The organism is Bacillus sp. FSL K6-3154, assembly GCF_040869395.1.
GTDB classification, from domain to species: domain Bacteria; phylum Bacillota; class Bacilli; order Bacillales; family Bacillaceae; genus Bacillus; species Bacillus safensis.
In genome coordinates this window covers 972,867-1,088,209 of sequence record NZ_CP152033.1, presented here as the reverse complement: position 1 = coordinate 1,088,209, position 115,343 = coordinate 972,867, and the positions used below count along the sequence as shown (strand labels likewise).

Here is a 115,343-nt window from a genome sequence, read left to right as displayed (position 1 = left end):
CGAAGGAAGCTGTGCAGAGAGGGGCAGGAGAGATTTTACTGACAAGTATGGATGCTGATGGTGAAAAGACAGGCTTTGACCATCGATTGACAAAGCTTGTATCAGAGGCGGTCAATGTGCCAGTGATCGCTTCTGGCGGCGCTGGCAATGCTCAGCATATGCTGGAGGCCTTTACAAAAGGAGAAGCTGATGCAGCATTAGCAGCCTCCATTTTCCATTATAAAGAAACCTCCATTCATGAGGTGAAGACATATTTGAGAGAACACGGGGTGAAGGTCAGATGAAACAGGCAAATGAATTAACCTTTAATGAAGCAGGCCTGATTCCTGCGATTGTACAGGATGCTCAAAGTAAGGAAGTATTGACGCTTGCATATATGAATCAAGAATCCTATGAAAAAACGCTGGAGACAGGTGAAACATGGTTTTATAGCCGGTCGAGAAACGAGCTTTGGCACAAAGGCGCCACCTCTGGACATACCCAGCAAGTGATTTCTATTCGATATGACTGTGACAAGGACGCTCTGCTTGTCCTTGTGGCGCCAAGCGGCCCAGCCTGCCATACTGGCAGCTATAGCTGTTTTTCGGAAGAAGGGGTAAAACGCCTGAGCGAAGAGCAGGAACGTTTTGCGATATTAAATGAACTTGAACAGGTCATTGCAAAGCGTCAGGCGGAAATGCCAGAAGGGGCTTATACAACCTATCTATTTGAAAAAGGGGTCGATAAAATCCTGAAAAAGGTAGGGGAAGAGGCGTCTGAGGTGATCATTGCAGCGAAAAATCGGGATCAAGAGGAATTGAAATGGGAAACTGCTGACCTCCTCTATCATCTTCTTGTATTATTACGTGAACAGCAATTGCCGCTTGATGATGTATTAAAGGTATTAAAAAAACGTCATCAAGGTGAATGAAAAGCCGGGGGATATCCCAGGCTTTTTACTTTTAAATGAAAAACAAATCCTTCCTTTCCTTTTGTTCTATGTGACGACTGGTGAAGTATGTTATACTACACACGGTACACTGTTCGAAATGGAGGGTATCGGTGAGTAAATACACTTCTCAAAATAATCACACACAAGTCGTCCAGCTATTTCAAGATGGGCATTACTTTTTTCATAAAGGTCTTAAAGCATATAGAGAAAGAAATCTGTCTAGGGCAAGTAAGCTGATACAGCGGGCCATCGTACTTGAGCCTGAAAATGTAGAAATGCTGTCACAGCTTGCCATTATTTATACTGAAATGGGTCATTACCAGCAATCAAATGAACTGCTTGATTTTATCCTTGAACACATCGATGAAAACATGTCTGAGTGCCACTATTTTAAAGCCAATAATTATGCGAATCTCGGACTGTTTCAAGAGGCATATAAATCAGCTACTGCTTATGCCGCGCTGGAAGAGAACGGGGAATTTGCGGATGAAAATGACGACCTTCTTGACCTGCTCGATATGAGCGACGAAGAGGACGAAGATTTTCCTTATGATCAGGATGACCTGATTGTGAAGCAGGATCAAGCAAACCATTTGCTAGAAAGCGGCAGACTCGATGAAGCCATTGAGATGCTGGAACAGATGATTGTTGAGTATCCAGAATTTTGGTCGGCGTATAATAATCTCGCTTTGGCCTATTTTTATTCTGGCCGAATCCATCAGGCGAAAGAAATGTTGAACCGGGTCCTTCATGAAAATCCCGGTAATCTGCATGCCCTTTGCAATCAGCTAGTCTTCTACCATTATGAAAAAGAAGAAGAAAAGGTCAATGTGTTAGCAAAGCAATTAACGCACGTGTATCCAATACTAAGTGAACAGCGTTATAAGCTTGGTGCAACATTTGCCCTTGTGGGAGAATTTGAATGGGCCTTTAAATGGCTTTATTCTTTGTACAAAACAGGTTTTCAAGGAGATAGTACATTTTTATACTGGCTTGCAAGCGCAGCCTATCATACAGGCCACAAGACGCTCGCCCAAACGGTTTGGGATAAGATGGTCGAAGAAGATATCGATGCAGATGAAATCAAGCCGTGGCAGGATAAACCTGAGGTGACTGAGCCAATGGTCTCGATTGAGGAACGGCTGACTGCGTACTATGTCAGTAAACAAAAAGGGGAACGTGACGTTCTGCAGTCTGTCCTTGATGCACGCGCAGCGAAAACGGCCTTTGAACAGCAATTCATAGAACTGCTTTTATATGAAGATGAAATGAAAGAAAAGTCTTTTTCAGAAGATGCAGTTTTTGCAAAACAGGCGGCATCTAGTCTGGAGGAAGCGGTTCAGCCTGACAGCCATATGCCTTATTTTTGGTTATTCCATATTATTCAGCAGGCACGTGCTTCTGGTATTGATAAGAAAAATGCACCTGCCTGGGCAGCAGCATCTTATTATCTATGGATGAATGAACAAGAAGCAGCTGTCAGCAAAAAAGATGTTGCGTCCGCTTTTCAGATCAGTGTTCAAACACTGTCTAAATACGAACGAGAGATCTGTACGTTAATCGATTAAATAGGTAAATAGATTCAGAACATCCGAGCATGGCCGAAAAGGTCATGCTTTTTTCTTGGATAAAAAGGTGGGATTTGCAAGGAATTGGCGAAGTATGACAATCACGACATGTTTTTGAAACATAAATGTAATAAAAATATTAGCTCATTTTGTCGATGTCTCATGTATAATGAAACTCGTGGATTAAAATAAAGATAGATATTTAAATATTTTACTATACATAATGAAACACCTAGTGATAGAAACAATCTGGTCAACAACTGACTGAACAATCAGGAAGAAAGACATAGAGAGCACAGATTGATCGCAGAGAATTTGCTGCTTTCTAATGTCGCTTGGGAAATTGTCAAAGGAGGAACTATTCGTGAAAAAGTTTATTACTTTCGGTTTAGCTTCGGTGATCGGAGCGAGCGGTTTATTTATTCCATTTACGCATGAAGCAAACGCACAGAACTTTGAACAAAAGAAACAAGAACTAGACAGCAAGCAATCTGAGGTAAACAAGAATCTTCAAAAGAAAAAAGAAGAGCTTTCAAAGCTTGAAGCAAAACAAGAGGCACTTGCTCAAAAGCTTAAAGATATTGATGAGAAAGCTTTAAAAACAAGTGATCAAATCGAAGAAAAACAAAAAGAAAATGAAAAAACAAAAAAAGAAATCAAAGCACTGAAAAAAGAAATTGCTGATACAGAAAAACGTATTGAAGAAAGAAACGAGTTCTTGAAAAAGCGTGTACGTGCCCTTCAAGAGAGCGGCGGTTCTACGAAATACATAGATGTATTACTAGGAGCAAAAAGCTTTAGCGATTTCATCAGCCGTGCAGGTGCAGTATCTACACTGATCAACGCAGACAGTGAAATCATTAAAGAGCAGGAAAAAGACAAAGCAGAACTTCAAAAGTCTGAAAACGAATTAAACACAAAGCTTGAAAATGTGCAAAACACACTTGCAAAGCTTGAAACGCTTCAATCAGACTTGAATAAACAGCTTGATGAAAAAGACAAGCTATTCAAGCAAGTGAAAAAGCAAAAAGGAAGTGCTTTTTCTGAAATCAGCGAGTTAAACAGTGAGGCTAACAGCATTGCATCTGAAAAAGACGCAACAATCGCTGCACAAAAACAAGCTGAAAAAGAAGCAAGAGAAGCAGCTCAAAAAGCAAAAGAAGAAAAAGCGCAAAGACAACAGCAGCAGCGTCAAGCTAGTGTCCAAGCGGAAGACAACAGCTCAAATAACGATAGCAGCCCGTCTTCAAGTAATAGTGGATCACCTTCTAATGACAACAATAACAGCAACAGCAGTGCACCAAGCAAGAAGCCATCTTCTGGCGGTGGATCACCTGTCAGCAGTAACGTAGGCGGAATTGAAGGTGCAATCAGCACAGGTTCTACGATTGTTGGACAATCTCCATATAAATGGGGCGGCGGCAGATCACAAGCCGATATTGACGCACGTCGTTTTGACTGTTCTTCATTCGTTCGCTGGGCATTTGCATCAGCAGGCATCAACCTTGGACCAGTTGGCGGTACAACAACAGATACGCTTGTAGGTAAAGGAAGAGCTGTAAGTGCATCTGACATGAAACGCGGAGACCTTGTGTTCTTTGATACGTATAAAGTAAATGGACACGTTGGTATTTACTTAGGAAACGGTTCATTCTTGAACGATAACAGCTCTCGCGGTGTTTCAGTTGACTCAATGAACAACGTATACTGGAAAAAAGCTTTCAATGGCGTTGTAAGAAGAGTCGTTGAATAAATCATTACTTTTTATATAACCGTAAACAGGCTTCCTTAAACAGCAGTTTAAGGAAGCTTTTTCTTTTTTTGAAGATATGAGCAAATGATTCGCTTATTCCCCGCAGATTTAATAGGATATGGGTAAGGAATAAAAGCTAAGAGTGGAAATGATGCTATCTGTCATGAATGGAAGCATCACCCAAGGGCATTCTAATAAGAAATGCGAGCAGCAATTGAAGAGGGAGTGACAGTTGTGTCAGAAGAAAAAATCTACGATACGATCATCATTGGAGCGGGTCCTGCCGGAATGACAGCCGCTGTTTATACATCACGGGGAAATCTTTCAACATTAATGATTGAAAGAGGAATTCCAGGCGGACAAATGGCGAATACGGAAGATGTCGAGAACTATCCTGGCTTTGAAAGCATTTTAGGGCCGGAACTTTCAAATAAAATGTTTGAGCATGCGAAGAAATTCGGTGCAGAGTATGCATATGGCGATATTAAAGAAATCGTGAACGGTGAAGAATATAAAATCGTCAAAGCCGGCTCAAAAGAATACAAAGGACGCTCTGTCATTATCGCGGCAGGGGCTGAATACAAAAAAATCGGTGCACCAGGTGAAAAAGAACTTGGCGGCCGCGGCGTATCATATTGTGCAGTATGTGACGGGGCATTCTTTAAAAACAAAGAGCTTGTCGTCATCGGCGGCGGAGATTCTGCGGTAGAAGAGGGTGTGTATCTCACACGCTTCGCTTCTAAAGTAACGATTATCCATAGACGCGATAAACTTCGTGCACAAAGCATTTTACAAGCGCGCGCCTTTGATAATGAAAAAATTGACTTCAAGTGGAACAAAACCGTCAAACAGATCAATGAAGAAAACGGGAAAGTCGGCAGTGTGACATTGGTTGATACGGTGACTGGTGAAGAAGAAGAGTTTAAAACAGACGGCGCCTTTATCTATATCGGCATGCTGCCACTGTCTAAACCATTTGAAAATCTCGGCATTACAAATAAAGAAGGCTACATCGAGACAAACGAAAGAATGGAAACAAGAGTGGAAGGTATTTTCGCCGCTGGTGACATTCGAGAAAAAACACTTCGTCAAATTGTGACAGCAACAGGTGACGGAAGTATTGCAGCACAAAGCGCACAGCATTATGTAGAAGAGCTTGCTGAAAAACTCAAAGCAACGAAATAAAAGGCTGTCGTAAATCCTTAATATAGCGTCATGGGCTTTTAACTGGAATGTAACACGGGTGAAATAATTATCCGTTATGATGAAACTAGTAATTGACCCCCTTTTATAAGGAATACATGTTTGGCACGGATGTGAATCCGTGTCCTTTTTTTTGCCTAAAATCAGAAATTCACGAGATGTTCACAAATGACGCATGGAGAACCGTTAGATGCTGTAAAATAAAGAGTAGAGAAATTGCCCGTTACACGATTCAAACGAAAACCGGTCTGTTTTCGGGGAAGAACGGGCATGTTCATTGTGGGAGTCAGGTTGAACCTGTATAATAAGTTAAAGACATAAAAGAGTAGGTGACAGCTGATGCAACGAGTAACGAATTGTGTGCTGCATCACGAAGATCAAGTTCTCTTGCTGCAAAAGCCAAGACGGGGCTGGTGGGTAGCACCGGGCGGCAAAATGGAAAGCGGAGAATCGGTCAAGGATTCAGTCGTTCGAGAATATAGAGAAGAAACAGGTATCTATATTTTAAATCCGCAGCTGAAAGGTGTTTTTACCTTTATCATAAAAGAAGGCGATCAAATCGTTCAAGAGTGGATGATGTTTACCTTTATGGCAGATTCATTTACCGGAAAAAACGTAACAGAGTCAGAGGAAGGCATTTTAAAGTGGCATGACGTAAAGGATGTGCCTCATTTGCCGATGGCCCCAGGAGATTCCCATATTCTTGATTTCATGCTTAAAGGAAAGGGACTTCTGCACGGCACTTTTACGTATACACCCGATTTTGAGTTGATTGCTTATCGGTTAGATCCTCAGGGAGAATAATACATGAACCGTTTTCATAAAGAAGGAGAGGAAGCAGGCATGAATACACACAAACAAGAAGATATTCAGCTTGTGATTATTACAGGAATGTCAGGTGCGGGGAAAACCGTCGCCATTCAAAGCTTTGAAGATTTAGGCTACTTTTGTGTTGATAACCTGCCGCCATCACTTTTACCGAAGTTCTTAGAGCTCATGAAGGAATCGAATTCCAAGATGAGCAAGGTCGCTCTTGTGATGGATTTGCGTGGACGCGAATTTTTTGACAGTTTAATTGCCGCGTTAGATGAAATGAGTGATCTTGACTGGATCACGCCAAGGATTCTATTTTTAGATGCAAATGATAAGGTACTTGTCTCAAGATACAAAGAAACGAGACGTTCGCATCCCCTTGCGACAACAGGTTTGCCGCTTGAAGGAATTGCAATGGAGCGCGAGCTGTTAGAGGAGTTAAAAGGCCGGTCTCAAATGATTTTTGATACATCGGATTTAAAACCAAAACAGCTGCGAGAAAAAATTGTCACGCACTTTGCCACGAATCAAGGGCAGGTGTTTACAGTAAACGTGATGTCCTTTGGCTTTAAATACGGTCTGCCGATTGATGCTGATCTTGTCTTTGACGTGAGATTCCTGCCGAATCCTTACTATATTGAGAGCATGCGTCCACTGACTGGAAACGATGAAGAAGTGCGCTCCTATGTGATGAAATGGACTGAAACACAAAAATTCACAGAGAAATTAATCGATCTCCTCAGCTTTATGCTTCCGTCCTATAAACGAGAAGGAAAAAGCCAGCTTGTGATTGCCATCGGCTGTACAGGCGGACAGCATCGATCTGTGACACTGGCCAACTATTTATCGGAGTATTTTAAAAACGATTACTATACACATGTCACTCACCGGGACATTGAAAAGAGAAGCAGAAAATAGATGACGACACTACCAAAGGTGGTCATTCTTGGCGGCGGCACTGGCTTATCTGTTTTGCTCAGAGGGCTTAAAACGAAGCCGGTGGACATTACCGCTATAGTAACGGTTGCTGACGACGGAGGCAGCTCAGGCAGACTGCGGCATGATTTGAATATTCCCCCTCCAGGTGATATTCGAAATGTCCTTGCGGCTCTCTCTGATGTTGAACCGCTTGTAGAAGATTTATTTCAGCACCGTTTTAACAAAGGGAATGACTTAACAGGCCACTCACTCGGCAACCTCATTCTTGCGGCCATGACAAATATAACCGGTGATTTTTTTCATGCCGTCACTGAAATGAGCAAGGTTTTAAATGTGAGAGGAAAAGTATTGCCAGCAGCGAACTCAAGTGTTGTTCTTCATGCGGAATTAGAAAATGGGCAAATGGTGACAGGAGAATCGAAAATTCCTACCTATGGTAAGCGAATTAAACGAGTGTTTCTCACACCCGATACGATTGAACCACTGCCAGAATCCATTCAAGTCATTCGTGAGGCGGATTTAATCGTCATTGGGCCTGGCAGCCTGTATACGAGTATTTTGCCAAACTTGCTTGTCCCGCATATTGGAGAAGAAGTGATTCGCTCTAAGGCGAAAAAAGTGTATATATGCAATGTCATGACGCAGCCGGGGGAAACGCTTTCCTACAGTGCAGCTGATCATGTTCAGGCATTAAATGATCATATGGATCGTCCATTTATCGATACGATTTTTGTGAACAATAAAGAAATTCCAGAAGAAATTAAAGCAAAATATGCAGAAGAACAGGCACAGCCTGTCCAATTCGACACAGATGCACTGAAAGCAATGGGACTAGAAGTGATTCCTGGAGAAATCATTACATATGACCAGCATGTCATTCGTCATGACACGCTGAAAGTAGCCTCGCTGCTTGTCGATCTGCTGCAACAGAAAAAATAGGAATGGGGGTGGCAAGGATGTCATTTGCATCCGAAACAAAAAAAGAGCTGACTAATCTGGACGTGAAGGACTGCTGCACAAAAGCAGAGCTTTCTGCCCTCATCCGTATGAACGGTTCATTATCTTTCTCTAATCGAAAATTGATTTTAGATATACAGACAGAGAACGCAGCCATTGCAAGACGGATTTATACGCTGCTCAAAAAGAAATACGATGTGACAGTCGAACTGCTCGTCCGTAAAAAAATGAGATTGAAAAAGAATAACGTGTATATTGTCAGACTGGTAGAACGAGCGAAAACCATTTTAGAGGATTTAAAAATATTAGGTGAGCAATTTGTATTTGAGCGCAATATTTCAGAAGAACTTGTGAAGAAAAGATGCTGCAAGCGCTCCTATATGAGAGGTGCTTTTTTAGCAGGCGGTTCTGTGAATAACCCAGAAACGTCCTCCTATCACCTTGAAATTTTTTCACTATATAAAGAACATAATGATGCCCTTTGTGAGCTGATGAATCAATTTCATCTCAATAGTAAAACACTTGAGCGCAAAAAAGGGTACATTACGTACATGAAGGAAGCAGAAAAAATCACGGAATTCTTAAGCGTTGTGGGTGCTCATAACTCACTGCTTCGCTTTGAAGATGTGCGGATCGTCCGAGATATGAGGAACTCCGTCAACCGGCTCGTCAATTGTGAAACAGCAAACTTGAATAAAACGATAGGTGCATCACTGCGTCAGGTCGAGAACATTCAATTCATTGATGAAAAAATTGGGCTTGATGCCCTGCCGGAAAAGCTTCGTGAAATTGCCAAACTGCGAGTCGACTATCAAGAGGTCACGCTGAAAGAACTTGGAGAAATGGTGGAAAGCGGCAAGATCAGCAAGTCAGGGATTAACCACCGTTTAAGAAAGCTAGATCAAATCGCAGAACAATTACGAAACGGACAAGCTGTTACACTCAAATAGGAGAATGAAAAAGGGAGGCAGATCATATGGTGGAAAAAACGGTCACCATCCAGCTGAAAACAGGCTTGCAGGCACGTCCAGCTGCTTTGTTCGTACAAGAAGCCAATCGCTTTGGTGCTGATATTTTTCTAGAGAAAGATGGGAAAAAAGTCAATGCGAAAAGCATTATGGGTCTCATGAGTCTTGCGATCAGCTCTGGGGTTACTGTCACACTGATTGCAGATGGTGCAGATGAACAGGAAGCCATTGAGGCGTTAACAGATTTTATCAATCAAGAAAACTGAGTCTCTTCAAAGGCTCAGTTTTTTTAGGAGGGAATGTCATGATTCAATCAGCTTTTTTACAGAAGGTCGGATATGAAGGCCAGTCCATCACCTTTAAAGACTTGCCTGTATTATTAAAAAAAATGGCCTATACCTTTCCATTCGAAAATAGATCTGTTTTGAACAAACAATCCTACGCTTTGAATCAAGAAGGGTTGAAGCAGCATCTACTTGAAGAAAACAGAGGAGGTCTTTGTTACGATCTCAATCCTCTCTTATACTATGTGTTAAAAGAGGCAGGGCTCTCTGTACAGCTTCTTCAAGGCACAGTGTATAACAAAGAAGCGGATACGTGGGCAATTGATGGCACGCACGTAGCCATCATGTTGAAGCATCACAACGAACGCTTCCTCATTGATGCGGGATTTGGTGTGAATTTACCTCTTCAGCCTGTGCCTTTTACAGGAGATTGGGTGAAAGGAGCGTCAATGCGGTTTCGCGTCAAAGCTGAGGAAACTGAAAAAGGGACACATCTGCTCCAATTAGATAAGGGAGATGGCACTGAAACAGGCTATGCTTTCACATTGAATGAGGTGGACGAGTCTGTATTAGCCCAAATGAGACACGAGATTTATGAAAATGAATCCTCTCCATTTAACAAAAGACCACTTGCGTCAAAGCTCACGCCAACAGGACGTGTGATCGTTACTGAGGATCATGTCACCACACATGAACATGAAGAAGTATCGAAAAAGCCACTTCCGATTCCTTTTGAGGATTACGTAAAAAAGCTTATACCGTAAACCACCATATGAAAAGACAGCCCCAGATCAAATAGGGCTGTCTTTTTTATTGATTATCGAATACGTGTGAAAGTCGCATAATGGTCTGTTGTTTTGTAAATGAGCCAGTCGCTTGAATACACAAGACGGTCTGCATTGCGGAAGCCTGAAACGTAGTTGATGTCTGCCTCACGCCATGTTCGGCCGCTTGCTGAAGGAAGACGTCCCTCCCGGTTTGAGAAAATATCTCCACCAATGCTTTTACCTGGCGCCACCTCGGCTAGATTTCCCTTAGATGCCACCCATCCGAGAGCACTTGCTTGTGATTTCGTAATGTAGTTATCAGGCAGTCGTTTGTAGCGAATTAAATAATCTGCTACACCATCAAACGTATTAATGACGGCAAGGGTACGCACATCTGGCGTGAGCTGAATAGAAGCAGTTTCAGTTGTGGTTGTTGGTGTAAGAGGTGTTTCTGCATGAGCTTGCTGCGGGACAAATCCAGAAAACAGAATAGCAGCGATCAGAGCGAACATAGTAAAAACCGAACTCAATCTTTTCATCTTCATCCTCCTATTAAGGAAATCGGATGCCGTCCTCTTGATGCTTGTCTAGCTCATATTATAGCACCCGAACATGAAGGAAATGTAAAGAATGAGGATCTTTGCTAAAATGAGTCTTTTATCCTGATGTCTCCTAAAGAAATAAATAAAAAGACGCAGTTTCGCGTCTTTCAGCGTGTAGACAAACCCTCGCATTCTTTGTCAGTCCTGCGCGCTGGTGCTCACGAATGTCAAATTCGCTCCGCAAAAGTAGCCGTCCTTCCTAGACTGCAAAGGTTTTCTATCACGCTGAAAAGAAGACAAAGAGCTAAAATAAAGATCATTTTAGCCCTTTGTCAACAATTTAAAAGACGCAGTTTCTGCGTCTTTGCTGTTCAAGATGAAGTAAGCTCCTTCACAACATCAACAGGCGCCTTCCCATCTATTCCATGAATCACATTATGAATGGCTCGTTTCAGCATGAGATCCCTTGTTGTTTCAGTAGCGGAACCGATGTGAGGGGCTAGGGTGACATTGTTCATCTCTTTGAAAGGATGATCCTCTTGAAGCGGTTCCTGCTCATACACATCAAGACCAGCGCCTTTGATCCATCCCTCCTGAAGTGCTTGAATGAGGCTTTTTTCATCCACTGTTTTCCCGCGGGAAATGTTTACAAATAAAGCCGTTTGCTTCATTAACTTCAATTCTCGTTCCCCTATCATATGATATGTTTCCTCGGTCAGCGGTGTAATCAACACGATGATATCAGCTTGTTTTAAAAGATCATCAAGTGCACAATAGACAGCGCCATACGCCGATTCAGCCTTTTCATTCCGGCTTCGGTTATGATAAAGAACGTTCATATCAAAACCATGTGCTGCCCGTTTGGCCACTTGTTCTCCGATACGTCCCATGCCAATAATACCGAGCGTTTGGTGATGTACGTCGATGCCAAAGATCTCTTCTTCCTGTACGAATTTCGTCCATTTTCCTTCACGGATAAAACGGTCAAGCTCGGCGATTCTTCGCGCAGAGGAGAGAATGAGCGAAAAGGCAAGGTCAGCCACGGTATGATCGAGCGTATAAGGAGTGTGCGTACCAATCACGCCTCTTTGCCTCATCGCTTCTATATCAAAATTGTCATAGCCGACAGAGTTATTGCTCACCACCTTGAGTTTTGGTGCGTGATCTAACAGCTCTTGATCGATTTTTGTTCCAGACGTTAAAAGACCATCAGCGTGCTGCAGCTTCTCAAACAACATGCCTCTTGGAATAGGGTCTTTGGATTGCCAAACCTCGTATGTACAATGTTCCTTTAGCATTTCCTCAAAAGAGGCAGGCAAGGGTTTGGCGACAAAAATGTGTGGTGTCACAGTCAATTCGCTCCTTTCACATGGTCATCTTACTCCTTTTATTATAAAGCAACCATTTCGGCAGAACACGTTTGAATGTTAGCAGCTCAATATTTAATATACTGAAATAACGGTAAAGAAAGACATTTTCTTAGTGAAAAAGTAGATTCATATGCCATCTGATGCATTTTTTATCTATATAAAAATAAGCTGATAGTAGATGAGACATGTGAAATTGCAAGATTTTACGAGAGATTATCTGACAAACTGGAAAAAAGATCGAGACTTTTTGATAGAAAATTTATTATATTTGAAATGTATTAAACGGGATGGTCATTTTCTACTAAACCATTTTATTGTCTTTTGGTGTGATGAGAACAATAGATTGAAACCAAACCCGTGAAGCCGTTGGGATGCAGCGTAAAATAGAGAAAATGATGATATTTCTTCTCATCGTTTTCTCATTTTTTTCTTTTTTTTCTATCATTTTTCTTCTCTATTCTTGAGAACACAAGAAAGAAAAGGAGGACAGGCACGCGCTTACGTTACTTAAAAAAGATGGGAGATGGCAAAATGGAGTCAAAATTAGAACAGATTCTTCAGCACAATTCAGAGTTTGTGAATGAGAGACATTATGAGCCTTACAAAGCGGGGAAATTTCCTGAGAAAAAACTGGTTATTTTAACGTGCATGGATACCCGTCTATTGGAATTATTGCCGCAATCTATGGGACTGCGCAACGGGGATGCAAAAATCATTAAGAATGCAGGCGCCATCGTGACACATCCGTTCGGCAGTGTGATGCGGAGTATCCTGCTAGCTATCTATGAGCTAAAGGCGGAGGAAGTATGCATTGTAGGGCATCATGAATGCGGAATGGCAGGTCTTGCGGCGGACCCTTTACTTGAAAAGGCGAAAGCACGCGGAATTGAAGAGAAATGCTTAAGCATTGTGAAAAATTCAGGAGTTGATTTAAAGGGCTGGCTGACAGGCTTTGATTCAGTTGAAGAGAGCGTGGCCCAAAGTGTGAAATTAGTGAAAGAGCATCCACTGATGCCAAGTGATGTGGCTGTTCATGGACTGGTGATTCACCCAGCAACAGGAAAGCTGGATGTCGTTGTGAAAGATAAACTGATTGACCCGCAGTATACCTAAATCATCTACACATACTTGAAGGAGGCCAACACATACCATGCGTTTTTATGGAAGATTTGAAGGGTACAATTCATCAAAGTTTAGACGCGATTTAATCGCTGGGCTTGTCGTGGGCGTTGTGGCAATTCCTTTAGGCATGGCATTTGCCATAGCATCTGGTGTCGGACCAGAATATGGATTATACACAGTCATCGTTGCCGGCATTTTGATTTCATTGTTTGGTGGTTCAAAGTATCAGATCGGCGGGCCGACCGGGGCGTTTGTTCCCATTTTATTCGGGATCGTCAGCCAGTACGGCATTGAAAACTTGCTCATTGCCGGTTTTATGGCAGGCTGTATGCTTGTATTATTCGGAATATTCAAATTAGGAAAGCTCATGAAATTTATTCCTCGTCCGGTTATCATCGGTTTTACTGCTGGCATTGCTGTCATTATTTTTTCAGGACAGATTGCCAACTTCCTCGGATTAAAGGGTGTTGAAAAACATGAAAGCTTTTTCCTCAATATGAGAGAAATCGTGGTCCATCTTGGTACCACAAACAGTCTCGCCATTATCACAGCCGTCATCGGGCTCATCGTGATTTTGGCGGCACAAAAATACATTCCCAAAATACCTGGTGCTCTATTAGGTTTATTGGCTTCTACGTTTCTCGCCGTTCTCTTTTTTCAAGGACAAGTTGAAACGATTGGCTCTGCATATGGTGAAATCCCTCGTCAGCTGCCAACCTTCGCTTTTCCTGAATTGACGATTGAAAAAATGATATACCTCCTGCCTCCAGCAATTGTCATTGCGCTTTTAGGCGGCGTGGAATCGATTTTGTCCGCAATGGTCGCTGATAATATGAAAGGCTCTAAGCATGACAGCAATAAAGAGCTTGTGGGGCAAGGAATTGCCAATATGGCGGCACCGCTTTTCGGAGGAATTCCAGCGACGGGAGCTATTGCACGAACGGCAACGAACATAAAAAATGGCGGGGCAAGTCCGATTTCTGGTGTTGTGCATGGCGTTGTCGTCTTGCTGATCTTAATGGTATTTGCGCCGTATGCGTCGATGATTCCACTTGCTGCAATGGCACCGATTTTAATGTTTGTTGCTTGGAATATGAGTGAGAGAAAAGAGTTTATCAATATTTTGAAAGTGAAAAATGCTGATTCGCTTGTACTGGTCGTGACCTTCCTGCTCACAGTGATTGGTGATTTGATTATTGGCGTCACTGCTGGTCTCATTTTAGCGTTTATCGCCTTTATCAAAAAAATGAGCCAGACGACCAATATCCATACAAATGTCGCCGTTCCTCAAATGGAAACAGCAGCTGCTTTAGAAAAACAGACAGAGGAGAAAGGGATCAGTATGTATTCCATTGAAGGGCCGCTCTTTTTCGGAACAACAGATTCATTGGAAAATTCGATATTGGACCATGTTCAAACAAAACCGAAAACGCTCATTCTGCTTATGAATAAAGTCAATTATATGGACACATCGGCAGAAGCGGTTCTCATGAATATCTCCAATCGGTTAAAGCATCATAATGGAAAGCTGATGATCGTTGGACTTCAATCACAGCCTAAGGAGCTTTTGCATCGAACAGGTCTATTCCATCATATCGGAAAGCAGCATTTCTTTGAACGAACGGATGACATCTCACCACAGCATCTTTAAGGCGTAAAAAAACACGTGACAGATTGGTCACGTGTTTTTTACTGGCTCTTTTTCTCCAGAAAAGCGTTTGTTGAGTTTTTGTTGATGAGCGCTGAAGACCTCTTCTACTGTGACATCATATTGATCTGCTAAAATGAGGAGATTTGCTAAAACATCTCCCATTTCTTCAATGAGTTCTTTCTTTAGCTCAGATAATTCCTGTCTCTGCTCATCAGGCCGGTCTCGTCCGATTTCTATTGCTCTAACAGCGCGAGCGAGTTCTCCCGTTTCTTCCATTAAGAAGCCTAACCGGATAAACGGTCCGTATTCTGTCCAATTTCTCGTTTGATAAAAGTCCTTGATCCACTTCTCCATCTCAGTTGTTTGCATTCTCTCTATACAGCTCCTTATATGGTGTTCACTCTTTTGATTTTACACTATATATAGAAGAAACGGCTGTTTCTTTACAAATCATTATAGTAGAATGAGTGGGTGAAGAAATCATAGAGAGAGATGGGGCTGTTTTGATGAAAACGATTTGTGTGTTTGCTGGTTCGAATCCAGGTGTAAATGATGTCTACAAACAAAAGGCTGTAGAGCTGGGTGCTTATATGGCGAAGCAGGGCATTCGTCTTGTTTACGGAGGATCGCGTATTGGGTTAATGGGCGCGATTGCCGATGAGGTCATGAGACATGGCGGGCAAGTGATCGGGGTCATGCCTAAGGGACTTTTTAGAGGAGAAGTCGTGCATCAAGAGCTGACAGAGCTAATTGAGGTAACAGGCATGCATGAACGAAAAGCGAAAATGAGCGAGCTGGCAGATGGGTTTATTGCGATGCCAGGCGGCTTTGGTACATATGAAGAATTATTTGAGGTGCTGTGCTGGGCACAAATCGGCATCCATCAAAAGCCGATTGGATTGTATCAAGTGAATGACTACTTCAATCCGCTCATAGACATGGTGAAATTCAGTGTACAGGAAGGTTTTTCGAATGAATCACACCTTCAATTGTTACATGCTTCGAGTGAACCGGAGGAATTAATTACGCAGATGGCTTCTTATCAAACACCGTCTCTTCAGCAGAAATGGACGGAGCTGTCTTAAAGTATGATGAAAACAAAAAACCGTCTGTTCAGGAACAGACGGTTTGTGTTGTGATCATTATTTTTGGTCTTCTGTATTACGGGTCAAGACTTTGTCAATGAGTCCGTATTGAAGTGCTTCTTCCGCTGTTTTGAAGTTGTCACGATCTGTATCGCGCTCAATGACTTCAATTGGCTGACCAGTACGTTCAGCAAGTACTTGGTTCAGTTTATCGCGTAAAGAAAGGATTCGTTTTGCCGCAATTTCAATTTCAGTTGCTTGACCTTGGGCACCGCCTAGTGGTTGGTGAATCATGACTTCACTGTTTGGAAGAGCATAACGCTTACCTTTTTCACCAGCAGCAAGTAGGAACGCACCCATAGATGCAGCCATACCAATACAAATAGTTGATACCTTTGGTTTAATAAATTGCATCGTATCGTAAATGGCCATACCAGCTGTGATTGAACCGCCAGGGCTGTTAATGTAGATAGAAATATCTTTTTCTGGATCTTCAGCTTCTAAGAAAAGCAGCTGTGACACGATGGAGTTGGCAACATTGTCATCGATCGCAGAACCAAGCATGATAATACGGTCTTTTAAAAGACGAGAATAAATGTCGTAAGCTCTTTCCCCACGATTTGTTTGCTCAATGACTGTAGGTATTAAATTCATAATGTTCCTCCTTCACCTTTTAGGTAAGTATGTAATTCAATGATACATTTTTGGTCAATAAAGGTCAAACAAAACGCTGACCTAAATTCAAATACCCCTATCCATTTTCCCCAAAATCATTCCACTTCAAACCATCATATTAGTGTATGAATACAAAGTAAGAAAATACATCATCATGACGAATGATTAATCATTGCTTTCTTGCAGCATTTCCCTTATAATTTGATATGCTGACGTTCAAAAAACATATCGTGCGCTCGTAGCTCAGTTGGATAGAGCGGTGGTTTCCGGTACCACGTCTGCCGGGGGTTCGAATCCCTCCGAGCGCGTACTTGACCTTGCTTACGATGATAAAGGTCTTTCATGAACCCCTCTTCATATGGAGAGGGGTTTTTGTGTGCTCAATCGGATTGATCGTTCTCTTCTAATAAAGCTAGGGTAAGCAAGTGAAAAAATGATCTGGTTGCAACACAGCAACATCTATCAGAATATAATAAAATAACCCCCACTCTTAACATAAGAGTGGGGGTTACTGCTTTAGAATAAAGGGTTATCTGCCTTTCTGGCCTTTCCTGTAAATAGCCGCAGGTATAATTGTAAGAAGAACAATGATAAATCCAATCACGGATACAGTATTTTTTATTGTATTGTCATTCACAGTGAAGTTTGTCACGATCATTGCCGCTAGACAAAGAATGATAATTAAATAACTGTATTTCTCCAAGACTTTCACAAAATATCCCCTCCAATATGAAGCTGAAAATAATATTATGACTAATTATACAAAAATATTGGATGTTTGCTCGTGAGAAGGTGTTATGTTCATGTCCCTCCATGAAATACTGGACGTAAGACTCATTTCTTCCCTTTTCAGGCGTATTTGTTGAGCCAGCTTGCTGTATATGATTAACATGGAAGGGAATTGACAATGAGGAGGAATTTCTTGTGGCGAAGATTTTATTGATTACGTTTCCAGCTGAAGGACATGTGAATCCTATGTTAGGAATGATTAAATCATGGGCGGATCGAGGCGATGAAGTGCATGCGGTCACAACTGTACATTATGAGGAACGAATCAAACGCTTAGGCGCTCACGTACATATACATCCAGACTATATTCGGACATTACATGTGGAAGAAGGAGATTTAGATTCCATGCAGCCGTTCTTTCATGCCATGCTGCAAACATCATATGATATTTTAGAGGTGGTGGAAACACTTTCCGAGAAGCATTCATTTGATTTGGTTTACTTTGATATGTTTGGGGCAGGGGAGCTTGTTCGAGATTACTTGCACATTCCGAGCATTGGTTCCAACCCATCTTTTGTGCTGCAAGAGGCGCATTTTGATACACCGCTATACAGAAAGGATGAGAAAGCCGATCATCTGTTAGAAAAAATACAAGAGCGTTTTGGCGTTCAGCCAACGCGTTTGATGCAATTTATGAAAAACCGTGGAGAACTGAATATCGTCTATACAAGTGAATATTTCCAGCCTTCAGTTGATTCATTAAACGATTCGTTTGTTTTCATTGGACCGAGCTTTCTAAAAAGAGCCGACCAGCATGATTTCCCGCTGGAAGCACTTGAGCAAGAAAAAGTCGTTTTTATTTCCATGGGCACCGTTCTTGGTGATACAGAAGCATTTTTTAATATGTGTATAGATGCTTTCGAAGACTTTGACGGAAAAGTGATTATCGCAACAGGTGAAAAAGTAGATCGTTCTCTCTTAAAAGAGCCGCCTGCTCATTTTCTGATCGAACCTTATGTGCCGCAGCTTGAAGTGCTCGAACTGACAGATGTGTTTATAACGCACGGCGGGATGAATAGTGTCAATGAAGGTATTCATTACCACGTTCCGATGGTCGTCATTCCAGTCGATAAAGATCAGCCGATGGTGGCACAAAGACTGACCGAATTATCTGCTGCCTGTACACTTGATAAAGATCAGCTGACACCAAAGCAGCTAAGAGAAACTGTTGAGAAGGTTTTAGGCAGTGACACGTACCGTGCGGGGATTGAGAAAATTGAAGAAAGCTTCCAAGCGGCAGGTGGAACAGAAAAAGCATTAAAGGTGATCGACCAATTTATACAAGCGAAACAGACTCAATTATGAGTCTGTTTTTTTTATGAAAAGACGTTGTATTTCCCATTTCTGTATGCTAATATTCAATTCGTAATCATTTCGATTAATAATCGTAATGATTACGATAATGTTGAATTGGGGGAAGTACATATGAAGGATCAACCTGTTTACATAAAAAAGAAATATGAGAAAAGGCATCCCTATGTGACATACACCTTGATGCTGTTTTCAGTGATGGCTTGTTTTTTATTGGCATCATGCTCTGAAAACAAAGCATCTTCCAGCAATGATAGAGAAGAAGATGAGCTCGTGTATGCAAGTACAAAAGATATCAGGGACATCAATCCCCATCTATACGGTGGAGAGATGGCTGCTCAAAATATGGTGTTTGAATCGCTTGTCGTCAATACAGAGAAGGGCGTTCAGCCTGCCTTAGCGAAAAGCTGGGACATATCAAAGGATGGAAGGACCTACACCTTTCATCTTCGAAAAGGTGTGACTTTTTCAGATGGTGAGCCTTTTAATGCAAAGGCAGTGAAATTGAATATTGATGCTGTCGTCAAAAATATTGAAAAGAACGCTTGGCTTAATCTCGTATCTGAAATCAAATCCACAAAGGCGGTAGATGACGATACATTTGTTCTCACGTTGAAAGAGCCTTATTATCCTGCGTTAGAAGAGCTGGGCTTAACACGCCCCTTCCGTTTTATTTCTCCAAAAAGCTTCATTGCTGGAACGACTGCAAAAGGAGTTAAAAGCTATGCAGGTACAGGTCCTTATGTACTAAAGGAACATAAGAAAAATCAATATGCCGTTTTTGAAATGAATGACCACTATTGGGGGCAAAAGCCGAAAATTTCAACTGTGAAATGGAAAGTCATGCCGGATCACCAAACCATCTTACTTGCGCTTCAAAAAGGAGAGATTGATCTTTTATTTGGAGCAGATGGTGACATGATTGATGGAGACTCATTCCAGGCTTTAAAAGAAGCAGGGCAATATGGTGTCACCGTGAGCCCTCCTGTTGGTTCAAGATCGATTGTGATTAATTCAAACCAGCCAATCACAAAAGATCCGAAAATAAGAGAAGCTTTTCAATACGCCATTCAAAAGGACATGATCACTGAAGGCATCTTAAATGGAACGGAAAAGGTGGCACACACATTGCTTGCTCCTTCTGTCCCTTACGCAGATATTCCACTGAAAAAGAAAACTTATCAAAAGAAGAAAGCAGAGGCAATATTGGATGAGGCAGGCTGGAGGATGAAAGAAGACGGGTATCGCTATCAAAATGGCAAACTGCTGAGTGTGGCTATTTACTATAATTCCGATAATGCAGGGGAAAGAACGATCAGTGAATCGATTCAACAAGATTTCAAGCAGGTGGGGATCAAGCTGGATATTAGAGGAGAAGAAAAACAGGCATTCTTAGATCGCCAAAAAACAGGAAAGTTCGATCTGATGTACTCGCTGTCTTGGGGGCTTCCTTATGATCCACAAACTTATGTCTCTTCATTCCGTGTAGCATCCCATGCTGATTATCAAGCTCAATTAGGACTGAAAAAGAAAAAGTGGCTGGACGAGACGATTACGGAAGTATTAGTAGAACCAGATGAGCAAAAGCGGAAACAAATGTATCAAGAAATATTGACGTATATCCATGATGAAAATGTCTACCTCCCAATCTCTTATTCTGTGACAAAGGCTGTTTATAATAAGCGCCTGAAAGGCGTAGGTTTTCATGTGTCTCAGTATGAAATCCCATTTGACCGTATGTATTTTGCGTCATAAAACGGAGGTAGAGACATGACTCGCTATCTCTTAAAACGAATACTGATGCTTTTTCCGCTTATGATCTTCATCACCTTCTTTGCTTTTGTACTGCTGACGATGCGGGCAAGTGATCCAGCAGAAGTCGCTTTGCGGGTGAATCAAGTCACTCCAACAGAAGAAATGATTGAATCGATGCGGCAGGAGTTAGGCTTAGACCAGCCATTTTTCATACGCTATGCCACATGGCTTAAAAATGGATTAACAGGTGATTTTGGCAGGAGCTATGTCACGCAGGAGCCCGTTTTTGATCTTATCATGGAGGCGCTGCCTGCGACATTGCAGCTTGCAGGAGCAGCGCTCTTTTTTATCATAGTGCTCAGTTTATTGTTCGGGGGGATCTGTGCATATGCTGCTCACACTTGGGTGGACCGTTTATTGAGAGCCTTTGTGTTTATCGCCGCTTCAATGCCTAGTTTTTGGCTGGGAATTTTGTTGATTTGGCTTTTTTCTGTCAAATTCAATTGGGTTAATACGAGTGGAATGGAAGGGTTCAAATCGATTCTTCTTCCAGCTGTCACATTATCATTAGGCTACTTATCGACCTATGTGAGACTCATACGTAATCAAATTCTAAAATTTCAGCACGAGCCCTTTGTTTTTTATGCAAGAGCACGTGGTTTAAAGGAACGAACCGTTCAACTGAAAGTCATGAGGCATGCCCTGCAATTAGCGGTAACAGCACTTGGCATGTCTATTCCAAAGCTCATTGCGGGAACCGTCATTATTGAGAACCTTTTTGCTTGGCCAGGGGTGGGCCGGTTGTGTGTAACGGCTATTTTCCATGCTGACTTCCCTATTATTCAAGCCTATTTGTTTGTGATGGGGTTCCTGTTTGTTATGTGCAACCTCATCGCTGATATGATGCAAATGACCATGAATCCGCAATTGCGAAAGGAGGTATGACAACAATGATAGGGTGGCATCAATTAAGAAAAGACCGTATGGCGATTCTTTCAATCTGGCTGTTAGTGCTTGTCGCATTAGCTGGACTGTTTGCTCCAATGTTAGCACCACATGACCCAACAAATACGAACATTCTTCAAAAATATGCCGGTATCAGTCTTACTTACCCACTCGGAACGGATCATCTGGGGAGATGTGTATTATCGCGGCTTTTATATGGCATTCGGACAACAATGCTTGCGGCTATGCTGACGATGTGTATCACGATGCTCATTGGCAGCGCACTTGGACTCATGGCAGGCTTCTTTCGAGGAAAGGTGGATGGGGTTTTGATGAGGCTGTGTGATGTCATGCTGTCCTTTCCAGCAGAGGTGATGATTCTTGCGGTTGTGGGAATACTCGGACCTGGACTATTCAATATTATTTTGGCCAATGTCCTAGCGAAATGGGCCTGGTATACAAGAATGATTCGGTCGTCTGTCCTTCAATATGCGAATGAACCTTCTGTTCAATTTGCAAAGGTGACAGGCGGTAAACCCCTTTACATATTGAGGAGACATCTATTTCCTCGCATCTCAGGAGAAATGGCTGTTTTTGCGACACTTGATGCGGGCTGGGTGATCTTAAATATATCAGCACTGTCTTTTCTTGGATTAGGTGTGAGTGCACCTACACCAGAATGGGGCATGATGCTCAACGAGGCGAAGAATGTCATGGTGACACATCCAGCTCATATGCTTGCGCCTGGACTTGCCATCTTGTTTGTGGTCATGGCGTTGAGCTTTTTAGGAGACAGCCTTCAGCATGCCGCGAATCCTGCCATGCATCATACCAGAAAGAAAGGGGTGAGGCCATTTGCCTTTAATCGACGTAAAAAATCTGTCCGTACATGATCCACAGCAGCAAAAGAATATAGTGACGAATATCACATTTTCTTTACATCAACAACGCTGTTTAGCCATCATTGGGGAAAGTGGCAGTGGAAAATCAACTGTCGCCAAAGCGTTAATTGATCTTGTCGCCCCTTCGCTAGAAGTGGAAGGAACGATCATTTTTGACGGCAAAACATTAACAAATCAAGAAGCGCATCAATGGCGGGGGAAACGAATAGGTTTCATCTCACAGGATGTCATGAATGCATTCAACCCTATCGAAACGATTGGTCATCAAATGGTGGAAACATTTCAGCAGCATTTGGGCTTACGAGGAAAAGAAGGGAAAGCACATGCTATGGCTGGGCTTACACGTGTCCATTTAAAAAATCCATATGATTTGATGAAAAAATATCCGTATGAACTGTCTGGAGGAATGCTTCAGCGTGTGATGATTGGCATCACGATGATGCTTTCTCCAGATGTGATCATTGCAGACGAGCCAACTGCATCACTTGATGCCTTTAATCGGCGTGAAGTCATCAGACAATTACACAGTTTAAAGGAAGAAACGGGTGTTACCTTAATCGTCATAACGCATGATCTAGGCATCGTTCAGGAAATCGCTGATGAATTGATGGTTATGCACCAAGGAGTAATGCTTGAGCATGGGTCAGCCAAGGAAGTGTTCACATCACCCGAGCATCCCCAAACAAAGCATTTACTTGAGACGAGGCTTCGATTATCTGCCCCTACTGAAGCACTGCGGCGGCAGAAGAGAGTGGAGGCGTTTCCATGTTGATCACAGCTATCGATCTAGTCAAACACGGTGAGAAGAAAGGTCTTTTTTCAAATCAAAGGAAATCAAAAGACCGCATATCAAATGTTTCGTTTCAAATCGAAAAAGGACAATGTGCCGGATTAGTCGGTGAGAGCGGCAGTGGCAAAAGTACATTGGCACGTATCCTGCTCGGTTTAGAAAAAATAGATGGAGGAGAGGTACAGATTGATGGTATGACAGCTGACAAATGGCGGAGGGTGAATCGGGGGAAAATGAGTGTTGTCTTTCAAGATTATCTATCTTCTGTTCACCCTTCCTTTACCGTGAAAGAGATCATAGCAGAACCGATGCGTTTGTTAAAGCAGAATCAGAATCTGGATCAGAAGGTTTTGTCATTACTTGAGCAAGTCAGGCTGCCCTCGTCTGTACTGAATCAATATGCTCATCAGCTAAGCGGTGGTCAGCTCCAGCGAGTGTGCATCGCACGAGCCATATCGACGCATCCAGCCATTCTCATACTAGATGAAGTCTTGAGCTCACTGGATGTCTCTGTTCAAGTACAAATATTGGAGCTGCTTGAGACATTAAAACAAGAGCTAGACATGACCATGCTTCTCATTACTCATGATGTAGAAGCAGCGGTGTATCTATGTGACCGCCTCCTATTTTTACATGAAGGAAGCCTAGTGGAAGAATGCAAAAAGGACGAACTGTTTGAAGTGTCCCATCCATTTACACTCCAGTTAATTGACTCACTTATGCCATTTCAGCTTGACAAAAAATAACCAATCTTTTATCGTATACGTAACAAACAACGGAAGGGTGACCCAATGCAATGAAGTACTAATCCTATGACCTGTAAGCAAAATGAACGAACGAAGGCAGTGAGCAAACGATCAGTTTGCCATGTTTGTTGCGTTTTCATTTTTTAGCTTCGGAATAGGATGGTACAGCTTGGGAATCAAAAAATGAAGTGATTGATACGTGGGATGTGTGTGTTCAAATATGAACGGCACACCATACTGGATCAATCCGCTTATTTTTGTACACCATTTTGCCTCCTATTCTGAGAATGGGAGGCTTTTTCATGTCTCCTGATATGAAAGGAGAGGATTGGATGTTATTAAAAGCCAATCAGTTAAAGGTATTTCGAAAAGATCGCTTGTTATTTGATATTGAGGAACTCGCCATCCATCAAGGTGATCGCATTGGTCTTGTAGGGACAAATGGCAGCGGAAAAACGACTTTATTGCATGTGCTGGCAGGACAGGAAACACCAGACAGCGGCACGGTTGCCGCCACAGCGGTCTGTACGCTGCTTCCTCAATTGAAACAAGGAGACGGCAGACAGAGTGGCGGTGAAATGACCCAGACTTATATTGAAAGAGCATTAAGCCGGCCGTCTGCCCTTTTATTAGCAGATGAACCGACCACTCATTTGGATACGGAGCATATTGAGTGGCTGGAAGATAAGCTGCGTCATTATCAAGGAGCTCTCATTGTTGTTTCACATGATCGTGCTTTTTTAGATGCAATATGTACGGAGATTTGGGAGCTGGATCATGGGAAGCTTCATCATTACAAAGGCAATTACACACATTTTGCACAGCAAAAAGAGCTGGCACATCGTCAGCAGGTGGAAGCGTATGAAGCGTATACACAAAAGAAAAAACAGTTAGAGCATGCACTTGAAAAGAAAAAGAAAAAGGCGGACAAAGCGACAAAGCCCTCCCAAAAGGTGAAATCCTCAGGACCTAAAATTGCAAAGCCCTACTATGCAAATAAGCAAAAAAAACTGCAAAAAACAGCCAAATCCATTGAAACAAGGATGGAGAAATTAGAAAAGGTGGAGAAGGTAAAGGACATTCAGCCCATTCAAATGACTCAGCATACGATGAAGGAAACAGCAAGCCGTACCATTTTGAGAGTAGAAAATGTAGATGGCAAGGCGGGAGATAAAGTGCTTTGGAGGCAGGCGAATGTGGAAGTGAGGGGCGGAGACAAGGTTGCCATTATCGGAAAGAACGGGTGCGGCAAAACGACATTTCTCCGTATGTTAGTGAATGGACATCCCGGAGTTACTCGTTCAGAGGCTGTCAAGCTAGCCTATTTTCGTCAGGATCTGTCAGGATTGAAGGTAGATGAATCGATTTTACAAAATGCGCTGAAAGAGGCAGTTCAAGATGAGACAGTGGTTCGAACGGTTTTGGCGAGACTAGGATTTAGAGGGGATGATGTGCACAAGCCTGTTGAGGTATTAAGCGGGGGAGAACGGGTGAAGACGATGCTTGCGTCCTTACTCGTCAGTGATGCCAATGTTCTCATGCTGGATGAACCGACGAACTTTTTAGATCTGGCGGCAGTTGAAGCACTTGAAGGTCTATTGAAGGATTACCCAGGTACCGTTGTGTTTGTTTCCCACGATCGCAGGCTGATTGAAGAGGTTGCCACTCGTATTTTCCATATTCATGAGGAACGTATTGAAGGATTTGACGGCACATATGAAGCCTATAAACAAAAGGAAGAAAAACCAGCTGTGACAAATAGAGAAGAGGAGCTTCTGTTAATTGATATGCAGCTGTCTGAAGTGCTCAGCCGTTTAAGTATTGAGCCGTCGCAAGAGCTTGAAGAGACATTTCAAGTATTATTGAAACAAAAAAAGTCTTTGGAGTCGTAAAAGAAAACCCCTGTTTACTCTACAGGGGTTTCAGCGTGTAGACAAACCCTCGCATTCTTTGTCAGTCCTGCGTGCCGGTGCTCACAAATGTACAATTCGCTCCGCTCCGGTACTCGTCCTTCCTAGACTTCAAAGGTTTTCTATCACGCTGAAAAGAAGACAAAGAGCTAAAATAAAGATCATTTTACCCCTTTGTCAACAATCTAAAACCCCTGTTTACTCTACAGGGGTTTGTTCATGTCGTTCTTTTTTTAATTGTTCAAGTTCACTCACTGTGACGAGCTGGTAGCCTTGTTTGGTGAGTTCATGAATGATCTTTACGGCAGCTTGGGCTGAGCTTTCATAAATATCGTGCATTAACACTGTTCTGCCATCGGCTGCATGTGAGAGAACGCGGTTTGTGATTTGCTGGCTGTTGCGGATTTTCCAATCCTCTGGATCAACATCCCACAAAGTGACCTTCATCCCAATTGCATGATTGATATCTTGATTTGTACCGCCATATGGCGGTCTAAAGTGCGTAGGTGTATATCCGCTCGCTTTCTCAATCAGCTGCTGGGTGTCCTTCACTTGTTTGACCGCTTCATCTAAAGGCAGTCTTGTTAATAAAGGGTGATTGTAGGAATGGTTTCCGATCTCATTCCCGCTTTTTAAAATATCGGCAAGCATTCCAGGGTAATATTGCACCCTGCTGCCTAATACGAAAAAGGTAGCATGTCCTTTATTTGCCTTCAGCGCATCTAAAATTTTTGAGGTTGTCGCTGGATTCGGTCCATCATCAAATGTGAGTGCGATGGCTTTTTTATTCGGGTCAAGCTTTGATTTTTGCGGCAGCTTGACGGCTTTTCTTTTTGGATTCGGTTCTTTCATTTCATTTTTATTTTTCAGTTTATCCATATATTCTGGCTTTAATATGTCCTTCAGCAATGTCTTTTTGATCGCGAGTGTTTGCGGACCAAGATCCTCTGCGGCTACTTGAGATGCAGGGAAATAAAATTCTACATATTTGTCTTTCAAGGCAAATTGACTGAAGTTTTGAGCATCAGGGGCTGTTCCTTTCTGAAGGAGAGGCTGATCCTTAGATAAGGTTTTGTCCTTCCGAAGCTCTGTATATGTAATATAGGATAATTTCTTTAAATAATGGGTTTTAGGCAGAAATAAATCTTTTGTGTCAAGAAAGGTTTTTTTCTGAAAATCAAAGTTAATCGTGAGATGATTGGTGGTTCCATTTTGCTGGCCAGTATACGTATAGGTCGTAAAACGAATGGCAGCAGACTGCTTTGCATAATGCACCATTTCATAATCAATATTCAGTTCATAGCGTTTATGTTCATCGATATCCTTTGCTTCACTGAATGTTTTTTTGAAATGCTCTAATGCCGAATTGGCATAGCTTTGAATCTTATCATCTAGCTCTTTTTGATGAAAAAGAGGATAGTTGACTGCATATCTCATAAATTTCCCGTCATTTACGAGAGTGACAATTTCTACGTTTTTATAGTTCGTATCCTGCTTTACATTTTTCTTCTCTGTACCGCTTGCTTGTTGATTTTGAAAGAAAGCAACTGCTCCAATGACGACTGCAAGCGCAAATAGGACGATACTCCATTTTCCCTTTACTGACACAACTTTCAAATCTCCTCTCATGACGGGTCATTCTTTATTAGTTTGACATCTGTTTGTAATATTTTCATAACATTTGACTTACTTTTGTAATTTTAGGGGATATTCATGCGAAATGTCAACTATTTTCCTATTAAACTATGAGAAAAAATGATAGGCCGTTCTAAGCGTCAAAAAGAAATCTCCTTTCTCTGCTCCGCACATACCTTCATTAATTAAAAAATAGGGTGTACATTGATTTTTTAGAGACTGGCGGCTATAATTTTGTTGATTATGATTCTCATTTTCAAACTGACTTTTAATGAAGAAAAGGATGACACCGATTTTGCAGGATAAGCGAACACCTCAACAAAAACGATCATCACATATTCTGTTCTTTTTGATATTTTTTCTCGCCGTTATTGGTTTAGCGGCTGCCATGTTTTTTGCTGTGTCATACGGTGCAAAAACATTGTCTCTGCAAACGGTTTGGACAGCTGTATTTGACTACCAGTCAAATGTGACAGAGCAGCAGATCATCCATGAATTAAGACTCCCTCGTGTTTTAGGGGCAGCTCTAGTGGGAGCGGCGTTTGCCGTAGCGGGTGCTCTTATGCAGGGCATCACAAGAAATCCACTGGCAGATGCGGGGATTTTGGGCATTAATGGAGGTGCGATGTTTGTGGTCGCTCTCTGTTTTGCTTTTTTTCCAGGAATACCTTATTCGGCACTGATGTTTTTTTCCTTTATTGGTGCTGTGCTCAGTACGCTGCTGATCTTTGCGATTGGTGCGGCTGGCGGCGTATTGACACCGCTGCGCCTCACTGTGGCAGGGGCGGTTGTAGCGGCATTGCTTCATGCGCTCAGCTCTGGGATCGCGATTTATTTTGACCTGAGTCAGGATCTGGCTTTTTGGTATGCAGGCGGGGTAGCTGGTGTGAAATGGCCGCAGCTGACGATTCTCGCCCCGGTTATTCTGATTGTGATCGTATGGGCAATGCTATTAGGCCGGTCACTTTCCTTACTATCGCTCGGTGAAGATACAGCGGCAAATTTAGGGGTGAAAACACGGCAAGTGCGAATACTAGGAATGACTGCTGCTGTGTTATTAGCAGGGGTTTCTGTTTCAGCAGTCGGATCGATTGGGTTTGTCGGTCTTGTCATCCCCCATATTGCACGAAAGCTTGTTGGTGTAGACTATCGTTTCGTCATTCCGATGTCAGCGATACTAGGCGCAATGCTGCTTGTCTTTGCAGACCTTGCCAGCCGTACAGTCAATCCACCAAGAGAACTTGCCATTGGCGTGATGGTGGCACTTGTTGGTGTTCCTTTCTTCTTATACATTGCCAGAAAAGAAGGGAGGAACCTGTCATGAGAGAGAAACAGCGTGCTCTTGTCGTGACACTCGTTTTGCTTTGCCTGAGTGCGGCTGTTGTGCTGTATAGTTTAAATACCGGTACGCTGAAACTAAGCCCTGTCATGGTCGTCAAGACGTTATTTGGCTTTGGAGATTTTCAAAGTGAAACGGTGCTGTTTGACTATCGTCTGCCTCGAATTGTGGTGACGATGTTAGCTGGTATTGGTCTTGGCATTGCTGGCGGCATTTTGCAGAGCTTATCCCGTAACCCGCTGGCCGATCCTGGGATTATTGGATTGAATGCAGGGGCAGCCTTTGGCTTAATTGTGTTTGTGACATATTTTCACGCACTTGAAGGCAATCCGTCTCTTCTTATTCCGCTCTTTACGTTTGGCGGCGGACTGCTTGCGGCAGCTGTCATCGTGCTTCTTGCATATGACCGGCATGAAGGGCTTGTTCCTATCCGGCTGATCTTAGTTGGCATTGCGGTTGCTGCGGGATTTAGTGCACTCACCTTATATTTGTCATTGAAGCTGGATGAAGATACATACACGTTTGCTTCAAGGTGGCTTGTGGGCAATGTATGGGGGAGAGACTGGATTCATGTGCTGGCGCTTCTGCCTTGGATTGTATGCCTTGTGCCGCTTACGCTGATGCAGACGAACACGCTCAATGCATTGACATTAGGAGATGCTGTCGCCTCAAGTGTAGGTGTACGTGTCCAGCGTAAACGTCTTCTCCTCTTGACTTTAGCGGTAGGCCTCGCGAGTGCAAGTGTTTCAATGACAGGTGGTATTGGCTTTATTGGCCTCGTCGCCCCGCATTTGGCTAGGAGGCTTGTCGGTTCACTGCATCAGTATTTTTTACCAGTTAGTGCGCTGCTTGGCTTGTTGATTTTGGTCAGTGCCGATACAATCGGACGTTCCATCTTTGCTCCAAATGCCATACCGGCGGGTGTGGTCGTGGCCTTTATCGGTGCCCCGTATTTTCTCTATTTATTAACTAAAACGAAATAAATATGAAAGAGGAACTCATCATGAAAAAACTACTAGTAATTGGATTAACGCTCTGTTTCTTGCTGCTTGCCGCTTGCGGACAACAGGAAACAAAAAATACAACAAATGAAAAGACCAATGGCACACCAAAGATTGCTTCCTTGTCTATTCATTTAACAAATGACTTGTTAGCACTCGGTATCAAACCGGCGGGCTCTGTTGTAGGAGGAGACTTAAAAGATTTCCTTCCACATGCGAAAAAGCAGCTGAGTCAGACGAAAAAGCTCGGCATTGCATCTGATCCAGATATGGAATCACTGCTTGCGTTACAACCAGATGTCATTTATGTTGATGAAGAATTAGCCGGACAAGACTTATCGAAATATAAGAAGATCGCCAAAACAGAAGTGTTTAATTTAAATGATGGCACATGGCGGGATCATTTGAAAAAAATCGCCAAACACGTCAATAAAGAAAAAGAAGCGGATCAATATATTAAGAATTACAATCAAGAAGCAAAAGAGGTCAAATCGCTCATCAAGAAAAAGATTGGAAACGGAAAAGTCATGGCGATCCGTGTGACAGCAAAGGAGCTTCGCGTATTTAGCATGAAGCGCCCAATGGGTCCTATTTTATACGAGGATTTAGGCCTGACACCTGTCGATGGTGTGAAAAAGCTGGACAGCAAGCGCCCATTTGAAGTGATTTCTCAAGAGGTTCTTCCTGATTATGATGCTGATGCGATCTTTGTCGTTGTCAACCGTGATGATAAAGCGCAGCAGGCATTCAAGCAATTAGAAAAGACTCCGATTTGGAAGGGTCTAAAAGCAGTGAAGAAAAACCAAGTCTATCCGATTGCCGATCAGCCTTGGCTCGATTACTCAGCTCTAGGCAATAAAATGGCATTGGATGAAGCAAAAGAGATGTTTTCTAAATAAATAGCAAATGAAATCAGGCATCATTCCGCATATAGGAATGATGTCTCCTTTTTTGATTCGTTCTTCTATTCATTCGGCTGATGCATACATATGAGAGAGAACGAGCAATACCGCCCGTGAGAAGAGGAAAGGGAGGGTTACAGTTGGAGGTTCAAAAAATTAGTGCAGGTACAATTGCAAGGCTTGTACTGCTTTTACTGGCGCTTGTTAACAGTGCGCTAACTGCTGCGGGAAAAAGCCCAATTCCTATTGATGAAGAAGGCGTTCAGCAATTCATCACACTGGCCTTTCTGGGAATTACATCACTATGGGCCTATTGGAAAAACAATGATATAACGAAAAAAGCACGAACAAAAAAAGAAGAATAACAGAAGAAAGAGCCTTTCATGAATCAAAGGCTCTTTTTCATCGAAGCGTCAAACGCCTCTCCCCGCAATCATTCTTCCTGAAAGGCTTACGCCCGGCGTTCTCCCATGTTGTTGAGGAAAGCTTTTACTTCCTCAATGCTTAAACCAATTGCCTTCGCTTCACTCATTAGACGCTTCCACTCTGCGATATTTGAATCGGTCAGCTTTCTATGGGTGACATGTAACGACTTTTCTTCCTGCTCCTTTCGGTACGTTTGGAGCAGCTGATAGAGCTCTTCTTTAGGCATGCCTGATTGGAAGGCACTCACAATATGCTCCCGCCATTCGTGTTCACTACCCTCAGCGTAATGAAACATCATCGTCTCTGCATCAAACAGCTCTTGTAAATCGATCTCTAATGAAGAGGATACCTTTTTTAAGAACTGGACAGATGGATTTCTGTGGACACCACGCTCAATTTTGCTCAAATATGACTTAGAGACATGAGCATCCTCAGCCAGCTGCTGAATCGAGTATCCTTTTCTCTTTCGGTAAATGCGTATCACCTTGCCTATCATTCGATCAATGATCTCCCTTCTCCCCGGCGAATAGTTCTGCGACCTTTTCGTTCATTATAAGAAATAAATTGTTCTTTATAAAATTCAAAAACGTAAGAATCAGGAAGTAAACAAAAGAAAACGAACGATTTCGTTCTTTAAAAAGAACTATAAGACCTATTATGACATTTTTCTTTGCGGGTATTATCTTTTATAATCCAATCATTAACAAAAAGAAACCATATATAACCTTTTTATGATGAAATCGGGAGGTATCTATGAATGAGAATATAGGTTTTAAGCAGCTGTTTTCTGTCATTAAAGAGAAAATGGCCCTTCTGATCCTGATTGTCCTGATCGTAACGGGCATTTCAGCCTATTATCAGTTCTATGTCTCGACTCCTGTATATCAGGCAACCACTCAAATTCTTGTTCATAAACGCAGCAATGACGCACAAGCAGATTTAAACGATATTCAGATGAACCTTCAATATACACGTACCTTTCAAGTTTTATTAAAAAGCCCAATCGTCATTGAAAAAGTAAAAGAAACACTCCATCTCACAGAATCAGCAGAAGGACTAAAACACAAAATTGCCACAAGTACAGAAAATGAGTCAGAGGTCATCAATATTTCTGTACAAGATGAGGATCGCGCGAAGGCAGTCGCCATTGCGAATACCGCAACAGAGGTGCTGCAAGAAGAAATCAAAAAAACAATGAATATGGATCGCATTAATGTTTTGTCTGAAGCCAAGCTGTCCAACACGATTCTGATGAATTCAAGGAAGTTCGTTCATATCGTTCTGGCACTAGGCGCCTCTTTATTAGGGGGCATGACACTCATTTTCTTAATGAATTTACTCGATGATACTGTAAAACGAACACATCAAATAAGAGAAGAGATCGGATTGCCGTCGCTTGGCAGTGTCTATCAGATGCAGGCAGACAGGAGGGCCAAAAAAGACAAGCAGTCCGTCATAACGGGAGGACAGAACATTGATCTTTAAGAGGAAGAAAAGAGAAAAGAGAGATTTATCCTGTATTTCTGTATTAAATCCTCACTCTGTCATTGCGGAACAATTCCGTACGATCCGAACAAACATCGAATTCACATCGATCCAAACAAGGCTGAAATCGATATTAGTGACCTCCTCCTTACCGAAGGAAGGGAAATCATTTACGGCTGCAAACTTAGCAGCTGTTTTTGCACAGCAGAACAAGCGGGTGCTGCTCATGGATGCTGATTTGCGAAAGCCGGCCGTCCATGAATATTTTGACTTGAGTCATCATACCGGTTTGACGAATGTGCTATTAAATAATTGCAGCTTGGAAGAAGCCATTTTACCGACACCGATTGAGCATTTAGAGCTGCTTCCGAGCGGAACCATTCCGCCGAATCCAGCTGAGCTGCTCTCCTCTTCTGTAATGAAGCAGTTATTTTATGAGATTGAACAGCAATATGACATGGTGATTGTTGATTCCACGCCGCTTCTGCCAGTTGCAGATGCAAAGATCTTGGCGAACCGGACGGATGGGAGCATTCTCGTTGTCTTAAGCGGCAAAACAAAGATTGCTGCTGTGAAGAAATCAAAAGAAGTATTAGAAGGAACAACAAGTAAACTGCTCGGAGCTATGCTAAATGGCAAGAAAGAGAAAAAGGGCAGGCTGTATATGTATTAAAAAGATTGATAGGTGATGTCTCCTAATCTTTAACAATGGAGGCACTCGATCCTGCTGTGGGCATAAACGTGCCTTAGATGCTCGTCATCAGTAGTGGGATGTGAGGACGGGTTTGATGCCCATGTTACGTAAGAATAGTGATGCTATAAAAAGGGGGAGGAGCGTTGACTTACGCCCAAAGATTATCAATCATCGTAGCACTAGATTCATATCTCATCTTAGTTGCCGTCTTTTTTGGTTTTCAATTTGTCCAAGAGGCGGCTTTAACCGTTTATACATTTGAAATGCTCGCCATTTCTTCACTCAGTCTGCTCATTGGGCACCATTTATTTGCCTGCATATTTCATGTGTACAAGCAAGTATGGGCTTATACAGGAGTAAGAGAGCTATTTTCTTTAATGAAGACATTTGTGTGTTCTTTTTTATTTTCGATGACGATGCTGTACCTTTTCGTGCAGACATGGCCATTTCGGTTTTTATTCATCGTGTGGCTTTTTCATATCTTATTCATCGGTGCATCTCGTATGGCTTCTAGGCTATTTCATGACGGGGCAAAACGGCTTCAGGCAGAAAAGGAGCGGGCCTTAATTATTGGCGCCGGATCAGCGGGGACCATGCTCGTTCGTCAGCTTCAGCAATCGAGTGATGTACATATTGAGCCAGTCGCCTTCATCGATGATGACAAGACGAAGCATAGGCTTGAAATTATGGGTCTGCCTGTCATAGGAGGAAAAGAACAAATTCAAACAGCTGTCGTCATGATGGATATTCAGAAGATTATCATCGCCATTCCGTCCAAAAGCAGCCACACCTTAAAAGGGCTGTATAAGGAATGTGTCGCGACCGGAGTCAAAACACAGATCATGCCGGAAATGGAGCAGATTTTAAAAGGAACCCATGCGCTGAATCAATTACGGGATGTACAGCCAGAGGATTTACTAGGGAGAGAACCGATTCAATTAGATACGAGCCGTCTATCTGCTCATTTAAAGGGAAAAACAATCATGGTCACAGGGGCAGGCGGATCAATTGGATCAGAAATCTGCCGTCAAATTTGTGTGTTTGCTCCTCAAGCGATTGTACTTGTGGGACATGGAGAATTTAGCATTCATTCTATTTTACTAGAGCTGAAAGAATTATATGGAGGCAGCATCAGACTCTATCCACAAATTGCGGATATTCAAGATAAACAGAAAATGAGTGAAATCGTTGGTCAATTTCAGCCGGATATGATTTATCATGCTGCGGCACATAAGCATGTTCCGCTCATGGAGATTAGTCCGAAAGAAGCTGTGAAAAACAATATTATCGGGACAAAAAATGTCGCAGAAGCCGCACACGAGCACGGCATTGAAACATTCGTCCTCATCTCATCTGACAAAGCGGTCAACCCTGCCAATGTGATGGGAGCCACAAAGCGGTTTGCTGAAATGCTGATCATGCAAATGGGGGCAAGCAGCGAAACAAAATTTGTTGCCGTTCGATTTGGAAATGTACTCGGAAGCAGAGGGAGCGTCATCCCTATTTTTAAGAAACAAATCGAGCAAGGCGGGCCGGTGACGGTCACGCACCCAGCCATGACAAGATATTTTATGACCATCCCAGAAGCATCAAGGCTTGTGATTCAGGCAGGTGCACTGGCAGAAGGAAGACAGATTTTTGTTTTAGATATGGGGGAGCCAGTGAAAATCGTGGACCTCGCAGAAAACCTCATTCACCTCTCAGGCTACACCACAGACCAGATTCCAATCACTTTCACAGGCATTCGTCCTGGAGAGAAAATGTACGAGGAATTACTCAACCAGCATGAAAAAGCACAGGAGCAAATCTTCCCGAAAATTCACATCGGCCATTCGCTGGATGGTGACCCATATGTGCTGAACCGTTTTATCCATGAATTTGACATGATGAGTGAAGAGCAGATGAGACAAGCATTATTTGCTGCCATTGAGTCGCATGATATGTTGTCCGATCAGATGACACGAGAGGAGGAAGCGCTTGCCAATGAAGAAAAAAGTCTTGTTTTGCGCAACGGTTGATTATCACTTTAAGGCCTTTCATCTTCCGTATTTCCGGTGGTTTCAGGAACAAGGATGGGAAGTGCATACAGCGGCAAACGGCCAGCTGAAGCTGCCCTATGTGAATCAAGCTCACTTGATTCCGATTCAGCGTTCTCCTTTTCATGTACGCAACCGGCTTGCGTATGTAGAACTGAAGAAGCTGTTAGCGAAAGAGCACTATGATTTCATCCATTGCCACACACCAATGGGAAGTGTCATTGGCAGGCTCGCAGCCAAAGGTACGCGCAAAAAAGGAACGAAGGTTCTTTACACGGCACATGGCTTTCACTTTTGGCAGGGGGCGCCGCTTCAAAACTGGCTGCTCTATTATCCAATAGAGAGATTTCTCGCCCGCTATACAGACGCTCTGATCACCATTAATGGAGAAGATTTTAAAAGAGCCGACCGTCTATCAAAAGAGCGGACATCTGTTTATTATGTGCCCGGTATGGGTGTGGATATGAAGCGGTTCGCACCTGTCGATGAAAAAGAGAAGCAGAGCCTTCGCGCAGCCTATGGCTTTTCCTCGGAAGATTTTATCGTGCTGTGTGCTGGTGAATTAAATACGAATAAAAATCAAGGGATGCTCATCAAAGCATGTGCACAGCTGTCTAGGAAAATACCAAATATAAAGATCGTATTTGCCGGGGAAGGGACAATGAGGCCGAACTATGAAAAGCTTACCCGCCAGCTCCATCTTGAAAATCATGTCCACTTTGCTGGGTTTTGCAAACAAATGGAGGAATGGATGCATATGAGCGATGTATGTGTTTCCGTCAGCTTGAGAGAAGGGCTCGGCATGAACCTGCTTGAAGCGATGTCGGCAGAAAAACCTGTGGTTGCAACGGAGAATAGAGGACATTGTGAGCTTGTCAAACATGGCGTCAATGGTTTTTTAGTTAAACCGCAAGATGTGAATAGTTTAGCTGATTACTTGCAGCAGCTCTACGACAAAAAAGATCAGCTGCCCCTCATGGGAAAAGCGGGACGTTCTATGGCTCATGCATTTGCACAGGAGCAGACGGTCAGTGCAATGGAAGAAATTTATACAATCTATATGGATCAAGCAGAGAAGGTGATACAGCATGCATAAACCAAAGGTGTCTATGATCATGGGCGTCTACAATTGCCAAGAGACAGTAGAAGAAAGCATTGAATCTATTCTTCATCAAACATATGAAAACTGGGAGCTCATCATATGTGATGACGCATCAACAGATGGCACTTATGAGAAAGTGCTGTCTTATACAAAACGACATCCTGAAAAAATTCGCCTGATCCGTAATCAACAAAATCAAAGACTCGCTGCCAGTCTCAATCGCTGCCTGGCTGAAGCGAGGGGAGAGTTGATTGCAAGGCAGGATGGCGACGATCTATCAGTGCCTGTTCGTTTAGAAAAACAGGTTCATTTCCTCGATACATATCCTGAATATGATGTGGTCGGTACGGCGATGACGGTTTTTGATGAAACGGGAAAAAAGGGTGTGCGGGCACTTGTTTCAGAGCCTGATCGGAAGGTGTTGGCAAGAGGTACTCCTTTTTGTCATGGGACCATTATGATGAGGGCTTCTGCTTACAAGGCTTTACAAGGCTATCGTTCTGTAAAAACAACAAGGCGGATGGAAGATATCGATCTTTGGATCCGCTTTTTTGCTGCTGGGAGGAAAGGCTTTAATTTACAAGAGCCGTTATATCTGGTGAGAGAGGATGAAGCGGCCTTTCAGCGGCGAAAGTTTCGATATTCGATGGATAATGCCTGGCTCGTTTTGAAAGCATGCTGGCTATTAAAGCTGTCGCCGCTTGACTATTTATTTGCTTTAAAGCCGGTAGTCCGTGCCTGCTTGTCACCGAAGATCATGAAGCTTTATCATCGCCGGAAGCTGGCGGCGTCTATGCTGAAGAGGAGGGCGGTTCAAGATGAGTGAGCCAAAGCGCGTGCTTCATATTGTGGGCGGAATGAACCGCGGCGGAGCTGAAACGATGATTATGAACATCTATCGTGCACTCGACAGGAATGTCCTTCAATTTGATTTCATTACTCACCGGCAGGACGTCTGTGATTATGATGAGGAAATTCGCCGGCTTGGGGGGCGCATCTTTTACGTCCCAAGTATTGGGGCGTCCTCTCCGGTTGCTTTTGTGAAAACATTGACCAAGACAATTAGGCAAACAGGGCCCTATCAGGCAGTGCATGCACATACGGATTTTCAGACGGGTTTTTCCGCACTTGCTGCAAAACTAGCGGGTGTAAAGGTGCGCATTTGCCATTCACATAATACAGCGTGGAAGCAGTCGCCAAACTGGCTGGATCATATGATGCTCAAAGGATTTCGCCAGCTGATTTTTGCATTCTCTACACAGCTTGTTGCATGCGGCGAGGATGCCGGTGTCTTTTTATTTGGACAGAAAAAAATGCAGAACGGGCAAGTTGAGGTGCTTCCAAATGGGATAGATTTATCCCTTTTTTTTCAGCCTGATCCAGACGAAAAGGCAGAGATGAAAAAGCAGCTCCATCTTCGCGAAAAAAACATGGTCATCGGTCATATTGGGCGGTTCCATGAGCAAAAAAATCATGTTTTTTTTATGGAGCTGGCACAGACCTTAAAGAAGCAAGGGGTTTCATTTCAGCTTGTTCTCGTAGGAGATGGACCGCTGAAGCAAGTAGTCGAATCGTATGCAGAGAAGGCAGGCTTGATGGAGGACATTGTCTTTACAGGCGTCGTATCAGACGTTCCACAATATATGAAAGCATTTGATGTATTTGTGATGCCTTCCTTGTTTGAAGGTCTTCCGCTTGTATTAGTGGAAGCACAGGCGTCTGGTCTGCCTTGTGTGATTTCAGATCATATTACAGAGGAAGTAGATTTAGGCTGCGGGCTTGTGAAAAGGATGTCCCTGCGAGATTCCGCGCATGAATGGATGCAGGCGGTGCTTGAAGCATATCATGCAGAACCTCCTCTTCAAGAGATGATTACCTCTCAGCTTGAACAAAGAGGATTTGATGTGAAACAGAATATTACACGTGTGATGAATCTATATGGACTGTAAGGAAGGAAGGGCAGATGGCGGTTTATTTGGTGAACATGATCATGGTCTATTTATGGTCGAGCTTTGCCGCATTTTACGGCAGGCGTGATGATACCATTCAAAGCGGATGGCGGCCTAATCAGCTTCTGGTGTTTTTTCCGTTTCTGTTTCTTTGTATCGTAGCTGGTATTCGGTATAAAGTAGGAACCGATTTTGTCACATATGGCCAGATGTATGAGTTCTCCATCAACTACGAAAAGCCTTGGCATATATTCGGCTTCGGTGTGGATAAGGCCGCAACGGATCCGGGGTTTACGTTTATTTTATGGATGCTTAATCAACTGTCTCATGATCCGCAAATCATGTATATCTCAGTCGGAGCCATTACTTATTTTTTTATCATCAAGACGCTTATTCAATATGGCCGTCCATTTGAGCTGAGTATGCTGCTTTTTCTTGGGACCTTTCATTATTATGCGTCATTTAATGGGATGCGCCAGTATATGGTGGCAGCGATTCTTTTTTATGCCATTCGGTTGGTGATCAATGGTCAGTGGAAATTGTATTTTCCGCTCGTCCTTGTATGTTCATTGTTTCATTCATCCGCTCTCATCATGATTCCTGTGTATTTTATTGTGAGAACAAAGGCTTGGTCTTGGATGATGCTGGTCTTATGCCTGGTGTTCTTAGGCTTAACCGCGCTTTATGACCGTTTTGTCTCAGTGTTTGTCGTGATGCTGCAAGGCAGTTCATATGGTCATTACGAGGAATGGCTCACAACGAATACGAATGGAATGAATGTGACAAAAATCGGTGTCTTGATTTTGCCGCTTCTGCTTGCTTTCTTTTATCGAAAACGACTTCGTGAGCTGACGCCTGAGAGTGATTACATTGTGAATTTTTGTTTGCTTGGTTTCTTGTTTGGCATCCTTGCAACGAAGGATGTCATTTATGCAAGATTTCATATTTATTTTGGCTTGTATCAGCTCATTTTACTGCCATATTTCACACGCATTTTTGATCAGCGGTCTAATGTGTTTATGTATGTAGGGATTGCTGTTTGCTATATTCTGTACAGCATCATGCTGATGCCGTTCGATTCCTCGGTTTTGCCGTATAGAACGATATTTAATAAGTAGATTTGAAGAAAGGTGGGGCATGCTGTAATGCCAGCTATCAGTCTATTGGTCGCAGTTTACAATACGAGTCAATATGTGGAGCAATGTCTTCAATCAATTGCAGATCAAAGTTTTTCCGATATAGAAGTCATTCTTATCAATGATGGATCGACCGACCGCAGCGGTGAATGGCTTGAAGCATTTGCTGAGCGTGATGAGCGTTTCCGGGTAATCCATCAATCCAATCAAGGGTTAGGCGCTGTGAGAAACCGGGGCATCGAGGAAGCGAAAGGGACGTATCTCGCCTTTGTGGATTCAGATGATATTCTCGTTCCTCATTACTGTGAAGCTATGTATGAAAAAGCCGAAATGACCGGGGCAGATCTTGTTGTGAGCGAGTATTGGATTCAATTTGAACAGTCAAAGCGAACGATAGCAACGACGCTGTTAGACAAGCGCTCAGCCGAAAAAACGGATGTAATCAAAGCGTTATTACACGGAGACTTGACTGGATTCTCATGGAATAAGCTGTATCGGCGTGCCTTTATGGAAAATCACCACATTCGATTTCCGCTGCGGGGTGAGCTAGAGAACATTGAAGATCAATATGTGACGCTGCGCTGTTTTTCTTTAGCACGCAGTATCGCTTTTGTTCATGAGCCTCTTTATTATTACAGGGTTCATCTGTCATCTATTGTACAGCGATATCAGAAGCAGTATTTTCATCATGGACTGACCTTTTATCATGCACAGCGCTCTTTTTTAAAAGAGCATGATGACATCTCTCTGTATGAGAAGGCATTAGACTTTTTTATCGTCAATCATACGCTTCATTGTATGCTCAACGAATGGAAGAGCCAAAATGATCTCTCTATTAAGGAAAAGCTTGATCACATGCGTGAAATGGTCACACATGATGCTTTTCAGCATGCCGTCAAACAAGTGGAACCATCGAAGCTCACAGTACGAAAGCGAATGATTTTATTTCTTGCTAAGTGCCGATTGGTTTATCCGCTTTCTGCCGCGGCTTCTAGCTATCAAAAATGGATCGAATATCAGACAAGGAAATAGGGGTGATGGGATTGACAGTGCAGCAATTGAAGGCAAAAACCGCAGAGTGGCTGCTCTTAAAGGTCAAATATCCGCTTGAGTATAAACTGAGCCGCCAAAGGCTGCCAGAGCTGAGTCATCAGAAGAAAATCATTCTCACGCTGCTGCCGGGCCATGATAATTTAGGGGATCATGCGATTGCCTATGCGAGTTATTGTTTTTTAAAGAAACACTTTCCAGCCTATGACATCATAGAAGTGGACATGAAAGAGATCTATCGCCTTGCCCGTCCGCTAAAGCGCAGCCGGCATCCAGAAGACATCGTCTGTATGATCGGTGGGGGCAATATGGGGGATTTATACCGGTACGAAGAATGGACGAGACAATTTATCATCAAGACCTTCAAGTCCTATCCCATGATCCAGCTGCCTGCTACTGTACATTTTACAGAAACAAAGAGAGGGAAACGAGAGGAACGCCGTGCCATTCACACGTATAGTCAGCATCCAAGACTGCTCCTCATGGCAAGAGATCAAACAACCTATGAATGGATGAAGCAGCATTTTCCTGATCAAAATGTGTGGAAACAGCCTGATATGGTGCTGTCATTAGATGAATCATCAAAGGATGAAACACGTGAAGGGGTTCTGCTTTGTCTGCGTGAGGATCAAGAAGCATATCTCACAAAGGAGGAGCGCCAGCAGCTGCAGCAGCATATCCAAGAGACATATGATCAAGTCGGTTTGATCACAACGACAATTGGCAGACGAGTCGATCGAACAACTCGCTTAGAGGAGTTAACGTCTTTGTGGACGGAGTTAAAACAAGCGCAGGTCGTCGTGACAGATCGTCTGCATGGCATGATCTTTTGTGCGATCACTCATACACCGTGTGTTGTCCTTAGATCGTTTGATCATAAGGTGATGGAGGGATTTGAGTGGGCGGCTCACCTTCCGTTTATGACCCTTTTAAAAGAACCAAATGAGGCCGCTGTGAAAGAGGCTATTCATCAGCTGATGAAAACAAGCGGTCAAAAGGGAGAGGAAGCTGGATGAGGGCTCTTAAACGCTGCGTGAAAGCACAATGAATCGAGCGTTTCTTTATAATGCCAGTGCGAACTTAATCACGTTTGTCCTGATGATGCTTATGTCTGTTTGTTTAACACCTTATATTGTTCATACACTTGGAGTGGAAGCATTCGGCTTAATCCATCTGACGCAAAATATGATCAACTATTTATCGGTCATTACGGCTTCGTTAAGTGCGGTTGTTGTGCGATTTTTTTCTGTGGCGGCTCATAAAGGAGAGATGGAGAAGGCGCAGCGCTATCTCGCTTCCTATTTCGTCAGTTCGTTTTTACTATCTATTAGTCTCTTTTTGCTTTGTCTTTTCGTGTCTCATCAGCTGGTTGAATGGCTTCATGTACCTGTTCATCTCGCAAAAGACACACAGACCGCCTTTATTTTAGGGGGTCTTTTATTTATGCTCAATTTCGTCATGTCTGGCATTGGGGCTGCTCCGTTTTATGCGAATAAGCTCTATGTATCAAGTATTGGACAGGCGATTCAAATGTTTTTGAGGGCGCTGATGATTGTCATCCTGTTTACATGGACGACACCAGCCATTTGGCATATCCCGCTTGCGGCCGTCATAGGAAGCTTAGCGGCTATGGGAATCGGTATCTATTATTTTAAGAAACTCATCCCTTGGTTTTCGTTTAAGTGGCGGCACGTCTCATTATCGTCTAGTCTCACTCTTGTTCGATCAGGGGTCTGGCATTCATTTGAGCAAATGGGGATATTGCTGTTTTTACAAATTGATTTATTGATGACCAACTTGCTCATTGGAGCGGAAGCGACGGGCCAATATGCGGCAATTTTACAGTTTCCATTATTATTACGCACACTGGCAGGGACATTGGCCGTTGTGTTTGCACCAACGATCACGAAATTTTATTCGAATCAGGACAAAGAGGGACTCATTCAATATGCTGCAAACGCCATTAAGTGGAGCGGCTTATTTGTTGCGTTCCCAGCCGCACTTCTAGGAGGTCTCGCTGGTCCGCTCATGCTTTTATGGCTTGGGCCTGCTTTTGAGGAGCTGAAATGGCTTCTCATGATTCATGCGGCTTATTTATGTTTGACCTTGATGTTTTTGCCGCTCACATATGTGCCGACCGTGTTTAATCGATTGAAAGTTCCTGCAGTTGTCACCCTTATATTAGGTGTGTCTAATGTGCTTTTTGCCTATGGATTGACTCATATGCTACAGCTTGGTTTATATGGCATTGCATCAGCGGGGGCAATGGTTTTATTGATTAAAAATATTGTGTTTCTGCCATTTTATACGGCCAGGATCACGAATCAGAAACGCACTATCTTTTACAAGCATACACTGGTTCCACTTGCTGGAGGGCTATTTATTTGGGGCATCTGTGCGGGGATTCAGGCGGTATATAACGTGACTTCATGGTGGGAGCTGTTTTGTATTGGAGGGCTTTGTTTCATTCTCTATATGGGCTACTTGTATCTGTTTGCAGGAACGAAACGAGAGCGGATGCAGCTGATGCGTAAGGTAAAACATGCGGTCTCCCGCTAATATGAAAAGGAGATGCAATGATGAAAAGAATGATAGATGTGATGGTGGCATTGACGCTGCTCATCGCAGGCAGTCTTCTTTTTCTTCTCATCTATGGACTGATTAGATGGAAAATTGGAACGCCTGTGGTGTTTCGGCAGAAGCGGCCTGGTTTGTATGGCCGGCCTTTTATGCTATATAAATTTCGGACGATGACCGATGAACGCGATGAACATGGGGTGCTGCTGCCAGATCATCTGCGATTAACAAAAACCGGTGCCTTGATTCGAAAGCTTAGTCTTGATGAATTGCCGCAGCTTGTCAATGTACTCAAAGGAGAGCTTAGTCTTGTCGGGCCAAGACCGCTTTTAATGGAGTATTTGCCTATGTATACAGAAGAACAAGCAAGGCGTCATCTTGTGAAGCCCGGCATAACAGGATGGGCACAGGTGAACGGCCGGAACACGCTTTCCTGGGAGGAGAAATTCACCTATGACCTTTGGTATGTCGAGCATCAATCGTTTTGGCTCGATATGAAAATTTTATGGATGACCTTGCTGAAAGTCATGAAAACAGAGGGGGTGCAGCAGCCGGATCATGCCACAGCTGAAAAATTTAAAGGAACCGATATGTAAGAAGCAAACCATTGGTTTAATTGGGGCCGGAGGACATAGCAAAGTCATTCAAGATCTCATTTTTGCACATGCCGATTACTCATTATATGCGGTATTAGATGATCATTTTGAAGAGGCGATCACTCAAAGCGGGATTTTGTATGGACCGATCTCCATGAGTGAGCAGCTGAGAGAGACAATGCCTCATATGAAATGGCTGATTGCGATCGGACAAAATGAGATCAGACAGCTCATGAAGGAACGCCTCTCATTTGAAGACACAGCATATGCCACACTCATTCACCCAGAGGCGGTCATGAGTCCGTCATCTGTCATTGGAAGGGGGACTGTTGTGATGGCAAGGGCAGTGGTTCAAGCAGATGCAGCCATCGGTGAGCATACGATTATCAATACAGGGTCTATCGTAGAACATGACTGCATACTCGAATCGTTTGTGCACCTGTCACCAGGCGCGGTGCTGACTGGCGGTGTATCCGTGCGGGAAGGTGCCCATATTGGGGCTGGTGCCGTGGTGACACCGGGTATAACGATCGGAAGCTGGACGGTCATTGGCGCTGGAGCGGCAGTGACAAGAGATATACATGATCAGAAGGTCGCTGTAGGAATTCCTGCAATAGAAATCAAAGATCGGAGAGAAGGTGGGAAGTGATGAAAGAAAGGAAGCGAATTTACTTATCCCCTCCGCATATGAGCGGAAAAGAGACTTTCAAAATAGAGGAAGCTTTCAAGAGCAACTGGATTGCGCCGCTTGGACCGCTTGTGAATGAATTTGAACAGGCAGTGGCGGACTATGCAGGAGTGAAGACAGGAGCGGCTTTATCCTCAGGAACAGCAGCGATTCACCTTGCTTTAAAGCTGATAGGTGTGCAAAAAGGAGACATTGTCTTTTGTTCCACCCTCACGTTTGTTGCAACGGCAAATCCGATTTTATATGAACAAGCAGAGCCCGTTTTTATTGATTCTGAAAGGGAGACATGGAATATGTGCCCGCTTGCTTTAGAGAAAGCCTTAGTTGAATCAAAACGTCTTGGGAAAAAACCTCGTGCGGTCATCGTTGTCCATTTATATGGGCAAAGTGCAAAAATGGACGAGATCATGGCTCTGTGTGAAGCATATAATGTACCAGTCATTGAGGATGCCGCTGAATCGTTAGGTGCGCTTTATAAAGGAAGAAAAAGCGGCTCAATGGGCAGGTTCGGTATCTATTCTTTTAATGGAAATAAAATCATTACAACATCAGGGGGCGGAATGCTTGTGAGTGATGATGAAGCTGCGATTGAACGATGCCGCTTTCTTGCTTCACAGGCTAGAGAACAAGCGGTGCACTATGAGCATCAAGAGATGGGATACAACTATCGCATGAGCAACCTCTTAGCAGGGGTCGGGATTGCTCAAATGGAAGTGCTGGACGAGCGTGTTGAACAAAAGCGCCGCATTTTCCAGCGTTATCAGGACGCTTTATCAGAAGTAGAGGGTGTTCATTTGATGCCAGAATATCAAGAAACGAAATCCAACCGCTGGCTGACGGCATTGACCATTGATCGTGACACACAATTGTCTCCAGCAGATATCATTGGTGCTTTAGAAAAAGAACAAATCGAAGCAAGGCATGTATGGAAGCCGCTGCACCAGCAGCCGCTCTTTCGCCATTGCCCTTTTTATACTGCGGAAAAAGGCACTCCTGTATCTGAGCTGTTATTTGAGCGGGGGCTTTGTCTTCCGTCTGGAACGAGCATGACAGATGCAGATCAGGAACGTATCATCCATATACTCCATGACATGCTGCGAGAAAAAACATTTACCTCTTCACAGGCTGCTCATTCGTAAGCAGCCTGCCTCTCTTTCTATCAAATTCCTCAATTTATGGAATAAATCGGAATAAGTATTGTCATTTCGTTTCAAATATGATATTGACAACGGCTTCCTTCCTCCTTAAAATGAAAATGATTATCAGCATCAATTAGGAGGAGCAACTTATGTCTATTTGGAGAAATTTTCCGAAAATTAAAATAAATTCAGTATTACCATTCCTGCTTATTTTCTTTTTACTAGTAGGATGCTCTCAAACAAACAATGGAGCAGAAGGCAATAAGGATCATCCTGATATGATCACAATGGCGTGGCCAAGAGATATTGGTGAAATGAATCCACACGTATACAACCCATCACAATTATTTGCGCAATCAATGATTTATGAGCCATTGGTCAGCTATCAAAAGAATGGTAAGCTGAAACCTGAATTAGCGAAATCATGGGATGTTTCAAAGGATGGCAAGGTGTATACGTTCCATTTAAGAGACGGAGTGACTTTCTCAGACGGCTCTGAATTTAATGCGGACATTGTCAAAAAGAACTTCGATACAATTTTAAAAAATAAAGATTTACATAGCTGGTTAGGTGTCATTAAGAAAATCAAAAAGACAGAAGCCGTTGATAAAAAGACATTTAAACTCACATTAACAGCACCATATTATCCAACTGTGCAAGAATTAGCCGTTGTCCGTCCAGTTCGTTTCTTAGGTGAAGCAGGCTTCCCTAAAAACGGAGATACGTCAAAAGGAATTAAAAAACCAGTGGGGACAGGCCCTTGGGTTTTAAAAACATATAAGAAAGATGATTATGCCATTTTCGAACGAAACGATCATTATTGGGGAGAAAAACCAAAAGTAAAAGAAATCAAGGTAAAGGTCATCCCAGATGCGGAAACGAGAGTTATGGCTTTTGAAAAAGGTGATGTGGATTTACTTTACGGAGAAGGAACCATTAGCCTTGATTCTTACAAACAGCTGGAAGCAAGCGGCAAGTATGAAACGAAAATGTCAGAGCCTGTTGCAACGAGACAGCTTGTTATGAACACAAAAGTGGATCAGCTGTCAGATGAGAAAGTGCGTCATGCCCTTCAATATGCCTTCAATAAAAAATCAATGGTAGAAGGGGTCACCTCAGGTTTAGAGGATGAAGCAGATCACATCCTGCCGACTAACATGCCGTATACGTCACACATTCAAGTGAAGTCTTTCAAATATGATGTGGACAAAGCCAAAGCATTGCTGGATGAAGCGGGCTGGACACTTCCAAAAGGAAAATCCGTTCGTGAAAAAGATGGGAAAAAGCTTGAGTTTAGTATGATGTATGACTCAGCGGAATCGATTCAAAAAGCGATGGCGGAAACGCTGCAAGCAGAATGGGCAGCCGTTGGTGTCGGCGTCAAGCTTGAGGGTGTGGATTTGGCCACACAGGTTCAACGCTTTAAAGCCAATAAGTTTGATATGAACTTCTTTAGCAACTACGGAGCGCCGTATGATCCGCATACATTTATGAACGTTCTTTCATCAGATGGTTTTGGATTCAAAGAAGCCATTTCAGCCTATCCAAATAAGGAAAAGCTGATCAAAGAAATGACGGAAATTCCATCCACAACAAATGAAAAGAAACGCAAAGCACTGTATTCGTCTGTCTTATCCTCTTTACAGGATCAAGGGGCAATTGTGCCAATCTCTTATTTTAAAAAGACAGCCGTTTATCAAAAAGCTGTGAAGGACTTTGAATTCCCAGCAAATCGTGATGAACATCCTTTCACAGGCATTAAGCTGAAGTAACAGAAGGAAGGTAAGGAAATGGGCCGCTATATCGTCAAACGAGTGCTATCAATTATTCCTGTATTTTTATTAGCCACACTGCTCACAACTGGTATGATTCACCTCTCGCCAGTTGACCCGGCTGAGGCATATTTAGCAGCGGCTCATATCCAGCCTACAGATGAAATATTAGCGCAAAAACGAAGTGAATTCGGCTTAGACGAGCCATTTTATATGCAGTATCTTCATACCATTGAAAAAGTCATTCACCTTGATTTCGGCCGGTCGTATATGTCCAATCAGCCTGTCGTTGATGAGGTGATTTATCGAATACCGGCGACAATTCAATTGGCGCTTACCAGTCTGCTGATCGCTATTTGTGTCAGCATTCCGCTCGGCTTTTTCAGCGGCATGAGGAAAAATGGTGCCGTTGATCATGTGAGCCGGCTCATTTCTTTCTTAGGAGCATCTATCCCGACGTTTGTCTTGGGGTATTTGCTCATCTTCTTTTTTTCAGTGAAACTTGACCTCTTACCAGTTGAAGGGATTGGAACATGGGAGCATCTCATTCTGCCCTCGATCACACTTGCAGTCCCTTTAATTGCTACGTATACAAGGCTGTTACGGTCAAGTGTGAGTGAGGCGCTTCAAGAGCCTTTCGTTCAATATGCGAGAATCAGAGGATTGAAGGAACAATCGATCATGTTCAAGCATGTGTTCAGAATTGCGATATCGCCGATGCTGACCGGACTTGGGGTGAACCTTGGCAAGCTCTTGACCGGAACCATTATTGTAGAGGCCGTTTTCTCATGGCCAGGGTTTGGCCGCTTTTTTATTGAAGCGATCTTTAACAGAGATCTGCCTGTCATTCAATTTTATGTCCTCATGTCAGCCTGTATTTTTATCGTGAGCAGCTTGATCGTTGACTTAGTTCAGCTGATCATAGACCCCCGTATTTCTAGAAAGGAAGGCCGCCAGCAATGATGACAAAAGTAAAACATCTCATCGCTCATCAAAAGATGATCTCGATCTGCGCTTTGCTGCTCGGTCTCCTGCTCATTGTCACAATATGTGCACCATGGATCGCTCCACATGATCCGGCTGCTGTCAATCTAGCAATGAAGCTAAAGGGATCTTCGTGGGAGTATCCTCTTGGAACAGATCAATTAGGGCGGTGCAATTTATCTCGTATTTTATATGGTGCGCGTGTTTCGCTCGGCTGTGCGTTATTAATCTTTCTTTCTTCGTTATTCATTGGTTTAATTGTCGGCCTCTTTTCAGGATACAAAGGCGGCTGGATCGATCATGTTTTGATGAGAATCTGTGACGGCGTCATGGCATTTCCCAACCTGGTGCTGATCCTTGGATTAGTCGGCATCTTCGGTCCGGGACTCCCTCAAGTCGTACTTGCTTTGATGCTTGTGCAATGGGTATATTATGCCCGCGTCTTCCGAGGAATGGTGCTGAGTTTAAAAGAACAGAACTTTATTGCAGCTGCAAAAATTAGTGGGACCTCGCATTGGAACATTATGAGAAAGCATATGATTCCCAATGTCCTGCCGCCATTAGCAGTCATTGGAACACTCGAAATGGGCTGGGCGATTATGGACATTTCTGCGATGTCTTTTCTCGGATTAGGGGTTCAGCCTCCTATGCCTGAATGGGGAGCGATGATTCATGAAGGGAAATCTTACATTCAAACGAATCCTCAGTTAATGCTGTACCCAGGTCTTGTGATCATGGCTGTGGTGGTTCTGTTTAATTTACTAGGAGAAGCCCTTTCAGAGAAATATGGCATCAAACGCCGTGTGTAAAGGAATGATCAATGTGCAAGAGTCCATTTTACAAGTAGAGAACCTGCATGTGCAGACGAAAACACCTCAAGGGACAACCCCTCTTATTCAAGAAGTCTCGTTTGAAATAGGGCGCGGTCAAATCCTTGGATTAATTGGTGAGAGCGGCTGCGGGAAAACAGTGACAAGTATGTCGATCTTGCATATGCTTGATCGAAAAACAACGGAAGTCACTGGCAGTATCACATTACAGGGACGAGAATTGATCGGTATAAGTGAAAAGGATATGCGTTCCATTCGGGGCAAAGACATCTCGTATATTATGCAAAATCCAATGAACAGCTTTACGCCGGTATGGACAATCGGCCATCAGCTGGTTGAAACGATCCGCCGGCATACGGCTGTCAGTAAAAGGCAGGCACGATCACAGGCAATAGATGCGATAGCGAAAATGAATCTGCCGCAGCCAGACCAGCTGTTCAATAAGTATCCTTTTGAATTAAGCGGAGGGATGCTGCAGCGTGTCATGATCGCCATGGCTGCCTGTATGCACCCGCCCCTCATCATTGCAGATGAGCCGACAACTGCATTAGATGTACACAATCAGAAACGGGTCCTTCAGCATCTGAACCAAATTCGTCATGACTATGGAACGGCCATTTTACTGATTACCCACGATCTTGGTGTCATTGCTGAAATGGCAGATCAAGTTGTCGTCATGAAACAAGGAGAAATTGTTGAAAAGGCAGGAGTTCTTGAGATTTTTGAACAACCAAAACATGATTATACAAAAAAACTATTAGCAGCTCGTCCATCGATTCCAGCTGTTTGCCCGATTTGAGGTGAGAAGGCCCTTGCATTTATTAGAAGTGAAAGCAGTCAGTCATGCATACACGAACCGGTCGTTTCTAATGAGAAAAAAAGGCGCAGCCCCTGTCCTGAAAAGCGTCGATTTAACTATTGAAGAAGGCACCTGCCTTGGGCTGCTAGGGCAAAGCGGCGCAGGGAAAAGTACACTTGGCCGCATCATACTTGGTCTAGAGAAACCAAGAGCTGGGCAGGTGCTTTTTGAAGGTCAGGATGTCTATCATGCAGATCAGCAAACACGTAAGCATTTTCGCCGGCATGTGCAAGCGGTGTTTCAGGATTCCTATTCGGCGGTAAATCCAAGATGGACAGTCGAACAAATTTTATCTGAGCCGCTTGAAAACTACGAATCCATGAGCCGAAAGGAACGTAAAAATGTATTGATTCACTGGCTGGAAAGAGTCGGGCTCGGTGAAAAGGATTTGTCTAAATATCCACACCAATTCAGCGGCGGCCAGCTGCAAAGGATCAACATCGCTAGAGCCTTATTGCTCCAGCCAAAGCTCATTGTACTGGATGAATCTGTCAGCAGCTTAGACATGGTGACGCAGGCTGTCATTTTAGATTTATTAGTAGAATTAAAGAAGGAGCTGGGTGTGGCTTACTTATTTATTACACATGATATAACAGCAGCCTATCACTTATGTGATCAATTGGCGATTCTTGATCAAGGAGAGCTTGCTGCCCAATTTCAATCAAAGGATGACTTCTTTTCATCAGAAGAGGAAGCGGTGCGGAAAATGAGAGATGCAATGCTCGCAGACCATCCTTTGTCACGAACGATTGGCAGACCGGTTCGGTAAAACTTCATTTTATCAATGCCTCAGCGTGCAGCCAAAGCGTCGCATTCGGTAAAAAGCAAAGAGCGAAAGCCCCAGTTTAGCCCCTTTGCAGACAATCTGCGCCTCTTTTAGGAAAGAGGCTATTTTTCATGAAAGGCAGGTGGCATCGTGAACCATCGAGCGTATTTAGCTTTGGCCATTCCATTAACGATTTCAACGATGACCACCCCATTACTTGGAGCTGTTGATACAGCGGTCGTCGGTCAGCTCGCAAACCCCGCTTATATTGGAGGCGTTGCGGTTGGCAGTCTCATTTTCAGTACATTATATTGGCTGTTTGGTTTTTTGCGGGTAAGTACATCTGCTTTTGCCGCCCAGGCAAACGGTGCACAGAATGAGGAGCAGGGCGTTCTTGCTTTTCTAAGACCTTTTTTCGTCGCCATCATCGTCGGACTTTGTTTTATTGCCCTGCAATGGCCGATCATTCAATCTGCTTTTCTAGTGATCTCTCCTGATGCTGATGTCCGTCAATTTGCCGCAGACTATTTTCATATTCGCATTTGGGGAGCGCCATTTACTTTAATGAATTATGTTATATTGGGCTGGCTGATGGGGATGGCTAAAATGAAAGAAGCTCTTTCATTACAAATCTTGATCAATGTTATGAATATGGCGCTCGCATTTCTGCTTGTTCATGTGTTTTCGTTTGCGGTCAAAGGAGTTGCGGCGGCAACATTGATATCTGAACTAACCGCTTTTGTGTTAGGGGCATGGATTATCCTGAAGCATTCGTCAAACGGATTCCAGATGCCTTCCATCAAGAAAATCATGGATACTCAGGCAGTGAAGAAAATGTTTCATGTGAATAAAGATTTGTTCATTAGGACGATCTGTCTGCTAGTGGTCATCAATATGTTTACGGCAAAAGGTGCTTCTTTTGGTACAGAGCTGCTGGCAGCCAATGCCATCTTATTTCAAATTCACTACATCATGGCTTATTTGTTCGATGGTTTTGCCAATGCGTCCAGCATCCTTGTTGGCAGGTCGGTTGGTGCAAATGACCGCACCCTTTATGAAAAAACCTTAACCCTTTCGAGGCAGTGGGCACTTGTGATGGCATGTGTCATTGCGGCGGTTTATTTTTTATTAAAAGAGCCGATATTGAGCTTGTTTACAAATCTCCCTCAGCTGCTTGATGTGACATTACACTATGCAGACTGGCTTGTTCTTTATCCATTTGCAGCTTGTTTCGGATTGGTCATTTACGGCGTATTTACAGGTGCAACAGAAATTGCCCCTGTTAGAAATTCGATGCTGTTTGCGATGATTTTGTTTATCGTCGTTCAAACCGCAGTCACGCCCATTTGGCACAATCATGGCCTATGGTTTGCCTTTATCATCTATACTGTAGGGCGGTCTGGCTTTTTAATGATGTATAAATCGAGGCTGGATCAGAAGCTTTTTGCATATGATAAACACCCTTTGCCATCTTGACAAAAGGGTGTTCTTTTTCGTTCATTCGCTTTCTTTTTTCACCTTTTGATAGGCTTCATCAAGATGCTGAATTCGCTTCAATACAACCGCATTTTTGGTCAGCTGGTCTTGAACAAGCGTTGACACTACTGAGCGGTAATAGGCATTCATCGCATGAACCTTGTCTTCATTTTGGTTCATGGCGATGTGCTGCTTCAAGTTGTCGACAAAGTATGGAACGGAAAAAAGTTCAGACATAGAAATCACTCCTATTTCGTATATACGGTCCGTCAATCTTCATGTAAAATGATGAGAGGGAGGGGAGACAATGAGCCTTAAACTGCAACAAGAACAGGTATTAAAGCAGGTGCTCACACAAGAACTTAGGCAGGCCATTACGCTGCTGCAGCTGAATTGCGCAGAGCTCGGCGAGTATCTTGACCAGTTAGCGCTTGAGAACCCTCTGATTGAGCGGAAAGACACGGACAGCTATCAACCAGTTTATCATAAAAAATCACAAGATCGAATGACAGAGCCGTATCGAACGCATCAAAAAGAAAGCCTGCAAATGTTTTTAAAAAGACAGGCGATTGATTTGAATTTAAGTGAAAAGAATCAAAGAATCTTTCACTTTATGATTGACTCCATTGATTCCAATGGCTATCTAAATGAACCGATTGACGCAATGGCAGCTGTCTTAGAGGTGCCAGCTGAAGAAGTGGAAGCTGTCCTTCATCAGCTGCAATCGCTGGAGCCTGCCGGGATTGGCGCAAGATCATTGCAGGAATGCATCCTCCTTCAGCTGAGAAGGAAAAAGAAGCGCTGGTATGAAGCCGAGCTGATCATCGAAGAGCATTTCTTTCTTTTTGCGAGAAAGGCTTGGAAGGAAATTGCGGCCAAAACAGGTGTTTCAATGAAAACACTCCAGGCGGTACAAGATGAAGTGTCTCAGCTTGAACCAAGACCAGGCCTTCATTTCTCATATGATGAAGAGCATGTGTATATAGAGCCTGATGTGACAATTACTGTGGTGCAGGATCACATCACATTTGAGCTGAATCAGCGCGCTTTTCCAGACGTAGAAATGAATGAAGGCTACTTCGCCATGATTCAAGACCAAAAGCGGCATGAAGCATATGCGTATTTAAAGGAAAAAGAGCAGCAGTACAATTGGCTTGTCCAAGCGCTGAAGCAAAGAAAGCAAACGATGACTCATGTCGTTCGTGAGATTATCTCACATCAGACCGATTTTTTTCTAACAGGGAAACATAAAATGAAACCGCTTACGATGAAGCGGATCGCAGATATACTGCAAGTCCATGAGTCAACAGTCAGCCGGACTGTAAAAGGGAAAATGGTGCAAACCCCTTATGGTCTTATGGAAATGAAACAATTTTTCCAAGCGAAATTAGAAGGGCATTCGCTAGAAGAGGCGTCCAGCTACACAGTCAAAACGCACATTGCAGAGCTCATCCAAACGGAAAATAAGAAAAAACCGTATTCAGATCAGCAAATTATGACGCTGCTTCAGCAAACCTTTGGCATCCGCGCGTCGCGCAGAACCATTGCAAAATATCGTGAACAAATGAATCTTCCGTCCTCTACGCTGCGGAAGCGATACGATTAAAAAGAAGTACTTGCCAGAACATGGCACGTGCTTCTTTTTTGTTGAAAGCAAGGCAGCTCGAAGATTTCTTGAAAATTAAAGAGGGGAGACGTGTGATCGGAAATTTTGGGGTAAAGTATAAGATAGGGCATGAGCCGATAGGGATAGACAACAGTGATGAGGTGAGACCAATTGAAATATAAACAAATCAAAACGAAAAAAATATATGAAGAAATTGCGGATGCATTAATTGAATCCATTCGTACAGGTGAGCTTCTTCCAGGGGAAAAATTAGATTCGGTTCAAGCGCTTTCAGAAAGCTTTCAAGTCAGCCGTTCCGCTGTAAGAGAGGCACTGTCTGCTCTCAAAGCGATCGGATTAATAGAGATGAAGCAAGGGGAAGGCACATATGTGAAGCAGTTTGATCCTGAGCAGCTCACATTTAGCCTGTCTCCTGCATTTTTGATGAAGCAGCATGATGTCACACAGCTCCTTGAATTAAGAAACATAATTGAGACGGGTGCTGTTAAAAAGGCAGCGCTCATGCGAACGGACGATGACCTTCATCAGCTGCGTGAGGCACTCGAACAAATGAAACTCGCAGAAGCACATAAAGAAACTGGTGAAGAGGCAGACCTCGCATTCCATCTCGCTTTAGCCAAAGCCTCAAAGAATGATTTATTAAAAGCGTTAATGAATCAGGTCTCCACCTTGCTGGTAGAAACGATGCGGGAGACGAGAAAAGTCGTCTTATTTTCAAGAAAAGCCTCCATTCGGCAGCTTTACAAAGAACATGAACATATTTACAAAGCCGTCATGGCAAGACAGCCAGAAGAAGCAGAAAGAGCGATGCTCACGCATTTAAAAAATGTAGAAAGACTGCTGAGTGATGTGAGTCAAGAACCGGCAGGACAGTCAGAACCACAGTAAGCTGTGCCGAATGAGGGCACAGCTCTATTATTAACGAGAAATATGCAGTTTTTTCATGCGATATTGCAGACTTTGCCTGCTCATGCCCAATAACTTTGCAGTCTGTGAAATATTATCGTCCATTTTTTCTAAGTAATGGACGATGTATTGTTTTTCGAATCGTTCCATTTGGGTTTGAAAATCAGTCGTATGTTCTGGGCTTGTATAAATAAACGTGTCAGCTGCGGTATGCTGCAAAGGGTTCGTCTGTAATTGCGCTGCAGGACGGCCTTCCCTATGTTTAAATCTAAAATGATATGGAAGGTGATGCATGCATAAGTAATCCTCATCCATCATCATATTCATCCCCGCTTCAATCACATGCTCCAGTTCTCGTACATTACCCGGCCAATCATACGCTTGAAAAAGGGCTAGTACCTCTTCATCAGCCGCCTTCACCTTCATTTGAAACAGCTCATTATATTTTTGAATAAAATGACTGACAAATGTAGGAATGTCTTCTTTTCGTTCAGAAAGCTGCGGAATAAATAGGGTGACAATACCCAGCCGGTAAAATAAATCCTTGCGCATGCGTCCGCCTGCGATTGCATCTACAGGATCCTCATTCATATTGGCAATGACTCTTACATCAACAGCGATTTCTTTTGTGCTGCCAAGCCTTCTCACACGTTTCTCCTGTAATACACGCAGCAGTTTTGCTTGAAGACCAGGATTTAATGAGTTGATCTCATCAAGCAGCAGTGTACCTCCCTGCGCCTGTTCAAATAAGCCGGGCTGATCAGTTGCGCCTGTAAAAGCCCCTTTTTGTGTACCAAAGAGCAGACTTTCAATGAGATTATCAGGCAGTGCCGCGCAATTTTGGGTAATAAATGGTCCAGATGATCGGCTGCTGCCGTTATGAATACTTTGCGCAAATAGTTCTTTTCCTGTCCCTGTTTCTCCAACAATGAGCACATAGGAAGAGGTGCGTGTCGCTCGTTTTGCATGCTCAATCACCTCTAAAAACGCAGGGCTTTGTCCAATAATGGAATCAAAGGTAAAGCGCGTGCTTCCTTTTTTCTTCATATTGTGATGAATCAACCGTTCCAGCTTCGTCACATCATTCGAAATTTCAACCGCTCCTTGGATAAGGCCGTCTCGAACGAGCGGGTATGTATGATTAATCGTTGTGATTTCTTTTCCATTGTAATTATGATACGTCTGCTTTGCATGAACGGTTTGTTTCCCGGTACGCAGCGCTTGGACAAGCGTACTGTGCATTTCGTCTTGGAAGACGAAGAGATCTAATACATTTTTATGGAGAACATCAGAGCGTTTCAAAGACTCAATCTCCATCATTTTTTTATTATAAACAACAGTATTGCCATTCTCGTCAATTGCATGAACCCCGACATCTATTAAATCAAGCATTTGTTTATACAGATCAATCTCATTTTCCAGCTTTGCAGTATACTGATCTTCTTTCATTGAAGCACCTCCAGACGTTACCTCTATTTTAACATGAAAAATTTTGCGGTTCCCTCTAAAAAATTTGGCAGATGCAAAAATATTTTGCATAAAGAACCAGATCAATCACCGCCACAATGCGGGCAGAAAGTTGGCACGATCCTTGCATATCATATGTGTGTAGATAAAAGAGGGTAGCTTATAGAAGGAGGAATAGACGATGACACAGACAAATGAATTGATTCAACAAACCGAACAATACGGTGCGGCAAACTATCATCCGCTGCCAATTGTGATTTCAGAGGCTGAAGGAGTTTGGGTGACAGACCCTGAAGGCAATCGATATATGGATATGCTGAGTGCGTATTCCGCGGTGAACCAAGGCCATCGCCATCCCCGCATTATTGAGGCGCTCAAAAAACAGGCAGACCGTGTGACACTGACTTCAAGAGCTTTTCACAATGATCAGCTTGGCCCTTGGTATGAGAAAATTTGTCAAATGACGAATAAAGAGATGGCACTCCCGATGAATACTGGCGCTGAGGCTGTAGAAACAGCTGTAAAAGCAGCAAGACGCTGGGGCTATGACGTCAAGGGAATCGAAGACAATCGCGCAGAAATCATTGCGTGCGTCGGTAACTTCCATGGCAGAACGATGACAGCTGTTTCCCTTTCTTCTGAAGCAGAATATCAAAGAGGTTTCGGTCCAATGCTTCCAGGCATTAAACTGATTCCTTACGGAGATATTGAAGCGTTACGTGAAGCCATCACACCACAAACAGCGGCTTTTCTGATCGAACCTATTCAAGGAGAAGCGGGAATTGTCATGCCGCCAGAAGGCTTCTTGAAGGAAGCGAAAGCGCTTTGTGAAAAAGAACATGTGCTGTTCATTGCGGATGAAATTCAGGTCGGATTAGCGCGAACAGGCAAGATGTTTGCATGTGACTGGGAAGACATTGAGCCAGATATGCTGATTCTTGGAAAAGCTTTAGGCGGCGGTGTATTCCCAATCTCGTGTGTGGTCGCAAACCGCGATATATTAGGTGTGTTTAACCCTGGATCTCATGGCTCTACCTTCGGCGGAAATCCTCTTGCGTGTGCGGTGTCGCTGGCTGCACTGGATGTCTTAATCGACGAAAACCTTGCAGCGCGTTCTTTGGAGCTTGGCGAATACTTAAAAGACAAACTCACGCGCATTCAAAGTCCTGTCATCAAGGAAGTGCGGGGCCGCGGATTATTTATCGGCATGGAGCTGACAGAGGCAGCGAGACCTTATTGTGAGAAGCTAAAACAAGCAGGGCTGTTATGTAAGGAAACTCATGAGACCGTCATCCGCTTTGCACCGCCTCTCACGATATCTAAAGAAGATTTAGACTGGGCGATTGGTCATATTGAAGCATTATTTCAAGCATAAATGTCAAAGGGGGAGAAACCTTCACTTTCTCCCTTTCTCTTTCAACGAACAGCGAATTTTGTCAAAGGATGATGAATAGAAGAGTGAAAGTGGGGAAGCGGATTTGAACCAAGAACAGCATAATGAACTAGAACGTTCCATGAAAAGCAGGCATCTCTTTATGATTGCCTTAGGCGGCGTCATTGGTACTGGTCTTTTCCTTGGGTCAGGACTCATTATCCATCAGGCTGGACCCGGGGGAGCCATTCTATCCTTTATCATTGGCGGATTGTTAATGTATTTGGTGATGCTCTGTCTTGGAGAATTAGCGGTGGCGATGCCGACAGCGGGTTCCTTTCAGGAGTATGCAACCAAATATATAGGTCCGTCCACAGGCTTTATGATCGGCTGGCTTTATTGGTTTAGCTGGGCATGTACAATAGGACTGGAGTTTACGTCAGCAGGCATTTTGCTCCAAAGGTGGTTCCCAGATATCCCTGTTTGGCTTTGGTGTCTTGCATTTAGCGTGATTTTATTTGCCGTGAATGCCATCTCAGCTCGCAGCTTTGCTGAAACCGAGTTTTGGTTTTCAGCCATTAAGGTCGCTGCCATCCTATTATTTATTATCATTGGAATTGGCGCAATTTTCGGAATGATTCATCTGAAAGATGGAGAACCAGCCCCTCTATTTCGTCATTTGACGGATCATGGCGGACTATTTCCTAACGGCGTTTTTGCTATTTTATTAACCATGGTCACGGTCAATTTCTCCTTTCAAGGAACAGAACTTGTAGGGATTGCAGCAGGAGAGAGTGAAAGCCCTGAAAAAACATTGCCTCGTTCTATACGAAATATTATTTGGAGAACGATGGTTTTTTTCGTTTTATCTATTGCGGTTCTGGCCGCGCTTCTTCCGTGGCAGACAGCAGGCACTGTCGACAGCCCGTTTGTCGTCGTGCTGGACAAGGTCGGTATACCATATGCGGCAGATATCATGAATTTTATCATCATCACAGCCGTCTTATCTGTAGCAAACTCTGGATTATATGCATCATCACGTATGCTTTGGGCGCTGTCGAAAGACGGGAAAGGACCTGACTTTACGAAAAAGCTGTCCAAGCGTAAAATTCCGATCAATGCACTATTGGTGACAATGGGCGTATCTGCACTATCTCTGCTGACAAGTGTTGTGGCACCAAAAACGGTGTATGTGTGGCTCATTTCTATTTCTGGTATGGTTCTTGTTGTGGTGTGGATGTCTATTTGCTTGTCTCAGTATTTCTTTAGAAAACAATTCATAAAGGCGGGCGGAGATGTAAAGGATCTCGTCTTCCGAACACCGCTCTATCCATTTGTTCCACTAGCAGGTTTTATCGCATTTGGCATCGTCCTCATCAGCTTATTTTTTATCGAGGATCAGCGGATCGGCCTTTATTGCGGAATCCCGTTCATGGCTGCCTGCTACATTATTTATTATCTCAAAATCAAACCGAAGGAAGAGGCAAAACAGTTTGGAACCATCACAAAAACATAAGCAGGTCCTGAAAAAAATGTGCATGCTCATATCACCAGCATGCACATTTTCCATCGTGAATACATTCTATATAAAAGAAAATAAATATTTTGAAAAGAAATATCATCGCAAGAACCTTGATGACAAGCAGGCTATCGGTAAAAATGTGTCTATTTTTTGTCTAAATGTGTTTGTAAGAGTTGAAAATGCAAGATTATCCTGTTAAAATAATTAAAGAAAGCAGGGATTGATTTTTTTTGGCTGTGGCGGGACGTTTTTTGTCACAGTGGGACGTTTTTAGTCCAACGTGAAAAGGAAGGGTCGTTAGCCATGAATCGTTTATTGGAAGCTCAAAAAAAATTATTGCCAGATCTTCTCATTGTTATGCAAAAACGCTACGACATTTTGCAGTACATCAGATTAGCTGAACCGATTGGCCGCAGAAGTCTTGCGACAAGTCTTGGTCTCAGTGAGCGCATCTTACGTGCTGAAGTTCAGTTTTTAAAAGAACAAAATCTGCTGGATGTGAAAACGAGCGGTATGATGCTGACGAGTGAGGGTCACGCTTTGCTTGAAATGCTTGAAGGAATGATGAAGGACGTTTTAGGTTTAACCTTTTTGGAAAATACATTAAAGAGAAAGTTAGGCCTGGAAGAAGTCATGATCGTTTCTGGAGACAGTGACGAATCCCCGTGGGTGAAGCAAGAAATGGGAAGAGCTGCTGTCCAATGCATGAAAAAAAGGTTTACTGGAAATAATATCGTCGCCGTCACTGGCGGAACGACGATGGAAGCCGTTGCCGAAATGATGACCCCTGATGCCAAAAACCGCGATACGATGTTTGTCCCTGCGAGAGGCGGTCTTGGGGAGAATGTAAAAAATCAGGCAAACACCATTTGTGCCCACATGGCTGAAAAAGCTTCCGGTACTTACAAACTGCTGTTTGTTCCAGGGCAGCTGTCAGAAGGTGCTTACTCTTCCATTATTGAAGAGCCGTCCGTCAAAGAAGTGCTTCAAACGATTAAATCGTCCACGATGCTCATTCATGGTATTGGTGAAGCAAAAACAATGGCGATGAGACGAAATACACCAGCTGAAGATTTAAAGAAGATTGATGAGCATGACGCAGTGACAGAGGCCTTTGGCTATTACTTTAATCGTGATGGTGAGGTCGTACACAAAGTGCACTCCGTCGGCATGCAGCTAGATGATCTAGAAAGCATTCCACACATCATTGCTGTTGCAGGTGGATCATCAAAGGCGGGGGCGATTGAAGCTTATTTCAAAAAACCGCGCCGAACGGTTCTCGTCACAGACGAAGGAGCCGCAAAAGAGTTATTAAGGGAGTCAATTGATCCCTCAATATAAAACATTGTGACCTATAAAAGGAGGAAACATCATGGCAGTAAAAGTCGGTATTAACGGATTTGGACGTATTGGACGTAACGTATTTCGTGCAGCATTAAATAATCCTGAAGTTGAGGTAGTAGCGGTTAACGATCTAACAGATGCTAACATGCTTGCACACCTTTTACAATATGACTCTGTTCACGGAAAACTAGATGCAGAGGTTTCTGTAGACGGTACAAACTTAGTAGTGAATGGTAAAACAATCGAAGTATCAGCTGAGCGTGACCCTGCGAAATTAAGCTGGGGTAAACAAGGCGTAGAAATCGTTGTTGAATCTACTGGATTCTTCACAAAACGTGCAGACGCTGCGAAACACTTAGAAGCTGGCGCTAAAAAAGTCATCATCTCTGCTCCTGCTAACGAAGAAGATATCACAATCGTTATGGGTGTAAACGAAGACAAATACGATGCAGCTAGCCACGATGTCATCTCTAATGCATCTTGTACGACAAACTGCTTAGCACCATTTGCAAAAGTACTTAACGATAAATTTGGTATCAAACGCGGTATGATGACAACTGTTCACTCATACACAAATGACCAGCAAATTCTTGATCTTCCGCACAAAGACTACCGTCGTGCTCGTGCAGCTGCGGAAAACATCATCCCAACTTCTACAGGTGCTGCGAAAGCTGTTTCACTTGTATTGCCTGAACTTAAAGGTAAATTAAACGGTGGCGCTATGCGTGTTCCAACACCTAACGTTTCTTTAGTTGACCTTGTTGCTGAATTAAACCAAGATGTAACAGCTGAAGACGTAAATGCAGCACTTAAAGAAGCAGCTGAAGGAGAACTTAAAGGAATCCTTGGCTACAGCGAAGAGCCATTAGTATCTGGTGACTACAATGGTAATGCAAACTCTTCAACAATCGATGCTCTTTCTACAATGGTAATGGAAGGCAGCATGGTGAAAGTAATCTCTTGGTACGATAACGAGAGCGGATATTCTCACCGCGTTGTTGACCTTGCAGCTTACATTGCAAAACAAGGTCTTTAATTTCTCACACTGAAGGAACTCACTTGGTTCTTTCCTAGAGACACGATATAATGAAGACGGACAAGGGAAGGGGAAGCATCCCTTTCCCTTTTTCTCTGTTTTTATCCGTTCTGCACGATTTCTCGTTTTGATGAGGGCAAAATGGGAAAAGGATAAAGAGAGTCTTGTCCAATGCGTAAGGAAACCAGAATAAAGGAGGATCTCCTGACGAGCATGAATAAGAAATCAGTAAAAGACATTGACGTAAAAGGTAAAGTTGTGTTCTGCCGCGTAGATTTTAACGTTCCGATGAAGGACGGAGAAGTGACGGATGATACTCGTATCCGCGCAGCATTACCAACAATTGAGTATTTAACAGGACAAGGCGCAAAGGTACTGCTAGCTAGTCATTTGGGTCGTCCGAAGGGTCAAGTTACTGAAGAACTGCGTCTGACACCTGTGGCAAAACGTCTGCAAGAGCTTCTTGGAAAAGAAGTGAAAAAAGCAGATGAAGCTTACGGCGACAACGTGAAAAAGCAAATCTCTGACTTAAAAGATGGAGATGTGCTAGTGCTTGAAAACGTTCGTTTCTATCCTGGTGAAGAAAAGAACGATCCTGAATTATCAAAAGCATTTGCTGATTTAGCCGATGTGTATGTCAATGATGCGTTCGGTGCTGCACACCGTGCACATGCATCGACAGCTGGTATTGCAGCTTATCTTCCGGCTGTTTCAGGCTTCCTCATGCAAAAAGAGCTTGAGGTTCTAGGGAAAGCCATTTCAAATCCTGATCGCCCATTTACAGCGATTATCGGCGGCGCAAAGGTAAAGGATAAAATCGGTGTGATTGAAAGTCTTCTTGATAAAGTGGACAACCTCATCATCGGCGGCGGACTTGCTTACACATTTGTGAAAGCACTTGGCCACGAGGTAGGGAAATCTCTATTAGAAGAAGATAAAGTAGATTTAGCGAAATCGTTTATGGACCGTGCAAAAGAAAAAGGCGTGAACTTCCTGATTCCAACAGATGTTCTGGTAGCCGACGACTTTTCAAATGATGCAAATACAAGCATTGTGCCAATCTCTGAAATTCCAAGTGATCTAGAAGCACTTGATATTGGAACAGAGACAAGAGAAAAGTATGCTGACGTTATTAAAAACAGCAAACTTGTTGTCTGGAACGGACCAATGGGTGTATTTGAAATCGATGCATTCGCTAAAGGAACAAAAGCTATCGCAGAAGCACTGGCAGAAGCAAAAGATACATATTCTGTCATTGGTGGTGGAGATTCAGCAGCAGCAGTTGAGAAATTTGGTCTTGCCGATCAGATGAGCCATATTTCTACAGGCGGCGGCGCTTCACTTGAATTTATGGAAGGCAAAGAACTTCCTGGTGTTACTGCATTAAACGATAAATAAGACCAAAACTGCTATAAGGAAGTGTCAATCATGAGAAAACCAATTATAGCTGGGAACTGGAAAATGAACAAAACACTTGGCGAAGCAGTCAGCTTCGTTGAAGAAGTCAAGTCATCTATTCCATCTCCTGACAAAGTGGAATCCATTGTCTGTGCGCCAGCTCTTTTCCTTGAAAAGCTAAACAGCCTATCAAACGGAACAGACCTTAAAATTGGTGCACAAAACATGCACTTTGAAGAAAATGGTGCATTCACTGGGGAAATCAGCCCTGCTGCTCTAAAAGATTTAGGCATCGGCTATTCAGTGATTGGGCATTCAGAGCGCCGTGAATTCTTTGCTGAAACAGATGAAACAGTGAACAAAAAAGCACATGCTGCATTCAAGCATGGCATCGTTCCAATCATTTGTGTAGGTGAAACGCTTGAAGAGCGTGAAGCTGGTAAAACAAATGAACTTGTCGCTGATCAAGTGAAGAAAGCACTAGCTGGTTTAACGAAGCAGCAAGTTGCTGAATCTGTGATTGCATATGAGCCAATCTGGGCTATCGGTACAGGAAAATCTTCTACAGCGAAAGATGCAAACGACGTTTGCGCACACATCCGCCAAACCGTTGCAAGCGAATTTGGTCAAGAAGCGGCAGACAGCCTTCGCATTCAATATGGCGGAAGCGTGAAGCCGGCAAATATTAAAGAATATATGGCAGAATCCGATATTGACGGTGCTTTGGTAGGCGGCGCAAGCTTAGAACCTCAGTCTTTCGTTCAATTATTGGAGGAAGGTCAATATGAGTAAGAAACCAGCTGCACTAATCATCTTAGACGGGTTCGGTTTAAGAGGCGAAACAGTCGGTAACGCTGTCGCACAAGCAAAAAAACCGAACTTTGACCGCTACTGGAACGAATTTCCGCATCAAACCTTAACGGCTTCAGGTGAGGCAGTAGGTCTCCCGGAAGGTCAAATGGGGAACTCTGAAGTTGGGCATTTGAACATCGGTGCAGGACGCATTGTGTATCAAAGCTTAACAAGGGTGAATGTTGCCATTCGTGAAGGGGAATTTGAGAAAAACGAAACGTTCCTAGATGCAATGACGTATGCAAAAGAGAATGACAAGGCGCTTCATTTATTTGGACTCTTGTCAGACGGCGGTGTGCACAGTCACATCCAGCATCTTTTTGCCCTGCTGAAGCTGGCGAAAAAAGAAGGCTTAACAAAGGTATACATTCATGGTTTCTTGGACGGACGTGATGTTGGTCAGAAGACAGCCAAAGTGTACTTGAAACAGCTGGAAGAACAAATCAAAGAAATCGGTGTCGGTGAAGTGGCAACACTTTCAGGACGCTATTACTCAATGGACCGTGACAAACGCTGGGATCGTGTGGAGAAAGCGTACCGCGCGATGGCATATGGTGAAGGGCCAAGTTATCAAAACATCTATGATGTCGTTGATGACTCCTATGAAAATGGAATCTACGATGAATTCGTTATTCCATCTGTCATTACGAGAGAAAATGGTGAGCCGGTTGCCAAAGTAAACGACGGCGACTCTGTGATTTTCTATAACTTCCGTCCAGACCGTGCCATCCAAATCTCGAACACTTTCACAAATGCAGATTTCCGCTCGTTTGACCGCGGAGAAGCTCATCCGAAGAATTTACACTTCGTCTGCTTCACACACTTCAGTGAAACGGTTGATGGCTATGTTGCCTTCAAACCAGTGAATTTGGATAACACGGTAGGAGAAGTGCTTTCTCAAAACGGATTGAAACAGCTGCGGATTGCTGAAACAGAGAAATATCCTCATGTCACGTTCTTTATGAGCGGTGGACGTGAAGAAGAATTTCCTGGTGAAGACCGCATCTTAATCAATTCACCAGATGTAGCCACCTATGACCTCAAGCCAGAAATGAGTGCTTACGAGGTAAAGGATGCACTTGTTGCAGACATCAATGCTGACAAGCATGATGCGATCATTCTGAACTTTGCTAACCCGGATATGGTTGGCCATTCAGGTATGCTTGAGCCAACAATCAAAGCCATTGAAGCAGTAGATGAGTGCTTAGGAGCTGTAGTCGACGCAATCCTGGCAAAAGGCGGACATGCCATCATCACGGCAGACCACGGTAACGCAGACGTGCTGATTACCGAAGAAGGAAAGCCGCATACTGCACATACAACGAATCCTGTACCAGTCATCGTGACGAAAAAAGGTGCGACGCTTAGAGAAGGCGGCATTTTAGCTGATCTATCTCCAACGCTTTTAGACTTACTTGGTCTTGAAAAACCAAAAGAGATGACAGGAACATCATTAATTCAGAAATAAAAAAATTGATTCAAAAGGAGAGAAATAACGATGCCATACATTGTTGACGTATATGCACGCGAAGTATTAGACTCTCGCGGTAACCCAACAGTTGAAGTAGAAGTTTACACAGAATCTGGCGGCTTTGGCCGTGCGCTTGTTCCAAGTGGTGCTTCTACTGGTGAATATGAAGCAGTAGAACTACGTGACGGAGACAAAGACCGTTACCTTGGAAAAGGTGTTCTGACAGCTGTAAACAACGTAAACGAAATCATTGCACCAGAGCTTTTAGGCTTTGATGTAACAGAACAAGTAGCGATTGACAAAATGTTAATCGAACTTGACGGAACAGAAAACAAAGGGAAATTAGGCGCAAACGCAATCCTTGGCGTATCTATCGCTGTAGCACGTGCGGCTGCTGATTTCTTACAAATTCCACTTTATCAATACCTTGGTGGATTCAACTCCAAAACGCTTCCAGTACCAATGATGAACATCGTCAACGGCGGAGAGCATGCGGATAACAACGTAGACATTCAAGAATTCATGATTATGCCTGTAGGTGCACCGAACTTCCGTGAAGCACTTCGCATGGGCGCTCAAATCTTCCATAGCCTGAAATCTGTATTAAGCGCAAAAGGCTTAAACACAGCTGTAGGTGATGAAGGTGGATTCGCTCCAAACCTTGGTTCTAACGAAGAAGCACTTCAAACAATCGTTGAAGCGATCGAAAAAGCTGGCTTCAAACCAGGTGAAGAAGTGAAGCTTGCAATGGATGCTGCATCTTCTGAGTTCTACAACAAAGAAGACGGTAAATATCATTTATCAGGTGAAGGTGTTGTGAAAACATCTGCTGAAATGGTTGACTGGTATGAAGATATGGTATCGAAATACCCAATCATCTCTATCGAAGACGGCCTTGATGAAAACGACTGGGAAGGTCACAAACTATTAACTGAGCGCCTTGGCAGCAAGGTTCAGCTAGTAGGAGACGACTTGTTCGTTACAAATACGAAGAAGCTATCTGAAGGAATCAAAAACGGCGTTGGTAACTCAATCCTGATCAAAGTAAACCAAATCGGTACATTAACTGAAACATTTGATGCAATCGAAATGGCAAAACGCGCAGGATACACAGCTGTTATCTCTCACCGTTCTGGTGAAACTGAAGACAGCACGATTGCAGACATCGCTGTTGCAACAAACGCTGGACAAATCAAAACAGGTGCTCCGTCTCGTACGGACCGTGTGGCGAAATACAACCAATTACTTCGCATCGAAGATCAATTGGCTGAAACAGCACAATATCACGGCATTGCAACATTCTATAACTTGAATAAATAATGTCAGCTATGCGCTGCGTTCCGCTCTTTCATGAGAGCGGGGCGCAGCGTTTTTTTGTGTTAAGCGAAATCCTCTGGCTAATTCATTTGACTTATCCTATTTCTGTAAAAAATCCTCCTTCAGTTAGAGAAGAAGGCAAAATCCCCTCCATTTATAAGCACTAAATCATGAAAAATCGACTAAAAATATGATCTGAAATGAACTTATGCTTTCTGTAAGGGGGTGGTATCATTTTACATATATTAGGGGGTGATGAGATGCTGAATCCTTTTAGCCTTCGTTTTCCAGTAGGTGTATATATGTATGTTCTTCACCTATTGGCGGCATATGATGAAAGGAAGCAACGAATTCTAACTTCTAAGAATGTACAGAAAAACGCATTTTGGATTTATGTCCTTGCCGCTATATTGGGCATTATTTCACTTGGAGCATTGATTTGGGCATGCAAGACCTTTGGACGAGGCTCCAAATTTTTAGGTGAGTTCAAATTATTAGGCATGTACGTTAAAATCCAGTGCGGTTTTTAACAGGGATGAGAACAGATGCAAGGGCATCTGTTCTATCTGAAACAAACGGAGGGATATGATGCTGACATTACGATTAAAAGAAAAAACATATAGCCGCACCTTCTCTCTCCGCAATATTCAAATGAATGTCGAGAAAGGGCAGATGCTGCTGCTTTTGGGGCATAATGGTGCGGGAAAGACGACGATAATCCAATCCATGTTTGGGCTGACGCCATTTAAAGGATGCGTCACTTTACATGGTAAACAGCTGAACCTTCAATCCTCAGAACATATCTCCTTATTGAAAAAACATGTTTCCTATATTCCTGACGAGCATTCATTGTTCGATTATTTATCACCGAGGGAATACTTTCAATTACTTCAGCTGCCAAATGAGCAAGATGTCACACGGGAAGAGACGTTCATCGATCTGTTTGAGCTGGGTTCTTATATGGATCAGCCTATCGCTCAGCTGTCTCATGGCAATCAAAAGAAAACGCAGATCATTTCACAGCTCCTCAGGCCATGTGATTATTATGTGTTCGATGAGCCAACGAACGGTCTTGATCCAGATATGATGATCATCTTAAAAAAGGTGCTTATGAAGCTGAGAGATCAAGGCGCTGGCATTCTCATTTCAACCCATCATTTGAGCTTTGGTGATACGCTTTATGACCATCTCATGATCTTAAGAAATGGGGACGTCAAGCTGGATATGTCCCGCCAAGAAACGACTCAGACATTTCCTCATCAGGCACTTGAAGAGATTTATAAAGAAATGAATCGAGATTACTATATGCAGGTGGAGAGGTTACTCAATGATCTGGACACGACACGTTCTTCATAAAATAGAATGGGGAATGCTGACAACGAAAGGAAAGCAGCTCGCAAAAAAGTACCCTATACAGCTTCTCGCAGCCGCGGTTTTTTTCTTGCTCATGTACGCGATATACGTCGTTATCAGTCTGCGCTTTTTCATGCAGGCGGGAGAAAGTGAGCCGGCTGCTCTATATCTCCAATTGATGAAAATGACGCTTTTACTTTTAGGCGCAGGTATTGTGTTATCCCGCAATAAATTAAAGCGTCAGGAATATCAATTCTACTTTTTGAATAGTGCGATACAAAGTGTGCCATTTGTCCTTTGTGTGTATTTCTTTCCAGTGCTCTTTTGTTTTCTCATGGTAGGACTGCTTTTTTTACCGATTGTCTTAGGCCTTTTGATCAGCGGTGTTACGCCATCTTTGTATTGGATAACGGTTGTATGCATGACTTGCTGTTTGCTCGTGCTGCTTGCACTTGCTTCTTGGATGGTGATGCGGATTGCTGTGAGCCGTTTCGTCTCAAAAACAAAAGAGCATTTGCTGCTGCAAACGCTCGGCTTTGCGGTGCTGAATCTATTGGTGTTTCTCCTTTTGAAAAAAGCAATGGAGATGATCCGAGTATGGCCATCAGTCTATCTCATATTTCTCGTGATCCTTCTAAGCGCTGGCTGGCTATGGCTGAAGGGGTTAGCGGCTTCTTATGTCCATCAGATGTTTTTGCAGCTGAAAACAGAGGTAAAGTCGTTTTCTTACAAGAAAATTAGAACGCAATCTTCCTTTCTGACGCACCTGCGGCAGGAATTGGTCTATTTCAGCCGGTCAGCTGTTTTTAAAGAACAGGGCATTTTGTTTTTATTTCTCGTTTGTTTGACTGCGGGGTTGCCTATTGTTTTTACACCTGTAGAAACCGGCTGGATGTATGCCTTTATTGTGCAGTATGCATTAAAGGAAATATTGATCATGCTTCCACTGATGATTGGCAGAGAATATCATATGAATCAAAGGGCCATCTTTATGTTAAATACATCAAAGGGTGCTTATTTATTGTCGAGAATTTTATTTTATTACGCTATTAATTTGTTGATATATTTTGTGTTTATTGGGTTTGCATCTATGGTGATAGGTATTGAAAGTGAAGGTCATGGCCTCGCAAGTTTGTCCATTTTGTTGATCACTGCCATGGCGGCCTGTACAGGGTTTATCGTGAAGATCAGTGAGTTTAATAAACTGTTTGTCATCGTGATGATGATTGCTGTATTCAGCTTCATCGATATGCTTTTATTGAAGTGGCTTTCAGCAGATGTGTATCTTCTCGCCACCGCCTATCTGTTAGGTTCACTTGCATTTTATAGCTGTATATATACGGTCATGTTAAAGAGGCCTGTCTTGCGATGATAGAACTTGTGTGTAGTTTCCTAGCGGTTGTGATGATACATGAACTCGGTCATATGCTGATGATCATGTTGTGTAACAAGATCGAAAAAAGGCCGCTCTTTGATTTTGTGATCACGATTGATTGGAAGCATGTGGCGGTCGTCCATGAGAAATTTGTCCGGCCGAGCTTCAATATGATAGTGGCACTTGCAGGCCCGCTCTTTCCAGTGCTTTGTTCGCTTGTGCTTTTTATGATATGGAAGCATCCTGTAAGTCATCAGCTGCTGTTTTTTTCTTTACTGAATACGGTGATGCTGCATCCAGCTTGCCCTGACGGAAAAAATATCACAGCCAGTTTAAAAGAGATGAAGGAGAGAAAGAGATGATCAAAGTATTTCATTCGTTTTCCAGCGGTATAACACTTGCGATGCTGTATGTATTTGCTGTGTTTATGTCCCCTGTTTTTTTACTGCTGCTAGAGGTCAATCATGTTGAATCAAGCCCAACATTGTTTGGCATGCCATTTTATATCATGAAAATTGAAGAGTATCAATTCAGCTCAGAGGCGACGCTCTTTGGATGTGTGGTCTGCTTTTTAGCTGGCGCCGTGCTTTATTTCTTCATTCAATATGTGAAGCATGTGGTAAAAAAACGCAGAACATAAAAAAGCAGACGGACGGAACAAAACATCAGTCTGCTTGCAAAGTGAGTGACAGTCGTACCATATCCATACACTGAATGCCATTTTCAAAAATCGGTTCATCATAATGCTTAAGAAAGAAATCGTGGTCAATAGATGTCATGCGGAAGCCGCATTTCTGATAAAGTGCGAGCTGTTGAATGCTCGAGTTGCCTGTGCCGATTTCAACCGTGTGAAAACCTGCGGCTTTCGCTTCAGCAATGGCATGGCGGATCAGCTGCTTCCCAATTCCTTTCCCTTGCCATGATTCCTTCACGGCGACATTGATGATTTCAACTGTCTGCTGAGACAGAGATAAAAGCACATAGACACCAATCACGTCCCGATCATGATACGCGGCATAACAAGAGCCGGATTGCACATAAGTAAGAACCTTTTCCTTTGAAGGATCAGCTAAGAGTAAAAGATCCATAGGGACGGATTGATCACCTGACAATGGCCGAATGTGTATCATGTTTTTTCATCCTTTCTATTCTTTAATATATCCTTGTTTCACACCCCAATCATATTGATCCTGTACCCATTGTGAGGGCGGATTGTGAGTGACATTTGGATCTTTTTTTACAGTTGGTTGCCTTGCAGCCTGTGCGCTCTGTTTATTCGCTTGAACAGTGGCTTTCGCTGCTGTCAGCTCTTTTTGAAGCTGGTCAATTTTTGACTCAAGTATTTTACGCTGCTTGACTTCTTTTTGATAGGCTTTCTTTTCGTTTTTGAGCTTTTTGGTGATGGTAGACAGTTTCTTTTTTTGTTTTTCGTTTTCATGCTTCATATCCGCTTGAACTGATGTTAACTTCGAAAGCTGCTCTTCGTTCATTTTGCTTTCTTGCTGATGTTTTTCCTCAGCTGCTTTGATGATCTGCTGCTGCCAAACCATCCAGCCGGCTGCTCCTAAAACCGCAACAGATAGAAGGATGATGGTGATCGTCTTCTTCATGTGTCATTCCCCTTTCTATAAAACCTTTATTATCATCGGTTAAATATATACAGGTTTTAACATCACAAGGGAATATTCACATCAGATTGGCAGACACTATGAAAAAAGGAGGGTGTCTGTTGATTTCCTTTATGATTCATGTCGTGGTCTCATTATTTGCTGTATCAAACCCTATTGGAAACGTGCCTCTTTTCATCACTTTAACAGAGGGATATACAGAGAAAGAACGCTCCCAGACAGCCAAAAAAGCCATTGTGGTCTCTTTCATTATTCTTGTTGCCTTTCTATTGGCAGGGAGGCTCATTTTCAAATTGTTTGGTATCGATATTCATGCACTCCGTATCGCCGGAGGTATTTTTATTTTTGGTATCGCTTACAATTTACTGAATGCAAAGGAGTCACATGTCCAAAATCCTCATTCTGAGGAAAAGGCAGAAAGCATAGAAAAGGCGGATGTTTCCGTTACGCCGCTGGCGATTCCGATCATCGCTGGTCCCGGTACAATCGCTACAGTGATGAGTTTAACCCCGGGAAGTCAAGGGATGCTTCACATGTTTACGATTTTAATCGGCATTGTCATCGTTCTGGCAATGACCTTTTATGCCTTTCATTATTCAAGTTTCATTATGCGGAAAATGGGGAAAACAGAGATGAATGTCGTGACGCGGTTAATGGGATTAATTCTTGCTGTAGTGGCAGTTGAGATGATCGGCGCAGGCTTAAAAGGGATGTTTCCAATGTTTATGCAATAAGTGTATATAAAAAAGCTGTTTTTTTCTACAATGATGTAAAATAAAACAGCTTTTTTTAAGGTTTCGGCACATGCTTAAACACTTCTTCACTTTCAAAGAATTCAATTAAACGGCTAATCCAATCATAGTAATCAAGACTTTCCTTGATTTCTGAAAGAAGCAGATTGATTTTATTCTCTGTCTCTTCTGGCAGGTCGTCCTGTTCAAGCAGCTCCAGCAATTCCTTGCACGTTTTCTTATGTGCCTTGCGGTTTTTGCTGACAACTCGGGACCAATTGGCTGCAAACAAGGAAATAAACGTTTGGTATTGATCTTGCTCAACGTCATATAGATCTTTACGTATTCCTTTTTCATAAACCTTTTCCGCAATATTCAAATCAAGCATTTCTCGAACGACTTGACTCATTCTCGTTTTGCTCATGCCTGTCGCCTCTGATAGCTCTCCAAGCGTCATTGGTTTACGGTTCATGTGAATGATACCAAGCACTCTACCCACTGTAGAAGAAAGACCAAAGGCATTCATGTTCTCGGCAGCTTTTTCAATATAATGATCCTGTGCTTTTTGAATGGCACCTAACGCTTGCTTGTCCACTCCCCGATTCATCCCTTCACGACTGACAATTTGTAACACAATATATCATATACCTGTTTGTTGATGAAAACAATAAATATTGAGTATTTGCTCGTAATTTGGAGGAAAAAGGAGAGATCTCTATCTAGCAGGCCGTTAACTGAAAATTTTAAATAAATGTTATGCAATACAAACACATCATAAACTTTTTATTTTATAAAGTTTGCACTATAATAAATAAGGTGTAAATTTTCTGAAAATATTGATCCGACTAATGGAGGTGTCTCATTTGCTGAAACTAGAGAATGTATCTAAGACGTATAAAGGCGGAAAAAAAGCTGTCAAAAATATTGATTTAGAAATAGCAAAAGGAGAATTTATTTGTTTTATTGGACCGAGTGGCTGTGGTAAGACAACAACCATGAAGATGATCAACCGACTCATCGAACCTTCCTCAGGAAAAATCTTCATCGAGGGAGAAAACATTATGAAAAAAGACCCAGTTCAATTAAGAAGAGAAATTGGCTATGTGATTCAGCAAATTGGACTGTTCCCCCATATGACCATCGCACAAAACATTTCACTTGTTCCGAAGCTGTTAAAATGGCCGGAAGAAAAACGAAAAGAACGGGCACGTGAACTGCTGAAGCTTGTCGACATGGGACCGGAATATTTAGAGCGCTACCCTCATGAACTCAGCGGAGGACAGCAGCAGCGCATCGGTGTTCTTCGCGCACTAGCAGCGGAACCCCCTCTGATCCTAATGGATGAACCGTTTGGCGCACTTGATCCAATCACACGAGATTCATTGCAGGAAGAATTTAAGAAACTGCAAAAAACGTTAAATAAAACCATCGTATTCGTCACACATGACATGGACGAAGCTATTAAACTAGCTGATCGAATTGTGATTTTAAAAGATGGAGAGATTGTCCAAGTAGGTACGCCTGACGATATTCTGCGGAACCCAGCCAATGAATTCGTAGAAGAATTCATCGGCAAAGAACGTCTGCTTCAATCAAATCCGAATATGGAACGTGTAGAACAAATGATGAACACGTCACCAGTCACCGTTACAGTTGAAAAAACATTAACAGATGCCATCTACATCATGAGAGAAAAGCGGGTCGATTCCTTGCTTGTAGTAGATGAACATCATGTGCTAAAAGGCTATATCGATATTGAAACAATCGATGCGAACCGCAGAAAAGCAGCTTTCGTTGGTGATATTTTAAATACAGAGTTCTATACCGTACAAGAAGGTGCACTTCTAAGAGACACTGTCCGGAAAATCTTAATACGCGGCATTAAATATGTACCGGTTGTGGATGCAGAAGGGCACTTAAAAGGCATTGTGACACGTGCAAGTCTTGTAGATGTTGTGTACGACTCCATTTGGGGAGACGATACGCCGGCGGCTGTCACTGAAATGAAGTAAGGGAGGTGTACACATGGATCAAATCATCGACTTTCTAGAGAAAAATGGTGGGGAACTCCTCACAAAAATGTGGGAGCATTTATATATTTCCTTAATTGCTGTTGTGCTTGGTATTATCGTTGCCGTTCCTTTAGGTGTGGTACTCACACGAATGAAGCGAGGCGCAGGTTTTATCATCGGTGTTGTGAATATCTTTCAAACACTCCCTAGTTTAGCGATTCTTGCCTTTTTTATTCCTATTTTGGGGGTTGGGAAAATACCTGCAATCGTTGCTCTCTTTTTCTATTCGGTTTTACCTATTTTAAGAAATACGTATGCCGGGGTCCAGGGTGTGAACAAAAACTTGCTTGAATCCGGTAAAGGAATCGGGATGACAACTTGGGAACAAATTCGTCTTGTTGAACTCCCGCTTGCTGTACCGGTCATTATGGCAGGTGTCAGAACGTCAACGATATATTTGATTGGCTGGACAACACTTGCAGCCTTTATCGGTGGAGGCGGTCTAGGTGACTACATTTTGATTGGACTTCAGCTGTATCAGCCGGAATTTATTATTGCGGGTGCGATACCAGTCACAATTTTAGCAGTCATCATCGACCTATCATTAATGAAGCTGGAGAAAAAAGTAACACCAGAAGGCTTAAAAGGATTGAAGGAAGTTTCATAAGGAGTTGGCTTATGTGAAGAATCGAAAAACAACATGGATCAGTGCACTGCTTGCCGGATGCTTGCTATTGATAAGCGGCTGTTCACTTCCTGGACTAGCCGGCTCCTCAGGGGGCACGCTGCGAATTGGAGCACAAAACTTTACCGAATCAGAAATTATGGCCTATATGGTTGGCGATATGATCGAACATTACACAGATAAAAAGACGACTATTGTGAAAAACCTAGGCTCCAACACTGTGCAGCAGAAAGCAATGGAAAACGGAGATGTCGACATTTCTGCGACAAGATATTCAGGCACGGATTTAACAAGCACGCTTGGAATGGATGCGGAAAAAGACCCGGAGCGTGCCATGGAGATCGTCCAAAAAGAATTTAAAAAGCGATATGATTACAAATGGTTTGATTCTTATGGATTTGATAATACGTATGCCTTTGCTGTGACGCAGAAGATGGCGAAGGAAAACAAGTTAGAAAAGGTCTCTGATTTGAAAAAGAATGCGAACAATTACCGATTTGGTGTCGATAATATTTGGCTCAAAAAGAAAGGCGACGGCTATGACGGGTTCGTGAAAACATACGGAATCAAATTTGGCAGCACATATCCGATGCAGATTGGTTTAGTCTATGATGCATTAAAAAATGAAAAAATGGATATTGTGCTTGCCTATTCAACAGATGGACGAATCAAGGCCTATAACCTTAAAATCTTAAAAGATGATAAACGGTTCTTCCCGCCGTATGATGCATCACCAGTAGTCCCGGAGAAAGTCTTAAAAGAAAATCCAGGGCTTGATAAGGTGATCAACAGGCTGATCGGAAAAATCGATACAGAACAAATGCAAGAGCTGAACTATCAAGTCGACGGGGAGCTTCAAGAACCAGCAACCGTTGCGAAGAATTTCCTGAAAAAACACAATTACTTTGAGTAAGATGGGGAGGTGTCACGGCTGATGGACACACTGCAGCAATTATGGACGTATTATCAGCAGAACGGGTCATATGTGTTAGAAGAATTTTATCGCCATTTTCTCATGTCGGCGTATGGGGTGTTGTTTGCGGCAATTGTCGGGATTCCAGTAGGCATCTTTGTCGCGCATTACCGCAAGCTGAGCAATTGGATCTTCGCCGTTACCAACGTCATTCAAACGATACCGGCATTAGCGATGCTTTCCGTATTGATGCTTGTATTAGGACTTGGCGCAAATACAGTCATCCTATCACTCTTTCTGTATTCGCTTCTGCCGATCATCAGAAACACGTATACGGGCATTGTCAGCATTGAACATGCTTATTTAGAATCAGGTAAAGCGATGGGCATGACGAAATGGCAAGTGCTGAGAATGGTTGAATTACCGCTTGCTTTATCAGTCATTATGGCTGGTTTAAGAACCGCACTGGTCATTGCCATCGGTATTACAGCGATTGGAACATTTGTGGGCGCGGGAGGACTTGGTGATATCATCATCAGAGGATCAAACGCCACAAACGGAACAGCTATCATTTTAGCAGGTGCGATTCCAACTGCGCTTATGGCTATTATGGCTGACCTCGTCATGGGCTGGCTCGAACGCTATTTAAGCCCGACAAACAAGAAAAAGGAAAGAAAAGCGTTAGCTGAAAAAAACATCACATCTGCTTAAGCGGTTGAAAAGACAAAACCTCCCTTACATCTGTAAGGGAGGTTGTTTTATGATGATCAGGTGGTCCGCATGCTGGTATTTTATGATTCAAGCGTGATCCATTCAGAGGACCACTTCGCAATTTCCTCAAAAACGGGTGCAAGTGAACGCCCCATATCTGTTAAAGAATACTCAATGCGCACGGGTGTTTCAGCAAAAACCTCCCGTTTTACAATACCTGCTGCCTCCAGCTCTTTTAATCTCTCAGATAAAACTCTTCCACTTAAATTTGTCAGAGCCGCCTCAATTTCACTAAAGCGCTGCTGACCTGAGAGAAGCTGAAAAACAATCAGTGCCACCCAGCGTTTACTCAATAACTCAACTGCTTTTTCAAACCGCGGGCACATATCAGATTGATTCATCTTTCTTCACTCCAATCTGAACCCATTATACCGTAAATCTGTCATAAATCGGCGCAAAAAGCTTAAACATTTATGAGGACGAACGGCTGTTTAACATAAATAACAAATAGCGGTTGAGGTCCTCTATTTCTTTTTTCGAAAGGGTTGACCATATGTTACCATCAAATATTTCGAGATCATCAAGTTCATATTGCGCTGCGGCTTCCTTTATTTTGGATAAAGAAAGATCATCTTCCTCGTGCTGATGGACAGAAGAGGCCTCCTCAATATAGCCCGCAGCCTGCATCATGTCTTCATAAGGTACCTTTAACGCACCAGCTAGCTTTTTAATCGTAGGAGGTTTCGGAATGCCGCGTTTCCCGTTTTCAATACGAGATATACCGGCAGCGCTGACCTCAGAATACATCGCTAATTGGTTCACCGACAGCTTCTTTTCCTCACGTAATGCTCTTAAATATGCACCAAAGTTCATCAACGCAAAACCTCACATGGTTATAGATTCGATATGTCTATTTTACTTGATTTGTTGACTATTGGCAATAAGCACACCATGAAAATATTGACATTAGTTAATGGTGGATGTACATTAGGTTTATGCCCCGCTATTTGTTCGCCTTTTTTTGGTCGATGAGCGTGAGAAAGTATTCATTCAGCTGGCTGATGTCTTGTGCGGAGAGCCTTTCCCATTTGTCTCCGTCAAAAATGGGGAGATGTTCTACATCCTTTTGAAGCGCCGTTTGATAGATTTTTAACATGGACTCATATTTCGGTTTCATTTCATGAACTTGTTCCTGTTCAATATGACCGGCAAGCAGCATTAAATCCTCATAAGGCACCTTCAAGGCGTGTGCTAATTTTTTTATGGTTAAAGGCTTTGGCACACCGCGCTTTCCATTTTCAATACGAGAAATACCAGCAGCGCTTACACCTGAATACATGGCAAGTTGATTGACCGACATTTTTCTATTTTCTCTTAAAATGCGTAATTGTTCACCAAAGTGATTCATGACATCGAACCTCACATTTCAGTATATGACTTATTTTAGTATGATCATTGACCAAAGGAAATAGCAGAGGGGTAAAAGTGTTGACATAAGTTAATGAATCTGCTTGATGTGAGAGCCTTACATGTTGTACATAATGATTCCATAGGAGGTTGTAATGATGGTCGAAAAGATTCAGATCAGGCGGGCTTTTGTCATGCAGTATATGATCGAGAACGATATGTCGTTAAATCAGCTCGCTGATGAAATTGGCATCTCTCCTGCCACACTTAGCAGGGTATTAAATGGTCACCGAAAACCAGGACAGCTTGTCATTGGCAAAATGATTCATTACTTTGATAAAAAATTTGAAGATCTATTTTACTATGAAGATATTGACAAAAGTCAATAAATGATATCATCATCAAGGAGGAAATGTCATTGAAAAGGACTGGGATGGTCAGACACATTGATTCTCTCGGCAGAATTGTTCTGCCCTCAGAAATGCGCAAGGTACTCAATATTAAAGAAGAGCAGCTGTTAGAAATTTTCATTGAAGATCAAACCATTATGCTGAAAAAATATGATGCAGATAAGAGCTGCCTGTTAACGGGACAAGTGACGAAGTACAACAAAAGCTATGGAAATGGGAACGTGATGCTGAGTCCTGAAGGAGCTGAACGTTTGTTAGTAGAATTAAAACAGCTATTGAAGGAAGAAGCAACTCATTAAAATGTGTTTTTAACCGAAAAATTTCATATAAAAATGCTGCAATCAGCACTTTGGAACGAAATTGTATCAAAATAACGAATCAAGTCGACAATATATAGGAAATCTTTATTTTGATGTTTCGTGACATGCACCTTGTTTTCATGTAAAATAAAGTTATGTGTACCAGTTTGTCTGGAGGTGTTTTCATGCACGCATTTGTTATCACATTACTCGTAATTGTCAGTATCGCACTTATCATCGTTGTATTACTACAATCAAGTAAAAGTGCTGGACTGTCAGGCGCTATTTCAGGTGGAGCCGAGCAGCTTTTCGGTAAGCAAAAAGCGAGAGGCCTTGACTTGATTCTTCACCGTTTAACGGTTATTTTGTCAGTGCTTTTCTTCATCTTAACACTTGCATTGGCATATTTAGGCGTGTAAAGCGCGAGTAACAGAAGGTCTGATCTTTTTTCAGACCTTTTTTTATTATCAGCACTCTTTTGTGTTTGTTTCATACATACAAGTGGAAAATATAAACCATATCAGAAGGAAAGGAAGTCACATCATGAAAGTTGTTACACCAAAACCATTTACGTTTAAAGGTGGAGAAAAGGCGGTGCTTCTTCTTCACGGTTTTACTGGGAATACAGCCGATGTTCGAATGCTTGGCCGTTATTTGAACGAAAGAGGATATACATGCCATGCACCTCAATATAAAGGACACGGTGTGCCGCCAGAAGAGCTTGTCCATACAGGCCCGGCTGACTGGTGGAAAGATGTAGAAGAAGGCTATCAATTCTTAAAAGATGAGGGCTATGAGGAGATTGCAGTTTGCGGACTATCCCTCGGAGGAGTTTTTTCATTGAAATTAGGTTACACTGTACCTGTAAAGGGAATTGTACCTATGTGTGCACCTATGTACATAAAAAGTGAAGAAGTCATGTACCAGGGTGTACTAGATTATGCCCGTAACTATAAGAAATTTGAGGGTAAGTCAGAGGACCAAATTGAACAAGAAATGGAAGCGTTCAAGAAAACACCAATGGATACACTGAGGAGCCTGCAAGAACTGATTGCAGATGTCAGAAACAATGTCGACATGATCTATTCACCTACTTTTGTTGTGCAGGCACGTCACGATCATATGATTAATACAGACAGTGCAAATATCATTTATAACGAAGTAGAGACAGATGATAAGCATTTGAAATGGTATGAAGAATCAGGCCATGTCATCACGCTTGATAAAGAGCGGGAGAAGGTTCATCAGGATGTCTATGCATTCTTAGAATCACTTGATTGGTCAATTTAAATATATAGGGGGTTAGAGTGTGCAAAAAGAAGAATTTATGGATGAATTACTCGCTTTTATGAAAGAAGAAGCATATAAACCGTTAACTGTTCAAGAGCTGGAAGTCATGATGGAGATTACCAATCCTGATGATTATAAAGAGCTCGTCAAAGCACTTGTGACGCTGGAGGATCAAGGACTCATCGTTCGTACGCGCAGCGACCGTTACGGTGTACCAGAAAAAATGAATTTGGTAAAAGGAAAGCTGTCTGCTCATGCAAAAGGATTTGCATTTGTAACGCCTGAAGAGTTTGGACAGGATGATATTTTCATTCCGCCAAATGAGTTAGGCACAGCGATGAATGGCGATACTGTCATGGTTCGTGTCAGCCACAAATCAAACGGCACGAAAAAAGAAGGAACGGTCATCCGCATTCTGGAGCGCAATACTCAGACGGTTGTCGGTACCTATACAGAAACGAAAAGCTTTGGCTTTGTCATTCCTGATGATAAAAAAATCACAAACGATATCTTCATTCCGAAATCCGCTAAAAACGGTGCGGTCGAAGGTCATAAAGTCGTTGTGACGCTGACAAGCTACCCTGAAGGAAGAATGAGTGCAGAGGGTGAAGTGACTGAAATCCTCGGTCATAAAAATGACCCTGGCATTGATATTTTGTCGATCATTCATAAACACGGTCTGCCAGGTGAGTTCCCAGAAGAAGCACTTCAGCAGGCAGTAGACACACCGGAAACGATTGATGAAAAAGACCTTGAAGGCAGACGCGACTTGCGCAATGAAACGATTGTGACGATTGACGGTGCAGATGCAAAGGACTTAGATGATGCCGTAACCGTGCAAAAGCTGGATGATGGCAAATATAAGCTTGGCGTGCACATTGCAGACGTTTCTCATTATGTCACAGAGAATTCTCCGATTGATCAGGAAGCTTATGAACGTGGAACGAGTGTCTATCTCGTCGACCGCGTCATTCCGATGATTCCGCATCGTTTGTCAAACGGTATTTGTTCATTAAATCCAAAGGTCGATCGTCTCACCCTGTCTTGTGAAATGGTTATTGATCGTAACGGGAAAGTCGTCAAACATGAGATTTTCCAAAGTGTGATCAAAACGACAGAGAGAATGACCTATTCCGATGTGAATAAGATTTTAGTCGACCAAGATGAAGAGCTTCTAAATAAATATGAGCCGCTAGTGCCGATGTTCCAAGAGATGGAGAAGCTTGCAGAGATTCTTCGTGACAAACGAATGGAGCGCGGAGCTGTAGACTTTGACTTCAAGGAAGCAAAAGTACTTGTAGATGATGAAGGCGCTGCGAAAGATGTTGTCATTCGTGAGCGTTCCGTTGCAGAGAAATTAATTGAAGAATTCATGCTTGTTGCAAACGAAACGGTTGCAGAGCATTTCCACTGGATGAATGTTCCGTTCATTTACCGAATTCACGAAGAACCAAATCCTGAGAAACTTCAGCGCTTTTTAGAGTTCGTGACGACGTTTGGTTACATTGTGAAAGGGACGTCAACGAACATTCACCCACGCGCACTTCAAAGTGTCCTCGATGCTGTCAGGGATCAACCAGAAGAAGTCGTCATTCAAACTGTGATGCTTCGCTCTATGAAACAGGCGAAGTATGATCCAGAAAGCATTGGCCATTTTGGATTATCAACGGAATTCTATACACACTTCACATCACCGATCCGCCGTTATCCGGATTTAATCGTGCATAGACTGATTAGAACCTATTTGATTCAGAAAAAGACAGATGAAGCGACCTTAGAAAAGTGGGGCCAGCTGCTGCCTGAAATCGCAGATCATGCATCTACAATGGAGCGCCGCTCAGTCGATGCAGAGCGTGAAACAGATGACTTGAAAAAGGCAGAGTTTATGCTAGATAAAATCGGTGAAGAGTTTGATGGTATGATTAGTTCCGTGACGAACTTCGGTCTATTCGTTGAACTGCCGAATACGATAGAAGGTCTTGTCCATGTCAGCTACATGACTGACGACTACTATCGCTTTGATGAACAGCACTTTGCCATGATCGGTGAACGTACAGGGAATGTCTACCGTATCGGTGATGAAATCACTGTCAAAGTCGTGAATGTCAATAAAGATGAGCACTCAATTGATTTTGAAATCGTCGGTATGAAGGGCACTCGCCGTAAATCACCAAAAGATTTCAAGTTCAAAAAACGAACAGATCCACCAGCGAAAAAAGGGCGTGGAGGTCAAAAAGCCTCTGGGGAAAAAGGCAAAGAGGATAAAAGCGGAAGTGACTGGTTCACAAGCCGTAAAAAGAAGAAAAAGAAAAAACGCGTATTTGAAAACGCACCGAAACAAAAACGCAAAAAGAAAAAGTAACGTGCCAAAAAGCAAATAGGGCATCACGCTCTATTTGCTTTTTGACCACATGGCGTCAGCATTGTCGAAAGCTGGATTGTTTGATAAAATAATCCGTACGATTTGGACCGTGTTTGTGTCAAAAGGAGGGTGTACGCCAATGCCAAAGGGAGAGGGAAAGGTTGTTTCCCAAAACAAAAAAGCAAATCATGATTACTTTATAGAAGAAACGTATGAAGCTGGTCTTGTGTTGCAAGGAACTGAAATCAAATCGATTCGTGCTGGAAAAGTGAATTTAAAAGATTCCTTTGCCAAAATCGAGCGAGGAGAAGTGTTCCTTCACAACATGCATGTGAGCCCATACGAGCAGGGGAACCGTTATAACCATGATCCGCTGAGAACGAGAAAGCTGCTTCTTCATCGCAAGCAAATCAGCAAATTGATTGGTGCGACGAAGGAAGAAGGCTACTCACTTGTGCCTCTGAAACTCTATTTGAAAAATGGCTTTGCCAAAGTGCTGATTGGAATCGGAAAAGGGAAGAAGAAATACGATAAACGTGAAGACTTGAAGAAAAAAGATGCAAAACGTGAAATCGAACGTGCCTTCCGCGATCGTCAAAAGCAATTCTAGCCTGATGCTGATGGCTTGCTGAGAGCGGAAGCATTATGCTACAATATGTTATGCAGTAAACAATCATCGCTGTTTTGACAGAAACCACCAGTTGTTTCGAGCAGTGAGATTGTTATAATAGTTATATACGGAAGCAGTGAAGCTGAACTTCCATCCCGTATATCCCTTTTACAAGGGGACGTTACGGATTCGACAGGGATGGTTCGAGCTTAGGCTGCGAGCCGAGAGGCGATCTCGTTAACACGCACTTAAATGTAACTGGCAAAACTAAAAGTTTTAACCAAAACTTAGCACTAGCTGCCTAATAAGCGCAGCGAGCTCTTCCTGACATCGCCTATGTGTCTGTGAGGAGCCCAATGAAGTAGGCTACGCTTACGTTTCCGTCTGAGGACGTAAGAAGAGATCCATCAGACTAGCTCTCCAAGCGCCCGTCAGCAGGCATGAGGATGAGTGAACACAAAATATGTTGACTACGCTCGTAGACGCTTAAGTAATCGATGTCTCTGGACGTGGGTTCGACTCCCACCGTCTCCATCAAAACTTTTAGAATGCAGTCGCATCAAGGGTTTTAAAGCCCTTGATGCGGGTCTGGCAACATTTTGGCAACATTTTAAAAAACTTCTTCTTTCATAAAAGCTACAACTTCCTTTTGTGTGGAAGGGTATATATGGCTATAATTGTTTAGTGTTTCTGAGAACTCCTCCATTTTTTTGGAGGGGTTTTTTGTGTTAATTCAGTTACTTCAAGTACACCTATCTATCATCCGTATTTTTGGAAAATCAAAAAACAAGTAGAGAAAGGAGGGATAGATCTATCTTGTGTAATGCTTCTTATTACTTATTTTTACATAAATGTTGGAAGGCGAAAAGGAAATTTGAGATAATAAATTGAAATTACCTTGGATATACATGAAAAGTAGATGTGTAGAATGTTTGATTTTTCTCTAATTTGGGAGGTGAACTATAATGAATGGTATAGATATATTAGAGAACGCTTCAAGACTTGGTCAATTAATTCTTTTCTTCTCTGGATACGCTCTTTATTGGAAACTAGTCAAAACAAAAAAAGAGCGCCCTCTCACAAAGTACGAAAATTTCCTTAAATTTTTTGTAATGTTGGGCATGGTCATTTATTTTCTCTCGTTTTTATGTTTAAACTTGTGGGCGTAATATGTCGATTTATGTATGATTGAGTCTAATGGGTTTAACTCTCTCTTAAAACCCTTTATTTTACATAAATGTATGATAAAGTGATTTTAAGTTAAAAAAAGGGGGAGTTAATATGAAAAGATTAGTTTTTTTAATGTTAGCATTAGTTCTGGCTGTGACTGCCTTTGTTCCAGCTGCTGCTGCAAAGACACAAAGCACAAAGGGATTAGAAGGTTTGACAGAAGAGCAAATTGAGAAGTCTTTAAAAGAAATTGAATACATCTTCACAAAGATTATCATTTCTGATAAAGAAAAAGGCTACACCATTAATGAAGAAGAGCTTGCAAAATCACATTATACAAATGCAGAGAAAAATGGCATGATCGCTTTCGCAAAATTAATGAATCAAGAAGCGACTACGAAAAGTAACACGGTAACTCGCTGTGTCGAGGATGCAGTTGGTATCGCTAAAGGTACTTTAAAGCATCTGCAAAAAGCAATAGATAAGGGAGATTGGATGACAGTGGCAGTTTACTTAGGCGGTATGGGCCTTGCAATTAAGCCAAGCGTGTTATTCGTATTCATGCTATTTTGTGGTGCGCCAGTAGCCAAAATTGCTCCTGCTCAATATGAATAAGAGTAATATGTAAAATTGGCCGTCCACCTGGGCGGCTTTTTTACATTACTTGAACTTTCACTCATGCTTCTCTTTATCCCATTCTATTTCATTTCTAGACATCAGGTTTTTAACAGCCTTACGGATCGCGAGTTCATCTTTACCCGTTTTCTTTTTAAGGTCATCCATCGAAGGGTTGTTGCGAAATCGGCTCATATTATAAATGCTTCGGTATAACTTCCTTTCAAGATCCGTCACGTCATACCCTCCTACAAAAAGAATGTACGTTCGATTATAAATGTTAATAAAAAACCCTTCAACTTGAAGGGTCATTTTAAAGAAGATACTTTATCAGTAATTTTCATTTGTTCTCCAGAACGTTCATACGAGAATTTAGCCACTGTTTCATCTTCATCTATATAAGGAACTTTCCAAAATACAGCTATTTGATTGACTGTATCATTATCTTTGCCAATGTTTGCAGCTAAGTCATCACTATACATTTCAACCATGTTATAAGCGGTTTTACTTGTGTTCAACGCGTCAAATGACAAGTAAACAAGAGCTATTAATTTATTATTCTCATTTGAACCCATATCTTCGTTAATTTCAATTTTTTCAATCGATGTGGTTTTATAGTTCTCTTCGATAATTGTTTTGATTTCTATTTTTGCATCATCTTTTACCATATCTAACTCATCTTCTTCACTGTTATCTTCAACTTCTTCTGAGGTATAATCTTCATTTTTCTCTTCCTCTGCATCTGTATCTTTAGGCAAAGTTTCCTCCTCAGATATAACTTCAGAATTGTTTGTTTTTAAATTTATTTCAGCAGTAGCTTTTAGTTCTGAGTCACCGCTAATCTGTGAACCACTGAGGTTAGATCCATTATCTCCAAAAAGTTCTTGAACAACTTCAGTTTGTTCAAGAACCGGTAGTGTTTCGACATATATAATATATTTCCCATCATCAAATACTGTGTCACCTTCATTAAAGAATTTATACTCGAAAGATCCATCCTTTTGAACAGCTGTATTAACTATGGAGTTTTTATGGGAATTTTTTTGTTCAAGACGAATCCTTAGTTTCGTATCTTTAGGTAAGTTGCTTTTCCCGCTAAGGATAATAATTTTATTGTTTGTGATTTCTTTATCCAAAGTGATCTTTACGTTTAATTTTTTTTTAGTTTCAATGCTTTCTTCTTTTTTACTGGAGTTACTTGTGGATGTGTTTTCTGCTTTGCCACAAGCAGATAAGAATAAGGCACATAAAATCATAAAGAGAAAAGTTTTAAGGTAATTCAATATTAACCCTCCGTATCAAATAATTTCCATAAAAGTTTATCATATTAACAGGGGATAATGTTAAAGTGAGGGTTTTGTGGCATCATTCTGGCATTAAAAGTTTAAAAACGCTCAACTAATAATAAACAAAACATTGAATAGTAAACGTATCTAATGAATATTACAAACATACGAACCCCATCTAATAGACTCCCACCGTCTCCATCAAAACTTTTAGATTCCAGTCACATCAAGGGTTTTAAAGCCCTTGATGCGGGTCTGGCAACATGAAATATTTAGATTAAATAAAAGAAGACGCTATTGATAGCGTTTTTTTTATGCTTTTTTAATTTTTTAACAGAAAAGCCAAATGGGGATTTTTTTACTAATAATTTGAATGAATAGCTAAATATAACCATCTTTTAACCGATGAAATGTAGGGATGTTACACCATATATTAGTGGGTGAATTTATTAAACTTAAAGCCTGAAAATAACAGCAGGAATGCAGAAGGAGTTTATCTCAGTGAACAAAGTAAAGACTAAATCACTATTCGCCACGATGATTATGCTTGCCGTGCTGATGGTATTCGGTACAGCGTGCAGCAATCAAAAGGCAGAAAAAGAATACGCCGAGTGGTATGAGAATTACAGAAGTGATATTGAAGACACAATGTTTGCGTTTGCTAAAAAGATGGTGGCAATTGATGCAGGTAATGATGAATGGCTTGGATCTGTCGAGAAGTCACTTTTTGATGTACAAAAAGTCATTGATGAGGGTAATGAAAAGAAAAACGTTCCTGGTGCTTATAAAAAAGCACATGAGTATTTGCTAAAAGCAAACAAAGGATATCAATATGCCGTAGAAGAAACACCGAAAGCACTTGAAAATCTTGATCTTGAATCACTGGATAACATTTCGAAAAGACTCGACAAAGCATACGATCAAACAGCCAAAGCCGATGACGAAGTAGAAAAAGTCTCAAAGGATAAGGAGTAATTCACACATGAAGACAAACAAAAGGACAATGCTTTCAATATTTCTTCTAGTATTTACATTGATGCTGAGCACAGCATGCGGTAAAAATGAAGTAGCAAACGGTTCATCGTCAAATAAAACGCCGGTAAAACAAGAAAAAATTGAAAAGATGACCGATAAAGAATATGCTGCATGGTATAAGGGGTATTTAAAACGTTTTGAAGATAGAATTATGCCTTTCTTTTTTTCATTAGTTCCAATGGATGATGTTTATGATAAAGAATGGGCTAGTGAACTTGAGAAGAAAATTGATAGTCTGCGAGAATTACTTAACGAAGCCAAAGAAAATGAAAACAAAGTTCCAGATACGTATAAAAAGGTAAATAGTTACTTAGTGAAAACAGATGACAACTTAGAGCCGATTTTCAAAGATATTTTAAAGGTTGCCAAGCAAGATAAGGTAGACGGTGATGATTTGAATTTCATAGATTCTAGGATGAAGAAAGCATTAGAAGAGATGGTTCTTGCAAAAGCAGAGGTTAGTAAAATTGAAGATGAGAAAGCTAAAAATACAACAAAAGATAATTCAAAACCTTGATTTAGAAAAATAATGCTGGAACCTTTTAAAGGATATAAACCGAACTTGGTTCACAGCAGAAAAAGAGATGTCAGATCTGGCATCTCTTTTCTTATGTACGGTTTCTCAAAGAAGACACCAACCGAACAAACAAAGGAAAAACGACAACCACCGCAATCATCATCAAAAATCCATCCGGCATAAGTTTTACAAACGTTGTCTGAATCATATAAACCGCAATCAGCAGCAAGTAACTGATCAAAAATAACAATCCAGAACTTCTCTTTTTAAACGGTTTTTCTAAAAGAATCAGCATAAACAGCCCCGTCATAATCATCCAAAAAGTCATATTCCTTTCGAGTCTCCTCTCCATTCATCCCCACATTGTACAGATATTTCTCCGAACGCAACATACTTCTCCCTCAAATTAAGCAAAAAGTAGTGAAAATATAAGGAATCACGAACCGATGACGCCTGAAATTTTACAAAAAACCTCCAACCAATTCAAAATCACATCTTCCCATTTGAGACGTCCTCATATATAGTAAGATTAGACTAGTTCTAAATAACTGAAATTGGGGCGTTTACATGGATTCGATTGTTTTACATTTTATTGTGATCATGAGTGTTTCTGGCATTCTGTCCGTGATATTATCAATCATTGCTCATGCAAACCGCCATCGATATATTGGCTGTCAATTGTTTATGTACATGTCTGGAGCAACTGCGATTTATATCTTTGGGCATACGTTTGAATTATTGGCTCGTACTCCTGGAGAAATCATGTTCTGGGTTTGTTTTCAATACATAGGTCTTCCGTTTATCGCACCGCTCAGTCTGCTGATTGTGCTGCAATTTACGGGGTTCCATCAATATTTAACAAAGCGCCGCGTGCTTCTCATCTTATTGATTCCAACTCTCACAACCATTATGGTGTTCACCAACTCTTTACATTCACTCTTTTATCGAAGCATCACGATGAATCCAGTAGATGGGTTTTTATTGGCTGATTTTACGATTGGCTATTGGTATATCATTCATGGCGTTTATACGTTTGGCTGTTCGATGCTTGCTATCTTTATGCTGCTTTGGTTTTTACGTGTCACAAAAAAAGAATATTTAAAGCAGATTCTGATACTGTTAGTGGGAATGTCATTACCAATTTTGACTTCTTTTATTTATTTATTAGGCGTTACACCCCTACATATTGATCCGGTTCCTGTGGTGATGTTTATCACCAACGCACTCTATTTATGGGCAATTATGTCGTTCCAGCTCTTTAAGCTGTCTCCCATTGCAATGGAGCGTGTGTTTGAGCATATGTCTGAAGGGGTTCTGATTTTAGATCGATATCGGACACTCATTGACTACAATCCCGCTGCTGCATCGATCATTCCAGCACTTGCGAATAAAAAGGGAATTGGCCATAAAATCGACGATATTTTCTCAGCAATCATCAAAGATTCAGCGTTCATTCAATGGCTGCGCTCTCCGCAGGATCATTCGCAATATGATTTAATGTGGAAAAAGGAAAAAGACCAGTCCTGCTATTATCATCTGACCGCTTCGTCTCTATTTAATAGAAGAGGAGAGATCGAAGGCAGGCAAATAGTGATCAGTGATGTAACAGAGCAGCGTTTGCTGCAGGAAGAGCTGGAGCGTCGTGCGTATATCGATGGTTTGACGAATATTTTCAATCGTTCTTCTTTCATCGAACGAACGCAGATGATCTTGGAAGAGGATGCACAGGATACGGCTGTTATGCTGTTTGATATTGATTTCTTTAAACAAATCAATGACACACACGGACATCATATCGGGGATGAAGCGCTGCGTCATGTTGTCTCTATTTGTCAGGAGCATTTACAAATGGATGATTTATTTGGACGATATGGGGGAGAAGAGTTTGCCATTTGTCTGCCTCATCAGTCATTTAAAGAGGCATGTCATATCGCGGAAAAAATAAGACATTCGTTTGAAGCAAGTTTCTTTACAAATGATGAAGAAAAAGTGCGAGTGACAGCGAGCTTTGGAATTGCTCACACAGCCAATGATCCTTGTGTATTAGAGACACTTCTATTTGAAGCGGATCAGGCCTTGTATATGTCAAAACGCCAAGGACGGAACCGGATTTATGCATCCACTGGTAAGGGCCATGTGCTGTATCAAGAGCAGGATCTTCCGAATTGACTGTTGTCCTGACATTCGATATGATAAACATAACATTTGAACGGTTTCCTAAAGGGGAGTAGCTTTTACGGTTTGGTCGTCATTACAGAAACATCCGTTGTTTCTCGGCTATTCCGGCATGAACAATGTTAGCCAGACCTTTGCCTATCACACATGAGGCAAAGGTCTGGCTATTTTTAAGGTCTTTTTGCATCTGTGTGATAGAGAAGCGGAACAAATGATGCTTTTAATCCTACAGATGAAAGGATGATCGATCTTGAAAAAATATGTGATGGCTTTCCTATTTTCCGGAACGCTTGTATTAAGCGGGTGCTCCGGCTTGCTTGATCAGGTCAACGATACAACGACATATGTCACTGAGGCAAATGACTATGTGACAGACATTCAGCAATTTACAGAGGATTTTCCAAAACTCGCTGAAGAAGCTGTGCAAAATGCCGCCAAAAAAGCAGAATTAACGCAGCAGCTTGAATCATTGAAGGCAGACATTCAAGATTTTAATGAAGTCACAGCGCCAAAAATGGCAGAAGACCTGCATGCGCAAATCATTGAAAAAAATAAAGTGCTGTCAGAGGAAATCCAAACGTATTTACAGCAATTGAAAGCAGGCGATATCGATGTTGCCGCCATACTGGAGGATCAGCAGGGATTGATGAAACAGCTTCAGCAATCCGTCAATCTTTTGCAGGATATCGAACAATTAACAAATTAGGACAAACACAGCTTTATATGCGGTGCTCAGCATATCTTTGCCTTTTCCGGTGGAGATATGCTTTAATTTAGGTACAGACAAGTCATAATGGAAAAAAGGTGATCACATGACAGAACATGAAGAAAGACATATGGCTTCGCCTAGAGCCGAAAAGGAAAAGGACCAATTGATCAATCGCTTAAAACGAGTGGAAGGACAAGTGCGCGGGATTCAGCAAATGATTGAAAACGATCGTTACTGTATAGATGTTGTGAATCAAATCTCCGCAGTCAATGCGGCTTTGAAAAAAGTCAGTCTTCATTTGATGGAAAAGCATACACACCATTGTGTTGCAGATGCTATCAAGAGCGGCAATGGGGATGAAGCCATTGAAGAGTTAATGACAGTCTTTACGAAACTGACAAAATCGTAGCATTTATGTTTACATCTATACCCTACTAGGGTATAGTAAATTGTAGAAAATGATTGATGGAGGCGATGAGAAGTGGAACAAGCAACACTTCAAGTGCAGGGCATGTCTTGCGGACATTGCGTGAAAGCAGTCGAAGGAAATGTAGGAGAATTAGCAGGTGTTGAATCTGTGAAAGTCCATTTAGACAAAGGACAGGTGGAGGTTTCATTTCACCCGGATCAAGTCACGTTACACCGTATCTCCGATGTGATTGAGGAACAGGGATATGATGTTGTATAAATAAGTATACGTGCTGCAAAACAGCACGTATTTTTTTCAAAATATAATACCCCCATGGAGTATGTGGAGAGGTGAGATCAATGAAAAAGGAAATTGATTTTCAAATTACGGGGATGACCTGTGCTGCCTGTGCAGGCCGCATCGAAAAGGGATTGAATAGGCTGGAAGGTGTGGAGGATGCCAGTGTGAATTTGGCGCTTGAAACTTCTCATATCATTTATGAAACTGAGCAGTTAACACCAGATGATTTGAAGCGAAAAGTTCAATCTCTTGGCTATGATGTGGTGATGGAGCAAGCAGAATTTGATATAGAGGGAATGACCTGTGCAGCTTGTGCAAACCGAATCGAGAAAAAAATTAACCGAATGGACGGTGTCGATCACGGGTCTGTAAACTTTGCCCTTGAGACACTTCAGGTCACATATCATCCGGGCCAAACGTCTGCAAATGACATAAAAGATGCGGTGCAGTCTATTGGGTATTCTTTAATAGAACCAGCTGCAGATCAAGCGGAGGAAGGAAAAAAAGATCACCGGCAAGCTGCAATAGAAAAGCAAACGGCACGCTTTTTATTCTCGATGATTTTATCACTGCCGCTTCTTTGGGCAATGGTCAGCCATTTTTCTTTTACGTCTTTTATTTGGCTGCCAGAAGCGTTTATGAATCCATGGGTACAGCTGGCGTTAGCAGCGCCGGTGCAGTTCATTGTCGGCTGGCCCTTTTATGTAGGTGCGTATAAGGCTTTAAGAAATAAAAGTGCCAATATGGATGTTCTTGTCGCACTTGGGACATCTGCCGCGTTTTTCTATAGTTTATATGAAAGCATTCAGTCAGCGATTAGAGGCACACATGAGGCAGCCCTCTATTATGAAACAAGTGCTGTCCTCATTACGTTGATCGTGCTCGGAAAATTAATGGAAGCAAGAGCAAAAGGAAGATCATCAGAAGCGATTCAAAAGCTGATGGGCTTACAGGCGAAAGAAGCGGTTATCGAGCGAGATGGCAAACAGATGACTGTGCTTATTTCTGACGTGAAAGTGAATGATCTTGTGTTTGTCAAACCCGGGGAAAAAGTGCCGGTAGATGGAGAAATCATAGAGGGGACAACCGCAATAGATGAGTCCATGATTACAGGAGAAAGTCTGCCTGTTGATAAAACAGCAGGAGATATGGTCATTGGGGCAACGATCAATAAAAATGGATTCATCAAAATAAAAGCGACTAAAGTCGGGAAAGAGACCGCTCTTTCACAGATTATCCGAGTCGTAGAACAAGCGCAGGGCTCAAAGGCACCGATTCAAAGAATGGCAGATCAAATATCAGGGATATTTGTTCCTATTGTTGTAGGAATTGCTGTGCTCACATTCCTCATATGGTTTTTCTTTGTTGATCCAGGAAATGTGACGTCAGCACTTGAAACCTTTATAGCCGTCATTGTCATCGCATGTCCGTGTGCGCTCGGCCTTGCGACACCAACCTCTATTATGGCTGGCAGCGGCCGTGCGGCTGAATCAGGCATTCTGTTTAAAGGCGGAGAGCATTTAGAAGTGACTCAATCACTCGACACGGTGGTGTTAGATAAAACAGGGACTGTGACAAAAGGAGAGCCTAGTCTGACAGATGTACTGGCATATGCCAACTGGACAGAAGATACGCTGCTGCAGCTAGCAGGCTCGGCAGAACAGCAGTCGGAACACCCGCTTGCCCGGGCGATCACAGACGGTATGAAGGAACGAGGTCTTGAAGCGGTCGAGGTTGAAGCGTTCCAAGCAGATCCAGGTCATGGAATTGAAGCAAAGGCAGCAGGACACAAGCTTTTGATTGGAACGCGTAAGCTATTACAGAAACATCATATCCAATATGAGCAAATTGAAGCTTCTGTCACAACGCTGGAGGAGCAAGGGAAAACGGCTATGCTTGTTGCGATTGACGGTGAAGTCGCCGGCATTGTCGCGGTTGCAGATACAATCAAATCATCCTCTCCACAAGCCATCGCTCGTCTAAAAGAGCAGGGGATTCACGTTGTGATGATGACAGGTGATAATAAACTAACAGCAGAGGCGATTGCGAAACAGGCGGGCATTGATCATGTCATTGCTGAAGTGCTGCCTGAAGAAAAAGCGGCTCACATTGCAGCGCTCCAGGAACAGGGAAAGAAAGTCGCCATGGTCGGAGACGGTATCAATGATGCCCCAGCCCTTGCAACAGCGAATATTGGGATGGCTGTGGGAACAGGGACAGACGTTGCCATGGAAGCAGCAGATATTACGCTCATGACGGGAGATCTCCATGCCATTGCAGATGCGCTGGAATTTAGTAAAAAAACAATGAGAAACATTAAACAAAACCTATTTTGGGCGCTTGCCTATAACTGTATTGGGATACCGATTGCTGCATTTGGTTTCCTTGCGCCATGGCTTGCAGGAGCAGCAATGGCCTTTAGTTCCGTGTCCGTTGTGCTGAATGCGCTCAGATTGCAGCGATTGAAGCCAATTAGAGAGGGAGTGGCAGAATGAAGCTGAATGTCAAATGGATTTGGACCGTTAGTGCATTGTTCTACGTTGCTCTTGTGCTCATTGGATATACGATTTATGATGAATTTTTTCCAAATCAACATACACCAAGTGAACAGATGCAAAATCATTAAGACTTCGCCAAAAGCGAAGTCCCAGCGTGTAGACAAACCCTCGCATTCTTTGTCAGGTCTGTGCGCCAGTGCTCACGAAAGTCTATTCGCTCCGCGCTGGTGCTCGTCCTTCCTAGACTTCAAAGGTTTTTTCCATCACGCTGAAAAGAAGACAACGTGTGAAAACAAAATCATTTTAACACGTTGTCTATATATTCTAAGACTTCGCCAAAAGCGAAGTCTTTTTTTTACAATATTGTGGAAAAACCCACCTTTTTAAAGATTTTTCATAAAAAATTCACTTCTTTTTGTTCCTTTTTGTCGTTTTTTGTAGGTTCGTCGTTAAGATGCGATTAAGCAACAAAGAAAGCGTTATCAAAAAAAGGGGGTTCACGTATGAAAAAGTTAGGGTTAGCTTCTCAAATACTCATTGCACTTGTTCTGGGTGTTGTCGTGGGAGCGCTGTTTTATCAAAATGAAACCGTTATTAATGTGTTAACGCCGATTGGCGATATATTCATCCATTTAATTAAAATGATCGTTCTTCCAATTGTTATTGCTGCATTGATTGTAGCAGTTGCAGGTGTTGGAGATATGAAAACGATCGGAAGACTCGGCGGAAAAACCATTCTTTACTTCGAGATTGTGACAACGATTGCATTAGCAGTTGGACTGCTTGCAGCAAACTTGTTCCATCCTGGTACAGGAATTGATATGAGCAACATGGAGAAAGGTGATATCTCTAAATATGAAGAGACATCTAAGGCTTCTTCTGAAAAAGCGACTTTCTCTGAAACGTTGGTGCATCTTGTACCGACAAACGTTTTCCAATCCATTGCAGAAGGTGATCTATTACCAACCATCTTCTTTACAGTCTTATTCGGATTAGGAATTGCCGCAGTTGGAGACAAAGGAAAACCAGTATTAGGATTCTTTGAAGGTATACTCGAAGCTATGTTCTGGGTGACCAATAAAGTGATGAAGTTTGCACCATTTGGTGTATTCGCGCTCATCAGTGTGACGGTGATCAAATTCGGGGTCGGAGCGCTTCTCCCGCTAGGCAAACTGGTACTTGTCGTTTACGGTACAATGGCATTCTTCGTCATTGTTGTACTTGGCATTATTGCGAAAATGGCTGGAACAAGCGTCTTTACACTATTTAAAGTATTAAAAGAAGAAATCATTCTTGCATTCTCAACAGCAAGTTCAGAAGCTGTACTGCCTAGATTAATGGACAAAATGGAGAAGTTCGGCTGCCCGAAAGCGATCACGTCGTTCGTTATTCCAACAGGCTACACCTTTAACTTAGATGGAAGTGCCATCTATCAATCCATTGCTGCGATATTTGTTGCACAAATGTACGGCATGCCTCTTTCCATCTATGAGCAAATTACGTTACTATTAATTTTAATGCTGACATCTAAAGGAATGGCTGGTGTACCAGGTGCATCGATCGTTGTTGTCATCACAACTCTTGGTGCTATGGGACTGCCGCTTGAAGGACTTGCCTTCATCGTTGGGATCGACCGACTTCTTGACATGGTTCGTACAACAGTGAACGTATTTGGTAACTCACTTGCAGCCATTGTCATGTCTAAGTGGGAAAAAGTATTTGATCAAGAGAAATCGAAGAAGTATATTGAGGAATTAAAACAACAAACAAAAGCAGCGTAAAAAAGGAGATCTTTTCAAATGACGAAGCTACAGGACAAGCAAGTTCGAATCGAACGTGACTTTCTAGGTGAAAAGGAAGTAGACACTCAAGCATATTATGGAATTCAAACATTACGTGCAGTGGAGAACTTTCCAATTACAGGCTACCGTATTCATGAGGAACTCATCAAAGCATTAGGGATTGTCAAAAAGGCAGCCGCACTTGCAAATATGGATACACAGCGACTATATTCTGGTCTTGGAGAAAAAATTGTTCAAGCCGCAGATGAGGTCATCGAAGGAAAATGGAACAATCAATTTATTGTCGATCCAATTCAAGGCGGGGCTGGCACTTCAATGAATATGAATGCCAATGAAGTCATTGCAAACAGAGCGCTTGAACTACTAGGAAAGGAAAAAGGCGCTTATACTGAGCTAAGTCCAAACACGCATGTGAACATGTCGCAGTCAACAAACGACGTTTTCCCAACAGCGATTCATATTTCAACATTGAATATGATTGAAAAACTACTTTATACGATGGAAAAAATGCATCAAGTCATGACCGAAAAAGCGCAGGAATTCGATCATGTCATCAAAATGGGACGTACGCATCTTCAGGACGCTGTTCCAATCAGACTTGGACAAGAGTTTAGTGCGTATGCAAAAGTTCTTGCTCGTGATATTAAACGTATCAAACAGTCTAGACAGCATTTATATGAAGTCAATATGGGTGCAACAGCAGTTGGAACTGGATTGAATGCGGATCCTAAATATATTCGCCAAGTGGTTGGCTACCTATCTGACATTAGCGGATTACCGTTAGTTGGCGCTGAAGACTTAGTCGATGCAACGCAAAATACGGATGCTTATACAGAAGTATCGGCTGCACTTAAAGTATGTATGATGAACATGTCCAAAATGGCGAACGATATTCGTTTGATGGCTTCAGGTCCAAGAGCAGGCTTTGGTGAGCTGCACTTGCCGCCGAGACAGCCAGGTTCATCCATCATGCCAGGGAAAGTCAACCCAGTTATGCCTGAGGTCATGAACCAAGTGGCATTCCAAGTCATTGGGAATGATCACACAATCTGTCTTGCATCAGAGGCTGGCCAGCTTGAACTGAATGTCATGGAACCAGTGTTAGTGTTCAACCTGCTTCAATCTCTCAGCATGATGAAAAATGTATTCGAGTCCTTCGTGGACAACTGCTTGCGTGACCTAAAAGCAGATGAATCTAGATTAAAAGAATATGTAGAAAAGAGTGCCGGTGTCATGACGGCGGTGAACCCGCACATTGGTTATGAAGCGGCTGCACGAATTGCAAGAGAAGCCATCCTTACAGGCGCATCTGTACGTGAGCTTTGTCTGCAAAATGATGTGTTAACAGAGGAAGAGCTTGATGTCATCTTAAATCCTTTTGAAATGACAAAACCAGGTATTGCTGGTGCATCACTTTTAGAAAAGGATCGTTTAGAAGATTAAGCGGCATCATGAGAAGCGCACACCGGCAAAGTTCCGGTGTGCGCTTTTTCATGGAGGTTTGTTTTTCTTTAGCTCACATAGTATACTATCGTCAATTATTAGGGATGTGACTGCGTTTGAATCTACTGAAAAAATGGCTGAATACAGAGCCTTATTTAATTGTGCTGCTCATTGTACTGACGCCGATTGGCGGAGAGTTTAAATTTTATCCGTTTGAGGACAGTTTTCGGGTCAGCTTTGGAACCGTTGTCTTTTTCTTTATCCTGCTTCAAATGAAAAGATTTCCGGCATGGGCAAGCGGCATTATCGCTGGGATATCTGTTTTTGTGTTTCGCGTGCTGCTTGATACAGCTGTGACAGGGCATCTTCCGCTTGAAGAGGCAGTTTCATTAAGATTTCCTTCCCTGCTTTATTATGTTGTCTATGGCACACTCTTTTATTTATTGAAGGTCAGACGTTTCCGCGATCAGCCATGGCTGATTGGAGCAACAGGCATCGTCATGGAGCTGTGCGCAAGCGTTGTTGAAATCATCGCACTTCGAGGCACGATGGATGAAATTTTAACGGTGAGGACGCTGTTCCAATTATTTGTTTTGGCGATATTCAGAAGCTTTTTCGTGTTGGCTTGTTATACAATGATTCGCTTATATGAAGAGCAGGCGAGAGAGCGTCAGATGAAAAAGGAAAAGGAACATCTGCTGATGCTTCTGTCTAACCTTTACACAGAATCTACATATTTTCATAAAACACTCGCACATGCTGAGCATATTACGGCTACATCCTATCAATTGTATCAATTCCTTCACCACGCAAAGGATGCGGAATCATTGGATTTGAAAAAGCTCGGTAAAACCGCCTTGCAGATTGCAGGAGAGGTGCATGAAATCAAAAAGGATAACCAGCGGATTTTTTCTGCCTTATCAAAGCTGATTCATGAGGAAAACTTCCAGGCTTATGAGAGTCCTTCTCATATCGCTGGGCTTGTTATTCGCATTCATGAAAATTATGCAGAATCTCTTAAAAAAAACATCGTCTTTCATTATGATGAAGATGGAAAGCATCCCGCCTATCACGTGTATACCATTCTATCTTTGTTAAATAACATCGTATCCAACGCTGTTGAAGCCATTCCTGTAGAAGGAGAGGTGTCACTTTCTATTTCACAGAAAGAAAACCACGTGATTTTTCAAATCAGCGACAACGGGCCTGGCATAAAAGAACGTAATCATCATGTGATTTTCAAACCGGGCTTCACTTTAAAATACGATCAGGCTGGGAATCCATCGAGCGGTATCGGGCTTGCCTATGTAAAGGATACAGCGGAGAAGCTTGGCGGAAGTGTTGAGATGAAGAGTATCCCAAATGAACAAACGATTTTCACATTAACGATACCAGTAGATCAAGTCAGTAGAAAAGAGGGGATTGGGAGATGAGATTTTTTATTGTTGATGATGATGAAGCCGTTCGTTCTTCACTGGCTCAGCTCATTGAAGATGAAGAGCTTGGCATTGTGGCCGGGGAAGCAGAGGATGGCGCAGAGTTAACAGCCAGCTACTTAAATGATTTGCACATTGATATCTTATGTATTGATCTATTGATGCCGGAAAGGGACGGGCTTGAAACGATTCGAGCGATCAAGGATGAGTTTCATGGGAAATACTTAATGCTGTCACAGGTTGAAACAAAGGAATTAATCGGACAGGCGTATACGCTTGGCGTCGAATATTATGTGACAAAGCCGATCAATCGTGTAGAGGTCTTAAGTGTTCTCCATCTCATGATTGAACGTCTTCATTTAGAGCATTCAATTGAAAATATTCAGCACTCACTCAAATCGGTCATGCAATTTCAGCAGCGCGGTCAGACGAAAACGAAGCAGCGGGGGAAAAGTCTTGCAGAGGCGGGGCAGTTTTTGCTGGCGGAGCTTGGCATTGTTGGTGAGAAGGGGTCTAAAGATTTATTAGATATGATTCTGTTTACAGACCAGTATTTAGCGCTGCATGCTGATCATCATGATTCCTTTCCTTCTTTAAAGATCATTTTCACTGGGATTACAGAGGATAAGTTAAGTGAGCCCTACACATCGGCAGACATCGCAAGAGAAGCAAAGGCAGCCGAACAGCGGGTAAGACGTGCGATCAACCAATCATTAAAGCACATCGCATCACTTGGGCTAACCGATTTTTCTCATCCAACGTTTGAAAATTACGCATCTAAATTTTTCGATTTCACCATCGTACGAAAGAAAATGAGTGAATTGACGAAAGAGATGAGCGGAAGAGAAGAACACACCCGTATCAATGTGAAGAAATTTGTGCAGGTGCTTTACTACGAAGCGAAACGTATTTTTATGGAAGATTAAAAAAAGACATGCTCTCCAATTAAGGAGACATGTCTTTTTTTGTGATGGATTGCAGGTGCATCTGCAGTACGGAGCGTATGAGCTGAGGCGGTATACGTTCGGGCTGCACGATTCCATTCAATGCAAGCCCATTGATGACCGCATAAAGCCGCTCAGTTTCTAATAAAAGATCAATATCAGTTAACAGCAGCCCATCCTCTTTCAATTTCATTAAACAATATTGAACCGTTTGGAAAAGCTCGTCATACATCTTTGCATTGAGCGGCTGTAGATCTGGTTCAGTCAGCGCCTTGACTGTAAAAGCCTGCCACACCTCCATTTCAAATTTTCGTTCTTCATCAAGTGGAAGAAGCTGCTCCAATAAAGTGAGGACATTTTCCTCCGTTGAACCGTTTAATGCAAGCCCTGTAATCCGCTCCTTGACTCTTTCCTGAATTAAATTCATAGAGAAGAGAAATAACTCTTGCTGTGTGGAAAAATAATGACGCATAGAGCCGGCTGAAATTCCAGCTTCGACTGCTATTTTTCGTACAGAAGCGTTTTCCAATCCCTCTTGTTTAATCACTCTCATTGCAGCTTGAGCGACCTTTTGTTTTTGTTTATGGTGATCGACGATTTTTGGCATACATTGATTTTAGCATAGCTGTTGTTTTTTTAACACAGATGTGTTATTTTTTATTTAATACAATCGTATTAAAAAGGATGTGGAGAAATTGGTCGGGTTATTGATTGTGGCATGTGAAATTGGTTTTTGGCTGTTTATTCTAATGGGCTTAACGCTTCGTTATGTGTTTAAACAGAAAAAGTGGGGTGCTTTTTTTCTTGTCTGTACGCCAGTTTTAGATCTCATCCTTCTTGCGGCTACTTATATAGATTTAAGGCAAGGGACTGTGGCGAGTGTCATCCACGGGCTTGCGGCTGTTTATATTGGTGTGAGCCTTGCCTTCGGACATCAAATGGTGAAATGGGCAGATGCTAGGTTTGCCTATCGATTTGCAGGAGGCCCTAAGCCAAAGGGAAAACCAAAGTACGGGAAAGAGCGGTCTGTGTATGAAATGATCGGCTGGGCGCGGCATTTCATTTCTTATGTTATTGGAGCGGGGCTGTTATATGGATTAACCTATCTCATCCAAGCACCAGAGCGGACGGAAGCGCTGATGCAGCTTGTCAATACATGGGGGATGATCTTAACGATTGATTTCATCATTAGCATCAGCTACGTCATTTGGCCGAAAAAGCATCCAGAAAATATAACAGGCTGACAAAAAAGACAGGCGGATTCACTCCACCTGTCTTTTCTTATGATGACAGCCCTTTGTAAATGGTGTCGATATTCCATTTCATCATCTTATAGTAGCTGTCTCCATCTTCGCCTTCTTTTCCAATAGAGTCAGTGAAGACTTTTCCTTTGATCGGAACCCCGGTTTCCTCAGAGAGGCTTTCAAGGCTGCGTTTATCAACACTTGTTTCAAGAAAGAGTGCAGGAACTTGATGATCTTTGACAAAATGAATAATGCGCTTCATTTGTCCTGGTGTTCCTTCACTTTCTGTGTTGATCTCCCAAATATAGCCGGCTTTCAATCCATACGCCTCTGCAAAATATTTGAATGCCCCTTCACTTGTGACAAGGAGTTTTTTATCTTTTGGCAGCTGATCAAACTTGTCTTTTGCTTCATCGTGAAGAGCTTGAAGCTTTTTGATATAGGCTTCTGCATTTTTTTCGTAATCCTCTTTATGTTCAGGGTCCGCTTGAATAAGCGCATCTCGGGCATTTTGGGCATAAAGGATCCCATTCTCAACATTCAGCCATGCGTGAGGGTCCTGCTGGCTTTCAAGGCCTTTTGAGGACAAATGCTTCACTTTGACGCCTTTACTCAGCTCGGCTACAGGTGCATCATCCCCGTCCTTGCCGCTCGATTCAAGCAGCTTTTGAAACCAGCCGTTCCCTGTTTCAAGGTTCAAGCCATTATATAGAACAAGGTCTGCATCCGTCGTATACTGAACATCCTTTGGCAGTGGGTCAAATTCGTGCGGATCTGTACCAATGGGAACAATGCTGTGAATAGAGACATGCTGCCCGCCTACTTCCTTCACAATGTCATAAAGAATAGAGTAGGTCGTGACAACTTTTAATGTGCCGTCATCTTTACCGGAATTACTTTGCTTGGTCGAACAGCCTGCGATGATCATAAGGGCAATGAATACTGCGGTCAAACGGATAGCAAATACCTTCTTCATATATGTCCTCCTTTTACATAGACGCTTCCTTTTTTAAGTGCGTTCGTTTTCGTTTAGATTTTAATGATCTCCATAGAATGCCTTGCTTTGGTGAAAAGATAAAGGCGCTGCCGAATAAAATAGTCGCGACCAGCACGATGGAAGCGCCAGATGACAAGTTATACGTAAAACTAAGCCCAAGACCTACGACAGCAGAAACAGCACCGAAAAAAGCAGATAAATAAATCATGATCCAGAGCCGGTCCGTTAAGAGATAAGCGGTGGCTGCCGGCGTGATCAGCATGGCAACGACAAGAATAATCCCAACGGTTTGCAGTGATGCAACGGTCACAAGGGTCAATAAGGTCATGAGAAAATAATGAATCATACGATTCGGCAAACCGTAAACCGAAGAAATCACCGGATCAAATGAACTAATGAGCAGTTCCTTGTAGAAAACAATGACGGCTAGCAAAATAAAAATACCGACTCCCAGTGTAATCCACATATCAGATGATCGAACAGCTAGAACGTTTCCAAATAGAATATGATATAGATCACTTGAACTTTTCAAAAATGTGATCAAAATAATTCCGATTGAGAAAAAGGCTGTAAAGACAATGCCGATGGCAGAATCATTTTTTATGCGGCTGTTTTGACTCACATAACCGATCCCAATCGCTGTTAACACGCCAGTTAAAACGGCCCCGAAGAAAAAGTTAATTCCAAGCATATAAGAGATGGCGACCCCTGGCAGTACGGCGTGTGAAATGGCGTCTCCCATCAGAGCCATGCCGCGTAAAATGATAAAGCAGCCGATAACGCCGCAAATGATGCCTACCATGACGGATGTAAATAGCGCTTTTTGTAAAAAAGCATATTCAAAGAGTCCGGTTAAAAATTCCATTACACGTCTCCTCCTGCTGATTTTAAGAATGGCAGCTGTGTTTCATATGCTTCCAGCATGATCTCTGGGCGAAGGATGTCATGTACAGGCCCTGCTTTGATGAGCTTTTTATTTAACAGAACAAGATGGCTGAAATAATCATCTGCCTTACTCAAATCATGATGGACAACCAAAATGGTTTTCCCTTCATCTCGTAATTCCTTCAAAATGCGAACCATTGTTTCTTCACTTGCCATATCAATCCCGACAAATGGTTCATCCAAACAGAAGAGCTGTGCGTTTTGAGCGAGTGCCCTTGCAAGGAAGACACGCTGCTGCTGTCCGCCGGATAACTCACCGATTTGTCTTTTGGCAAAGTCCTGCATCCCGACTTTTTCTAAACAGTGATACGCATATGCCCGGTCTTCTTTTTTTGGACGTTTGATTAGTCCGAGCTTCGGATATGTTCCAAGTAGTACGGTATCCAGTACATGAATCGGAAACGTCCAATCTAAATCATTTCTCTGCGGTACATAGGCGATCTGTTTTCTGACTTGTTTAAATGGCTTTTCAAAAAAACGAATATTCCCTTGGTCTTTTTCAATGAGATCCAAACATGCCTTGAGTAACGTCGATTTACCAGCACCATTTGGACCGATGATTCCTGTCATTGTCCCTTCCTGTATGGAAAGAGAGACATTCTCTAATGCATCCTGTCCGTGATATGAGACATGAAGACGGTCGATTGTTAAAGCATTTGACATCTCTTGCGGCCCCTTTCAATCATCATTGCACTTCCTAAAGATATATGCATACATTAAATAATTTTGACTAAAGGATGAAATGATTCTCTAATGCTAATTTGTTTCCTTAGGGAAACTTTTATTTTATTCTAAGCGTCTGTCCTTCTTTTGTAAAGAGAAAAACTGCAAACGATCGTTTTTATGTTATGCGGGGGGCGGGGGACATGAGCTTGGTTTATTGAAAATCCGTGTGACAGAATTGGACACAAAAAACCAATTATTTCTTCAGAAATGATTGACAGAAGACAAGAACTCCTCATATAATAAAGGTAATCCAATATATGAATATATGCTCATATATAAAGTTTTTGATTTTTAATAGGTTTCATCGATCCAGGGAACGTTATTTATCATATAGAAAAAAGGTGAGAACATGAAAAAAATGAAGGATGAATACGTATTAAGCGGTCTTGATTGTGGAAACTGTGCACGTAAAATTGAAACAGGTGTCAGCAAAATGGATGGCGTTGAAGCTTGTTCCGTTAATTTTGCGACAGGGACATTGACTGTCACACATGTAGATAAGCAAGAAACGATGTCAAAGCGTATTGAAAAAACGGTTCAGTCCATCGAACCTCATGTGAGTGTATCACCAAAAGAAGAAGGGCATCACCACGATCATGATCATGGGACAAAAAATTTAAAAGCGATTGTGCTCAAATTAATTGGCGGTGCAGTCATTGGAACAGCAGCTTATTTTATACCAGAAGATGGCTTACTGAAATTTATCATGTTTTTCGCAGCGTATTTACTAGTCGGCGGTGATGTGGTTTTTAAAGCGCTGAAAAATATCGTGCGCGGCCAAGTATTTGATGAAAACTTCTTAATGACCATTGCAACAGCTGGCGCTTTTGTCATTCAGCAATATCCAGAGGCTCTGGCAGTGATGCTGTTTTACCAAATTGGAGAGCTGTTCCAAGGAGCAGCAGTGAATCGTTCAAGACGATCCATTAGTGAACTAATGAATATTCGCCCTGAATATGCGAATCTCAAAGTAGGAAATGAAACGAAAAAAGTGAAGCCGGAAGAAGTAAAAGTCGGTGACCGTATCGTCGTAAAACCGGGCGAAAAAATTCCACTTGATGGTCTCGTCATTGAAGGCTTTTCACTCGTGGATACCTCTGCATTAACAGGTGAGTCTGTGCCGCGGGATGTAGAAGCAGGGAAAGAAGTTCTTGCAGGATTTGTGAATCAAAACGGTATTCTTGAAATTGAAGTGCAAAAAGGGCTAAGCGAATCGGCAGTGACGAAAATTTTAGATTTGGTTGAAAATGCGAGCAGCCGAAAAGCACAGACAGAAAACTTTATCACTAAGTTTGCAAAATACTATACACCGGCTGTCGTTGTATTGGCATTGCTGCTTGCCTTTGTGCCGCCGCTTCTCATTCCATCAGCTCAATTGTCTGACTGGGTTTACCGGGCACTCGTTTTCCTTGTGATTTCTTGTCCTTGTGCGCTTGTCGTGTCCATCCCATTAGGGTTCTTCGGAGGAATTGGGGCAGCTTCTAAACGAGGCATCCTTGTAAAAGGCAGTAACTATCTAGAAGCACTAAACTCTGTGAGCTATGCTGTATTTGATAAGACGGGCACACTCACAAAAGGGAACTTTACAGTGACCAATATCGTGACAACGAGCGACAAGTGGTCAGAAGAAGAGCTGCTTTCTTTTGCAGCTTTAGCAGAAGCCCACTCCTCACATCCGATTGCTGAATCAATTAAAGCGGCATATGATTCGCCGCTTGATGAAAGCAAGATCGAAGCATATGAAGATATTGCGGGACATGGAATTAAAGCAACCATCAGTGGTTCCCAAGTGTTAGCGGGTAATCATCGCTTGATGGAACGAGAAGGCATTTCATATGAAAAAGAAAAACGAAGCGGAACGGTTGTGTACATGGCCATTAACGGTGAGTTTGCCGGATCGATCTTGATTGCAGATGAATTAAAGGATGATGCAATTGAAGCCGTCTCAGCTCTAAAAGCATCTGGCATTCAAACAGTCATGCTGACTGGTGATGCCAAGCAAGTTGGAACAGCGGTCGCCCAGCAAATTGGCATTGATGAAGTACATGCCGAATTATTACCGCAGGATAAAGTAACGAAATTAGAAGAAATTGATCAGAAAAAAGCGCCTCAAGAAAAATTATTATTTGTTGGGGACGGCATTAATGATACACCGGTATTAGCAAGAGCAGACATAGGAATTGCGATGGGCGGACTTGGTTCAGATGCAGCGGTAGAAGCGGCTGATATCGTCATTATGACAGACCAGCCGTCAAAAGTAGCAGAAGCCATCGCTGTCGCTAAACGAACAAGAAGAATTGTATGGCAGAATATTGCTTTTGCTCTTGGGGTTAAAGGGGTTTTCCTATTACTCGGAGCATTTGGAATTGCGACCATGTGGGAAGCCGTCTTCTCGGATGTCGGTGTGACTGTACTCGCTGTTTTAAATGCCATGAGGGTAATGAAATAAAATTGTTAGGAAAAATTCATGAATACCATCTTTCATAATGAATCCCCTCTTGTTAAAATAGAAGAAGTTGGATAATGGCATTATTCTAAGCTATTATCCTTTTTCTTTTGAAGGAATGAAAAAGATAAGGTAGGTGCTTATGTGAGTAAAAAAAATAATCAATCATCATCCATTAAATTTGCTGTCATTTTAACCATTATCGCAGCTCTTCTCATCGGATTATTCGTCGTCATTGGAAATAACAACAGCAAAGAAGCACAAACGGTTGACAGTAAGCCTTCTATTAAAGGACAGCCTGTCATGGGAGATAAAAACGCAGCCGTACAAATCGTCGAGTTTGGGGATTATAAATGTCCATCATGTAAATCATTTGAAACAGACATTTTCCCAAAGCTGAAAGCGGACTACATAGATAAAGGCGATGTATCATTTTCGTTTATTAACTTGCCACTTCCTGTTCATGGAGATGGCGCAGTGCTGGCAGCACTAGCTTCTGAAGAAGTGTGGAAAGAAGATCCGAAAAACTTTTGGGCATTTCATGAAGCTGTCTATCAAGCACAGCCAGATAGTGAAGCAGAATGGGTCACGCCTGCTAAGCTGACAGAGCTAGCGAAAAAGACAACAAAAATAGATACGGACAAGCTTAAAGATAACCTATCAAAGAAAACATATCAGCCGCAGCTGAACACAGACGATCAGCTTGTGAACCAATATAAAGTGAATGCAACACCAACTCTTTTCATTAACAATAAACAAGTCGAAAACTTTTATGACTATGATGAAATCAAAGAATTAATTGATCAAGAGCTCAAAGGGAAAAAATCATGAAGAATAAGCTTGTTTACTTATACAGTGCTTGGATCGTCTCTATTGTTGCGACGATGAGCAGCCTGTATTTAAGTGAAGTAAAGAAGTTTATCCCATGCGATATGTGCTGGTTTCAGCGCATTTTCATGTACCCGCTCGTGCTTTTACTTGGAATTGCGACATTCAGAGGCGATGTGAAAGTGAAATATTACGTTCTGCCTTTGGCTGTGATTGGCGCTTGTTTTTCTATCTATCATTATATGGAACAAAAGATACCTGGCTTTGCATCGATTCGCCCTTGCTTGAGCGGTATTCCTTGTTCCGTTGATTATTTGAACTGGTTTGGTTTTATCACCATTCCACTACTAGCCCTTATTGCATTTATTCTCATCATCATTAGTATGCTGCTGTTAAATGCAAAAGAAGATTGAAAGAGATAGCCTGCTTATAAGCGGGCTATTTTTTATTTTTGCAAAAAGATAAAATTTAAAGAAAATTTGTATTGCTTTTCACCTGTGTCAGATATACATTAAGGGAGTAGTGTTAGATGATCAGATAAAGGTAAGGAGATAAGCGGAAAATGGCATGGGAAGTCTTAAGTATCATTGGCATTGTCGCATTCGCTATTAGTGGCGCGATTGTGGCAATGGAGGAAGAGTACGATATTCTTGGTGTGTACATTTTAGGGATTGTGACAGCATTTGGCGGTGGAGCGATTCGGAATCTATTAATTGGTCTGCCGGTGTCTGCTTTATGGTCACAGGGCAAAATGTTTACGATTGCCCTTGTATCCATTACGATTGTGTTTCTTTTTCCAAAGCTTTTGCTCAAGCATTGGAGCACATGGGGGAATTTCTCAGATGCGATCGGTTTAGCAGCGTTTGCGATTCAAGGCGCATTATTTGCTGTGCAAAGAGAACTCCCGCTCAGTGCAGTTATTGTGGCAGCCATTTTGACTGGAAGCGGCGGCGGAATTGTGCGTGATTTATTGGCAGGGCGGAAGCCGCTTGTGCTAAAAGCAGAGATTTACGCCGTATGGGCAGCCCTTGGCGGCTTATTCGTCGGACTCGGCTTAGCGCAAGGAGAGCTTGCATTATATCTGCTGTTTGTCATCCTCGTCGTATGCAGAGTTTGTTCCTACTTATTCAAATGGCGTCTTCCCGCCAGGTCTTATTTTTTAAATAAAGGGTAAAACGAAAAAAGGGCGATTCCGCTCTTTTTTGTGTTTAATAAGAGCTGAATATCAGCAGATGATGGAGTTTTCGTGTAAAATAAAAGCAGGGTCTTTTGTTCATCATTTGAACAATACATATGATGAAAATTTTGTCAGCTGGCTGAATATCTAGATTCAGCCTTTTTTTGCCTAGATGGATTGTTATGTGTTGGTTTCACTTTTTGCGGAATACTAAAAAAGCACTTCTGAGCGGACGGATGGATGAAATGAACACATCTTTGCATGTAAGCAAAACTTGACGAAAAATATACATAGGAGGGACATGTACTAGTGGAGATTTTTTTGGCAGTGCTTGTACTACTGGCACTCATTGCAGTATCTAATATTATCAATCGTTTTGTCCCCTTTATTCCCGTTCCGTTAATTCAAGTGGGCTTAGGAATATTGGTGGCAGCTTTTCCTTCAGGTTTACATATTTCTTTAAATCCTGAACTCTTCTTCGTTCTATTTATTGCGCCGCTGTTATTTAATGACGGGAAGCGTACCCCAAGGGACGAGCTATGGAAATTAAGAGCACCGATTCTTCTTTTAGCGCTTGGTCTAGTGTTTGCGACCGTCATTGTAGCGGGATATACCATTCATTGGATGATTCCAAGCATACCGCTTCCAGCCGCATTTGCGCTTGCAGCGATTTTATCACCGACAGATGTGGTGGCAGTAAGTGCTTTATCCAGCCGTGTGAATATGCCAAAGGGCATCATGAGACTGCTGGAAGGCGAAGGGCTGATGAACGATGCCTCAGGACTTGTCGCCTTTAAATTTGCCATTGCTGCAACGGTGACGGGAGCATTTTCAATTGCTCAGGCATCCTTTAGTTTTGTACTGATTGCAGCAGGCGGGTTATTGACTGGATTTATTCTATCCTTTTTTATCATTCGTTTTCGCTATTTTCTCCGCCGTTTAGGAATGGACGATGTCACAATGCATATCATCCTGCAAATCCTTACACCATTTGTGATTTATTTAGCAGCGGAAGAAATCGGTGTATCCGGAATTTTAGCCGTTGTGGCTGGCGGTGTGACACATGCCATTGAGCAAGACCGAATGGAAGCGAATTTAGCCAAACTGCAAATTGCTTCATCAAACACATGGAATATTATTTTATTTATTTTAAACGGACTTGTTTTCGTTTTACTTGGATTGCAGATTCCGGATGTTTCTACAGTCATTTTCCAAGATGAATCCTTTAACAACATGCAGGTAATTGGCTACATCTTAATTATTACGCTATGTCTCATGGTGCTGCGGTTCTTATGGGTATGGCTGTTCTGGGCAGGAAAATGGAGTGCAACAAAAAAGCAAAATGTGAAAAAGCCGAAGTTTCGCGCCTCGATGCTCATGACATTCTCTGGTGTCCGCGGGGCTGTGACATTAGCCGGTGCCTTCTCTATCCCATTTACGCTCGCGGACGGATCACCATTTCCAGAGCGGCATTTGATTATCTTCCTCGCAGCAGGCGTCATCTTATGTACACTCATTTTAGCCAGTGTGTTACTGCCTCTTTTATCTGAGAAAAAAGACAAACAAGTCGACGTGGACTTGGATACAAAGATTCAGCATGCGAAACGGAAGCTGCTGAGAAGCGCGATTAAAACGCTAAAAGAAGGGATGAATGAGGACAACAGGGAAGTATCCCTTGCACTCATCAATGATTACCGAATGAAGCTGAGAAATATCCAGCGTGAACCATACCAATTCGGGATGAGAAAACAAGAGCGAAAAATCAGACTGCACGGCATCAAAGCAGAACAGATGAAACTTCAACAATTAATTGATGAAGAGAAAATTGACAAGGAAGAAGCCTATGAGCTGCAAGAGAGATTTCATGAGCTGGAAATGCTGTATTCAAACTCCTTCAAAATCCGTTTTTCAAAGGTGAAGTTTCTCCGCTTGCTTCAATGGCTGCAATTATGGCGGCCGAATCAGCACATTTCAAGCGGTATTTTAGAAAAAGAGGACGCGTACAAACAAATCCGTAAGAGAACGGCTGAGGCTGCGGTAGACTCGATCAAACAGCATATGACAGATGAAAACCAGCAAACATGCCACCAAGTGATTGGTTTTTACAACCAAGTGATTTACCGCTGTGAACACGGTCCAAGCTTCTTCCAGCAAAAAGACCGTTCATTTGACCGGAAGAAAAAAGAGCTTAACTTCCAAGCTGTACAGTCGATTCGAAATGAAATTCAAACCTTATATGAAGATGGTGAGATCAATCGTGATATTGCCCATCATTTAAGGGAGTATATCAATGACATGGAAGCTGTTCTGCTCACCAATACGTGATGTTGTCATCTTCTCCCTCGTGTTTTATGATGAAGAAAGAGAACGAGCAGAGGGGAGATCAATGATGGCGTATTATGGAGCGATTGAAGCTGGGGGTACAAAATTTTGTTGTGCAATCGGCAATGAGCATGGAGACATCTTAGAGGAAATGACGATTCCGACAGAGCACCCAGAGAAAACAATACAGCAGCTTATTCCATTTTTTAAGCAGCATGACATTGCAGCATTAGGGGTTGGCTCCTTTGGACCCATTTGTGTTCAAAAGGATGATCCTTCATACGGTTATATTATGAACACGCCGAAAGTGGAGTGGAAGCATTATCCGTTCATTCCCGAGCTTGAGAAGCAATTAGGTGTCCCAGTATCCTTTACAACAGATGTCAATGCCGCAGCACTAGGTGAATTAACAAAAGGGGCAGCCAAAGGGCTAAGCAGCTGTTTGTATATCACGGTCGGTACAGGCATTGGTGCGGGAGCTGTTGTGAAAAATGAGCTTCTACACGGCCATTCACATCCTGAGATGGGACATATCCTTATCAGACAGGATGAATCAGATCCGTTTGCAGGTGTCTGTCCGGCACATGGAAATTGCTTAGAAGGGCTGGCAGCTGGACCAGCGATTGAGAAAAGGTGGGGAAAACCCGCCAAAGAGCTTACGCAGGAAGAAGCGGTTTGGGCACTTGAAGCGGATTATTTAGCGCAGGCGCTTATGCAGTACTCACTCATTTTAAGCCCAGAGCGCATCATCATGGGCGGAGGCGTCATGAAGCAAAAGCAGCTATTCCCACTCATTCGAGAGAAGCTGGCTGCTTATGTCAATGATTATGTGGATATGCCGCCGCTTGATACATACATTGTCTCCCCCGGGCTTGAGGACAAGGCTGGCATGACAGGTGCACTGCTCTTAGCCGTCGAAGCGAAGAGAAACGCCTGATAATAGAGTTTTGAAACACAACATGAGATAATGAAAGAGATGGAATCTATAAAAAAGGTGGTTGTTAAAATGGTCAAAAGCTTGAATGATACCGTAACATTGAATAACGGAGTCGAAATGCCTTGGTTTGGTTTAGGTGTATTCAAAGTGGAGGACGGCAATCAAGTGGTAGATGCCGTAAAAGCAGCCATACGAAACGGATATCGCAGCATTGATACGGCAGCTGTTTATAAAAATGAGACAGGCGTAGGAAAAGCGATTAAAGAATCTGGCGTGAAACGAGAAGACTTATTTATCACATCTAAAGTATGGAACACAGATCAAGGCTATGAAAAAGCGCTTGAAGCATTTGACGCAAGCTTAAACCGATTAGGTCTTGATTACTTAGACCTCTATTTGATTCATTGGCCTGGACCAAATGCAGATACATTTAAAGACACATGGCGCGCACTTGAGAAGCTTTATAAAGATGGGAAAGTCAGAGCCATTGGAGTCAGCAATTTCTACATTCAGCATTTAGAAGAGCTGTTAAAAGATGCTGAGGTTGTTCCAGCTGTGAACCAAGTGGAATTTCATCCGAAACTGACACTTGTTGAACTGCGTCAATATGCAAAGGAAAAAGGCATTCAGATTGAGGCATGGTCTCCGTTGATGCAAGGGAAGCTATTAGATCATGACGTATTGAAAGACATTGCTGCACGCTACAACAAATCTGTTGCTCAAGTCATCTTGCGCTGGGATCTGCAAAGCGGTGTCGTGACAATTCCAAAATCAATCAATGAAGAACGCATTAAACAAAATGCAGACATCTTTGACTTCGAGCTTTCCAAAGAAGACATGGAAAAAATCGATGCATTAAACAATAACGAACGCGTCGGCTCAAATCCAGAGACGATGACGGTTGGGTTTGAATAAATAATAAAATCCTCTTTCTTATATGAGAAAGAGGATTTTTTACGTACTGCTTCGGCGCACAGCCAAGAGCATGATAAAAGATAGGATCACAATACAAATCGTCCAAGCCCAAGCAAGCTCCATTCGTCCAGAATCAATTGCCACATAGATAGCGGTTGGGAGTGTTTGCGTTTTTCCTGGGATGTTGCCGGCAAACATTAAGGTCGCCCCGAATTCTCCAAGGGCTCTAGCAAAGCTGAGGACGCTGCCTGACAATAGAGAAGGCAGGGCAAGTGGTACTGTTATATAGGCAAAGACTTGGAATGAATGAGCACCATCTACTTTTGCAGCCCCTTCAATATCTGACTCAATCGTAGAAAATCCAGCTTTTGCAGATTGATACATAAGGGGGAATGCCACAACCGTCGATGCAATAACTGCCGCCCACCATGTAAAAATGACAGGTTGGTGGAAGATCCATTCAATCACGCCTCCGATCAAGCTATGCCTTCCGAATATGACGAGCAATAAAAACCCTACAACTGTTGGCGGAAGGACAAGCGGCATCATCAAAAGCGTTTCTACGATCATTTTCCCCTTAAATGAAGTTCGCGCCATCCAATAGCCAATCATTGTACCAAAAACTGTTGCCAGCAGCCCGCTCACAACGGCAACTTGCACGGACAGCCAGATGGGAGAAAGGAATTCTTCAGTGAGCATGGGCATTATGTCACTTGAAAGCCGTACTTTTTAAAAATGGATTTGGCTGCTTTTGATTGAAGAAATTGAAAAAAGGACTTGGCTTCCTCTAACTGTTCTGTCCCTTTTACGATCCCTACTGGGTAAATGATCGGGGAATGCATGTCCTGATTGGCTTCAGCTGCAATCTTTACTTTTTTGGAAACGAGGGCATCTGTCTTATACACAACACCTGCTTCCACATTTCCTGTTTCTACGTAGCTTAAAACCTGCCGTACATCCTTGCCGTACACAGCGTTCTTTTTCACTTGATCCCAGATGTTCAGCTTTGTGAAAATCTCTTTGCCGTATGTACCAGCGGGAACGGATTCAGGTGTGCCAAGAGCAACCTTTCCTTTTATGTGCTCGACGTCTTGAAAGCTTTTAATAGAGGAAGAGTGATCTTTTGGCACAATGAGTACAAGCTCATTTTGGATAGCATCCTTGATAAAATGTTGATCGATGTCTCCAGATTTCACAAGCTCATCAAAGGGCGCTTCAGCTGCAGAGAAAAAGAGATCGGCCTTTGCCCCTTGCGCAATTTGCTGCTTTAATGCGCCGGATGACCCGAAATTATTTGTTAATATCACATTCGGATGCTCATCATTATAAGTAGATTCAATTTCCTTTAGTGCATCCTGAAGACTTGCCGCAGCTGAAATGACAAGCTCAGTTTTTTTGGTTGTATCCGATGACTTCATCTCTGTTTGACACCCGCTCAGGAGCAAACAGATGGCGATGAAGGCGAAGAACGCATACTTCATGTTCACACCTCTTATTATTCAATATCATCTGTATCCTTTATTATAAGCAAACTTATTTGACCATTCATAGGCTTTCAGTAAAAAGAGAAAAGAAAAAGCCGCCAGAAGGCGACTTTTAATGCTGATAAAAACGGAGCAAATTCCCATTAATCACTTTGTCTGATAAGGAAAGCTCTTTATTGGCTTTTTCGATATAAGGCTGACACACCTCATCCTGTTCAACAGGCTCTTTTGTTTTTTGATCATAGCAGGTGTTCTTTGTATAGAGATAATCATCTGTAATAAAGTTCCCGTTTCTCAAAACAGCAAAAGGCGTCCGTTCGTTTGAAAATAAGTCATTGCCAAATTGAATGGCATCCTTCGTTTCAATACCGAGTAAGTGCAGGAGTGTCGGCTTCACGTCGATTTGCCCAGCTGTTTCAGAAATTGTCTGCGGTGCTTGATCTGTGACTCCCGGAATGTAAATCAAAAAGGGAACCCGCTGCAATTTCACAGCATCAAACGGTGTGATTTCATCTTTATTGAGCAGCTCTGCCATTGCCTGATGATGTGCCTCGGAGATGCCATAGTGATCCCCCATGAGAACAAACATTGTATTGTCATACAGTCCTTCTTCTTTCATACGTTCAAAAAATGTCTTAATGGCTTCATCCTGATAGCGGACGGTCGTCACATAGCGGTTTAAAATGGCGCTGGACGAATCATATTCATCAATCAATTGATCGTTTGGATCGATTTCAAATGGAAAGTGATTGGTCAAGGTAATGAATGTGCTGTAATAAGGTGCCTTCAACTTTTTTAAATAATCAATGGATTGGTCAAAGAAGTCGATATCCTTTAAGCCCCAGCCAGTTGAATTCTGTTCATTGACTTGATACGAATCGACATCATAAAAGCGGTCAATCCCAAACGATTCATACATCACATCACGATTCCAAAACGTTTTATTATTCGCATGAAATTGGACGGATTGATAGTTCTTTTTTTTCAACTGCTTGTATAACGTGTCGTATTCGTTGTCACTCGCTGTGAAAAAGACAGCGCCGCTGCTAGATGGATAGAGGGAATTTGCGACAATAAACTCTGAATCCGACGTCTTTCCTTGCTCAGTCTGCTGATAAAATTCATCAAAATAAAAACTCTTTTTAGCGAGTTGATTTAAAAAGGGGGTGATGTATTGTCCATTCACCTTTTGATCAACGACAAATTGCTGGGTTGATTCGAGTGAAATGAACACAACGTTCTTGCCTTTAGCAAGTCCAAAGTACTCTTCGTTTGGTGCACTGTAATCAGCCTTTGTGTAGTTAGCTACGGTTGAAAGTGTATCTTCATCTGCAAAGGCTTTTTGTCCAATTCGCGCTGTTTGGGCAGCGCCGTCATACAGGTGGAACTGGAACAGCCCAAGGTTTCGTACAATCACTTCTCGATCATAAGAGCTTGTCAGAAAACGAGGGTGATCCATCATGGCTGAACTGACATGAAACAATAGAAAGCTGCAGCACACGGCATAATATGTTTTGATCGTCTTGAAGGAGGCTTTTGGCGCTAAAGGTTTACGTTTTAACAGCCATGCCAGTACCACGAAATCAATGAGCATCAGCAAAAACAGCGGGTGGAACAATTCTGTCATACTGCTGCCCATATCCCCCATGTTTTTCGCTTGGAATAATACAGGGATCGTAATGAAATCAATATAAAATCCATAAAAGATCGTATTCGCTATGAGAATCGCCGTCAAAATAAAATTTGCGGTCAATAAAAAAATCTTTTGCTTCTTTTCATTTAAAAAAAGAGCAATCCCAAACAAAGGGAGCAAAAAGCTAAGTGGATTGATCAAAAGCAGCCATTCATGAAACAGATTGGCCGTTCTTATGTGAAATCCGAATTGATATATGATGTATGTTTTCATCCACATGAAGAGGATGGAATACACTAAAAACCAGTGATTTTTGAAGAACGCTTTCATTTATGTAGCTCCTCATCATTCTGTATTCAGCTGCAAGGCAAAAACACTTATCTTAAACCTACTAAAAAAATGAGGAATGATCAATTCATATCCTGTGTTTTTCGGAAAAACTCTTTTTAATTCATTAGAATGGGATGGATATGCCGCAGATGATGGCGATGTAATAGCAGGTAACGACGGTAAGAGCAGCTAGTACGACTTGTTCTCCTGTGCTGCCTGTTTTGACATAGAAGGGAAGACGCACTTTAATGGAAGCTGGAAATAAAAATTTAATCCCGTTCACTGTTCCTGCATCCAGGATGAGATGACTTGCCATCCCGACTAGTAAACCGATACTTAGGCTGTCATTTGGAATGTATGTTGTCGCTAGAAAATAAATGATCAGCAAAAATAATAAACTGTGTGTAAACGTGCGATGACCGAATACACTGCTGATCAGTGCCGAGAGCAGCGGGAATTTTCTGCCGATTTTACTTTTTGTATGGCAAAGATCAGGGATCAGGGCACCAACTGATCCAGCAACAGCCATCGTCACTGGGTCTAATCCATAATAGTAGGCAACGGCTGTAGAGGCGGCAACTCCGCCCATGATGTGTGTTTTTCCTGTCATGATGCGTACTCCTGTTCTATCTTTAGTTCAAGTACTCACTATATCAAGGGTGGATTTATTCAGCAAGGCTTATTTCTAAAGAAAAAGAGGCCAA

General features: G+C 42.4%; 118 protein-coding genes, 1 tRNA gene and 1 other RNA gene (1 of these 120 only partly in view). 94 read left to right on the top strand and 26 right to left on the bottom strand.

The features are described from left to right. The 11 genes from hisF to MHH61_RS05840 form a co-directional block, all read left to right on the top strand. Positions 1-284, top strand: the 3' portion of a protein-coding gene (gene hisF / locus MHH61_RS05890) for an imidazole glycerol phosphate synthase subunit HisF (protein WP_034281034.1). The gene continues 475 nt to the left of window position 1, outside the view; the window shows 284 of its 759 coding nt (coding positions 476-759); its start codon lies off the left edge, out of view; its stop codon occupies positions 282-284. Next, on the top strand, positions 281-910 hold the full coding sequence (gene hisIE, locus MHH61_RS05885) for a bifunctional phosphoribosyl-AMP cyclohydrolase/phosphoribosyl-ATP diphosphatase HisIE (protein WP_024423556.1): 630 nt from the start codon (positions 281-283) through the stop codon (positions 908-910). Before hisF ends, hisIE begins: the two co-directional genes overlap by 4 nt. Before the next feature lie 131 nt (positions 911-1,041). Next, entirely contained in the window at positions 1,042-2,499 is a 1,458-nt protein-coding gene (locus MHH61_RS05880) for a lipopolysaccharide assembly protein LapB (RefSeq protein ID WP_024423555.1), read from the top strand. A 364-nt stretch (positions 2,500-2,863) separates the two neighbouring features. Continuing rightward, a complete protein-coding gene (locus MHH61_RS05875) occupies positions 2,864-4,252 on the top strand; it encodes an NlpC/P60 family protein (protein ID WP_098677520.1) in 1,389 nt (462 codons plus the stop codon). 234 nt (positions 4,253-4,486) lie between these two features. Next, positions 4,487-5,437: a thioredoxin-disulfide reductase gene (trxB, locus tag MHH61_RS05870; RefSeq protein ID WP_087976242.1), complete on the top strand. Its 951-nt coding sequence runs from the start codon at positions 4,487-4,489 to the stop codon at positions 5,435-5,437. A gap of 357 nt (positions 5,438-5,794) precedes the next feature. Then, entirely contained in the window at positions 5,795-6,259 is a 465-nt protein-coding gene (locus MHH61_RS05865; RefSeq protein WP_024423553.1) for an 8-oxo-dGTP diphosphatase, read from the top strand. Positions 6,260-6,298: 39 nt separating this feature from the next. After that, positions 6,299-7,186 (top strand): RNase adapter RapZ, encoded by an 888-nt coding sequence (gene rapZ, locus MHH61_RS05860; protein WP_164512159.1) that lies wholly within the window; start codon positions 6,299-6,301, stop codon positions 7,184-7,186. After that, the gene (yvcK, locus tag MHH61_RS05855; protein WP_024427676.1) at positions 7,187-8,146 is read left to right on the top strand and encodes a YvcK family protein; all 960 of its coding nucleotides are present in this window, start codon (positions 7,187-7,189) and stop codon (positions 8,144-8,146) included. A 17-nt stretch (positions 8,147-8,163) separates the two neighbouring features. After that, positions 8,164-9,114: a DNA-binding protein WhiA gene (gene whiA, locus MHH61_RS05850; protein WP_024423550.1), complete on the top strand. Its 951-nt coding sequence runs from the start codon at positions 8,164-8,166 to the stop codon at positions 9,112-9,114. Positions 9,115-9,140: 26 nt separating this feature from the next. Continuing rightward, entirely contained in the window at positions 9,141-9,398 is a 258-nt protein-coding gene (locus MHH61_RS05845; protein WP_024423549.1) for an HPr family phosphocarrier protein, read from the top strand. A 38-nt stretch (positions 9,399-9,436) separates the two neighbouring features. Beyond that, positions 9,437-10,180, top strand: a complete 744-nt coding sequence (locus tag MHH61_RS05840) for an arylamine N-acetyltransferase (RefSeq protein ID WP_125586003.1) — start codon at positions 9,437-9,439, stop codon at positions 10,178-10,180. Positions 10,181-10,233: 53 nt separating this feature from the next. Here the strand turns inward: MHH61_RS05840 and MHH61_RS05835 are convergent, their stop codons facing one another. After that, a complete protein-coding gene (locus MHH61_RS05835) occupies positions 10,234-10,722 on the bottom strand; it encodes a ribonuclease (RefSeq protein WP_125586005.1) in 489 nt (162 codons plus the stop codon). Positions 10,723-11,096: 374 nt separating this feature from the next. Then, complete coding sequence (locus MHH61_RS05830; protein WP_098677523.1) at positions 11,097-12,074, bottom strand: D-glycerate dehydrogenase; 978 nt, start codon at positions 12,072-12,074, stop codon at positions 11,097-11,099. A gap of 552 nt (positions 12,075-12,626) precedes the next feature. Here MHH61_RS05830 and MHH61_RS05825 point away from each other — a divergent pair. Beyond that, positions 12,627-13,208, top strand: coding sequence for a carbonic anhydrase (locus MHH61_RS05825; protein WP_024427680.1), 582 nt, complete (start codon positions 12,627-12,629; stop codon positions 13,206-13,208). A gap of 37 nt (positions 13,209-13,245) precedes the next feature. Next, complete coding sequence (locus tag MHH61_RS05820) at positions 13,246-14,868, top strand: SulP family inorganic anion transporter (protein WP_024423544.1); 1,623 nt, start codon at positions 13,246-13,248, stop codon at positions 14,866-14,868. 27 nt (positions 14,869-14,895) lie between these two features. Here the strand turns inward: MHH61_RS05820 and MHH61_RS05815 are convergent, their stop codons facing one another. Beyond that, a complete protein-coding gene (locus MHH61_RS05815) occupies positions 14,896-15,237 on the bottom strand; it encodes a MazG nucleotide pyrophosphohydrolase domain-containing protein (RefSeq protein WP_098677524.1) in 342 nt (113 codons plus the stop codon). A gap of 137 nt (positions 15,238-15,374) precedes the next feature. Here MHH61_RS05815 and MHH61_RS05810 point away from each other — a divergent pair, with 137 nt between their 5' ends. Next, positions 15,375-15,953, top strand: coding sequence for a TIGR00730 family Rossman fold protein (locus MHH61_RS05810; RefSeq protein WP_041107909.1), 579 nt, complete (start codon positions 15,375-15,377; stop codon positions 15,951-15,953). Between the two features lie 57 nt (positions 15,954-16,010). Here the strand turns inward: MHH61_RS05810 and clpP are convergent, their stop codons facing one another. Continuing rightward, on the bottom strand, positions 16,011-16,607 hold the full coding sequence (clpP, locus tag MHH61_RS05805; RefSeq protein ID WP_024427684.1) for an ATP-dependent Clp endopeptidase proteolytic subunit ClpP: 597 nt from the start codon (positions 16,605-16,607) through the stop codon (positions 16,011-16,013). A 253-nt stretch (positions 16,608-16,860) separates the two neighbouring features. On the opposite strand from clpP, the gene MHH61_RS05800 reads away from it, so the two are divergent. Continuing rightward, positions 16,861-16,936: transfer RNA gene (locus MHH61_RS05800), tRNA-Arg, on the top strand. 221 nt (positions 16,937-17,157) lie between these two features. Here MHH61_RS05800 and MHH61_RS05795 read toward each other — a convergent pair. Beyond that, positions 17,158-17,340, bottom strand: a complete 183-nt coding sequence (locus MHH61_RS05795) for a hypothetical protein (RefSeq protein WP_012011344.1) — start codon at positions 17,338-17,340, stop codon at positions 17,158-17,160. Between the two features lie 212 nt (positions 17,341-17,552). On the opposite strand from MHH61_RS05795, the gene MHH61_RS05790 reads away from it, so the two are divergent. The 7 genes from MHH61_RS05790 to abc-f all read left to right on the top strand — a co-directional run bounded on the left by MHH61_RS05790 (position 17,553) and on the right by abc-f (position 25,758). Further along, entirely contained in the window at positions 17,553-18,722 is a 1,170-nt protein-coding gene (locus tag MHH61_RS05790) for a macrolide family glycosyltransferase (protein WP_125586007.1), read from the top strand. 120 nt (positions 18,723-18,842) lie between these two features. Further along, on the top strand, positions 18,843-20,483 hold the full coding sequence (gene nikA / locus MHH61_RS05785; RefSeq protein ID WP_125586009.1) for a nickel ABC transporter substrate-binding protein: 1,641 nt from the start codon (positions 18,843-18,845) through the stop codon (positions 20,481-20,483). A 15-nt stretch (positions 20,484-20,498) separates the two neighbouring features. Then, entirely contained in the window at positions 20,499-21,428 is a 930-nt protein-coding gene (gene opp1B / locus MHH61_RS05780) for a nickel/cobalt ABC transporter permease (RefSeq protein WP_061110116.1), read from the top strand. Between the two features lie 5 nt (positions 21,429-21,433). Then, positions 21,434-22,321 (top strand): nickel/cobalt ABC transporter permease, encoded by an 888-nt coding sequence (gene opp1C, locus MHH61_RS05775; protein ID WP_125586011.1) that lies wholly within the window; start codon positions 21,434-21,436, stop codon positions 22,319-22,321. Then, complete coding sequence (locus tag MHH61_RS05770) at positions 22,284-23,102, top strand: ABC transporter ATP-binding protein (protein ID WP_125586013.1); 819 nt, start codon at positions 22,284-22,286, stop codon at positions 23,100-23,102. Before opp1C ends, MHH61_RS05770 begins: the two co-directional genes overlap by 38 nt. Then, positions 23,096-23,866 (top strand): ABC transporter ATP-binding protein, encoded by a 771-nt coding sequence (locus MHH61_RS05765; protein ID WP_041115617.1) that lies wholly within the window; start codon positions 23,096-23,098, stop codon positions 23,864-23,866. The genes MHH61_RS05770 and MHH61_RS05765 overlap by 7 nt, the downstream gene beginning before the upstream one ends. A gap of 332 nt (positions 23,867-24,198) precedes the next feature. Beyond that, positions 24,199-25,758, top strand: a complete 1,560-nt coding sequence (gene abc-f / locus MHH61_RS05760) for a ribosomal protection-like ABC-F family protein (protein WP_206427961.1) — start codon at positions 24,199-24,201, stop codon at positions 25,756-25,758. Positions 25,759-25,974: 216 nt separating this feature from the next. Here abc-f and MHH61_RS05755 read toward each other — a convergent pair whose 3' ends face one another. Then, on the bottom strand, positions 25,975-27,384 hold the full coding sequence (locus tag MHH61_RS05755) for a polysaccharide deacetylase family protein (protein ID WP_125586017.1): 1,410 nt from the start codon (positions 27,382-27,384) through the stop codon (positions 25,975-25,977). Positions 27,385-27,706: 322 nt separating this feature from the next. Between MHH61_RS05755 and MHH61_RS05750 the strand changes: the two genes are divergently transcribed. The 4 genes from MHH61_RS05750 (at position 27,707) to MHH61_RS05735 (ending at position 31,018) form a co-directional block, all read left to right on the top strand. Continuing rightward, positions 27,707-28,735 (top strand): iron ABC transporter permease, encoded by a 1,029-nt coding sequence (locus MHH61_RS05750; RefSeq protein ID WP_025094018.1) that lies wholly within the window; start codon positions 27,707-27,709, stop codon positions 28,733-28,735. Further along, positions 28,732-29,733 carry an iron ABC transporter permease gene (locus MHH61_RS05745; RefSeq protein WP_024423532.1) on the top strand — a complete coding sequence of 334 codons (1,002 nt, stop codon included), beginning with the start codon at positions 28,732-28,734 and terminating at the stop codon, positions 29,731-29,733. Before MHH61_RS05750 ends, MHH61_RS05745 begins: the two co-directional genes overlap by 4 nt. Before the next feature lie 17 nt (positions 29,734-29,750). After that, positions 29,751-30,650 (top strand): iron-hydroxamate ABC transporter substrate-binding protein, encoded by a 900-nt coding sequence (locus MHH61_RS05740; protein WP_169510663.1) that lies wholly within the window; start codon positions 29,751-29,753, stop codon positions 30,648-30,650. A 143-nt stretch (positions 30,651-30,793) separates the two neighbouring features. After that, entirely contained in the window at positions 30,794-31,018 is a 225-nt protein-coding gene (locus tag MHH61_RS05735) for a phage holin (RefSeq protein ID WP_024423530.1), read from the top strand. Positions 31,019-31,104: 86 nt separating this feature from the next. Here the strand turns inward: MHH61_RS05735 and slrR are convergent, their stop codons facing one another. Beyond that, positions 31,105-31,575 (bottom strand): HTH-type transcriptional regulator SlrR, encoded by a 471-nt coding sequence (slrR, locus tag MHH61_RS05730; protein WP_125586021.1) that lies wholly within the window; start codon positions 31,573-31,575, stop codon positions 31,105-31,107. A gap of 257 nt (positions 31,576-31,832) precedes the next feature. Here slrR and MHH61_RS05725 point away from each other — a divergent pair, with 257 nt between their 5' ends. From MHH61_RS05725 to MHH61_RS05635, 19 genes are all read left to right on the top strand, one after another. Continuing rightward, entirely contained in the window at positions 31,833-32,564 is a 732-nt protein-coding gene (locus MHH61_RS05725) for a YveK family protein (RefSeq protein ID WP_024423528.1), read from the top strand. Then, positions 32,554-33,237 carry a CpsD/CapB family tyrosine-protein kinase gene (locus MHH61_RS05720; RefSeq protein ID WP_024423527.1) on the top strand — a complete coding sequence of 228 codons (684 nt, stop codon included), beginning with the start codon at positions 32,554-32,556 and terminating at the stop codon, positions 33,235-33,237. The genes MHH61_RS05725 and MHH61_RS05720 overlap by 11 nt, the downstream gene beginning before the upstream one ends. Positions 33,238-33,401: 164 nt before the next feature. Continuing rightward, on the top strand, positions 33,402-35,276 hold the full coding sequence (locus MHH61_RS05715) for a nucleoside-diphosphate sugar epimerase/dehydratase (protein WP_125586023.1): 1,875 nt from the start codon (positions 33,402-33,404) through the stop codon (positions 35,274-35,276). Continuing rightward, positions 35,242-36,390, top strand: a complete 1,149-nt coding sequence (locus MHH61_RS05710; protein ID WP_125586025.1) for a glycosyltransferase family 4 protein — start codon at positions 35,242-35,244, stop codon at positions 36,388-36,390. The genes MHH61_RS05715 and MHH61_RS05710 overlap by 35 nt, the downstream gene beginning before the upstream one ends. Continuing rightward, complete coding sequence (locus tag MHH61_RS05705; RefSeq protein WP_125586027.1) at positions 36,383-37,222, top strand: glycosyltransferase; 840 nt, start codon at positions 36,383-36,385, stop codon at positions 37,220-37,222. Before MHH61_RS05710 ends, MHH61_RS05705 begins: the two co-directional genes overlap by 8 nt. Next, a complete protein-coding gene (locus MHH61_RS05700; protein ID WP_125586029.1) occupies positions 37,215-38,345 on the top strand; it encodes a glycosyltransferase family 1 protein in 1,131 nt (376 codons plus the stop codon). The genes MHH61_RS05705 and MHH61_RS05700 overlap by 8 nt, the downstream gene beginning before the upstream one ends. 14 nt (positions 38,346-38,359) lie before the next feature. Continuing rightward, positions 38,360-39,463: an EpsG family protein gene (locus MHH61_RS05695; RefSeq protein ID WP_125586031.1), complete on the top strand. Its 1,104-nt coding sequence runs from the start codon at positions 38,360-38,362 to the stop codon at positions 39,461-39,463. A 27-nt stretch (positions 39,464-39,490) separates the two neighbouring features. After that, positions 39,491-40,513, top strand: coding sequence for a glycosyltransferase (locus tag MHH61_RS05690; RefSeq protein ID WP_024426090.1), 1,023 nt, complete (start codon positions 39,491-39,493; stop codon positions 40,511-40,513). 11 nt (positions 40,514-40,524) lie between these two features. Next, on the top strand, positions 40,525-41,547 hold the full coding sequence (locus MHH61_RS05685; protein ID WP_241218541.1) for a polysaccharide pyruvyl transferase family protein: 1,023 nt from the start codon (positions 40,525-40,527) through the stop codon (positions 41,545-41,547). A 28-nt stretch (positions 41,548-41,575) separates the two neighbouring features. Continuing rightward, positions 41,576-43,090 (top strand): MATE family efflux transporter, encoded by a 1,515-nt coding sequence (locus MHH61_RS05680; RefSeq protein WP_073207486.1) that lies wholly within the window; start codon positions 41,576-41,578, stop codon positions 43,088-43,090. Between the two features lie 20 nt (positions 43,091-43,110). Next, complete coding sequence (locus tag MHH61_RS05675; RefSeq protein WP_029707401.1) at positions 43,111-43,704, top strand: sugar transferase; 594 nt, start codon at positions 43,111-43,113, stop codon at positions 43,702-43,704. Continuing rightward, positions 43,667-44,353, top strand: a complete 687-nt coding sequence (locus MHH61_RS05670; protein ID WP_125586035.1) for an acetyltransferase — start codon at positions 43,667-43,669, stop codon at positions 44,351-44,353. Before MHH61_RS05675 ends, MHH61_RS05670 begins: the two co-directional genes overlap by 38 nt. Next, positions 44,353-45,531: a DegT/DnrJ/EryC1/StrS aminotransferase family protein gene (locus MHH61_RS05665; protein ID WP_125586037.1), complete on the top strand. Its 1,179-nt coding sequence runs from the start codon at positions 44,353-44,355 to the stop codon at positions 45,529-45,531. The genes MHH61_RS05670 and MHH61_RS05665 overlap by 1 nt, the downstream gene beginning before the upstream one ends. 149 nt (positions 45,532-45,680) lie before the next feature. After that, positions 45,681-47,303 (top strand): nickel ABC transporter substrate-binding protein, encoded by a 1,623-nt coding sequence (gene nikA, locus MHH61_RS05660; protein ID WP_098677541.1) that lies wholly within the window; start codon positions 45,681-45,683, stop codon positions 47,301-47,303. 18 nt (positions 47,304-47,321) lie between these two features. Beyond that, on the top strand, positions 47,322-48,266 hold the full coding sequence (nikB, locus tag MHH61_RS05655; RefSeq protein ID WP_095409600.1) for a nickel ABC transporter permease subunit NikB: 945 nt from the start codon (positions 47,322-47,324) through the stop codon (positions 48,264-48,266). Next, on the top strand, positions 48,263-49,096 hold the full coding sequence (nikC, locus tag MHH61_RS05650; RefSeq protein ID WP_056765758.1) for a nickel ABC transporter permease subunit NikC: 834 nt from the start codon (positions 48,263-48,265) through the stop codon (positions 49,094-49,096). Before nikB ends, nikC begins: the two co-directional genes overlap by 4 nt. Positions 49,097-49,100: 4 nt before the next feature. Continuing rightward, on the top strand, positions 49,101-49,916 hold the full coding sequence (nikD, locus tag MHH61_RS05645; protein ID WP_169510654.1) for a nickel import ATP-binding protein NikD: 816 nt from the start codon (positions 49,101-49,103) through the stop codon (positions 49,914-49,916). A 13-nt stretch (positions 49,917-49,929) separates the two neighbouring features. Continuing rightward, a complete protein-coding gene (gene nikE / locus MHH61_RS05640; RefSeq protein ID WP_125586041.1) occupies positions 49,930-50,745 on the top strand; it encodes a nickel import ATP-binding protein NikE in 816 nt (271 codons plus the stop codon). A gap of 147 nt (positions 50,746-50,892) precedes the next feature. Next, entirely contained in the window at positions 50,893-52,218 is a 1,326-nt protein-coding gene (locus MHH61_RS05635) for an MATE family efflux transporter (protein ID WP_024426080.1), read from the top strand. Positions 52,219-52,239: 21 nt separating this feature from the next. Here MHH61_RS05635 and yvfG read toward each other — a convergent pair whose 3' ends face one another. After that, the gene (gene yvfG / locus MHH61_RS05630; RefSeq protein WP_024423509.1) at positions 52,240-52,455 is read right to left on the bottom strand and encodes a protein YvfG; all 216 of its coding nucleotides are present in this window, start codon (positions 52,453-52,455) and stop codon (positions 52,240-52,242) included. Between the two features lie 70 nt (positions 52,456-52,525). Between yvfG and rpoN the strand changes: the two genes are divergently transcribed. After that, entirely contained in the window at positions 52,526-53,824 is a 1,299-nt protein-coding gene (gene rpoN, locus MHH61_RS05625; protein ID WP_125586043.1) for an RNA polymerase factor sigma-54, read from the top strand. A 171-nt stretch (positions 53,825-53,995) separates the two neighbouring features. Beyond that, a complete protein-coding gene (locus tag MHH61_RS05620) occupies positions 53,996-54,733 on the top strand; it encodes a FadR/GntR family transcriptional regulator (RefSeq protein WP_024426078.1) in 738 nt (245 codons plus the stop codon). A gap of 30 nt (positions 54,734-54,763) precedes the next feature. Here MHH61_RS05620 and MHH61_RS05615 read toward each other — a convergent pair whose 3' ends face one another. Then, positions 54,764-56,200: a sigma-54-dependent Fis family transcriptional regulator gene (locus MHH61_RS05615; RefSeq protein ID WP_125586045.1), complete on the bottom strand. Its 1,437-nt coding sequence runs from the start codon at positions 56,198-56,200 to the stop codon at positions 54,764-54,766. Positions 56,201-56,399: 199 nt separating this feature from the next. On the opposite strand from MHH61_RS05615, the gene MHH61_RS05610 reads away from it, so the two are divergent. From MHH61_RS05610 to MHH61_RS05550, 13 genes are all read left to right on the top strand, one after another. Further along, complete coding sequence (locus MHH61_RS05610; RefSeq protein WP_024426076.1) at positions 56,400-57,593, top strand: ornithine--oxo-acid transaminase; 1,194 nt, start codon at positions 56,400-56,402, stop codon at positions 57,591-57,593. Positions 57,594-57,732: 139 nt separating this feature from the next. Then, positions 57,733-59,106, top strand: coding sequence for an amino acid permease (locus tag MHH61_RS05605; protein WP_051149965.1), 1,374 nt, complete (start codon positions 57,733-57,735; stop codon positions 59,104-59,106). A gap of 309 nt (positions 59,107-59,415) precedes the next feature. Beyond that, entirely contained in the window at positions 59,416-60,453 is a 1,038-nt protein-coding gene (locus tag MHH61_RS05600; RefSeq protein WP_024423502.1) for a sugar-binding transcriptional regulator, read from the top strand. A gap of 31 nt (positions 60,454-60,484) precedes the next feature. After that, entirely contained in the window at positions 60,485-61,492 is a 1,008-nt protein-coding gene (gap, locus tag MHH61_RS05595) for a type I glyceraldehyde-3-phosphate dehydrogenase (RefSeq protein WP_007500174.1), read from the top strand. 213 nt (positions 61,493-61,705) lie between these two features. Then, entirely contained in the window at positions 61,706-62,890 is a 1,185-nt protein-coding gene (gene pgk / locus MHH61_RS05590) for a phosphoglycerate kinase (RefSeq protein WP_024423500.1), read from the top strand. A gap of 30 nt (positions 62,891-62,920) precedes the next feature. After that, the gene (gene tpiA, locus MHH61_RS05585) at positions 62,921-63,682 is read left to right on the top strand and encodes a triose-phosphate isomerase (protein WP_017359213.1); all 762 of its coding nucleotides are present in this window, start codon (positions 62,921-62,923) and stop codon (positions 63,680-63,682) included. Further along, the gene (gene gpmI / locus MHH61_RS05580; protein WP_024423499.1) at positions 63,675-65,210 is read left to right on the top strand and encodes a 2,3-bisphosphoglycerate-independent phosphoglycerate mutase; all 1,536 of its coding nucleotides are present in this window, start codon (positions 63,675-63,677) and stop codon (positions 65,208-65,210) included. Before tpiA ends, gpmI begins: the two co-directional genes overlap by 8 nt. Positions 65,211-65,240: 30 nt before the next feature. Beyond that, complete coding sequence (eno, locus tag MHH61_RS05575) at positions 65,241-66,533, top strand: phosphopyruvate hydratase (RefSeq protein ID WP_003212752.1); 1,293 nt, start codon at positions 65,241-65,243, stop codon at positions 66,531-66,533. 257 nt (positions 66,534-66,790) lie between these two features. Further along, the gene (locus MHH61_RS05570) at positions 66,791-67,060 is read left to right on the top strand and encodes a hypothetical protein (RefSeq protein ID WP_024423498.1); all 270 of its coding nucleotides are present in this window, start codon (positions 66,791-66,793) and stop codon (positions 67,058-67,060) included. A 58-nt stretch (positions 67,061-67,118) separates the two neighbouring features. Further along, a complete protein-coding gene (locus MHH61_RS05565) occupies positions 67,119-67,886 on the top strand; it encodes an ATP-binding cassette domain-containing protein (protein WP_024423497.1) in 768 nt (255 codons plus the stop codon). Beyond that, positions 67,858-69,255 carry a hypothetical protein gene (locus MHH61_RS05560; RefSeq protein ID WP_125586047.1) on the top strand — a complete coding sequence of 466 codons (1,398 nt, stop codon included), beginning with the start codon at positions 67,858-67,860 and terminating at the stop codon, positions 69,253-69,255. The genes MHH61_RS05565 and MHH61_RS05560 overlap by 29 nt, the downstream gene beginning before the upstream one ends. After that, on the top strand, positions 69,252-69,620 hold the full coding sequence (locus MHH61_RS05555) for a hypothetical protein (RefSeq protein ID WP_098677548.1): 369 nt from the start codon (positions 69,252-69,254) through the stop codon (positions 69,618-69,620). Before MHH61_RS05560 ends, MHH61_RS05555 begins: the two co-directional genes overlap by 4 nt. Next, complete coding sequence (locus MHH61_RS05550; protein ID WP_125586049.1) at positions 69,617-69,898, top strand: hypothetical protein; 282 nt, start codon at positions 69,617-69,619, stop codon at positions 69,896-69,898. The genes MHH61_RS05555 and MHH61_RS05550 overlap by 4 nt, the downstream gene beginning before the upstream one ends. Positions 69,899-69,923: 25 nt before the next feature. On the opposite strand, the gene MHH61_RS05545 is transcribed toward MHH61_RS05550, so the two are convergent. After that, the gene (locus tag MHH61_RS05545; protein WP_125586051.1) at positions 69,924-70,388 is read right to left on the bottom strand and encodes a GNAT family N-acetyltransferase; all 465 of its coding nucleotides are present in this window, start codon (positions 70,386-70,388) and stop codon (positions 69,924-69,926) included. 15 nt (positions 70,389-70,403) lie between these two features. Continuing rightward, on the bottom strand, positions 70,404-70,868 hold the full coding sequence (locus tag MHH61_RS05540) for a hypothetical protein (protein ID WP_125586053.1): 465 nt from the start codon (positions 70,866-70,868) through the stop codon (positions 70,404-70,406). A 119-nt stretch (positions 70,869-70,987) separates the two neighbouring features. On the opposite strand from MHH61_RS05540, the gene MHH61_RS05535 reads away from it, so the two are divergent. After that, positions 70,988-71,620 carry a MarC family protein gene (locus MHH61_RS05535; protein WP_024423491.1) on the top strand — a complete coding sequence of 211 codons (633 nt, stop codon included), beginning with the start codon at positions 70,988-70,990 and terminating at the stop codon, positions 71,618-71,620. A 55-nt stretch (positions 71,621-71,675) separates the two neighbouring features. Here MHH61_RS05535 and MHH61_RS05530 read toward each other — a convergent pair whose 3' ends face one another. After that, the gene (locus MHH61_RS05530; RefSeq protein ID WP_024423490.1) at positions 71,676-72,212 is read right to left on the bottom strand and encodes a GbsR/MarR family transcriptional regulator; all 537 of its coding nucleotides are present in this window, start codon (positions 72,210-72,212) and stop codon (positions 71,676-71,678) included. A gap of 268 nt (positions 72,213-72,480) precedes the next feature. Between MHH61_RS05530 and MHH61_RS05525 the strand changes: the two genes are divergently transcribed. The 4 genes from MHH61_RS05525 to MHH61_RS05510 are packed head-to-tail and all read left to right on the top strand — an operon-like array spanning position 72,481 to position 75,938. Next, entirely contained in the window at positions 72,481-73,629 is a 1,149-nt protein-coding gene (locus MHH61_RS05525) for a betaine/proline/choline family ABC transporter ATP-binding protein (RefSeq protein WP_025094044.1), read from the top strand. Between the two features lie 13 nt (positions 73,630-73,642). Further along, positions 73,643-74,296, top strand: coding sequence for an ABC transporter permease (locus MHH61_RS05520; RefSeq protein ID WP_024426063.1), 654 nt, complete (start codon positions 73,643-73,645; stop codon positions 74,294-74,296). Between the two features lie 13 nt (positions 74,297-74,309). Then, positions 74,310-75,227 (top strand): osmoprotectant ABC transporter substrate-binding protein, encoded by a 918-nt coding sequence (locus tag MHH61_RS05515; protein WP_024426062.1) that lies wholly within the window; start codon positions 74,310-74,312, stop codon positions 75,225-75,227. A gap of 21 nt (positions 75,228-75,248) precedes the next feature. Next, a complete protein-coding gene (locus tag MHH61_RS05510; protein WP_024423486.1) occupies positions 75,249-75,938 on the top strand; it encodes an ABC transporter permease in 690 nt (229 codons plus the stop codon). Positions 75,939-76,018: 80 nt separating this feature from the next. On the opposite strand, the gene MHH61_RS05505 is transcribed toward MHH61_RS05510, so the two are convergent. From MHH61_RS05505 to MHH61_RS05495, 3 genes are all read right to left on the bottom strand, one after another. Further along, positions 76,019-76,339 (bottom strand): helix-turn-helix domain-containing protein, encoded by a 321-nt coding sequence (locus tag MHH61_RS05505; protein WP_024423485.1) that lies wholly within the window; start codon positions 76,337-76,339, stop codon positions 76,019-76,021. Positions 76,340-76,409: 70 nt separating this feature from the next. Then, on the bottom strand, positions 76,410-76,811 hold the full coding sequence (locus tag MHH61_RS05500) for a helix-turn-helix domain-containing protein (protein ID WP_024426061.1): 402 nt from the start codon (positions 76,809-76,811) through the stop codon (positions 76,410-76,412). Positions 76,812-76,941: 130 nt separating this feature from the next. Continuing rightward, a complete protein-coding gene (locus tag MHH61_RS05495; protein WP_024426060.1) occupies positions 76,942-77,346 on the bottom strand; it encodes a helix-turn-helix domain-containing protein in 405 nt (134 codons plus the stop codon). 154 nt (positions 77,347-77,500) lie between these two features. Here MHH61_RS05495 and MHH61_RS05490 point away from each other — a divergent pair, with 154 nt between their 5' ends. The 9 genes from MHH61_RS05490 (at position 77,501) to MHH61_RS05450 (ending at position 84,101) form a co-directional block, all read left to right on the top strand. Then, a complete protein-coding gene (locus tag MHH61_RS05490; RefSeq protein WP_024426059.1) occupies positions 77,501-77,734 on the top strand; it encodes a helix-turn-helix transcriptional regulator in 234 nt (77 codons plus the stop codon). 29 nt (positions 77,735-77,763) lie between these two features. Next, on the top strand, positions 77,764-78,054 hold the full coding sequence (locus MHH61_RS05485; RefSeq protein WP_024423481.1) for an AbrB/MazE/SpoVT family DNA-binding domain-containing protein: 291 nt from the start codon (positions 77,764-77,766) through the stop codon (positions 78,052-78,054). Between the two features lie 185 nt (positions 78,055-78,239). Beyond that, positions 78,240-78,473: a preprotein translocase subunit SecG gene (gene secG / locus MHH61_RS05480; protein WP_003212746.1), complete on the top strand. Its 234-nt coding sequence runs from the start codon at positions 78,240-78,242 to the stop codon at positions 78,471-78,473. Positions 78,474-78,597: 124 nt separating this feature from the next. Beyond that, on the top strand, positions 78,598-79,344 hold the full coding sequence (locus MHH61_RS05475) for a carboxylesterase (RefSeq protein WP_024423480.1): 747 nt from the start codon (positions 78,598-78,600) through the stop codon (positions 79,342-79,344). Positions 79,345-79,363: 19 nt separating this feature from the next. Further along, the gene (gene rnr / locus MHH61_RS05470) at positions 79,364-81,706 is read left to right on the top strand and encodes a ribonuclease R (protein WP_024426057.1); all 2,343 of its coding nucleotides are present in this window, start codon (positions 79,364-79,366) and stop codon (positions 81,704-81,706) included. Positions 81,707-81,845: 139 nt separating this feature from the next. Beyond that, positions 81,846-82,316: an SsrA-binding protein SmpB gene (gene smpB, locus MHH61_RS05465; protein ID WP_012011279.1), complete on the top strand. Its 471-nt coding sequence runs from the start codon at positions 81,846-81,848 to the stop codon at positions 82,314-82,316. 174 nt (positions 82,317-82,490) lie between these two features. Then, positions 82,491-82,853: a transfer-messenger RNA gene (gene ssrA / locus MHH61_RS05460) on the top strand. A 428-nt stretch (positions 82,854-83,281) separates the two neighbouring features. Continuing rightward, positions 83,282-83,485, top strand: coding sequence for a hypothetical protein (locus MHH61_RS05455; protein WP_065214778.1), 204 nt, complete (start codon positions 83,282-83,284; stop codon positions 83,483-83,485). 112 nt (positions 83,486-83,597) lie between these two features. Beyond that, positions 83,598-84,101, top strand: a complete 504-nt coding sequence (locus MHH61_RS05450; RefSeq protein WP_056765776.1) for a hypothetical protein — start codon at positions 83,598-83,600, stop codon at positions 84,099-84,101. Between the two features lie 57 nt (positions 84,102-84,158). Here the strand turns inward: MHH61_RS05450 and MHH61_RS05445 are convergent, their stop codons facing one another. Together MHH61_RS05445 and MHH61_RS05440 are read right to left on the bottom strand one after the other, a co-directional pair. Continuing rightward, positions 84,159-84,338, bottom strand: a complete 180-nt coding sequence (locus tag MHH61_RS05445) for a hypothetical protein (protein WP_034623886.1) — start codon at positions 84,336-84,338, stop codon at positions 84,159-84,161. Between the two features lie 71 nt (positions 84,339-84,409). Beyond that, complete coding sequence (locus MHH61_RS05440; RefSeq protein WP_125586055.1) at positions 84,410-85,384, bottom strand: hypothetical protein; 975 nt, start codon at positions 85,382-85,384, stop codon at positions 84,410-84,412. Between the two features lie 504 nt (positions 85,385-85,888). Here MHH61_RS05440 and MHH61_RS05435 point away from each other — a divergent pair. Beyond that, complete coding sequence (locus tag MHH61_RS05435) at positions 85,889-86,362, top strand: hypothetical protein (protein ID WP_224426629.1); 474 nt, start codon at positions 85,889-85,891, stop codon at positions 86,360-86,362. A gap of 7 nt (positions 86,363-86,369) precedes the next feature. Further along, on the top strand, positions 86,370-86,939 hold the full coding sequence (locus MHH61_RS05430) for a hypothetical protein (RefSeq protein WP_056765782.1): 570 nt from the start codon (positions 86,370-86,372) through the stop codon (positions 86,937-86,939). Between the two features lie 91 nt (positions 86,940-87,030). On the opposite strand, the gene MHH61_RS05425 is transcribed toward MHH61_RS05430, so the two are convergent. Then, positions 87,031-87,267 carry a hypothetical protein gene (locus MHH61_RS05425; protein WP_125586057.1) on the bottom strand — a complete coding sequence of 79 codons (237 nt, stop codon included), beginning with the start codon at positions 87,265-87,267 and terminating at the stop codon, positions 87,031-87,033. A 239-nt stretch (positions 87,268-87,506) separates the two neighbouring features. Here MHH61_RS05425 and MHH61_RS05420 point away from each other — a divergent pair, with 239 nt between their 5' ends. The 10 genes from MHH61_RS05420 (at position 87,507) to MHH61_RS05375 (ending at position 98,637) form a co-directional block, all read left to right on the top strand. Further along, complete coding sequence (locus MHH61_RS05420; protein ID WP_024426055.1) at positions 87,507-89,108, top strand: histidine kinase N-terminal 7TM domain-containing protein; 1,602 nt, start codon at positions 87,507-87,509, stop codon at positions 89,106-89,108. Positions 89,109-89,364: 256 nt separating this feature from the next. Continuing rightward, positions 89,365-89,820 carry a DUF6376 family protein gene (locus tag MHH61_RS05415; protein ID WP_125586059.1) on the top strand — a complete coding sequence of 152 codons (456 nt, stop codon included), beginning with the start codon at positions 89,365-89,367 and terminating at the stop codon, positions 89,818-89,820. 106 nt (positions 89,821-89,926) lie between these two features. Then, positions 89,927-90,232, top strand: a complete 306-nt coding sequence (locus tag MHH61_RS05410; RefSeq protein WP_012011272.1) for a metal-sensing transcriptional repressor — start codon at positions 89,927-89,929, stop codon at positions 90,230-90,232. A 72-nt stretch (positions 90,233-90,304) separates the two neighbouring features. Beyond that, the gene (copZ, locus tag MHH61_RS05405; protein ID WP_024423475.1) at positions 90,305-90,511 is read left to right on the top strand and encodes a copper chaperone CopZ; all 207 of its coding nucleotides are present in this window, start codon (positions 90,305-90,307) and stop codon (positions 90,509-90,511) included. A gap of 80 nt (positions 90,512-90,591) precedes the next feature. Further along, a complete protein-coding gene (locus tag MHH61_RS05400) occupies positions 90,592-93,027 on the top strand; it encodes a heavy metal translocating P-type ATPase (protein ID WP_125586061.1) in 2,436 nt (811 codons plus the stop codon). Beyond that, the gene (locus tag MHH61_RS05395) at positions 93,024-93,158 is read left to right on the top strand and encodes a hypothetical protein (RefSeq protein ID WP_258011093.1); all 135 of its coding nucleotides are present in this window, start codon (positions 93,024-93,026) and stop codon (positions 93,156-93,158) included. Before MHH61_RS05400 ends, MHH61_RS05395 begins: the two co-directional genes overlap by 4 nt. A gap of 375 nt (positions 93,159-93,533) precedes the next feature. After that, positions 93,534-94,811: a cation:dicarboxylase symporter family transporter gene (locus MHH61_RS05390; RefSeq protein ID WP_024426051.1), complete on the top strand. Its 1,278-nt coding sequence runs from the start codon at positions 93,534-93,536 to the stop codon at positions 94,809-94,811. An 18-nt stretch (positions 94,812-94,829) separates the two neighbouring features. Continuing rightward, positions 94,830-96,275 carry an aspartate ammonia-lyase gene (gene aspA, locus MHH61_RS05385; protein WP_125586063.1) on the top strand — a complete coding sequence of 482 codons (1,446 nt, stop codon included), beginning with the start codon at positions 94,830-94,832 and terminating at the stop codon, positions 96,273-96,275. Between the two features lie 116 nt (positions 96,276-96,391). Further along, positions 96,392-97,708 (top strand): HAMP domain-containing sensor histidine kinase, encoded by a 1,317-nt coding sequence (locus tag MHH61_RS05380; RefSeq protein ID WP_125586065.1) that lies wholly within the window; start codon positions 96,392-96,394, stop codon positions 97,706-97,708. Beyond that, positions 97,705-98,637, top strand: coding sequence for a response regulator (locus MHH61_RS05375; RefSeq protein ID WP_034280916.1), 933 nt, complete (start codon positions 97,705-97,707; stop codon positions 98,635-98,637). Before MHH61_RS05380 ends, MHH61_RS05375 begins: the two co-directional genes overlap by 4 nt. 19 nt (positions 98,638-98,656) lie before the next feature. Here MHH61_RS05375 and MHH61_RS05370 read toward each other — a convergent pair whose 3' ends face one another. Next, a complete protein-coding gene (locus tag MHH61_RS05370; protein ID WP_125586067.1) occupies positions 98,657-99,262 on the bottom strand; it encodes a TetR/AcrR family transcriptional regulator in 606 nt (201 codons plus the stop codon). A gap of 88 nt (positions 99,263-99,350) precedes the next feature. Here MHH61_RS05370 and MHH61_RS05365 point away from each other — a divergent pair, with 88 nt between their 5' ends. Then, a complete protein-coding gene (locus tag MHH61_RS05365; RefSeq protein WP_125586069.1) occupies positions 99,351-99,899 on the top strand; it encodes a hypothetical protein in 549 nt (182 codons plus the stop codon). Between the two features lie 37 nt (positions 99,900-99,936). On the opposite strand, the gene MHH61_RS05360 is transcribed toward MHH61_RS05365, so the two are convergent. The 3 genes from MHH61_RS05360 to MHH61_RS05350 are packed head-to-tail and all read right to left on the bottom strand — an operon-like array spanning position 99,937 to position 102,504. Further along, complete coding sequence (locus MHH61_RS05360; RefSeq protein WP_024423469.1) at positions 99,937-100,875, bottom strand: metal ABC transporter substrate-binding protein; 939 nt, start codon at positions 100,873-100,875, stop codon at positions 99,937-99,939. Positions 100,876-100,888: 13 nt separating this feature from the next. Next, the gene (locus tag MHH61_RS05355) at positions 100,889-101,761 is read right to left on the bottom strand and encodes a metal ABC transporter permease (protein WP_125586073.1); all 873 of its coding nucleotides are present in this window, start codon (positions 101,759-101,761) and stop codon (positions 100,889-100,891) included. After that, positions 101,761-102,504: a metal ABC transporter ATP-binding protein gene (locus tag MHH61_RS05350; RefSeq protein WP_135031199.1), complete on the bottom strand. Its 744-nt coding sequence runs from the start codon at positions 102,502-102,504 to the stop codon at positions 101,761-101,763. The genes MHH61_RS05355 and MHH61_RS05350 overlap by 1 nt, the downstream gene beginning before the upstream one ends. Before the next feature lie 412 nt (positions 102,505-102,916). Here MHH61_RS05350 and MHH61_RS05345 point away from each other — a divergent pair, with 412 nt between their 5' ends. The 7 genes from MHH61_RS05345 to MHH61_RS05315 all read left to right on the top strand — a co-directional run bounded on the left by MHH61_RS05345 (position 102,917) and on the right by MHH61_RS05315 (position 111,192). Beyond that, positions 102,917-105,016, top strand: coding sequence for a heavy metal translocating P-type ATPase (locus MHH61_RS05345; protein WP_125586077.1), 2,100 nt, complete (start codon positions 102,917-102,919; stop codon positions 105,014-105,016). A gap of 141 nt (positions 105,017-105,157) precedes the next feature. Beyond that, positions 105,158-105,844 (top strand): DsbA family protein, encoded by a 687-nt coding sequence (locus tag MHH61_RS05340; RefSeq protein ID WP_044331353.1) that lies wholly within the window; start codon positions 105,158-105,160, stop codon positions 105,842-105,844. Then, positions 105,841-106,254, top strand: coding sequence for a disulfide oxidoreductase (locus MHH61_RS05335; RefSeq protein WP_024423464.1), 414 nt, complete (start codon positions 105,841-105,843; stop codon positions 106,252-106,254). Before MHH61_RS05340 ends, MHH61_RS05335 begins: the two co-directional genes overlap by 4 nt. Positions 106,255-106,403: 149 nt before the next feature. Then, entirely contained in the window at positions 106,404-107,015 is a 612-nt protein-coding gene (locus tag MHH61_RS05330) for a trimeric intracellular cation channel family protein (protein ID WP_024423463.1), read from the top strand. A 312-nt stretch (positions 107,016-107,327) separates the two neighbouring features. Further along, entirely contained in the window at positions 107,328-109,343 is a 2,016-nt protein-coding gene (locus MHH61_RS05325) for a Na+/H+ antiporter (RefSeq protein WP_125586079.1), read from the top strand. Positions 109,344-109,407: 64 nt separating this feature from the next. Beyond that, on the top strand, positions 109,408-110,277 hold the full coding sequence (locus tag MHH61_RS05320; protein ID WP_103131839.1) for an ROK family protein: 870 nt from the start codon (positions 109,408-109,410) through the stop codon (positions 110,275-110,277). A gap of 69 nt (positions 110,278-110,346) precedes the next feature. After that, positions 110,347-111,192: an aldo/keto reductase gene (locus MHH61_RS05315; protein WP_024423460.1), complete on the top strand. Its 846-nt coding sequence runs from the start codon at positions 110,347-110,349 to the stop codon at positions 111,190-111,192. Between the two features lie 39 nt (positions 111,193-111,231). Here MHH61_RS05315 and modB read toward each other — a convergent pair whose 3' ends face one another. The 4 genes from modB to MHH61_RS05295 all read right to left on the bottom strand — a co-directional run bounded on the left by modB (position 111,232) and on the right by MHH61_RS05295 (position 115,249). After that, positions 111,232-111,897 (bottom strand): molybdate ABC transporter permease subunit, encoded by a 666-nt coding sequence (gene modB / locus MHH61_RS05310; RefSeq protein WP_125586081.1) that lies wholly within the window; start codon positions 111,895-111,897, stop codon positions 111,232-111,234. Further along, a complete protein-coding gene (gene modA / locus MHH61_RS05305; protein ID WP_125586083.1) occupies positions 111,897-112,673 on the bottom strand; it encodes a molybdate ABC transporter substrate-binding protein in 777 nt (258 codons plus the stop codon). Before modA ends, modB begins: the two co-directional genes overlap by 1 nt. Before the next feature lie 115 nt (positions 112,674-112,788). Next, positions 112,789-114,639: an LTA synthase family protein gene (locus MHH61_RS05300; protein ID WP_024426040.1), complete on the bottom strand. Its 1,851-nt coding sequence runs from the start codon at positions 114,637-114,639 to the stop codon at positions 112,789-112,791. Positions 114,640-114,763: 124 nt separating this feature from the next. Then, positions 114,764-115,249, bottom strand: coding sequence for a metal-dependent hydrolase (locus tag MHH61_RS05295; RefSeq protein ID WP_125586085.1), 486 nt, complete (start codon positions 115,247-115,249; stop codon positions 114,764-114,766). Positions 115,250-115,343 lie beyond the last annotated feature (94 nt).

What these genes read in the sequence shown, in the direction of transcription:
- hisIE (WP_024423556.1), top strand. Translation starts at nt 281, where the DNA reads ATGAAACAGGCAAATGAATTAACCTTTAATGAAGCAGGCCTGATTCCT.
- MHH61_RS05865 (WP_024423553.1), top strand. Translation starts at nt 5,795, where the DNA reads ATGCAACGAGTAACGAATTGTGTGCTGCATCACGAAGATCAAGTTCTC.
- rapZ (WP_164512159.1), top strand. Translation starts at nt 6,299, where the DNA reads ATGAATACACACAAACAAGAAGATATTCAGCTTGTGATTATTACAGGA.
- yvcK (WP_024427676.1), top strand. Translation starts at nt 7,187, where the DNA reads ATGACGACACTACCAAAGGTGGTCATTCTTGGCGGCGGCACTGGCTTA.
- whiA (WP_024423550.1), top strand. Translation starts at nt 8,164, where the DNA reads ATGTCATTTGCATCCGAAACAAAAAAAGAGCTGACTAATCTGGACGTG.
- MHH61_RS05845 (WP_024423549.1), top strand. Translation starts at nt 9,141, where the DNA reads ATGGTGGAAAAAACGGTCACCATCCAGCTGAAAACAGGCTTGCAGGCA.
- MHH61_RS05840 (WP_125586003.1), top strand. Translation starts at nt 9,437, where the DNA reads ATGATTCAATCAGCTTTTTTACAGAAGGTCGGATATGAAGGCCAGTCC.
- MHH61_RS05835 (WP_125586005.1), bottom strand. Translation starts at nt 10,722, where the DNA reads ATGAAAAGATTGAGTTCGGTTTTTACTATGTTCGCTCTGATCGCTGCT.
- MHH61_RS05825 (WP_024427680.1), top strand. Translation starts at nt 12,627, where the DNA reads ATGGAGTCAAAATTAGAACAGATTCTTCAGCACAATTCAGAGTTTGTG.
- MHH61_RS05820 (WP_024423544.1), top strand. Translation starts at nt 13,246, where the DNA reads ATGCGTTTTTATGGAAGATTTGAAGGGTACAATTCATCAAAGTTTAGA.
- MHH61_RS05815 (WP_098677524.1), bottom strand. Translation starts at nt 15,237, where the DNA reads ATGCAAACAACTGAGATGGAGAAGTGGATCAAGGACTTTTATCAAACG.
- MHH61_RS05810 (WP_041107909.1), top strand. Translation starts at nt 15,375, where the DNA reads ATGAAAACGATTTGTGTGTTTGCTGGTTCGAATCCAGGTGTAAATGAT.
- clpP (WP_024427684.1), bottom strand. Translation starts at nt 16,607, where the DNA reads ATGAATTTAATACCTACAGTCATTGAGCAAACAAATCGTGGGGAAAGA.
- nikA (WP_125586009.1), top strand. Translation starts at nt 18,843, where the DNA reads ATGAAGGATCAACCTGTTTACATAAAAAAGAAATATGAGAAAAGGCAT.
- opp1B (WP_061110116.1), top strand. Translation starts at nt 20,499, where the DNA reads ATGACTCGCTATCTCTTAAAACGAATACTGATGCTTTTTCCGCTTATG.
- opp1C (WP_125586011.1), top strand. Translation starts at nt 21,434, where the DNA reads ATGATAGGGTGGCATCAATTAAGAAAAGACCGTATGGCGATTCTTTCA.
- MHH61_RS05765 (WP_041115617.1), top strand. Translation starts at nt 23,096, where the DNA reads ATGTTGATCACAGCTATCGATCTAGTCAAACACGGTGAGAAGAAAGGT.
- abc-f (WP_206427961.1), top strand. Translation starts at nt 24,199, where the DNA reads ATGTTATTAAAAGCCAATCAGTTAAAGGTATTTCGAAAAGATCGCTTG.
- MHH61_RS05745 (WP_024423532.1), top strand. Translation starts at nt 28,732, where the DNA reads ATGAGAGAGAAACAGCGTGCTCTTGTCGTGACACTCGTTTTGCTTTGC.
- slrR (WP_125586021.1), bottom strand. Translation starts at nt 31,575, where the DNA reads ATGATAGGCAAGGTGATACGCATTTACCGAAAGAGAAAAGGATACTCG.
- MHH61_RS05725 (WP_024423528.1), top strand. Translation starts at nt 31,833, where the DNA reads ATGAATGAGAATATAGGTTTTAAGCAGCTGTTTTCTGTCATTAAAGAG.
- MHH61_RS05710 (WP_125586025.1), top strand. Translation starts at nt 35,242, where the DNA reads ATGAAGAAAAAAGTCTTGTTTTGCGCAACGGTTGATTATCACTTTAAG.
- MHH61_RS05705 (WP_125586027.1), top strand. Translation starts at nt 36,383, where the DNA reads ATGCATAAACCAAAGGTGTCTATGATCATGGGCGTCTACAATTGCCAA.
- MHH61_RS05700 (WP_125586029.1), top strand. Translation starts at nt 37,215, where the DNA reads ATGAGTGAGCCAAAGCGCGTGCTTCATATTGTGGGCGGAATGAACCGC.
- MHH61_RS05695 (WP_125586031.1), top strand. Translation starts at nt 38,360, where the DNA reads ATGGCGGTTTATTTGGTGAACATGATCATGGTCTATTTATGGTCGAGC.
- MHH61_RS05690 (WP_024426090.1), top strand. Translation starts at nt 39,491, where the DNA reads ATGCCAGCTATCAGTCTATTGGTCGCAGTTTACAATACGAGTCAATAT.
- MHH61_RS05680 (WP_073207486.1), top strand. Translation starts at nt 41,576, where the DNA reads ATGAATCGAGCGTTTCTTTATAATGCCAGTGCGAACTTAATCACGTTT.
- MHH61_RS05675 (WP_029707401.1), top strand. Translation starts at nt 43,111, where the DNA reads ATGAAAAGAATGATAGATGTGATGGTGGCATTGACGCTGCTCATCGCA.
- MHH61_RS05670 (WP_125586035.1), top strand. Translation starts at nt 43,667, where the DNA reads ATGCCACAGCTGAAAAATTTAAAGGAACCGATATGTAAGAAGCAAACC.
- MHH61_RS05665 (WP_125586037.1), top strand. Translation starts at nt 44,353, where the DNA reads ATGAAAGAAAGGAAGCGAATTTACTTATCCCCTCCGCATATGAGCGGA.
- nikA (WP_098677541.1), top strand. Translation starts at nt 45,681, where the DNA reads ATGTCTATTTGGAGAAATTTTCCGAAAATTAAAATAAATTCAGTATTA.
- nikB (WP_095409600.1), top strand. Translation starts at nt 47,322, where the DNA reads ATGGGCCGCTATATCGTCAAACGAGTGCTATCAATTATTCCTGTATTT.
- nikC (WP_056765758.1), top strand. Translation starts at nt 48,263, where the DNA reads ATGATGACAAAAGTAAAACATCTCATCGCTCATCAAAAGATGATCTCG.
- nikD (WP_169510654.1), top strand. Translation starts at nt 49,101, where the DNA reads ATGATCAATGTGCAAGAGTCCATTTTACAAGTAGAGAACCTGCATGTG.
- yvfG (WP_024423509.1), bottom strand. Translation starts at nt 52,455, where the DNA reads ATGTCTGAACTTTTTTCCGTTCCATACTTTGTCGACAACTTGAAGCAG.
- rpoN (WP_125586043.1), top strand. Translation starts at nt 52,526, where the DNA reads ATGAGCCTTAAACTGCAACAAGAACAGGTATTAAAGCAGGTGCTCACA.
- MHH61_RS05615 (WP_125586045.1), bottom strand. Translation starts at nt 56,200, where the DNA reads ATGAAAGAAGATCAGTATACTGCAAAGCTGGAAAATGAGATTGATCTG.
- MHH61_RS05610 (WP_024426076.1), top strand. Translation starts at nt 56,400, where the DNA reads ATGACACAGACAAATGAATTGATTCAACAAACCGAACAATACGGTGCG.
- MHH61_RS05605 (WP_051149965.1), top strand. Translation starts at nt 57,733, where the DNA reads ATGAAAAGCAGGCATCTCTTTATGATTGCCTTAGGCGGCGTCATTGGT.
- MHH61_RS05600 (WP_024423502.1), top strand. Translation starts at nt 59,416, where the DNA reads ATGAATCGTTTATTGGAAGCTCAAAAAAAATTATTGCCAGATCTTCTC.
- gap (WP_007500174.1), top strand. Translation starts at nt 60,485, where the DNA reads ATGGCAGTAAAAGTCGGTATTAACGGATTTGGACGTATTGGACGTAAC.
- pgk (WP_024423500.1), top strand. Translation starts at nt 61,706, where the DNA reads ATGAATAAGAAATCAGTAAAAGACATTGACGTAAAAGGTAAAGTTGTG.
- tpiA (WP_017359213.1), top strand. Translation starts at nt 62,921, where the DNA reads ATGAGAAAACCAATTATAGCTGGGAACTGGAAAATGAACAAAACACTT.
- gpmI (WP_024423499.1), top strand. Translation starts at nt 63,675, where the DNA reads ATGAGTAAGAAACCAGCTGCACTAATCATCTTAGACGGGTTCGGTTTA.
- eno (WP_003212752.1), top strand. Translation starts at nt 65,241, where the DNA reads ATGCCATACATTGTTGACGTATATGCACGCGAAGTATTAGACTCTCGC.
- MHH61_RS05570 (WP_024423498.1), top strand. Translation starts at nt 66,791, where the DNA reads ATGCTGAATCCTTTTAGCCTTCGTTTTCCAGTAGGTGTATATATGTAT.
- MHH61_RS05565 (WP_024423497.1), top strand. Translation starts at nt 67,119, where the DNA reads ATGCTGACATTACGATTAAAAGAAAAAACATATAGCCGCACCTTCTCT.
- MHH61_RS05560 (WP_125586047.1), top strand. Translation starts at nt 67,858, where the DNA reads ATGATCTGGACACGACACGTTCTTCATAAAATAGAATGGGGAATGCTG.
- MHH61_RS05555 (WP_098677548.1), top strand. Translation starts at nt 69,252, where the DNA reads ATGATAGAACTTGTGTGTAGTTTCCTAGCGGTTGTGATGATACATGAA.
- MHH61_RS05550 (WP_125586049.1), top strand. Translation starts at nt 69,617, where the DNA reads ATGATCAAAGTATTTCATTCGTTTTCCAGCGGTATAACACTTGCGATG.
- MHH61_RS05545 (WP_125586051.1), bottom strand. Translation starts at nt 70,388, where the DNA reads ATGATACACATTCGGCCATTGTCAGGTGATCAATCCGTCCCTATGGAT.
- MHH61_RS05540 (WP_125586053.1), bottom strand. Translation starts at nt 70,868, where the DNA reads ATGAAGAAGACGATCACCATCATCCTTCTATCTGTTGCGGTTTTAGGA.
- MHH61_RS05520 (WP_024426063.1), top strand. Translation starts at nt 73,643, where the DNA reads ATGGATCAAATCATCGACTTTCTAGAGAAAAATGGTGGGGAACTCCTC.
- MHH61_RS05510 (WP_024423486.1), top strand. Translation starts at nt 75,249, where the DNA reads ATGGACACACTGCAGCAATTATGGACGTATTATCAGCAGAACGGGTCA.
- MHH61_RS05505 (WP_024423485.1), bottom strand. Translation starts at nt 76,339, where the DNA reads ATGAATCAATCTGATATGTGCCCGCGGTTTGAAAAAGCAGTTGAGTTA.
- MHH61_RS05500 (WP_024426061.1), bottom strand. Translation starts at nt 76,811, where the DNA reads ATGAACTTTGGTGCATATTTAAGAGCATTACGTGAGGAAAAGAAGCTG.
- MHH61_RS05495 (WP_024426060.1), bottom strand. Translation starts at nt 77,346, where the DNA reads ATGAATCACTTTGGTGAACAATTACGCATTTTAAGAGAAAATAGAAAA.
- MHH61_RS05490 (WP_024426059.1), top strand. Translation starts at nt 77,501, where the DNA reads ATGATGGTCGAAAAGATTCAGATCAGGCGGGCTTTTGTCATGCAGTAT.
- secG (WP_003212746.1), top strand. Translation starts at nt 78,240, where the DNA reads ATGCACGCATTTGTTATCACATTACTCGTAATTGTCAGTATCGCACTT.
- MHH61_RS05475 (WP_024423480.1), top strand. Translation starts at nt 78,598, where the DNA reads ATGAAAGTTGTTACACCAAAACCATTTACGTTTAAAGGTGGAGAAAAG.
- smpB (WP_012011279.1), top strand. Translation starts at nt 81,846, where the DNA reads ATGCCAAAGGGAGAGGGAAAGGTTGTTTCCCAAAACAAAAAAGCAAAT.
- MHH61_RS05455 (WP_065214778.1), top strand. Translation starts at nt 83,282, where the DNA reads ATGAATGGTATAGATATATTAGAGAACGCTTCAAGACTTGGTCAATTA.
- MHH61_RS05450 (WP_056765776.1), top strand. Translation starts at nt 83,598, where the DNA reads ATGAAAAGATTAGTTTTTTTAATGTTAGCATTAGTTCTGGCTGTGACT.
- MHH61_RS05430 (WP_056765782.1), top strand. Translation starts at nt 86,370, where the DNA reads ATGAAGACAAACAAAAGGACAATGCTTTCAATATTTCTTCTAGTATTT.
- MHH61_RS05425 (WP_125586057.1), bottom strand. Translation starts at nt 87,267, where the DNA reads ATGACTTTTTGGATGATTATGACGGGGCTGTTTATGCTGATTCTTTTA.
- MHH61_RS05420 (WP_024426055.1), top strand. Translation starts at nt 87,507, where the DNA reads ATGGATTCGATTGTTTTACATTTTATTGTGATCATGAGTGTTTCTGGC.
- MHH61_RS05410 (WP_012011272.1), top strand. Translation starts at nt 89,927, where the DNA reads ATGACAGAACATGAAGAAAGACATATGGCTTCGCCTAGAGCCGAAAAG.
- MHH61_RS05400 (WP_125586061.1), top strand. Translation starts at nt 90,592, where the DNA reads ATGAAAAAGGAAATTGATTTTCAAATTACGGGGATGACCTGTGCTGCC.
- MHH61_RS05395 (WP_258011093.1), top strand. Translation starts at nt 93,024, where the DNA reads ATGAAGCTGAATGTCAAATGGATTTGGACCGTTAGTGCATTGTTCTAC.
- MHH61_RS05390 (WP_024426051.1), top strand. Translation starts at nt 93,534, where the DNA reads ATGAAAAAGTTAGGGTTAGCTTCTCAAATACTCATTGCACTTGTTCTG.
- aspA (WP_125586063.1), top strand. Translation starts at nt 94,830, where the DNA reads ATGACGAAGCTACAGGACAAGCAAGTTCGAATCGAACGTGACTTTCTA.
- MHH61_RS05375 (WP_034280916.1), top strand. Translation starts at nt 97,705, where the DNA reads ATGAGATTTTTTATTGTTGATGATGATGAAGCCGTTCGTTCTTCACTG.
- MHH61_RS05370 (WP_125586067.1), bottom strand. Translation starts at nt 99,262, where the DNA reads ATGCCAAAAATCGTCGATCACCATAAACAAAAACAAAAGGTCGCTCAA.
- MHH61_RS05360 (WP_024423469.1), bottom strand. Translation starts at nt 100,875, where the DNA reads ATGAAGAAGGTATTTGCTATCCGTTTGACCGCAGTATTCATTGCCCTT.
- MHH61_RS05355 (WP_125586073.1), bottom strand. Translation starts at nt 101,761, where the DNA reads ATGGAATTTTTAACCGGACTCTTTGAATATGCTTTTTTACAAAAAGCG.
- MHH61_RS05350 (WP_135031199.1), bottom strand. Translation starts at nt 102,504, where the DNA reads ATGTCAAATGCTTTAACAATCGACCGTCTTCATGTCTCATATCACGGA.
- MHH61_RS05345 (WP_125586077.1), top strand. Translation starts at nt 102,917, where the DNA reads ATGAAAAAAATGAAGGATGAATACGTATTAAGCGGTCTTGATTGTGGA.
- MHH61_RS05335 (WP_024423464.1), top strand. Translation starts at nt 105,841, where the DNA reads ATGAAGAATAAGCTTGTTTACTTATACAGTGCTTGGATCGTCTCTATT.
- MHH61_RS05330 (WP_024423463.1), top strand. Translation starts at nt 106,404, where the DNA reads ATGGCATGGGAAGTCTTAAGTATCATTGGCATTGTCGCATTCGCTATT.
- MHH61_RS05320 (WP_103131839.1), top strand. Translation starts at nt 109,408, where the DNA reads ATGGCGTATTATGGAGCGATTGAAGCTGGGGGTACAAAATTTTGTTGT.
- MHH61_RS05315 (WP_024423460.1), top strand. Translation starts at nt 110,347, where the DNA reads ATGGTCAAAAGCTTGAATGATACCGTAACATTGAATAACGGAGTCGAA.
- modB (WP_125586081.1), bottom strand. Translation starts at nt 111,897, where the DNA reads ATGCCCATGCTCACTGAAGAATTCCTTTCTCCCATCTGGCTGTCCGTG.
- modA (WP_125586083.1), bottom strand. Translation starts at nt 112,673, where the DNA reads ATGAAGTATGCGTTCTTCGCCTTCATCGCCATCTGTTTGCTCCTGAGC.
- MHH61_RS05300 (WP_024426040.1), bottom strand. Translation starts at nt 114,639, where the DNA reads ATGAAAGCGTTCTTCAAAAATCACTGGTTTTTAGTGTATTCCATCCTC.
- MHH61_RS05295 (WP_125586085.1), bottom strand. Translation starts at nt 115,249, where the DNA reads ATGACAGGAAAAACACACATCATGGGCGGAGTTGCCGCCTCTACAGCC.